The sequence below is a fragment of the Gluconacetobacter liquefaciens genome (assembly GCF_003350405.1).
GTDB lineage: Bacteria > Pseudomonadota > Alphaproteobacteria > Acetobacterales > Acetobacteraceae > Gluconacetobacter > Gluconacetobacter liquefaciens.
The window spans coordinates 1-103,408 of the sequence record NZ_QQAW01000011.1 but is presented as its reverse complement, the minus strand read 5'-3'; the positions used below and the strand labels follow the sequence as shown (position 1 = coordinate 103,408).

The window sequence follows — 103,408 nt, the reverse complement described above, 5'->3', positions numbered from 1 at the left end:
CGCGTCCAGGGGGCAATCATATACGTGTCCCACAGGGTCACCCCCAGAACGATCGCCAGCACAACGACGCTCAGGGTCAGAACCACGCGGATCAGTGTGCGGAAAAGAGGCATCGGACTCTCGGATCTTTCATGGCCGGCCCATCAGAACGACCGGATCGACAGGCGCGGACCGCAGAGCGCGGCCGGCGCGAACACCGAAAAACATGGCGACGCCGGGCCATCGCACTTCACCCCACATGGCGTCGCACCCGCCCCAGCAAGGGCGTATAGACCGGCACCGGCCTATCGAGCGGGCGATGCGCGTCCGGCATCTCCGGCGACAGTTGCAGCGGGCCATGCCGATGGAAAAAGCCGGGCACAGCCCGCAGGATATAGGCCGCCTGTTGCAGGCACGCGGCCCCCCGCCGCGCCTCCAGCCCCGCCGCGCCCTCACCGGCGCGCGCCAGGATCGCCTGCGCCGCGTCCACCAGTCCCCGCGCCGTCGCCTCCGGGTCGCGCAGCAGACCATCGAAGCCGCGCACGGCCGCACGCATCGCCTCAGCATCCACCACGTTCAGCGCAGGCAACTCCGCGATCCGCCGCGCCCGCACTACCAGCCGCCCCAGGGACACAGCCCCCAGCGCGGCATCGGTATAGGCCTGCCGCTCGTCCGGCCCCACACCGACCGAAAGCCGCATCGCCAGCCGCCAGATCTTCTGGATCTGCAAACCTTCCCACACCACCCAGTTCTCGGGCGCGACCGGCAGCACCAGCGCCAGCCGCCGCAACGCCCGCGACAGCGACCCCACCAGCCGCCCCGCATCCAGCCGGTCGTCCGGCGGCAGGATCACACGAAAGCCCAGCACCAGCAGCGCGGCGGCCGCCACAAAGGCCATCCATGTATTGGTCAGCGCGATGTCGTCGTAATGGATGGGATTGGACACATCGAGCATCGCGGCAAAGAACACGCCATAGCCGAACGCCCCGATCCCGTAGCGCGGGCTGAACTGCAACCAGATCCCCGGCGCGAGAAACATACACAGCGAAAACCACAGCAGCGGAAACCCGTCGATGCGCGGCAGCGCCAGCATGTGGCAGGCAATTCCCGCCGGCACCGACAGCGTGGTACCCGCCGCCATCATCACGCTGGAGCGCGAGGCCGAAGGCGTGGTCGCCACCAGGCTGGATGCGGCGACGACATACAGCATCAGCATCGGCCCGGCGCTCCAATGCAGCACATACCACAGCAGCCCGGCCAGCAGCGCGATCAGCCCGCCGCGCGCGCCGTTGCGCAGGGCGGTCGGCCAGTCCAGAAACCAGCGCAGCCGCACCCGGCGCGGCATGGAAGGCGCCATCACCATCCGGATCACGGCATCGAGCTGCACCAGCACGTCCCGCATATTGTCGATCGCCGACAGCAGTGCGACGTCCTGCACGGCCCGCTCGGCCACCGCCAGATCCTCCAGTGCCGTGGCAAGCGCGGCCAACACCGGCTCCGGCGTCTCGATCCAGTCCGCCCCGTCCGTTAGGTCCAGGATCTCGGCCATCAGCGACGCGACCCGTTCATGCAGGCGCCGCATCGGAGCCGCGTCGTTTTCCAGGTCGTGCCACAGCGGATGATAGGTGGCGACCACCCCCGCCAGCCCGCTCAACCCCACGCGCAAGGCATTCACCCGGCGCGAAATTTCGTATGTGTCGGCCGCCGCATATTCCACCGACGACATCAGGCCGCTGATCCGCGCCAGCAGAGTGCCCCGCCTGTCGTTCAGCGGCAGCGGCAGGGTGCGGAACCCGCCCAGCACCACCGGCTCGGCCGTCACCGCATCCGGCGACCGGCCGCCCGCGAACTGAAAGCGATGGAAATCCATGGCATACGCGATCACATCGCGCACCATTTGCCCCACCTGCGCCATCACCCGGTCGGGCCGACGCACCGACGTGACCATGAACACCACCGCCGTCGCGACGATCCCGACCGTCACCGCCGACAGCCGCGCCATGGCGCTGAGAAAGATACCGTCAGGGTCGGCATAAGACGGCCCGGCCACGATCACGATCGTATAGCCCGTCAGCACGGCGGCATAGGCGCGGAACAGCCGCAGGAAGGTCGCGACCAGACAGGCGAAGGCCACCACCACCGCCAGCATCATCGTATAGAGCACCGGCGACTGCGCCACGACCGCCATCAGCGCGACGGCGATGGTCGCCCCCAGCAGCGTGCCGATCACACGCCACATGCTCTTGGCCATCAGCGCCCCGACCGTGGGATTGGCCACGATCATCACCGTCGTCACCGAAGACATCGGGGATTCGAGCTGACAGAAGAACGAGCAGGACAGGGCCAGCCCAATCGCGGCAAAGGCCCGCAGGCAGAAGGCCGCCCGCCCCCGCACCTCGTGCCATTGCGCATCATTCGTCAGAAAGGCCGGCAGAATGCCCGCAGGGATAAGCATCGTCACGTCGTCTCGCCGCCGTCAGGGGCACCGACCGACGGCGACTGCCTGGCATTGCGCAGAATCTGCTCCAACCACGCGACCAGATCCGCGCTGTTCTCACCCGGCACGCCCGCCATCATCTCGACTTCCAGCCGGGCCGCGATCTCATGGAACTGGCGGCATTTGCGCCGCCCCTCCTCGGTAATGAACAGATTATTGGCCCGCCGGTCATCCGCATCGGGCCGGCGCTCCACCAGACCCGCCTCCTCCAGCAGGTCCAGCACCCGTACCAGAGCCGAGGTATCGGTATCCAGCGCCGCCGCCAGATCCCGCTGTGACGTGCCATCGGGCATCATCATCAGATAAACCATCGGCCGAAAGCCGGCGACGGTCATTCCGACCGGCTTCAGGTCGCGCTCAAGCCTCGTCCGCCACACCGCCCCCAGCCGCATGATACGAAAGGTGACGGACATGCCCGCAAAAGGGGATTCGTCGATTGCCAGCAGCGCGCGCGGGTCCGGCGCCTGCGGCCTGGTCCGTTCGCTCATGCAAGGTCCTACGTCTTCATAGCAATAATGGCCATGTCAACTAATTATATGAAAACGTTCTGTCTACCCCCTCCTTCGCCTCACGAACCCGTTATTTTCGGCGCAACGAGATCGTGCGGCCCGAAATCCTGACCAGTCTCTACAAAAGCTCCGGGATCAGACTAACGACCTGGCTGTGTTAGCAAGCGTCTCGGGTTCAGAGTCAGAATGCGATCAATGTCAGCATCCGCGATCTCGCGACGTTGCATCAGAGGGACGATATTCGCGAACATATGCTGATAGCCATGCCCACCGTACCGCAACAGGCGAGACTTGACACAGATATCATGGCTCAACAGGATCTGGTCGCCATAGCCACGTTCGAGCAATGCTTTTACTAGGCGAAGGCGATCCGCGTCATTGGGCAGATCGATATCCAGATTGGGCCAGTAGCAGGCATTTTCCCACCCAAACAAGTCAAACTCGAGAATACAGCCCGTATCGGCCAGGCGCAGTAAAGTCTCGATGTCGAAAATAGTCCGGTCCAGATGGCAAATAATACTTCTGGATATATCGGCACCATGCTCCCTCAGAAAGCCGACGATTTCCATCGGCTGATTTTCATGGCGTCCCGGATGGATCGTCAATGCCGCACCAGTTTCGTTCTGCGCGAGAATCGCCCCGAGAAGAACCCGCCGTTCGACATCCTTCCAAGGATATTCGCATCCTATTTCTCCGATGATACCGGCCTTGATATCCGTCCCCCAAGCGCCCGTCGCGACTTGCCCGACGATTTCCCGCGCAAAGGATTCCACCGGGCGCGATGCATTGTCCGGATCCTGATAGGCATCGACGTAGTGCCCACATCCCATCACGACATGGACACCCGATGCTTCGGCGATCCTCTTCAGCGCCAGAGGGTCGGGCCCCAGTCCCCCAACCGTCAGTTCAACAAGAGCCATGCCGCCGGCAGCACGCATTTCCCGCAATTCATCAATGGCAACCCCTTCGTCACAGAGACGGAAATTCGCGATATCCCGCTTCTGGCCCCAATTGAGCTTGAAATTGTCCTTGGGATCGATGTCCTTCCTCGAAAGAGCACCGTAATTCTCCACCTTCGCACGCTGCGCCGGCGAATTCAGATCGATGATCAAATGCTCATGCATCAGGGTCGGCCCAAGACATTCAGGCGCGATGCTCCCCAGAACGGTCTGGATGAACCCTCTCGACATTGCCACCTCGTCAGAATGCGGAAGAAAGAGAAACAAGCGCGGCAAACCCGCTTCCCACGGTATAGGTCGGACTGCCGGCCGCGATCGTCGTCCCATGGATACCCTGACGGGCCTTGGCCGTAGTCGCATATCCGTTGATTCCGGAACGATAGGCGCTATCTCCGATATTGAGGAGATTCAACTGCACCTGAGGATAGCGGAACCTTGAAAAGGAATGAAAGCGATATCCCAATGTCAGGTTTGATGTCGTATAGGCCGGCAGTTTCTGATCATCCATAAATGTCGAATATTGCGAGCTGACATAATTGAACGTGAAGTTCCCGAACATCGACCCGTCATCATATTGAATGCCAACCGCACCAGTGAATTTCGGACTGGCCACAAGGATCTTTCCCGCCGTCGGAAGCGCGTCGTTTCCCACCTTGTAGTTATTGTCCATCGTCGCGTGCAGATACTGCGCCGAAATATAGGGGCTCAGATGATGCCACTGCCGGAGTCCGATTTCGGCCTGCGCACCACGGGAGGTCACCCCCCCCCCGATATCAATGACGGACGAGACAAGATATGTTGAATTCGGAGCGTAACGGCTCGAAACGACCTGATAATTCGTCATGTTGTTGTTGAACAGCGCCATGGAAAAATTGACGAATCCCGTATGCCGATAGCCTATCTCCTCACTGATGGCATATTCCGGCGGAACCATGTTCGGAACCTGCGTCGGCGTCGGCGAAGACGGGCTGTAGAGATTAAGATATGCGAAATTTCCCGCGGCCGGCTTGAAGGCCGTCGAACCATTCACATAGATCTGGTTATGCGGGTCGATATCGAAGGACCCCCATACCTGCGGCAAGGGCTCGAAGAAACTCGGTGTCACCCGCGGTACCGACGCGCCCGGCACCTTGTTGAGAGCATCGAAGTGAACCATCGACGCACGCAGTCCGGCCCCCACTTTCAGGCGGTTACCCAGCAACGAGAGGCTTTCCATGAGATAGAAAGTATTGATCTGCTGAGTGATAAAGGAATCGGCCGTCACCAGCTTACGCCCATCGACGACAATGGGCTGGGTGCCGGTGCTGTTGGGCGCCTCCCCCGTCGCGCTCACGGCCGAATAATTGTAGATCGAACTGCGGGTCGTATAGGAGTACCAATATCCAAACGTCAGATGGCTGATACCATGATCCCAATTCAGGGCAATGTTCTGGGCCGCCGTTCGGTCTTCGTACGGATTGCCGAGCTGCGCCGTCACCTTGCCATTCTGCGCCGTATTCACCGGCAGCACATCGTAGCGCTGGTTCCCGATATATCCGTTCTCGTACGGAATGCTCGAGCCGGCCGACGCATAACCCCAGTTCCGCACAAGATAGGGTGTGAATTTCAGTCGCAACTCCCGAGCAATATGGAAGTTCATCGGTGCCACGAGGTATTCATAGTTCACGGCACGCGCATTCAATTTATAATACGCTGTATCGCCCGGATAGTATTGCCCATTGTAGGTCGCACTTCTTCCGTATTTTTCCCATACGGCCTGGGTCGGCATATAATTGTAGGTCGCGTCCTGCTGGGAAAATCCGAAAATGGCATTGATGCTGTTACCATCGCCCCATTCCTTGACGAACTTGGCATTGACGAGATACCGGCGGGTCCTTCCGGGTCCCATCCACATATTGCTTGAGGTATGAGAGAAGGATACAAACCCACGCACCCCGCTGTTACCAATCTGTCCCGTCTCCAGGCGAAGAAATTCCTTATTCAGAGCGCGCGTTCCACCGGTTACCGACAGATATGCACCTGCACGCGCCGATGGATTGATCAACGTGGAAGACACTTCACCACCGACAGCATTGAAGACCGGGCTTTCCATATCCGGCGATCCCTGCGTTACAGTGACGCTTCCCAGATTTTCCGGATCCACCATGGCGGCCGAATAACTATAATAGCTGATCGGATCGGCCAGCGGAATGCCTTCCAGCAGGAAGCCGATGCGTGTCGCGTCGAAGCCACGGATGTGAATATTGTCCTGGTTCATGTTGGTCGGCCCCTGGCTAGCAACATTCACACCAGGAAGCTGGGAAATTAACGACGTCACACTCGCTGTTGCACTCTGCTTGGCAATAAAGTCGCGCGTCACGCCGCCTTTGGACTTCGCTGCGGTCTGATGAGGCATCATCCCACCACCCGGCGTGGTATTGGTCACGCCGTTTGCCGATCGGATACCGGCTGAAACGGAAACCACCTCCGGCACCTTCTCAGTGCTGTCGCCTTTGGATGCGCCTGCCCCACCGTGCTGACCAGCGCCCCCATGACCCTTTATCGAGGACGAGGCACCAGGCACCGTAGCGGCATCGGCTGCCCGACTGACGCCCAGCGCGAGCGTGCAGGCAGAAAGCAGGTAGGCCTTCAAGAGAGACGACCGACGCTTGTTATACATTCCTACCTCGTTACGATTTTCCAACAGCAACGACATCGCGGGATTCTGCCCGCCTTCATCGGCTGCGTTTCAGGAAACTCTTTCGTTCCGGTAACGGGATGCCCTGTCTCCGGCACCCAGCCACCGAAATCCGTGCGATGATCTGGCGTGTCATGACAGCGAAAGCGTGGCACTTTCCCGCCGAACACATTCCATGACCCTATCGAAACGAGATTTAATTGTCTACCGGATAATTATTGATTCCGACAAAAAACATCCCCAAGGCGGGATCATGATATTTTATCGTTTTAAATTAATGTATTAATGAATTTTCTCGTTCAAATTACCCTGAACGAATCCGGCGCATCCGCCTTGACATATCATTATCCATCGGACAATAACGTGAGGCACAAACGTGCAGGCCCCTCATTGGGCCTGCAACAGGTGCTCCAGACCCTGGATAACAACGAACACATAACGGTTGAAGCTCGTATCAAGGGGCACGGTAATGCCATTCTCCCACCGGAGAATGAAATGGCGATTCGCCAGGCTCTCCCGATACCGTGCAAGGTGGGGATATGACGTTTCATCAATATCTGCGACCGTCTCACGCATGCTTTCCGCCCAGTCCGCATAATCATCTTCCGGAAGGGCCGCATGTTCCATCGTGACAAAGCCGAGCTGTGCCGCAATGACCACATCGAATGCGGACAGCAGTTTCTCCCCGATAAAACCGGCCCCTTCCAGAACCCCGAGCAACCGGTCGGCAAGCATCAGGTCGGCGCCCCGGTTCGACAGAAGCTGGGATGCGATCAACGGAGCGATGCGCGGATGGCGGCGAACGACCGAGCGATAGCTGTGCAGCAACTCCGCGATCCACCCCTTCCAGTCGGAAGGCGGCGTGCGGGGGTCGACCCCTTGCGTGCAATGATTGACGACAGCGGACAACAGGGCGTTCTTGTTCGACAAATGCCAGTATATGGCACGAGGAAAGACGCCCAGTCGTTTGGCGAGCGTCCGGACGCTGAACTGCTCGAGCCCGATCTCGTCGATCAGCGCCACCGCCTCCTGCAGGATATTCTCCTTGGTCAGGGAATTCTCCTGCTTGGGCCTGCCCCTTCGGGCTTTTGCTTCCAACGCTTCCATACGCTTCCCTCTGGCAGTCCCATCGCGGCGGCTACAGGCATTTCGATCATCACGCGCCCGATGTGATGATCCTTACCGATCACGACCCAGGAAGACAATCTATGTCCCCACACCCGTCACCTGTTCCGGTCGATCCGGCACGTATACGGCACAGGCTGCAACAGGCGGAAAAACGATATGTCGAGCGGCATGAAGCCAGCCGCGCATCGTGGAAGCTGGCCGAACTGGCCATGCCCGGCGGAAATACGCGCACATCCCTCTGGTATGATCCGTTCCCGCTGTGCTTCGTTCATGGCCATGAATGCTACGTCAATGACGCCGACGGCCATGATTACATTGATTTCCTCGGGGAATATACGGCCGGAATCTATGGGCACTCCCCCCGCATCATCCAGGACGCGATCAACGAAGCCGTTTCAAACGGGATCAACCTGTCCTCGCACAATGCTCTCGAAGGCGCATTCGCCAACCTGCTGACCCAACGGTTCAGGAGCATGGACCTTCTCCGTTTCACCAACTCGGGAACGGAAGCCAACCTGATGGCAATGACGGCAGCCCGCGCCGTGACGGGGCGCGAGAAGATCCTGGTCTTCCGCAATGGCTACCATGGCGGCGTGCTGTCCTTTACAGGCGCGACCTCCCCTTTCAACGCACCCTATGACTTCCTCATGGGAACCTATAACGCGATCGAGGAAACGGCGGATCTGATCACCACGTTCGGCAGCCAACTGGCGGCTGTCCTGGTCGAACCGATGCAGGGCGCGGGCGGATGCATACCCGGCACGACCGAATTCCTCGCCATGCTCCGCCAGATGACCGAGCACTACGGCATTGCCCTGATTTTCGACGAAATCCAGACCGCACGCCTCGCCTTCGGCGGCCGGCAGGCCCAAATCGGAATCTATCCCGACCTGACAACCATCGGCAAGTTCTTCGGCGGCGGCATGGCATTCGGCTGCTTCGGCGGTTCCGAGCGCTTCATGTCCATTTTCGATCCCCGCCGGCCCGATGCGGTCCCCCATGCCGGTACGTTCAACAACAATACAATCACCATGAGCGCCGGATATACCGCGACACGCCATCTTCTGGGCACCGCCGCGCTGGAAGAATTGAACCGCCGGGGAGACGCGCTGCGCGAAGCCATCCGCCAGATTTTCAAAGAGGAAGACATGCCCTTCTCTGTCACGGGCCTGGGTTCGCTGATGACGATTCATCCCGAGGTCTCGAGAGAACATCAGGCGATCCTCCGCAAGTTCCTGTTCTTTTCGATGGTCGAACAGGGCATATATTTCGCGCCACGCGGCCTGATCGCCCTGTCATTTCCCATCAGTGCAATCGACATCAAAAAATTCCTCGACGCACTGCGCAGATTTTGCACTGAATATCATTCAGCCTGACAGCATCCGGCCGCACGATGATCCACCGCCCGGGAGGCAAGGAATCCCCATGACGAAGCGTATCGACAGCGATCGGTTCACGTCTCTCCAGACCGGGCTCGTTACATTCTTTCTGACATTATGCTACATTTTTTCCATCCTTGATCGTCACATCATCTCTTTTCTGTCGTCGAGCATCCGGCGGGATCTCCATATCGACGACTTTCATTTCGGGTTGCTGCAAGGTTTTGCCTTTTCCATCTTCTACGCAGTAGCCGGCATTCCAATCGGCTGGGCCGTGGACCGGACTCGGCGCTTTCGCATGATTGCAGTCGCTCTTCTTGTCTGGAGCCTTCTCACCGTTGCGTCTGCCTACGCACAGAATTTTTCGCAGTTCGCGGCATTGCGGGCCGGGGTCAGCATCGGTGAGGCCGTTCTTACACCAGCCGCATTCTCGATCCTGACGCAAAATGCTCCCCCCCCGGCTGTTTCCCCTCTGCACGATGTTCTATGGTCTGGCAGTACCCGTGGCCTCTGCCCTGGCCGCATCAACGGCCGCTTTCTTTCTTCATGACAGACAGGGGCACCCGTGGCATCTCCCTCTCTTCGGCGCGATGCCAGACTGGGGTGCCGTCCTGATCTGCGTCGGCCTGCCGGGAATCCTTCTCGCGATCCTCTCATTGCGCATCCGCGAACCTAAGAGGCCAACGTCGCAAAAGTCGGTGACGACACAGGGAAGCGGCGCGGAATTCCTGCTTTTTCTGAGGACTCGCGCCCGGCTGAATGGCGTTTATACGCTTGCCATGGCGCTCGCCGTATCCGTCAATTACAGCCTTACCGCCTGGAATGCCGTCATTCTCAGCCGCGTCTTCGGCTGGTCGCCCGCCATGATCGGAAAGATCTTTTCTTCGATGGGCTTGGCCTGCGGAGTTTTCGGCTGCCTGCTCGCTGGCCTGGTGTCGCATATGCTGGTCAAGCGAAACATGATTCCATCCATGCTGCATCTCGCTCAGATTTCTTCGGGGATCATGTGCCTGTGCGGCCTAGCCATGCCCTTCGTCGCCAACGGTTGGCAATATTTTGCAATTGCATTGACCGGGGCCATCATCGCGCCGCTCCTATTCACCCTCGGTCCGACACTGCTCCAATTCATGACGCCTCCCGCCTTGAGCGGCCGCATGACCTCCTTTTTCATGCTGGTGGTTATCGGGCTGGGCGCCGGCGGAGGCCCCTCCCTCGTCGGTTTCCTGAGTTCGTCGGTCTTCACGAGTGCGCGGCTAAACACGGCACTGGGCAGCGTCGTTGCGGGCGCCAGCCTCCTGGCCGTCGTCGGCTTCACGATATCCTACCGGTCGTTCACCACGCATCTCGCCGGCACCAATGCCGTCCCCTCCCGCACATCCCCAGTCAGGAGCTGAGCCATGGCAATCCTTTCGGAAAGCACACTTTGCGACCTCCCCGCCACGACACTGCAAGCCCTCATCTGTTCGGGCAGCATCTCGCCAACTGATCTGGTACGCGCCTGCCTCAATCGCGTTGCATCCATCAATCCCGCGGTCAACGCCGTGGTCGTGCTCGACACGGACGGGGCTCTCGACGCAGCCCATCACGCCGAACAGGCACTGCGCGACGGCCGACCGGTGGGCGCGCTACATGGCATCCCGGTTCTCGTCAAGGACACCGACGATGTCGCCGGCATGAGAACGACCTATGGCAGCCGGTTGTTCGCGCATCATATTCCCCTGCAAGATCTCGGCGCCGTTAACCGCCTGCGTAAAGCCGGTGCGATCATATTGGGGAAAACGAACACCCCCGAATGGGCCGCCGGTGGAAACACGCGCAATCCCGTCTATGGGGCGACAGGCAATCCTTTCAATCCGCTCTATTCCGCCGCGGGCTCGTCCGGTGGCTCGGCGGTGGCGCTTGCATGCGGAATGGCCCCACTAGCGACAGGGTCCGATACAGGCGGCTCGCTCCGCAACCCCGCCGCCTTCAATGGCATCGTCGGTTTCCGTCCATCTTCTGGCCTGGTCGCCAACGAACGGCGCGTGCATGGATGGTCGAATTTCTCGACGAACGGCCCGATGGCCCGCACCGTTGCCGATACCGCGCTGATGCTCTCGGTCATGGCAAGCGACGATCCCTGCGACCCGCTTGCCTACAGCATCCCCGATGAGCCGATCCGTGCCGTTCCCGGGCGCTACATTCCGCTCCCTACGGTGGATACCGGCCGCCTGCGCATGGCCTATACGGAAGATTTCGGATTCGCCCCGACCGAGCGCCATGTACGGCGCGTTTTCACCACCCGGGTCGACGCCCTGGCCTCCCTGTTCGCAAGCGCCGAGCAGGCTCACCCCGACTGCACAGGCGCGGATTTCGCCTTCGCGGTCATCCGGTCTTCCCTGTTTCTCGCCACGCATGGCGCGCGCTACAGGAACAATCCGGAAAGCCTGGGCACAAATATCCGCGAAAACATCCAGGAAGGCCACGCCTACACTCTCGAGGACTACGCGAATGCCGCAACCATACAGACGCGGATCAGTCGTTCCTTCGTCGCGTTCTTCAAGACGCGCGACCTGCTGATTTCCCCCGCCGTAACGATCAGCCCGCACCCATGGCGTGAAGCATATCCCGCGCAGATCGACGGTACTCCCACCCGCTCATATTATCATTGGCTCGCCATGGCCTACGCGGCAACTCTGGCCGGATGCCCCGCGATCTCAATTCCCATGGGTGTTGACGAGGCCGGCTTTCCCTTCGGCCTGCAGATCGTCGGGCCGCGCGGCGGAGACGCGCGCCTGCTCGCTATTGCGGCGGCCATCGAAACCACTTTCGCCGGCACCCCAGCCCTCTGCCGGCCCATCCCCGATCTCGACGCGCTGAGCACAATGCCCGCCCTGTCGGATTCCCCCGGCTTCCGGGACGACGTCTAAAGCAAATCCTTTTTTGAACACGCGCGTTCGAACAGGTACAGATGCTCGTAACAGCAAATAAAGACGCTATGCCGCGAATGCATGCAGCAAACGGTCGGAGGGTGCGCTCTGGGGCAGCGCCCCGTCCCCACTAAGCGGCCTTGAACCCTCCAGATCCTGCGGTCAATATATCCTCCCTGCGATGTCGCGGGGCGTCTCACCGTCTTCCCAGGCGCCGAATCCCGAGGTCCCTTCCGTGCTCACACGCCGAAATATCTTCCCCCTAACGGCAGCCACCGCGATCCTGGCCGCCGCGCCACGCGTCCGGGCGGCATCATCGCTGGCGCCCCAGCCGCTGGTCTTCGCCCATCGCGGCGCCTCCGCCCTGCGACCGGAACACACGCTGGCGTCCTACGCCAAGGCCATCGCCGACGGCGCGGACTATATCGAGCCCGACCTGGTACCCACCCGCGACGGCGTGCTGGTCGCCCGGCACGAGAGCAACATCGCCGGCACCACCGACGTCGCCACGCGCCCCGAATTCGCCGCCCGCCGCCGCACGATGATGATCGACGGTACGAACGAAACCGGCTGGTTCACCACCGATTTCACCCTGGCGGAACTCAAGACCCTGCGCGCCCGCGAGCGCCTGCCCGGCACCCGTCCGCAAAACACCCGCTACGACGGCCATTTCGACATCCCGACCTTCGAGGAAGTGATCGACTTCGTCGCCGCCGAATCCGCCGCACGCGGCCGGGTCATCGGCCTGATCCCCGAGATCAAGAACTCGACCCATTTCCACGCGCTCAACCACACGCCGGAGGAAACCTTCCTGCGCGTGATCGCGGCGCACGACTACACAAGCTACGCCCCGCTCGAAGTACAGTCGTTCGAAACCGCCAACCTGAAGATGCTGCGCGGGCGCGTACAGGCCATCAACCCGCAGGCCCGCCTGATGTTCCTGATGGGCAACCGGAGCGAGCGCGTGCCCGACATCGCGGCCACCGGCGGCCACACCACTTTCGGCGACCTCATGACACCGGAAGGCCTTCGCCAGATCCGCACCTACGCCGACGCCATCGGCCCGTCGAACGTCGACCTGATCCCGCGCGACGCCTCAGGCGCCTGGCAGGCCCCGACCACCCTGGTCGACGACGCCCATAGCGCCGGCCTGCTGGTCCATTCCTATACCTGTCGCCCGGAAAACCGCTTCCTGCCCCGCCAGCTCCGCAACGGTGCCGGAGACGACGCCCGCAATCCCGAAGGCTCGATCGCCGAAATCCGGCGCTATCTCGATATGGGGCTGGACGGCTTCTTCACCGACGACCCCGCGCTGGGCCGCCGCGCACTGGATGGCTGAGAGCCTGACCGCAAATGCGCGCTGGCGGCGTGTCCTCCGCGCGTTTCCTGCGCTTCGGTGCTCATGGCCATCAAGGCCACTCCGCTCCGATGCGCAGACATCACGGCGGACATGTGGCTCGCGCCACGCGTCCGCCCCCTATCGGTGCTTCTGAAAGAAGCCCCCGATCCATTCTCACGTCCGGCCCGACATCTTCCTGCCGGACTTGTCCGGCGAAGGCGCCCCCGGCCGCGCCATGGCATCCGGCTCATCTACCCGGCCCGCCCGGCTGCGCAGGCGCCCACCCGCCTGGCGCATCGCCCTGCGATGGGCCGCATGAATCTGTGCCGGTGTCAGTTCGACCCCATCGGACCATTTGGCCGAAGCGGACACTGCCTTTTCCTCGACGGATGAAACCGACATCACGATCCTCCTGCTCAAGGTGCCCCGCCGAAAGGCCGGAGCGGCTTGGCTTTCAATTATAGGAAGAGAGGTGCGGCATTTTAAGGGCGCGTTCCCACGAAAGACCGTATGGCTGCCCTGCACGGCAGATCATTTTCATACCGAAAACGAATCATTTATCATACCACCCTGATAATGCCATCGTCACAGACGTGGCGACCCGTGAACAGGGCAATGGCGCAAGCCCGACCATCGCCGCGCAACGCAGCCCGCCCAACCCCGTTATCACTGTCCACGCCACATGCCCCCCAAACCATAGACCCAGAGCCCGCATGCCCCTATCCCCGCCGTCATTCGTCCCGCCCGCCACGCCGCTCCCCGCCCCCACACTCCCCACCCAGCCGCGCACGCGGCTGCAAAGCCTGGCCCAGGGCGTGCTCGCGCTGGTGGTCGTCGCATTGGCTCTGTTCGTCCTCGGACGTTTCCGCTCCGCGCTGTTCTGGGGCGGCGTGCTCGCGATCGTCTGCTGGCCGCTGCTGACAGGATTGCGACGGAAATGGTCCTCCCCTCATGCCGCCACGCTGGCACCGGCCGCCATCGTCCTCGGCATCGCGCTGGTCTTCATCATCCCGACCGCCGTGCTGATCTCCGCCGCCGCCGGCGAGGCCCGGGAAGGCGCCCAATGGGTCAAACAGGCCACCGAACAGGGTATCCCCGCCCCCGCATGGCTCGACCGCCTGCCGTGGGGCCGGGCGCAGGCCCAGCACTGGTGGCAGGCCAATCTGGCCACGCCAGACAGCGTGCATGACCTGATGGACCGCCTCAGGCCCGAACACGCCCTCGGCACGGTGGAGCATCTGGGCCATGGCGTCGCCAACGGGCTGGTCATCATGGGCTTCGCCCTGCTCATTCTCTTCTTCTTCCTGCGGGCCGGCACGCCGCTGGTCGCCCGCATCGACCTGCTGATCTGGCGCCTGCTGGGCGCACGGGGCGGCATGGCCCAACGCCAGGTCGTGGGCGCCGTGCGCGGCGCGCTCGCGGGCCTGGTACTGGTCGGGCTCGGCGAAGGCCTGCTGATCGGCCTCTCCTATGTGCTCGTGGGCGCGCCCCAGCCCCTGCTGCTGGGCATCTTCACGGCACTGGCGTGCATGATCCCTATGGTCGGCGGCTTCGCGCTCGCCCTGTGCGTCCTGGCCATCCTGATCAAGGGCAGCAGCCTGGCGGCCGCCATCGGCGTCGGCGTGTTCGGCGCGGTGGTACTGTTCCTGGCCGACCATTTCATCCGCCCCGTCCTGATCGGCGGCTCCATCAGACTGCCCTTCATGTGGGTGCTGCTCGGCATTCTGGGCGGACTGGAAAGCTGCGGCCTCTCCGGCCTGTTCATCGGCCCGGCGGTGATGGCACTCGCCCACCAGCTCTGGCGCCTCGGCTCCAGCCGCGGCGCACGCCCAGCCCCACAAGGGGTCGTGACCACCCGCATGGTGAATATTCGCGAAGAGTAAGCCGGCGTCTCTATTCTTCCGAAAAAAGAAGATTCAAGCCCCTACACCCGATGCGGAGAAAACAGGATCACCCCAGCCCCACACAGACACAACGCCGCCCCGATCAGATCCCACCGATCCGGCCTTACCCCTTCGGCCAACCACAGCCACAACAGCGCCGAGAGAATGTAAATCCCGCCATAAGCCGCATAAGCCCGTCCGGCTTCCGAACTCTCAACCCGGGTCAGCAGCCATGCGAACAGCACCAATGAGACACAGCCAGGCAGAAGCCAGACCGGCGATTTGCCCATCCGGAGCCACGCCCAGAACGCGAAGCACCCGGCAATTTCCGCCATGGCCGCGCCGACATAGATGATAATCGATTGCATCCGGCGACCCTAACAGCCAAAGCCGCCGCATGGTAGGGATCACCCGGCGCACACCGCCGGGCCCCCACTGCTATTCCTCCAGCGTGATCGGCTGACGCATCTCCCGCACCTGCTCCGGCGTCACCGCGTCCGTCCAGTGGTTGCCGAGATGACTACGGATATAGGTCACCACATCCGCGATCTGCCTGTCGGTCAGAATGCCCGCGAACCATGGCATGCCGCCATGGCCATTCAGAACCATCATGGTCGGATAGGCAGCAATCGCCAGCTTCTGGTCTCCGGCCAGCGCCGGATATTTCGCCCCGGCACCACGCGCCCCCTTGCCGTCGGCCATATGACAGGCAGCACAGATGTGATGGTAAACCAGATCGCCATTATCCAGCCGGGTCATGGTGCTCGGCACCCCGCCCGCCGTATCGGCCCGGGCCGACGCACCGGCCAGCATCATCCCCGCCACAAGCAGGAAAGAAAAAGAGACGCCCCGCATCAGCCCACTCCCTGCGCCCGCTTGTGTATCTGCTCGACCGCCGCGAGAGACGACAGGATCGCCCCCTCCTGCCAGCAACCGACATAGGATGCGTGCTCCCCGGCCAACACCAGCCGGTTCTCCATCCCCACCAGCGTCTTGTAATGCATCTTGCGCGCCTGCTCCGACCACATGGAACAGCAGCCCAGGGTCCAGGGCATGCGGCTCCACGCCACGGCCACACCATTGCGGAATTCGCTGCGATAATTAGGGTGAAGGGCCAGCCCCTGCCGCAGCCCTTCCTCGATCCGCTGCGCGGGCGTCATGGTCGTGAAATCCATCGCCGCCGGCCCGAACATATAACCGCCCAGCAGAACCGCCGGCCCCTGCGAGAAAATACCATGGCTGGGATAGGCGATCTGCCCGATCGGCTGGTCGGTGAAGCTGATCCCGCCATAGATCTGGTCGTTATCCTCCCAGAAACGCCGCTTGAATTCCATGCCCAGCTTCACCGACGACGCATAAGGCACGGCCGCGATCGCTGCCTTCATCCGGTCGCTGACCTGCACATCGAGCTGCGAAAGAACCGGCAACGGAATCGTGCAGACGCAATAATCGGCCTCTTCCACCCGCGATGCTCCGCCATGGGCCACATCGTCATACAGGATCTTGACCCCATGCTCGTCCTGATGGATGGCAGTGACCATGCAGCCCAGCGTGATCAGATCCTGGACCTGGCGCGCAAACCCCTTGCCGATATTGTCCATTCCACCAACCGGCTGGAACATCGTCGTCTGCATGTCGAGCTGTTCGGGAAAGGCCAGCCACTGCGCCAGACCAGAGCCCATCACTTCCGAACGCGGCGCCGGGGTCGAGAAGGTCGGCGCCCCATCCACACCAGCCCCACGAGCCTTGTCATATCCCCGGTGCTGCGACGACCGCGCTCCCGCGCGCCACACGCCATCATCATCCAGATTGGCCCAGGTCCCGATGGACGAAAGCACATGCGCCCGTTCCTCGGGCGTCACGATATCATCCAGCCGATGCTGGTTGATCGCCTTGGCCAGCAACTCGGCGGTGTAACCCGAGAAATCCGCCGCAAACTCCCGATAACGCAAACGCTTGCCGCCATAAGCCTGCGAGGAATGCAGCCACGCATTGTGGTTGAGCTGAATGAACGGCTCCAGCGCCACACCGAACTTCCGGCAATAATACAACAGTCCCTGATGATGATACGGAATCCGCCACGGTCCCGGATTGATATAATTGCCGGGTGCGAAAGCGACCTTCTGCGTCGCGCCTCCCAGTTCCGTCACGCTGTCGCCACCGCGCAGCGAGATATTGCGTCCCCCCGCCCGGTTCTGGAATTCAAGCAGTCGAACCTTGTAGCCGGCCTGCCGCAATTCATACGCCGCCAGCAACCCCGCCAGCCCGGCCCCCAGCACCACGACCCGGGTACCCGGCTTCGCGCCGGACAATTTCGGCGGCCCTTTGAAGTCGGTACCCATCGCATGACCCATGCTGGTCATCGCCTGATAAAGCCCGGCACTTCCGGCCAGAACCCCGATTTTCGTCAGAAGCTGACGGCGCGTCTGCGCCTGAAAGCCGGACTGTCCGGTCATCAATCACCCTGTCTCTATGCAAAAAGCGCCTTCCTGGGCGCAAAAACAAAAAATGCCGCATTCGCGGCACAATTTCCAAAACAAGAATGGATACCGGGATCGCTCCCGGTATCCATGTCGCCTGCGTCAGAACGTGGCGTTCAGACGGCCATAGTAGTAGGCACCGGTGATCGGCACCTGTAGCGAGAACTGGTCATAGATCTGGGCGCCGTAGGAATTGACATCCTGCGAGACCTTGCGCGGACGCACGTTGAAGACGTTGTTGGCACCAACGGCGAAGTGCAGGTGGTCGGTGAACTGATAGCCGATTTCGATATCCGTCAGCCAACGCGGCGTATTGTTGAACTGCTTGAAGCAGGAGTTCGAATACTGGATCGACTGACCATCCAGCGGGCAGATCGTGTTGGAGTTCGACCAATCCTGATACTGCATCATGTCGGTGGTCTGGCCATAGCGGGTCTGGCGCACGTTCACGTCCAGCCTGCCCACCTTGTAGTAGGCATTCAGGATGATCTTGCTGCGCGGATACGCCGTGGTGATGTAACCGATATTCTGCGCATTCAGGATCGGCTTCCCCTGAGAATCCAGGGCATTATGATGCAGGCGCGTCCGGTTCAGGTCCAGCGCCATGCTCAGGTCCAGGTTGCCATACTGATGCAGATGGAACCGGTAGTCCGCCTTGATGTCCAGGCCCTGCGTGCGGGTGCTGGCACCGTTGGTCAGGTAATAGGCACTGTCCTGCGACGTATCGTCCAGCGCCGGCCCGGCCAGCGTATAGCCCATCGCCTGGATAGCCTGAACAGCCAGGTCACCCGTGACGGTACCACCACCGACGATCCGGTTGCGCAGGTTGATCTGATAGACGTCGGCCTCGATATGGAACCCGTCGACCGGCTCCAGCACGATACCGCCCGACGCACTGACCGACTGCTCAGGCTTCAGCGGCTGGGCACCCAGCGCACGAGCCGCCGCCGAATCCACCGCCAGCATGCCCGAGGCGCTGGAAGGGCCGACATTCATCGCGCTGTAATGCTGCTCGGCCAGCGTCGGCGCACGGAAGCCGGTGCTGATCGTGCCGCGGATCGCAACCCGACGCGAGAAATCGTAGCGGGTCGAAATCTTGCCGTTCTGGGTGTTACCCACGTCGGTGTAGTGTTCGAACCGGCCGGCGAAATCCAGATCCCAGTGCTTGGTCAGATGGAAATCGCCGTCGATATAGGCGGCGAAGATGTTACGGTTCCAGTTACCAGCACTCTGCGGGCCAAGGCCGGCATAGCCCTGCGTACCGCCCAGTTCATAGGAGTTCGGGTTACCCGCCTGGATCTGGTAGGTCTCCATCCGATGCTCGCCACCGAACGCCAGCGTCATGGGAACGACATTGCCGATATTGAAATGGTGACGGAAATCCAAGTTGTTCGTCCACTGCGCCATGCGGTACGTTTCCGCCAGCGTCGAGGTCGGCGACCAGCCGCACCCGTCGGTCGAATAATAGTCGCTACCCGGCGTGGTCGAGCAGGTCGAGGCCAGCATGCCGGTATTCGCGGTGTTCTTGTTGCCGATCTTCGTGCCGTCAGCACCGTAGGTCGAACTCGCGTCCCAGTCCCAGTCACCGAACAGATGGCTACCCTTCAGGCCCATCGTAACGGCGTAGTCGTTTTCCTCGTTCGTCTCGCGAGGAGAGAAACCCGACGGATACATCGAGGGCGCACGGGTCGGAATACGATAATTCTCGTACGCCTCGCCATGGCGATGCGCGTAGGTCAGGTTGCCATAAAACTGCAACCGGTCGCCGATGATGTCCTTGCCCCAATCCATCCCGAAATTCTCACGGGTTTCCTCGGGGCGACCCAGGATATGGTTGGAGTTGGTCGGCACGTTCAGCGGGCCGGTGTAATTCGCACCCGTATAGGCGCCTTCCGGCGCGGCGCTCAGCGGCAGCAGACGATGGTCGGTCGACGGCGCGACGAAGAAGTCGGTGTGATAGACCTGACCGCTGATGTGCAGGAAGCCGTTGTCACCCCACTTGAAGCCGGCGTCGCCATTCACCTGATACTGCCAAGCCTGGCCGCTATAGGCGTTGGCACCAGTCGTGGCGCTCAGATTATAACCGTGATCCTGCTTTTTCGTGATGATATTGACGACGCCGGCAATCGCGTCCGATCCATACTGGGCCGCCGCGCCGTCTTCCAGCACTTCGATGTGGTCGATCATGTTCGAAGGCAGCGTATTCAAGTCCGCGCCGGTCGAACCGAACTGCGGGCCGGAATCTGCAACGATATTCGCGGTCGAATGGCGGCGCTTGCCGTCGACCAGCACCAGCACTTCGTTCGGGCCCAGACCACGCATCTGGATCGACTGCGTCAGCGCCGCGGAGTCCGCGGCCATGGCGACGACGTTGATCGAGGCATAGGTCTTGGTCAGCGCGTCCGAGAGGTTCATCTGGCCCGAACGGGTCAGGGTCGCCGCGGTCACGACCGATACCGGCGCGGTGCTCTGGCGCGCATGGCGGTTCGAATCACGGGTGCCGGTCACGATCACGGCTTCACCCGGATCGGACGGCGGCGCGTGATAGACGGGCTCAACGGCCGGCAGAACCCGCGCAGCCGGAACCGCTACCGCCGGAGCCACCGCCGCTTTCGGCGTGGAGCGGGCAGAAGCATTCACGCCCTTCTTGGCCTTCGCCGCATGGCGAGGGCTGGTCGTCGACGTACCAGACGTCGGGGCAGTTTGCGCCACCGCAGCGGCGACGTCGAACTGAATGGCTAAAATCGTGGCCGCGATAAGGCTTCGCCTCAGGGTCATAGACTTAACGTGCTCCCGCGAACGTCGTTACTTTACCAGCACATCAAGCGACAGAAACCGACCTCAGTTCAATACCGAATCATAACCTTCCATAACGAATTCGGAATATATGACATTTTTATCACAACCCAGACACCTGGCCGTCCGAACCTGGGGCACACAATTGAAATTTAACGGTTAATTTATGATGTTTCGAACACACCTCCAGGAAACACCCTCGTAAATCCGGCCAGAACCTGTTCCGCATCCGGTCCAGCCCCACCCGATCGGCAGCCCTTTCCGACGCGCCGTCTCCTTCCCATTCCGAATCGTTCCATTCAAAAAATAGATAAGACCGTTTCTCTTCACACATTAAATTCCCATGGCGTGGCAGGCCACGCCACGGTGCCGGATTGCTGCCCTCCCGTCGCTCCGCTTTACTGACCGCAAACCGGAGCCCCCTCATGACCACCACCCCCACCACGCCCGTCCCTCCCCATCGCCGGGCACGCCTGGTCCTGCGGATCGCGGTGGCCGTGGTCGGCCTGGGCGCCGTGACGGCGGGCGCGATCTCGGGCTACGGCGTATGGGTGCTGCACGCCAGCCGGCCGATGCTGGACGGCACGCTCGCCCTGCCCGGCCTCGAAGCCCCCGTCACGATCACCCGCGACGGCGAAGGCGTCCCCACGCTGACGGCCCGCACCCGCCCCGACCTGGCCCGCGCCATGGGGTTCCTCCATGGCCAGGAACGATTTTTCCAGATGGACCTGCTGCGCCGCCTGGGCGCCGGCGAACTGGCGGAACTGGTCGGCCCCGCCGCGCTGGATCTGGACCGCACGCACCGCCTGCACCGTTTCCGCGCCCTGGCCCAGGCACTGCTGGCCAGGCAGGACCCGGCCGACCGCGCCCTGCTCGCGGCCTACACGGCAGGCGTCAACGCCGGCCGTGCCGCACAGGGCCACGCATCGTTCGAATACACCCTCCTGCGCGTCGCCCCCACCCCATGGCGCGACGAGGATTCGCTGCTGGTCGTCTATGCGATGTATTTCGACCTTCAGGAGTCCGACGGTGCCGGTCAACGCCTGCGCGCCGCCTTGCGCAACAGGTGGGGGGCCGACATGACGGCCTTCCTCGATCCCGAACTGACACCGCTGGACGCGCCGATCGACGGCTCCACAGCGCCCCCACCGGCCATGCCCGCCACCCTGCCCGCCCGTCCGCCCGCCGGCATCGCCCCCACCCCTCCGGCCACGCTCCCGGCACCGGAACGCGGATCGAACAATTTCGCGGTCGCCGGCCGCCTGACGGCCACCGGCAGCGCCATGGTGGCCAACGACATGCATCTGGGCCTGATGGTGCCGAACATCTGGTACCGCGCCCGCCAGATCCTGCGCCCCGACGACACCCAGCCCCCGACGCTGGACCTGACCGGCATCACCCTGCCGGGCGAGCCCTACCAGATCGTCGGCACCAACACCCACGTCGCCTGGGCCTTTACCGACGGCTATATCGAAGCCGGCGACCTGATCGCGCTGGACATCCCACCCGGCGATCCCACCCACTACCGCACGCCCGACGGACTGAAACCGTTCGGCACCGCGCGGGAAACCCTCTGCGCGGCGCACGAAACCTGCCATCCGATGGCAATCCGCACCACGATCTGGGGCCCGGTCAACGGGCAGGATGCCGAAGGCCGTCCATTTGTATGGCACTGGAGCGCCGAAGACACCGGCGCCGTCGATTATCGCGGCATCCGCGCGCTGGAATCCGCGGGCAGCGTGCGCGCGGCGCTGGATGCCGCCCACCGCACCGGCCTGCCGCAGGAAAACATGCTGGCCGGCGACCGCGACGGCCATATCGGCTGGACCATCATCGGCCAGGTCCCGCGCCGCATCGGGCTGGACGACCGGCTGCCCCATTCCTGGGCCGACGGCAGCCATCGCTGGGACGGCATGCTGCCCCCGTCCGAGATCCCCGAAATCCTGGACCCGCCCGACGGCCGTCTCTGGAGCGCCAACGGCCGCGTCGTCGGCGGCGCGACACTGGCCGTCCTGGGCGACGGCGGCTACGCCGACGGCCTGCGCGCCGGCCGCATCCGCGACGACCTGCACGCGCGCGACCATTTCGCCGAATCCGACCTGCTGGCCATCCAGACCGACGACCACGCCACCGTCCTGCGCCCCTGGCAGGCGCTCCTCACCGCCGCCATCGCCGCCCGTCCCGGCCGGGCCGACCTGGCCGCGATGGCCCCCTACGTCGCCTCATGGGGCGAACATGCCCGGCCGGATTCGATCGGCTACCGGCTGGTGCGGCAATATCGCGCCCACGCGCTGTCGCTCGTCTTCGGCGCCTACGCCCACGCCCTGCCCGGCCTGCCCGAAGCCACCCCCCGCATGCCGCCCCGCGCCGCCTGGGCGGTCCAACGCCTGCTCACCGACCGCCCCGCCGCCCTCCTCCCGCCGGGCCAGCCCAGCTGGACCGCAATGGACGACACCATCCTCAACGCGTTGGCAGCCGAGGTCCGCGCCGCCGGCGGCGTATCGTCGTTCCGCTGGGGCACGGCCAACCATGTCGGCATCCACCACCCGCTGGCCCGCGCAGTCCCGCTACTGGGTCATATGACCGACCCGCCCGACCTCCCCGAAGCCGGCGACACCCTCGTCCCGCGCGTCGCGGTACCGGGCTTCGGCGCCTCGGAACGGCTGGTGGTCAGCCCAGGGCATGAAGACACGGCCCTGTTCGAAATGCCGATGGGCCAGGCCGCCAACCCCCAGACCCCCTATTACGGCGCGGGCCAGCATGCCTGGGTCACCGGCGCGGCGCGCCCGCTGCTGCCCGGCACCACCCAATGGACCCTCACGCTCACACCATAAAAACCTGGCCGCAGACCCGGCCTGGCACCGATCCCACACGCCTTTCCTGCCCGTCGGTGCTCAAACCCGCAGGACGGGCACGGTCCCTGCCTGCCGGCCCCGTTCTCCAACCCGCCTTTTCGGTCAGACTCCAGAACATGGCTCGCGCACCCGTGCCCGGATGTCAGGTCCGCCCTCCCGGCATTGGCCCTGCTCCCAGTTGCTGCCAAGGTAACGGCCGGACATGAAGGGGGCACATCGCGATGAATTTCAAAGCACTCTTCTCCGGCATGGCCCTGGCCTTCAGCGCCTATGCCCTATTCTCGATCAGCGATGCGTTTTCCAAATTGCTGGCCGGCTCGCTCAACCCGTTCGAGGTCGCGTTCTCCAGCGGCGTCTTCGGCCTGCTGCTGCTGCCCTTCGTCCGCAAGCCGCATGAATCCTACCTGGATGTCTTCCGGCCCCGGCTGCGCGGCACATGGGTGCTGCGGGCGGTGTGCGTCTTCGTGGCCACCGCCGCCAGCGTCAAGGCGTTCATGCTGCTGTCGATGCCCGAAGCCCTTGCGCTGATGTTCCTCATGCCGCTCTTCGTCACCATCCTGTCGGTGACGCTGCTGAAGGAAAAAGTGACCGCCTGGGCCTGGCTGGCCGTCATCCTCGGCTTCATCGGCGTACTGATCGTGCTGCGCCCCGGCGTGCGCCCCCTCAATCTGGGGCATCTCTGCGCATTGCTTGCCGCCTTCGCCAATGCCGGCAGCGTCATCGCCTATCGCCTGTCCAGCGCCGAGACGGTCCGCCTGTCGCTCCTGGGCTCCAGCCTCGTCGGCCCGCTGGTCGGCGACGGCCTGCTGATGGGGCTGAACGCCACATGGCCCGCCACGGCCGAGGCCTGGATCTACCTGTTCGGTTACGGCTTCCTGGCCGCGCTCGGCCAGCTCCTGATGATGCTGGCCACCGCCCGCGCCCCGGCCAACCGCGTGGCCCTGCCGCAATACAGCCAGATGGTCTGGGCGGTGGCATTCAGCTACCTGCTCTTCCACCAGTCGCTGGATGGCTGGACCTTCGTGGGCATCATCGTCCTGACCGCCTCCGGCCTGCTGAACTGGATACGCCAGCGCATCCGCTACGAAAGCCTGGTCATCGAGCAGCATCTGGCACGCTGGGAACACCGCAGGCCCGCAGGCAACCAGCCGCAAACGCCCCGATAGCCCCGACGCAGGTCAAAGACAGATCAGCCGGAACCGATTATCCAGAAAGCCCCTCTGTCCCGCATCGCGCGACACGTGCCACCCTGGAGAGCCCAGACCATGAAGATCGTCCTGTTTTCGGCCAACGAGGCCGAGACCGCCCAAGCCATCACGGCGCTCGATCCCGCCTTCACGGTCACAAGCGTGGCAGGGCCCATCACGGCGGAAATCGTGGACAGCTACACCGACGCCGACGTCATCAGCGGCTTCGCCGGCTGCGATTTCAGCGCCGCCATCCTCTCCCGCCTGCCGAAACTGCGCTTCATCGCCATCCGCGCGACCGGCTTCGATTCCGTCGATCTCGACTATTGCCGCGCTCACGGCATCCAGGTCTCCAACGTGCCCGTCTATGGCGACAGCACGGTGGCGGAACACGCCTTCGGCCTGCTGCTCGCCCTGTCGCGCTCAACGGTCCCCTGCGCCGAAGCCACCCGGCGCGGCGATTTCGCCTATACCCCGGCCCGGGGCTTCGAACTGCGCGGCAAGATCTTCGGCGCCATCGGCACCGGCCATATCGGCCGCCGGGCGATCGAAATGGCCCACGGCTTCGGCATGTCCGTCATCGCCTATGACGAATATCCCTCGCCCCTGCTGCGCGACGCCCCGAACGTCCGCTACGCCCCCCTCGATGAGTTACTGGCCCAGGCCGACATCATCAGCCTGCACGTCCCTGCCACCCCCGAAACCGACGGCATGATCGGCGAAAGCCAGTTCGCCCGCATGAAGCGCGGCGCGGTGCTGATCAACACGGCCCGCGGCCAGGTCGTGGACAACGCCGCCCTCCTCCGCGCGCTGGAAAGCGGCTATCTGGCGGCAGCGGGCCTCGACGTGCTGCCCGATGAATCCCTGCTCCGCCACCCCGCCGCGCTATTCGCGCCGGACACACCCGCCGCTCCGGCCACGATGCGCGACGTGCTGGCCGCCCGCGTGCTGGCCAGCCTGCCGAACGTGATCGTCACCCCCCACAACGCCTACAACACCGCCGAAGCCTTCCGCCGGATCACCGAGACCACAGCCGCCAACATCAAGGCGTTCGCACAAGGCAACCCCATCAATCTCGTAACCTGACCACGCGTCCCCCTGTTCCGCATTCGCGGCGAAGCGAACGGCCGGCACGCCCGCTCCGCCTCTTGCACTCGATGCGGAATCATCATGAAATACCAACGGCCCGCTTTCACCCCGCACGCTTCCAGAGCGCAGAAACCGTTTCAAAGCGCCGGTCATGCGCGGGAGCACAGCCGGAAGGATATCTCATGAACCTCGCACAGGATATTTCCGTCATCGGCGCCATCGCCGCCTTCTGGCTGGTCGCCATGATCGTCCCCGGCCTCGACTTCCTGCTGGTCACCCGCCTGGCCATGATGAAGGGCCGCATGGCCGCACTCCGCGCCACCCTGGGCATCGCGACCGGCATCGCCGCATGGGGTCTTGCGGGCTTTTTCGGCATCCGCACCCTCTTCATCGCCTCGCCCTGGCTCTACACCCTGCTGAAAGTCGGCGGCGGCCTCTATCTGTTCATCCAGGGAGCCCGCCTGTTCGCCGGAAGCTGGAAGAAAGCCCCCGCCGACGATCAGCCCGCCAATCCCGCCCTGGCGACGACCCGTGCCTTCCGCATGGGGCTACTGACCAACCTGGCCAACCCCAAGGCCCCCATCTTCGTGTCCAGCCTCTTCGCCGCCGTCCTGCCGCAACATGCGTCCATCGGGCTCGGCCTTGCCTGCGTCGGCACGATGTTCCTCATCGCCGTGGCCTGGTTCGCGCTGGTCGCCACGGTGCTGAGCCTGCGCCACGTCTCCCGCGCCTTCCTGCGCCTGCGCCACTGGATCGACCGCGCGTCGGGCCTTGCCTTCATGGCGCTGGGCATCCGCTTCGCGACAGAAAAGACAGTATAAAGGTCTCGTTTTTCGTCAGGAAAAGAAGAAAAAAACTCCCGAACGAATCAGGTTTTCCCAAACATTCATGCCCGGAAACATGGGCTGGCGAGCAGGAGAGCCACGCAGCGGTGCGTCCGTCATGCGTTTCCGGGCACCGAAGCCGAAGGGCCACACAGGCCGCGAGCATCGAAGCACAGGAAACGCGCGCCGGATCGCCTCCAGCGTGCGTTTCCGGGCAGGAATCAGATGAACATGCCACCTGAAATCTCGATCCTCTGCGCATTGATCCAGCGATTATCCTCCATCAGCAACGACGCCACCGCCGGGCCGATATCCTCCGGCAGACCGGGACGACCGAGCGCCGTCACGCTGGAGACGAGCGCATTGAGCTGCTGGTTGTCGCGCACCGCACCACCGCCGAAATCGGTCTCGATCGCGCCGGGCGCCACGGTATTGACCGCGATACCACGCGGCCCGAGTTCCTTGGCCAGATAGCGCGTCAGCACCTCCACCCCACCCTTCATCGCGGCATAGGCCGCATAACCCGGCAGGCTGAACCGGGCGAGGCCGCTGGAAAGATTCACGATCCGCCCGCCATCGGCGATCAGCGGCAGCATCTTCTGGGTCAGGAAGAACACGCCCTTGAGATGAATGTTCATCAACCGGTCGAAATCGGCTTCGGTCGTCTCGGCAAAGGGCGCATGGATGCCGATGCCCGCATTATTGACCAGAAAATCGAACTGTCCGCGCCCCCATGTGCCCTCCAGCACCTGCGTCACTTCCCCCGCGAACGCGGCAAAACCGCCGACATCCGCCGTGTCGAGGCGGAACATCGCCACCTTCCGCCCCAGTGCCGCGATGGACGCCGCCGTGGCATCGGCCTCCTCCCGGTTGCTGTGATAGGTGCCGATCACATCCACGCCCTTGCGGGCGAGCGCGATCGCCATGCTGCGCCCCAACCCGCGGCTGGCGCCGGTAACCAGGGCGATTTTCGTGCCATGCGATGTCATGTGCCGATCCTTTCCAGAACACACCCCCTGAATGGCACTTTCTCCCCCACAAATAATCGGCCAGAATTCGCGTTCACTATCCGGAATAAGCGAATAATGGATCGCATCGACACCATGCGGGTCTTCACAAGGGTGGTGGAGCGCAGCAGCTTCATCCGCGCGGCGGAAGATCTCGGCCTTCCCCCGTCGACCGTCACCGATGCGATCAAGGCGCTGGAGGCGCGGCTGAAGGTCCGGCTGCTGCACCGCACGACCCGCCAAGTCCGCGCCACGCTGGATGGCGAGGCTTATTACCGCCGCTGCCTGGCCATCCTCGACGATATCGAAGACGCCGAAAGCGCCTTCAGCGCCCCCCACCCGCGCGGCAGTCTGCGCGTCGATGTCCTGGGCGCGCAGGCCCGCCGCATCATCGTGCCCGGCCTCCCGCACTTCTTCGCCGACTATCCCGATATCACGCTCCATCTCAGCGAGACCGACCGTTTCATCGACCTGATCAGCGAGGGCGTCGATTGCGCATTGCGCGTCGGCGCACCGAAGGACAGCACCCTGATCGCCCGCCGCATCGCCCTGCTGCCCGAAGTGACGGTCGCCTCCCCCACCTACCTGCACCGGTTCGGCACACCTCAACGCTGGGACCGGCTGGACGGCCACCGCATGGTCGGCTTCCATTCCTCCGCCACCGGCGGCGTGCTGCCGCTGGAATTCATGGTGGCGGGCACGCTGCGAACGGTGATGCTGCCCTCGACCCTGACGGTCAACGGCGCCGATACATACAAGGAGGCCGCATCGCAGGGCCTCGGCCTGATTCAGGTGCCGCGCTACGCCGTGCAACAGGAGCTTGCCGCGGGCACCCTGGTCGACTGCCTGCCGGACACCCCGCCCTCCGCGTCACCCGTCCATGTGCTCTATCCCCGCAACCGCCAGCTCACCCTGCGGGTCCGCGTCTTCATCGACTGGGTGGCCCGCCAGTACGCCAGACATGTCTGAACGACCGGCAAAGAGCATCACACCCCTTCCAGAAAAGCCGCATTCGCCGCGATCAGCGCATCCCAATCCGCTCCAGCAGGCATCAATTGCCGCCAGGCCAGGCCATGGCATTCCATGATCCGCGACCGCACCCAGCGCCATGTCGCGCGCTGAATGCCGCCCCAGGTCAGCAGCGACACCACGGACTCCTCTTCCACGCCGTCATAGGCCCACGCCAGCAGGCAATGTCCGCCCCACGATCCCGGCATCTGGTCGCCGGGCGTCGTCGTGTCCCACACCCCGCCTTCCGCCTGGTCGGCCAGCGCCAGCCGCACGCCCAGATAGGCCGCCCCCATGCCGGCCATGACCAGCCGCAGCGCGTTCAGATCATCCGGCGCCACCGAGCCCCAGACCGGATAGAAGGTCTGGTCCGCCAGCGCATACCCACCGCGCGCGGCACAGGCCAGCACATCCACCTCCACCCCGCCCCGATCGGTCGCCGCGTCGCCCGGCCGGTAACCGGTCGAGCGTTCGTAAAACAGGATGGCATCGGCCTCGCGTACCGCCACCTGAAACCCGGCCAGCGCCGCCGTGGCGCGGATATGATTGCCCAGCCCGGCCGCGGTGCAATCCCCCAGCCGGTCGTTGCCCAGCATCAGCGGCGCCGGGTCGATCCCGACGCGCACCAGCCGCTCCGGCGCCCGCCGCGCCATCATCCGCAATCCGGCCAGCGATGGCTGGCCGGCGCGCGTTTCAGCCGGCAGACAGCCCAGCCGCCGGCCGAAGGCGCGCGGCATCGTCATACACCCCGATACAGCGCCGCACGCACCGCCGGCGCATCGCCCGTCGCCGCGACCGATACCGTCGCCGGCGTCAGCCCCACCGCCGCCTCGATCAGCGGAACGATCTGCTCGGCAGTGCTGATATACCCCGCCACCGCCGGGTCCAGCGCCGACGCCACGGTGCCGGCAATGGTCAGAATGGTCTGGAATTCCCCAGCAAGAGACGTGGCCCACCCTTTGCCGGTCTCGACAGCGATCACCCCACCCGAGGCCGCGTCGATCTGCGCGGTAACGGCCTTGATCCCGCCCAGCGCCTCATTGATCAGCGCCACCTGATCAGCGGAAAGATGCGCCGACAGGCCAGGAATCGCCTCGATCGCCTGCGCCGCGAAATCGATCGCCCCGGCATCCGCCGCCAGTTCGGCGGTATTGATGCCGGCGGTGCCCCCGCTCACGGTGCAGGCCCCCAGCACCGTCGCCGCCCCCAGTCCCAGCAGCAGCACGATCGCAGGCCCACTCCCGCCATCCTTCCCCGGCGCGGAGCCCGGTTTCGTGCGGTTCGCGACATTGCGAAAATTCTGCGCCAGCAGATTCAACGCCAGATAAACCCGCCCATAGACCGACGCCGCACCGGCCGGCACCGGCAACCACGGCATCAGCGCCGCGCACACCCCGCACAGCGCGGCCACATAAACCACATCCTGAACCGGCACGACCGAAATCAGGGTCTGAAAGATCGCCATCGAATCCATGGACCGCTCCACTCCACATTACGAAAAATCAAAATTTCTTCAAAAAAGAGACGAAAACCCGCTCCGGCGCGCGAGAGCGGTCCGCCAGGGCCGCGCCCGTCGTGTGTTCCCGAGCACCGAAGCGGAGCGGCCTTGTCGGCAGTGAGCATCGGAGCACAGGGAACGCGCGTCGGATCGCCGCCAGCGCGCCTGTCCGGTCACGCTCCGATTGCGGTGGCGAAGGCGGCAATGTGCACACTATCCACCCTGCCGGCCCCAAGCGCGCTGTTATAAATCCGCTTCCAATAGGCACAGAGCGCACCGGCATCTTTCGCATCCGGCACTGGCGCCGGATCGAAAAAATACTTCACCCGCGCCATCGCGCAGCCATACCGCAGATTCCCGATCAATTGCGCCACACGCGGAATATCCGCGCAACTCATGCCCTCCACACGAGTGCGCAGATCGGCATGCCCAGCCCCCGCCAGCATCTCCCACAACGCATCATGGGTCGCCGGCTCCATCTGCCACAGCCCCAGCGCCGGGCCGCCCCTGCCCTGCACCAGCCGCGCGGCACGCGATTCAACCAGCGCCGTGCCCGTCAGCAACGTCACCGCCGCCGCGCCGCCCAACCCCAGCCGATCGAGTACCGGCGCCACCACCCGCCATTTCAGGTCCGAGGGATCGAGGCCGCCCATCATCCCCCCTCCCCCCGCGCCACACGGCCCAGCCAGTCGACGAAGGGCTGATACCCCATCAACGCCGACACCACGCCCCCCAGCGCAAAGCCCGCATTGCGAATCAACCTGACACCACCGGCAATCTGCGCATTCATCGTAATCAGCGTCCGCTGCGATTCCGCCAGCGGCGCCGTGGTGTCGGCAATCACCGCCCGCATCTCCCGTCGCAGATCGACGATCGCCCGCCGCATCTCGTCTCCATCGCGATCCGCCCGCTGGTCCTGATGCGCCCCCCCGCGCCCGCCCCTCGGCCGAAATCTCGACCAGTTTCATCATCATGTCCCGCTGTCCGGCCTCCAGCCGCCCGATCCGCGCATCATGCTGGCGCAGCGTATCGGACAAGGCCGCCGGATCAGGAACCCCATGCCCGTCATTCATGCCCCGATCCCGTCTTTTCCCAAACCCGGACTCCAGACCACCCTCAGAGCCCGGCATAGATAATCCTATTCAGCATGATGGCAGGCGGCATGTTCTGACTGTCGCCGCTCCCCGCAGAGACGATCGTCAACCCCGTGGTCGCGCTCGCCGCCACCAGCCCCGTCGCCGCAACAGCCGTCTGCGCCGTCGCCTTTTCCTCGACATCCCCGCCGCCGGCGAACACCGCATCCATCTCGCCGCCCGATCCCTGCGGCACCACGAAACCGCTGCCATGGTTCGACCCATGGGCATGCCCCGGATCGGTCAGCGCGTGCGTATGGCCCGGATCGGTGACATCATGCGCATGCGCCGCCGCCAACTGGCTGCCCCCAACGGCCCCCAGCACCACGCCATTGACACTGGACCCCGCCATCGTCACCAGATTGGCGGCCACCCCACCCATATTATCGAGGCCGAACGTCGTCCGTCCGCGCAGATCCGGCAGCCCGAAACTCGTGGCCCCGTCTCCCGCGCCATACAGCGTGCCCAGCACCCCAAACAGCGCGGCATAAACCGTCCGGCTCACACTCTGCCCGCAGCACAGCAGCCACCCGGCCGGCGCCGCCGCACCGGCATAATCGACGATCGCCCCCACCGGCACCGCCCCACCACCCGCGCCCCCGGCCACGCCGACCGGGTCCATGGTCCAGATCTGCTCGCCGGTCCCATCGCACAGCACGACGGCATAAGCCGCCCCGCCACTCAGGAAGATATTGCCGAACTGCCCGCACGCATCCGCAACCACCGGATTGGCATTCGCCACCGTCAACCCCGCGTCGGCATAGGTCGCCTGCGCCGTGGTCGTGCCGCTCTGATAGAAGAACAGTTGCGCCCCGGCCCGCGGCACGCCCGTCGCATCCACGCTGAAACTGTTGGGCCAGACAAATCGGGCACCAGAATACGCCATGCACCACTCCCACGCCCGCTCCGGGCGCGTCTCGTTGGGGCGGTGCCTTTGCCCTGATGGGGGAAGTCTAGCCGGCGCATCGGGGGCCAGCAATTCCGTATTTCCAAAAAATATCGGCATGATCAGTGACGATGCAGGGCGCTGCCCTGCACCCGCAAGGGGATAGTCATCCCCTTGACCCCTAGACGTTGTAGCTGCCGCCGTTGGTTGCGCCGTAGATGTTGCCCAGTACGCCGGGGGAGGTGTTCGTGCCTGCCAGCAGCGACAGCGCGTTGCCGATGCCCGACATCAGGGCCGAACTCGATGCCGTGGTGCCGCGCGCCAGCGCATTGCCCTGCCCGCTCAGCGCACTCAGCAACGTGCTGGCCGAAGCATTGCCCTGGCTGCCCAGCGCGGAGGCCGCCGAACTGCCCATGCCTGCCAGCCCCGACAGCGCATTCATGTAATCGCCGAACTGCTGCCCGGCATAATTCTGCGCATAATTCTGCAACGCATTCATCTGCCCGCCCGAAAGCGTCAGCCCCCGCGCCGCCGCCGACTGGTCGAGCGACTGCTCCCCCTGCTGCAAGGGAAACTGATAATACGGCGTGTCGGTAAACGCCTGATAGGCCGCCGCCGCCCCCGATCCCTGCCCCGAAGACCCACCCGGCAAGCCCAGCAGACTTGCCAGACTATACAGCGCATTGGTCCCCGTCCCCACATAGGGCGACAGGTTCTGGTCCGTCTGGTCATAGACATTCTGCTGAAACTGCTGCGCCTGACTGTAAGCCTGCGCCTGCTGCCGCGCCGCCTTCGATGCCGCGTCCGCCCCCGCGATCCCACCCGCCAGAGACCCCAGCGCCGACAGCCCGCCCCCAATCGCCGTTACCATGCCCCGATCCACTTCCCATACTGGCGTTCCATTTCCACCCAACCGAGCCGGCGAAAGATCGGCCCCACATCCAGCGGCCGTCCATTGGGTGCACGATGCAGCTTGGTGCCGGTCATCATCCGTCGCACCCCGCGCGCCGCCAGCGTCCGCTCGGCCTCGCGAAACAGCCGGATACCCGCCGTCCAGCGCCGATGCGCCGGCCGCACGTAATAAAGGTCGAAAAACGCATGGCTGACACTGCGATGATGCAGATGCGGCCAGACCAATGCCACCAGATACCCAGCCAGAACCCGGCCCTCGCGCATCGTCAGCACATGCAGCGCCCCGGCCGCCTCCAGCCGCGCATAAGCCTCCAGATCCGGATCGAGCGGCGCACGCTCGCGGTCACTGGCCACTTCATGGAAATGCGCCTGCCACAGCCCACGCATCTCCTCGACCACGTCACTCCACGGCTCGACGGCATACACTGTCACGACACGGTCACCAGCAGCCCGCCCGCCGAAATCGTCAGCGCCCCGCTCGCCGAAGCCTGCGCCACGATCGCATCGCCAGGTTGCAGAACCCGCCCGATTTCATTGGGACTGTTCCAGGTCTGCCCCGGCAGGACGGTCTGGCCGAAAGTCGTCGCCGTCGCCGGCCCTGCCACAGACCCGGACGGCACCAGATAAAGCGTCACCGAAGCCGGCACGGCGCCCACATTGCACACGCCCAGACTATCAATCCGCGCGATCACCCCCGCCGGCGCGGTATAAAGCGCGGCAGTCGCCCCAGGCACAGCCTGGGCTGGAATCAGGGCAACGGGCTGAACGGACATATGGCATCGACCTTCGCGCAACGCCCCCGCAAAGGGGGCCGGATGGTGAGCGATGCCTGCGCCCGATACCCGCTTCTACCGCACGAACAGTTTTCCATACAAGACGAAGAAACCGACGAGGATAAGAAATCACTCCCTACCCGGCCACGATCTCCACCGCCACCGCCCGTGCGCCCAACTGGCCAAACCGCCACGCCACATGCGCAGCCCCCCACGCCGGCACGAAAGCCAGCGCATAAGGCGAAATGCTGCTCACCAGATCGCACCCGCCCGCCCGGCCCGACACCCAGTCCACCGTGCCCGCGCCATAGCAGCACAACGCCCGCAACCGTCCCGGCGGCAAAGGACCAGCCTCCGCCCACGCCGCCGGATCGCCCAGCACGACCGTCAGCGTCGCACACACCGCCAGCGCCGCCACCAGCGCCGCCGTCTGCTCCACATCCTCGATCAGGAACGTCGGATAGCGCCGCCGCATGTCAGGCCGCCGCAACGCCAGCGTCACCTCGTCCAGCGTCCCGCACAGCACGACACGCCCCGCCGGCAGCGCGCACGCCTCCAGCGTCTCATGCCACGCCGGCGGCACGACACGCGCCCATACCACCATATCCACCCCCGGCCCCGCGAGGTCCGCCAGCGCGCCGGGCAGCACCGAAGCCCGCACATAGGGGGCCGTCCCCCGCTCCGGACCGGACCAGCTTTCCATCAGAAACATCGTTCAGGCCGCGATCATCACAGGTGCATCATCCGCCGCCCCGCACGCATCGGCGGCATCGACCGTCAGCAGCAGCCGCACCCGCTCGGCCTCGGGCAACCCCGAAACCGACGGCGAACGGTGCAGCACATGCCCCTCCTCCGTCCAGTTGGCGAACCGCTGTCCCTTCAGCAGCACCACCGCACCGGTCTGCGCCTGCCCGATATGCGCCCCGCCATCCGCCGTCCACTGCACGCCCGGCCCCACATAAGCGCACAACAGCCGCAACCCGACCTGATCGACATGGAACCTGCGGCAACTGTCGGTCACGATCCGCTCCAGACGCAGCCGCACCGCCTGCTGCCCGGCCACCGCGCCATAAAGCCGCGCCAGATCCAGCACATCGTCCAGCAGCGCCACGGTCCGTCCGGTAAAAGCGCCCGCAATCCCGGCCCGGATCTCCGGCACCCTCCCCCGCGCCTGAATCAGCCGTGCCCCCTCGGCCAGATACGCATCAGCCGCCTCCCGCACCCGCGCAACCGGCACCCGAGGACGTTCCACAATAAAGCGTCCCTCCTCCCGGATCGCGGCACAACCCGCCAGATCACTCAGTCGATCGCGCGTGGGACAGCAGGACATCGAACAAACACCACTCTACGGCATGAATTGATATATTATAACATACGGTGTAGAGGCCACAAACACAACCTTCCTCCTCGGAGCATCGCGATCATGGACACCCGGCTTCCCGTCACCGTGCTGTCCGGCTTTCTCGGCGCCGGCAAGACCACGCTGCTCAACCACATCCTGAACAACCGCGAAGGCCGCAAGGTCGCGGTCATCGTCAACGACATGAGCGAGGTGAATATCGACGCCGACCTCGTGCGCAACGGCGGCGGCGACCTGTCACGCACCGACGAAAAGCTGGTGGAGATGAGCAATGGCTGCATCTGCTGCACCCTGCGCGACGACCTGCTGCACGAAGTCGGCCGCCTGGCCCGCGAGGGCCGTTTCGATTACCTGCTGATCGAATCAACCGGCATCGCCGAACCCCTGCCCGTCGCCGCCACCTTCGAATTCCGCGACGAAGAGGGCACCAGCCTCAGCGACCTCGCGCGGCTGGATACGATGGTCACGGTGGTCGATGCCGCCAATCTGCTCAACGACTACGCATCGACCGATTTCCTGCGTGACCGGGGCGAAGTCGCGGGCGACGGCGACGACCGCGCGCTGGTCGACCTGCTGGTGGAGCAGATCGAATTCGCCGACGTCATCATCCTGAACAAGACCGACAGCGCCACCCCCGCCCAGCACGACGCCGCCCGCCAGATCGTCCGCGCCCTGAACCCCGACGCAGACCTGATCGAGACCAACCACAGCCGGGTCGATCTCGCCCGCGTGCTCGATACCGGCCGCTTCGACTACGACCGCGCCCACACCCACCCCCTCTGGTTCAAGGAACTGCACGGCCACGCCGAACATGTCCCCGAAACCGAGGAATACGGCATCGGCAGCTTCGTCTACCGCGCCCGCCGCCCCTTCATCCCGGCCGCCTTCGCCCGCTTCATCGAACAGAGCTGGCCCGGCCTGGTCCGCGCCAAGGGCTATTTCTGGCTGGCCACCCGCCCCGACTGGGTCGGCGAACTCAGCATCGCCGGCGCCCTGGCCCGCCACCAGGCCGCCGGCCACTGGTGGGCCGCCATCCCGCACCAGCACTGGCCGCAGGACGAAGACTGGCGCCGCACCCTCACCGCGAACTGGGACGACATTTACGGCGACCGCCGGCAGGAACTGGTCTTCATCGGCACAACGATGGACGAACCCGCCCTCCGCGCCGCCCTCGATGCCTGCCTCGTCCCCGAAGAAGGTCTCCACCCCCACCGCCACGCCGCCCTGCCCGACCCTTTCCCCCGCTGGGCCACACAGGCTGCGGAACCCGCCTGAACCAGAGGGGCAACCGCTCCGCGCCGGAGGTCGACACAGCTGCGCGACCTCCGCCCTGCCGGCCTGAAGATGATTGGAGTACACCCTACACGCACAGTATGCTCGGCCCGATCCAGTGCTCAGATCCAGCTCGGGAAACGATCATGCAGACAGGCCATCCGCCGGACGCTTCACGATCCCTCGCTGACGAGCCGGAGGACGAGCCCCCATACGGCGACCTGCACGCCTTCTCCGATCCCGACCTGGACGACATCGCCGTCGCAGCCGCCGCACTCTGCCGCGCCCCGATCGCCCTGATCAGCCTTCTCGACCAGAACCTGTTATGGTTCTCGGCCAGGGTCGGCCTCGACCTGCCCTTCGGGCCGCTGGCCCATTCCGGCTGCGCCAAGATTGTCGCCCTCAAGGCCCCCGTCGTCATCCCGGACATGCAGGCCGATCCGCAGACGCGGGAGAACGCGCTCGTCTGTGACAGCCCCGGCCTGCGGTTCTACGCCGGCTTTCCCCTGTTCAACCAGCACGGAACGATCATCGGCAGCCTGTGCGTCGTCGATCTGGCGATCCGCGACGCAGGCCTGTCCGCGCTGGAGCACAAAGGGCTCGCCGCACTTGCACGGCAATCCATGCGCCTGATGGAGGTGCGGCGCGAGGCCATCGCACAGGACCGTCGTCTCGCGGCCCAGCACCTTAGCAACCAGCAGACTGCCGAGCCGGCTCGCGACGCGGACCTGGACCGTCGGCGCGTGCTGGAAAAACACGCCCTGCACCAGGCAACCGGCGCGACCAGCGGGATCGGGATTTACGAATTGGACTTCGCCACCGGCAGGATCACTGTGTCGCCCGAAGTCTGCCGCATCGCGGGCCTCCCTCCCTCCCCCACGATCTCGGCAGAACAGTGGGTCTCCCTGATGCATCCGGACGACAGGGAGAGGGCGCCGAGCCTGGCGGGGCTGATCGATGGCTCCGCCCCATTGCGGCTGCAATATCGCATCCTGCGCACGAATGACGGAAAGGAATGCTGGGTGCTGCGACAGGGGATCCTGGATCGCGACGACAGCGGCCACCCGGTCCGCCTGGTCGGCACCATCCAGGATATCTCGCCCGAGCGGAATACCACCGCCCGCCTGACGACCCTCCTGGCGATCGGCGATGCCCTACGCACGGCCGAGAGCCGGCAACAGGCGCTGGAAGATAGCTGCATGCTCATGGGCAACCGGCTCGGCATCGAGCGGGTCGGCTTTGCCAGGATCACGACGCGCGAGGAACTGTTCATCGTCGAACAGAGCTGGTGCGCACCCGATATCCCGCCATTTTCCGGATCGTTTCCCTTCCAGGACTTCCAGCATACGTCGGATTTTCTCCGGGGCGGCTCGGTCTTCGTCCTTGACGACATCACCCGTACCTCCTGGATGCGCGCCGAGCAGGCCGGCTACGGCTCCGTGCAGGTCGTCGGCCAGGTCGTCGTCCCCAAGATGACAGGAGAGGATCTGACGGGCTGCCTCTTCGTCCATAGTGCCCGCCCACGGGAATGGACGCTGGACGAGACATCCTTCATTCGCGCCGCCGCCGACCGAATTTTCGCGGCCCTGGATGAATGGGACGCCACGGCCCGTCAGGAGATCATCAACCATGAAATCCTGCATCGCCTGAAAAATACCCTCGGCATCGTCCAGAGCCTCGCCCATCAGAGCTTTCGCCGGGATACGGACCAGGCCGCCCTTGCGACCTTCAGCGCCCGCCTGGTCGCCCTCAGCGCCGCCCATGATCTCCTGATGAAGAAGAACTGGCGCTTCACGGACCTGGCCAGCCTGGTCACCGGCGTCCTGACGCCGCTGGGGCTGGAAACGAGGGTGGCCCCGAACGGCCCATTCGTCAGTCTCGGCCCGAATGCCGCCACCTCGTTCTCCATGCTGCTGCATGAACTGGCAACCAACGCCCTCAAGCACGGGGCGCTCAGCGTCCCCGAGGGCAGCGTCTCCCTGCAATGGCACCTCCAGAGCCAAGGCAGCGACACCGTCATATCACTGGTCTGGCAGGAAGCAGGCGGCCCCCCCGTCACGACACCAACACGAACCGGCTTCGGGGTCCGCCTGCTCAAGGCGGGCCTCGGATATCATGGCGGGACGAAACTCCAATACGACCCAGCGGGTTTACGTGCTGAACTGACGATACCAGCCCAGGCCATGGCCACCGACTGACGCTGACTGGAGAGCCGCATTCCCATGTCGAAGGTCCCCGAAACACGGCCAACGATCCTGATCGTCGAAGATACGGTGCTGATCCGCATGATGGCCGAGGATTATTTCGAGGATGCCGGTTTCCGGACATTGAGCACGCACTCCGCCGCCGAAGCCATCACGTTTCTCGAAAACGATCCCACGATCCGGTATCTGTTCGTCGATATTCAGCTTCCCACCGGCTGGGACGGGCAGAGACTGGCCGCCGTCGCCCGCAAGAGATGGCCGCCCGTCAAGATCATCCTCACCTCGGGCGACCTGCTGGCCGATCAGGTCAGGCTGCCCATCCGGGGCCTGTTCATCCCCAAACCGTATAATCTCGATCAGGTCAGGCAGACATTCGAAACAATGCCCTGACCCGCCGTCATACGGACACTGACGCCTCGCGAACCGGCCTTCTGACCAGTTCCCCGCCACAATTCGGGCATCGCTGATCCAGCACCTCCGCCGCGCAGGCAACGCAAAAGATGCATTCGAACGAACAGATCACCGCCTCACGTGACGAAGGCGGCAATCTCCTGCCACAACAGCCGCAGTCCAAACGCATCTCAAGCATGGGGCACGTCCTGAAGGGTAAAGCCTTCATCCACCCACCCCGCTACGCCGCCAATCATGATCTTCACCGGCCGTCCCAGCCGGGCCAGACGCAACGCGCCACGCGCAGCGCCATTACAGTGCGGCCCGGCGCAATAGGTCACGAAGACCGTCTCCCCGGACCACACTGCCATACGCGCGGCAGTGATCTTTCCATGCGGTATATTGAGCGCCCCGGCGATATGCCCCCGCGCGAAGAGATCGGGCCCACGCACATCGAGCAACACAAAATCGGCTTGCCCGGCCATCGCCGCGTGCACATCCCAACAATCGGTTTCAAACCCGAACAACGCGGAGAAATACGCCACGGCCTCGGCGGACGGCGCGGGCGGAATGGTGGTGACGGATGACGCCATCGAACGACTCCCAGCTTCTTCTCCCGCCAGTGTCCGTCCCGCGCCCCGCGCTTGCAATTGGCATAAACGTCAATCATCATGCAGATCATGCCAAACACAACCGGCCCGCTGGTCGCCGCCCTGCTCTATGACGGCCTGTGTACGTTCGAATTCGGCATCGTCTCCGAAATTTTCGGCCTGCCTCGTCCCGAAATGGGGCCGGGCTGGTACCGTTTCGCCAGTTGCGCCATCGAATCCGGCCCCCTCCGCGCCCATGGCGGCTTCACCATCCTCCCCGATCACGGCCCGGACCTTCTGGATCAGGCGGACCTGATCGTCATCCCCGGCTGGAAAGACACCGAAGCCCCGGTTCCGCCCGCTCTGGTCGACCAATTGCGCCGCACCCACGCACGCGGCGCCCGACTGGCCTCCATCTGTTCCGGTGCCTTCGTGCTGGCCGCCACCGGCCTGCTCGACGGCGCCCCGGTCACGACCCACTGGCGCCATGCGGCGGCCCTGCAACGCCGCTTCCCCGCCATCCACGTCGACAGCGCATCCCTGTATCGCGAGACCGGCCGCCTTTTCACCTCCGCCGGCAGCGCCGCCGGCATCGACCTGCTGATCGCGATCGTCCGTCAGGATTTCGGCCCGGCGGCCGCCAATTCGGTGGCCCGCCGCATCGTCATGCCCGCCCATCGTGCCGGCGGTCAGGCGCAGTTTCTCGAACGTCCTGTCAGCCCGCGCCCCGACACCGACATCGCCCCCCTGATCGACCGGGTGCGACAGACGCTCCACCAACCCTGGCCCATCGCCCGCCTGGCCGAGGAAGCCGGCATGAGCCGCCGCAGCTTCGAACGCCGCATCGTAGCCGCCACCGGCATGCCGGCCGGAGAATGGCTGGCCGCCGAACGCATCGCGGCCGCCCAGACCATCCTGCGTGAAACGACCTGCCCGATGGAAGACGTCGCGGAAGCCGTCGGTTTTGGCAGCGTCTTCGCGCTGCGCCACCATTTTCGCAACCGCGTCAAACTCAGCCCCAGAGAATACCGCCGCAACTTCGCAGGCCAGGACACATCCCCCGGAACGCCACGGGGGGCGGCACCGCCGCCTAATCAGCCTCCCCGATAAAGCCCGTCGCTTCCAGCTTCCTGTTATCGATCCGAAAGAACCCCATCGGATACCGCCGGGAGAAGGTCTTCCCCATCTTGATTCCCTTCAGGACATCGAACAACAGCGGCACGTTGAACCCCACCCTCAACCCCGCCGCCTTATGCACCTCGGCAAAAGTGGGCGAGTCCGGGTCGGCGATATTATAGACCTCGATCCCCTTCTCCCCGGCCTTCAGCCCGCGCTCCATCAGATGCACCATCGCCCTGGCCGCATAGGTCGACGAGATGAAGTGCGAGTTCCGATAAAGAGAAAATATCTTCCGCACCCGGCTCCAGTTCAGGGATTCGACGAGGAAGGCATGGCTCCGGGCCACGGCGATGCGGTACAGGTCGATATGCATGTCCTTCTGGTAGGAGGCCAGGATATCCTCCCCCAGAATCTTGCTCCGCGCATATTCCTGCATGAAATATTCAAAGAAATACTGCTTGCCGATCGGCTTGCCCAGATCGATGCGCGGCGTCTCCTCCGTCACCAGCCGCGTGGTCGGCGACCCGTAGACAACCATGGAACTGGCCTGCCCGAAATAAGACACCCCCTGCCGCACACAGGCTTTCGCCAGCCGGTCGAGATTCGTGACATTGACGACCTCCATTGTCGCCACATCCGACAGGCTCGCCGCCAGATGGATCACCGCACGGGCCCCGCGTACCAGATCGTCGAACGCCTCGTCGGGCAGGTCCGGCCGGGCAAAATCGCACTGCACCCACTCCACGCGCACATCATCGGGAATCGTGCTGCGGAACTGCCCCCGGATGCGGTATCCGCGCCGGGCAAGCTGGCCGATCACGGCATGCCCCAGATTACCGGTCGCCCCCGTCACCACCACCAGCGGGCGCGTCTCGTCGTCCATATGCAGGGCAGAGAGCGTCCCCAGCCTGGTTTTCATGACCTCCTCCCGCACCCTGTCGGCCAGCCGGATCGCCAGCGCCATAATCATCAGGGTCGGGTTGGCATGGCCGCTGGTCGGAAACACCGATGCCCCCACCACATGCAACCCTTTCACCCCATGCACCTGCAACGCGGGATCGACCACGCTGGTCGCCGGATCGGTGCCCATGCGGGTGGTGCCGGCCGTATGCGCCATGTCATAGACGACAAGCGACGAGAGATCCTCCGTGTCGAACCCGGGCGCGAAGCGCAGGCCCCCGATCCCACTCCGTTCGAAATCCTCCCGAAGAAGACGCGCGAAACCCAACATGCTCCGGCGAAGATCGTCCGATATCTCCCAACTGACCGCCGGCAGTCTCAGGCCCAGCCGATCGGTCTTTTCCGCCAGCGTCACCCGGTTGCCTTCCTCCGGTGGCTGTTCGGAAATGATGTTCAGCGTCACCCCGTCCAGCCGTCGTCCCCTGCCCCCTCCCGCATAATCCCGCGCCACCATGTTCGCATTCAGGAATACGGCGGCATCGGCCACCGCGCGGCGGATTTTCTCGGGTATCCTGCGGTAGTTCAATAATTTCCGCCCAACCGACGACACGACGAGCCCGCTGTTGCGCAGCACCGTCAGGCCATCCCTCAACGGCGCACGGCTTTCCCGCTTCGCCAGGCGCCCCAATGCCATCAGCGGATCGTCGCTGGCGATGCTCACCCCGGCAAAGGCGGCCATATTCGGCATCCGAAAGTCCGACTGGGCCTCCGGCGACAGCGCCACCCCGCAGGAATACATATAGACCCGGTAATCCTTCTGGAGCGGATAGAACCCCAGAAGCGCCGCGGCTTTCTCCCGATAATCCGGCGAAAAATCCCCCAGCCTGACACTGGGATGATCCGTCAGATAGCGCCCCACCGGCCCATGCTCCGCCCCCGGCGACAGCAGCAGAAGCCGCGCATTCTCAATCGTTCCGGCAGCAAGTATCACCTGATTGCACCAGATCGTGCCCCGATTGCCGCCCGTCAGCGACGAAAGGACATCAACCCCGGTCACACTCCCCCCATCCACCCGGACCCGCGCAGCCGTCGCCTTCAGAAAAACCGTCACGTCCCGATGATCTTCCGCCAGAAAATCGGGGCCGAAACGCATGACATCGGTCAGGGCATGGCGCGAACGGGCGAACTGCCAGAAGAACGCCCTGAAACGGCCAAGCGTCGCCAGTTCGGGCGGCTCGCGGCGCCCCATGGCCTTCCACAGCGCCGATCCCTGCAGCAGTGGCCCGAGGTCCAGATAACGCGCGGCCCGCTCTAGAAAAGGCCGCAGGTCGGCATCTCCGACCGGCCAGCCGGAATTGGCGATCCACCCCCGTTTCGCGTAGTCGACCGGGTCGAACGCCGCCACTTTTCCGGCCCACGCGGCCGTCGATCCCCCGAGAACCCGGCAGCGGATACCGAATCTCTGCCGATCGGCGCTCCAGACTTTCATCTGGACATCGTTCTGCTTCCGTCTGGCCTCCTGAACCGCGTCATTCAGGAGCGATCCATTGACCTCGACCTCGTTGAGCGCCTCGATCTCCGGCGTTTCCTCCCGATCCCCGCTTTCCAGTACGGCAATCTTCAGATTATGCCCGGCCAGTTCGCGCACCAGCGTCAGACCGGCCGCACCACCACCGATAATGACAACGTCGAAAGGCTTGGAAAGGGCGCCAGAATCCGTCGCAGCTTCAAAATCCACATAGACCGTCATACGAACGCACTCCGGATTATTCTTGTTTTTTAACTGTTCCCATTACAAAAATCGTACGCGGCTCCGATCAAAGAGATCAAAATCAGGACCAGCGGATTTCCAGAAATAGCCAGGAACCATTCCTGCCCGATCTCAAGGAAGATCGTCAAACAACAGTAAAATCGAACACTATCATGAAGCACGATGCGCAGAATCTGCCATACAGGCAGGCATGGCAGCCGCCGGCCACTGCAAGGCAAGCCGACATGGCAACATTCTGTCTCAATACGCCACGCAATGGCCCGGGTTTCAAGCCGCCGCCATTTTTGACGTCACTCTTTCCGACGTCATCACAATTATTTCAAAACCGCCGGGAGCGCCCGATCGGGCTCTGCTTCACACGGCGGCCGCAGCAACACCCGGTTCAGGCTCTCCAGCACGGTAAAGCCCTCACGCCACACCTTGAGGAAGCGGTTTCGTTCCATGCCCCCATCGGCCATCAGCCCGGCCAGAGCGCCCACGCTGCGCGTACCGTCCACCAGCGGCAGAATGGTCCGTATCTGCGGCGGCACCGGTACCGGCACGGTCAGCGTACCGAAGGCGAAGGGCAACATACCATCCGGCCGGATCTGCCGCGCCAGCTCGGCACCGGGCATTTCCCGCATCACCGGCACCGCGTCGGCATCGCAGCAATCGGGCGCCGCCACCCGCGCCCCCTTGCGCACCACATAGGCGACATGGGTCGCCATGTTCCCCGTCAGCGCCTCGGCCACACTGGCCCGCTCCCGCCAGCCCAGTTCCGCCACCCGCGCGCGCAGGCGCGGATTGGGCAGGAACAGCGCGGCGTCATAGCGCGCCGGCTCCATCAGGCACGAAGGCTCCAGCCCCGCCCCGTCAAGCAGGTCCAGAAAGCCCCCGATCGTATAGGCCCGGTCACGCGGATTCAGCAGCAGGTCATACAGCCCCGCGTCCCCGCCGGTCAGATGATCGCCAAAATTACCGTTCTGGCGCAGCCAGGCCGTCGCCGGCAGGGCCGCCATCACCCGCTTGGCGGTCCCCAGCCGCTCCGCCGGCTTCTGGCCGTGCGGCGCCAGAATCTCGAGCGCCTCCTGCACCATATAGACACCGGTCCGCCCATAGGGGGCATAGACCATCAGCCCCATCCCCCCACCGGGCGCCAGCAGGCCCTCCAGCTCGCCCAGCACGGCCGCCGGGTCGGGCAGATGATGCAGCACCCCACAGCAATCGATATAGTCGAACAGCCCCAGATCCAGCCCGTCCAGCGCATTCAACGACCCCTGGATGAAGCGGATATTCCCCAACCCCCGCGCCTCGGCCCGCGCCCGGGCAATCCCCAGCGCATGGGTGGAGCGATCGACGCACACCACCTCGCCCGCCCGGCTCGCGCGCGCCAGATGCGTAGCGAGCATGATCGCGCCATCCCCGGTGCCGCACCCGGCCACCAGCGCCCGCAACGGCACCGCCTGCGGCCGCCGGGCACCGAACACCCAGTAATCGATCTCCCGCAGATGGCTGGGGCTGCCGATCAGCAGCCGCTTCGCCTCGTCACGCGGATCGCGCTGGGGATAGGGATAAGCCTCGTACTGGGCCGCCAGATCGGCATCGCGCGCATCGGCGCCGGAGAGGGTGGTCATAACGCTTCCCGCAATCAGATCGTAAGGGCAGTACCGACCCGCGCAGCCATCAGGCGCGCGAGAACAGCACGTCGTCCGTCAATCGCGATTTCGGCAGTTTCGCGTTGAAATCGGTCTCGGCATGATAGCCCAGCGACACGATCACCGCCGGCGCCAGCCCCTTCTCCGTCAGGCCGAAGGCCACATCCAGCGCCTCGGCATCGAACCCCTCCATCGGCGTCGCATCCACGCCCAGCGTGCCGGCGGCCAACAGCAGGAAGCCCAGCGCAATATAGGCCTGCTTCTGCGTCCAGACCGGCAGATCGCCCGCCTCTTCATGCAGCGTCACATAGCCGCCGCGCGTCTTGCGCTGGCCCTCACGCGCCTCCTCGCCGGCAAAGCGGCCATCCGCCTGCTCCTGGTCCAGCACCGCCTGTAAATAGTCAGCTGGCAGGCTCGTGCGCGCACACAGCACCACCACATGCGAGGCATTGAGGATCTTCGGTGCGTTATAAGCAAACGCCCCCGCCGCCCCTTTGGCCACGCGCGCCTTGCCCGCCTCGTCGTCAGCCAGGATGAAATGCCAGGGCTGCGCATTGACCGAAGACGGGCTGAAGCGCAACGCCGCCTTCAGTTGCGCCACGATGTCGTCAGGCAGACGGCGGCCCGTATCGTAAGCCTTGGCCGTGTACCGGTGCTGGAGACTCTCGCTCAGATCCATGATGTCGCCCTCCCGCGCGCGCTCTTCGAGCGGGGAAGGTGGGCCGGCACGGGCAACGGGGTCAAGACCCGGCCACGCGGCCCGGCCCAGCGCATCAGGCCGGCCCGGTCGCCTCCGGCACGATCTGGAACAGCTCTTCCACCGTCGCCTCCAGGCAATCCGCCAGCAGCAGGGCCAGCGCCACCGAGGGCGTAAAAATACCATTTTCGACGGTATTGATGGTCTTGCGCGACACCCCCACCCGCTCGGCAAGCTCCGCCTGCGTCAACCCGCGCGCCGTCCGGTATGCTTTCAGTTCCGTCCGCACCTTCATTGCAGTGCGGCGGCCCGGCGATCCATTACCTGATACGCACAGGCCGGCACCGCCAGTGCCATCGCCAGCCCGACCGGACACGCCACCAGTGCCAGAGAAGGCACATACAGCAGGATGCCGCCCAGCGCGCACAGCACGAAAATGGCGGTGCCATACCCGATACGCAGCGTCCGCGCCCGCAGGAACACCACCCATTCGTCGTCGGGGTTAAACACCATGCTGTCCGAAGGCACCATCACGCGGCTGATCTCGACCAGCACGAACAGTCCGAAAAACAGCAGCGGCACAATCAGCCCTCCAGCATGGGGCTGCGAATCATGCTGGTATTTGTAAAGCGAAACGACAAGAACGGCCAGAGACACGAGCAGAAAGACCATCCGCGCGGAAAAGGAAATCGGCTGCGCCGTCCGGTTCCGCAACTGCTCCCGCCTGTCACGCATATCCGCCCGCCACCGCCCCTTGCCGAAGGTCACGTAATACAGACCGATCCCCGTGCTCCACAGCACGAACAGAATCAGCGTTTCCACAAAATACCCGTGCGCGGCTTCAAAAGCCCGAAATCCGAACAGATACCCAAAAGGATGATACCGGGTCACCAGAAAATCCGCCGCCACGAACAGCGTCCACGTCATACGGCGCCATTTCGACAGAATACCCCCGATTCGTCCGCTCTCCATCACACCCCTCCCTTCGGCACGATGTCACCTATAGGTTACATACCCACCCGCCTGTCAAGCCCCGGAAAGACCAGGCCGCCACCGGCCGCGCTCCGGCGCCCGCCTACGGCACCGCCTCGATCTGCAACCAGGTCGTCGTATCCGCCGTCAGCGTAAAAGCCGCCACCGAGGCATAGGCAATACTGATCGCATCGCCCGGCGACACGGGAATGACACCCGAGACCCCGTTCGCCCCGTCATCACTGTAACCGGCCGGAACCGAGATCCGGAACGACCCCACCACCCCGGCGCCGTTCCGATGTACCAGAAACTGGTTGGCCCCAATGCCCGACTGCGAGATCGACAGAGAAACCCGCACCCTGCTCACCCCGGCCGGAATCGTAAACTGCCCCGGCGCCGCCGCCGACCAGAAAGACGATGTATCGAAAACCTTGCTGTTCCAGACATTCATCTGCACCAGATTGCCACCGGTCGCCGCCATCGCCGCATCCGCCGAAAGGGTCACCATCGCCCCCACCCAGGGCGCACCCGTCGTCCCGCAGGCAAAGCGTCCGCTCGCGGGCACATAATTCAGATGATTGCCGCCAGCATCAGGACAGGCCGGGATTTCCCCATGTCCCACCGGCCCCACCACCTGCGCCCGCGCCGGGCCAGCACCATACGCAGCCAGCGCCAGCGCACCGGCGAGGCCAAGCAGAATCGTCTTCATTCCGAATACCATTGCATTGCACTGCTCTGCCAGAACGTGGCGCCCCCACCGGGCACGATCGCAACCGCCTCCCCCGCCGCCAGCGCGTCGATCGCGCTCCCCACTGGCGGATAGACCAGCAATACGGCACCTCCCCGGTTCAGCACCTTGCGCCAGGTGCCCACCAGCCCCGCCACCAGCACCGCCCCGGTGCCCGACGTCACGCTGGTAAACAGATTGACGTCCGACGACACGGCCGTCGCCGTCCCCTGCCCGCTCCCCGCCGCCACCAGGCCGCCGGAGAACGAAACCGCCGACGGCGCCCACTCCCGCCACGCCCCATCCCACACCTGGATCTGCCCGGTATCGGTCGCGTAATAGACCCCAAGACACCCCGCCGGCAGGCTCGGCGCCACCGGCCGCGCGGCAACGGTGCCATAGCCCAGATAATCCGTAATCAGCGTGCTGTTACCCATCAGACCGGCACCCCGATTGTCTGCCCCGCCGGATCGGACAGCATGCCCACCGGCGCGATATCCCCATTCACCAGCGGCAGCACGGCGCCTGCCGCACCGCCTGCCTGCCCCAGCGCCCCCCAGCCCGCCACCGTCCCGGCACCGGACTGCTTGGCCCATACGGCCCCAGCCGGCCCGCCATCCCGTTGCAGGAACAGGTCGCCCACCCACCCCGCAACCCGGCCCTCCGGCCCGCCGAACCCGTCCAGCACCCGCGCGCCAGAATGCAGCACCACCACATCCCCGGGCCGCACAGGGCTGGCCGGCAACACCCGCAAACCGGGCACAACGGGGCGCGGCACCGCCGCCAGCATCGCCAGCAGCCGCGCGCCCTGCCCCGCCGGCAGCGGTGCCGGCGGCGGAAACGACGCCGGCAGAACGATCCCGGCCGCCCCGCTGGCGGCAATCTCCGCCACCGGCGTCCCCAGCGCATCGGCAATCACCGACAGATTGCGGATCGACCCGCTGGCTCCCGCCTGGAGGCGTGCGAGAAACTGATAGGCCGAGAGCGTCAACCGCCCGGTCGCCATATCCACGAACGGCCAGTCGCCCACCGGCAGGGTCTGGCGCGGTGCCGCCGGCATCACCCCATCCCCGTTTCGGTATCCAGATAAAACCCGATCAGATTGCGCCGCACCGGGTCCGTCACCTGAAGCCGCAGCACCCGCTGCCGCGCCTGCCCCAGCTTCAGCCAGCGCAACCGCGTGCGATACGTGCCCTGCTGCCCCATCGACCGCCACAGCCGCAACGTGCTCCAGGTCCGCGCCCCATCGTCGGACCAGTCGAGCATGATCCGTGGCTCCACCCCCACCGAAGCGTCGGCAGCCGGAACGCCCTGCGCATACACGCTCCCCGGCGGGTCCGACCCGGCCGGCACAATCCGCCCCGTCACCGCAAAGCCGCCGCCCGACCCGCCATTATCGGCAAACGCCGCCACCGGCGCCCCCGCCTGCACGGTCAGGAAGACCGGCGGCGCCACCCCCAGCACCTCCGACCCGTCAGACGACAGATACCGCGCCCCACCCGCCGCATCCAGGAACAGCCCCCGGTTCGCCGCCACCGACAGATCCACGAACGCCTCCGGTGCCGCCACGAACAGATCCGCAACCCGCGCCGTCGCAAAATCCAGCCGGCCGAAGCGCGTCTGATACTGCGTGCCCGCCGGCACGGGATAAGACCCCACGGCCGTCTGCCGCATATTGCCGCAGATCGTCACCTCGCCCCCGCTCACATAGGCCACGGCATTGCCATCGCTCCACGGCCCGATCGTGTACCCCGCCCAGTCGGTGGCCGCATAGGCTTCCCCCGAAACCGGCGCCCCGATCTGCACCGCCCGCCCGGCAGAATAGCGAAAGACCCTGACCGTATCCCACATGCTCGCATTGCCCCGGTTGACGGCACTGTCCGACAGCCCCACCAGCAGGAAAGACACCAGCCAGTCGCCAGTCTCCCCGATCGGCGTCAACCCCGGCTGGCCGCCATACACATCCGTCCCCCCGGCCTGCCCGTCGGCAATGAAGGCATATTCATCGGCAAACGGAATCTGCACGGCCCCGTCGGCATCGATCCAGTTTGCATTGTCGATGCTGTACATCGGCAGCGTACCCGTCAACGCCACGAGCCCATTCCCGGCGAACTGCGCCGCCAGCGCATCGTAATTCACCACGCCCATCGCAATCCGCACCATCGCCCCATGCGGACAGGCCGGCCCGATCACCCCCTGCACTTCCGGGTTGGCATTGCCGCCCGCCACCGCGTTGGCCGCCATATCTCCCCGGCTGAAATACAGATAATGATTGGTCCCCCCCTGCCCGTCCGGCAGAAAGAACCCGACATTGCCGTTATAGCCGGACTGGATCAGCAGATGCGTTCCCAGTTGTGCCGGATAGGCATATTTGATCACCGGCACCCGGCACGCCGCCCACGCCACCGTACTGCCCAGCCTGGGATAAAGCCCGTTGAGCCCCCCCCACCCGCGCCGCACCCCCGATGATCTGCGCGATACTGGGAAACACCAGCACCACCCGCGGTACCGCCGGATAATCGATCTGGTACGACAGGATCGGATCATTGATCGTCTGCGATCCCGCCAGGAAACATTGATTGGCGCCATAGATCGGCCCCGGCCCGCCGATGGCATTATAGACGAAGCCCAGAAAACCCGGCGCCGCCTCCCCGTTGGCCTGATACAGCGCAATCCCTTCCCACACTGCGCCGTCATCCACCCCCACCACCAGATACTGCCCCAGCAGCAGCACCGAGACCGCATTCAGCCGGAAGTTCAGCATGTCCAGCCCCGGCGCCATGGTCAGAATGTCGGCCTGTACGGCAGATTTCGCCAGCACCCACACCACCGAACCCGAAGGCGACACCGCATTGACGGCCCCGCTCCCCAGCGAAATCATGTTGCCCGACCGATCCGGCATGCAGGACGTATTCGACCACCCGTTATAAACGGCGGTCGACCCGGCCGTATGCCCGCCAAACTGCGGCGCCGCCAGCAGCCCCGCCCCCTCGCCGCCATTCCACGGCGCGACCCGCCACCCCTGCCCGGCCGGATTGCCGATCGGCGCCGCCGAAGACCACGCGACCGAGACCGGCACCAGCGCCACCCCATCGGCATAAAGCTGCACCTGCCGCTCCCCCGGCGACAGCGACAGGATCAGGTTCACCCACCCCGCCCCCCAGCCGGCAAAAGCGTAGGTGGCCGTCACGATCGCCTGCCCCTGCCCGTCGGTCGCCCGCACCACGATCTGCGCACCGGCCAACGTCCCGTCATTGGCCACGCCGATGAAAAAACCCGGCTGTCCTCCCGATGCATCGCCATTGCCCAGCACCAACCCGCGCGGCGCGCCATCCTCCGGCAGATCCACCCACAGGCTCACCAGCAGACTGGCCAGGCCCGGCGCCATCCCCTCCGGCGCGCCCGCGCGCACCAGCGCCGCAGGCGTCGTCATCTCCACCCCACGCGGCTGATAGGCCACGCTCCGCACGGCAGGCGTCCCCGGCAGGCCCACCCCCGTCTCCACATCCAGTTCGAACCGCCGCATGAACACGCGCTCGCGCAGCCCCTGCACCGGCGGCGCCGCCAGCAACCCGCGCATGGTCGCCCCCAGTTCGGTATAGACCAGCGGATTCAACACCCCGACCACACCGCTCAGGCAATCGCCGACCAGCACCCGGCCACGGACCATCAACGCGCAATTGGCCCGCCACCGGCCGATCGAACTGTCGGCGCCATCGCCGGTCCAGGATTCCCGCTCATGCCACAGCCCGGTCGCCACATCATACACCCAGGTCGCGGCCGCCGAGGGAAACAGCAGGGTGACGAATTTATGTCCTTCCAGCGTATAGCTGAAACACCGCGCATCCGCCCGCGTCGGATAAGCCTGCCATGCCCCCTCGACCGCATGGGTCGAAATCCGCTGCGGCTGATATCCCGCCAGCCGATAGAACATCCCGTCATCGCCGAGGAAAAAGACGGTATTATCCTCCAGGCAATGCGCATGCGGCCCCGCGATCCCCCGCTGGATAAACGCCCCGTCGAACCGCTGGAACGGAAAGGACGGCGCCGCATTCCCCGCGTCGTACCACACCTCGGTCCGCGCCGCGCCGAACAGATAAAGCTGTTCGTGCGAATTCACGATCGCCAGCAACGGGTCGGCCGTCGCCTCTTTCGAGGCGAACATCGTGCCATCGAACGGCGTCACACCTTCCTGCGGCGACAGAAAGAATTGCTGCGTCCCGGCCCGGTTGAAGACGAAATAGGTATCGAAATAAACGACCGAATCCGCCGGATAGAAATTCTCGTCCGCAATCCGCTGCACGCCACCGGCCACGGAGTACGACCAGCCCGTTTCCCCATCCACCCATACCAGGTCGGTGCCGTTGGTATCCATCGACACCGGCCCCGTCACCCAGGTCGCGCCCAGTTCCACGGCCGCCCCGTCCGCCTCCACCCGATACAGCGCCTGGCCCGAGACCACATACAGCGCCCCGCCCATCACGCACATGCCCCACACCGGCCCGTCCCCGCACTGCGCAAACGCGACCATGCCGGGGCACCCCCACACCGGCACCGGCGTCTTGGCATCCTTCGGCGCATATTCGGCATAGAAATTGACGCAGCGCTGCGCATCCAGCGCCACCGAGTGCGCCTGGTACGATTGCGCGGCAAACGCCACCTGCTGAACCGCCATCGCCTTACCCCGCCCGCCCGGCCGGGCCGCAACCGGCGCCGAACAGCACCGATTGCGGCTCCCGGTCCCACGCCTGCGCCATCATCAGCTTGCCGGCCGCTTCCTGCTTCAGCAGCACATACTGCGCCGGATTCCCCGCCGCCGCGCCCGACCCGTTATATTCAGGCCAGAGTTCGGCCGCGAGATTCCACCGCATCGCCGCCAGCCACTCATCGGGAAAATCCGGCACCGCCCCCAGGTCGGCAAACGCCAGCAGCGGCCGCTGCGCGGTAAAGGCCACCGCACTCCCACTCTCCGCGGGCGCGGGCCACACATGCAGCACCCCAGCCCCCAATTGCGGATCGTAGAAGAACTGCGTCACCACCCCCGGCACCGTCTTGTTCGGAACATTCGCGTAATCCAGACGCGACATCGGCACGAGCGGCGTTTCGATCGCCTGCCCGCCACTGCCCGCGAACTGAAGCCGCCGCGCCGCCGGCACCCGCAACGGCCGCACCATCGGCGCAGGATAGGCCACAACCCGCGCCCCCTCCGACGCCGCCGACGGCAACGCCGAGGCCAGCGTCAGCCCCACCCCGGCAACCGCCGCCACGCCGGTCCAGAACACACCCCCGCCATCCAGCCAGATCCCCACCCGCCAGCCGGCGGCAATCCCCGCCTCGGTCGCAACCGTCACCTGCGCCGCAACGCCCGCCGCCGCCAGCACCGTCCCGACACACTGGCTGCTCACCGCCACCGCATCCGCCGACCCGGCCCCGATCAGGTAGCGCACCTGTCCCGGTTGCAGGAACAGGGTGCAATCCTCCTCGGCCCATACATGAATGCCCGAAGCCTGCCACGCCCGCACCATCGCATTGAGCGACGCGAATGCGTTCTCCACCAGCCCCAGACGCGGCACCTCCTGCGGCCCCACCGCCCCGCACAGCCGCAGCGCCCCCGCGATCATCTGATAGACCGGCTGGCTGAACGGGCAGGTGGTCGTCCCCTCCGGTTCCCGATCCCACTGCGCCACCACAGCGAATTTCTCCGCCGCCATCGCCCGCAGCATCTCGAAACGCTGGGCCGGGCAGTCATATTCCGGCGCCAGTTCCACGGCGAGCGCAAAGCGCAGCGCGGAAATCCATTCCTGCGGCACATCGGCACGGTCGGCCGCGCCGCCGATATCCTGCAACGGAAGCTGGCAGGTAAACGTCACCGCCACCCGCGCGGTCAGCGGCGCGGGATAAACGCTGAAAACCCCAGACTCCAATTGCGGATCATAAAAATACTGCACCGGCGCTCCACCGGGCGCGCCCTTGCCCGACAGGTTCGCATAATCCAGCCGCGACATCGGAATCAGCGGCGTCTCCACCCCCGTCACCAGATCGACGGCCCGCGCCCCGACAATCTTCAGCGGCCGCCCGACCGGCACGCCATACCCGATCACCACCGCCCCCGCCGAAGCCGGGCCGGGCAATCCGCCCGCCAGATAGACCGTCTCCCCCACGACAGACAGCACGGAACTCCAGAACATCACCCCCGCATCGAGCACAATCCCGATCCGGCTCCCCACGCCGATGCCCGCCGCCGCCACCACCGTCACCTGCGCCGCGCCCGCCACCACCGGCGCGCCTGCCATCGTGGCAACATAACCCTGCGCCACCTGATCCGCGCTGCCGCCGCCGATCCCGTACCGCCCCTGACCGGGCTGGAGAAACACCGTCCCCTCGGCCATGGCCCAGACATGCACGCCCGACGCCTGCCACGCCTTGACCAGCCCGTTCAGCGCCGCCAGCGCGTCCTGATACTCGTTCGCCGGCGGCACCTCCCCACTGGCAATCGCCCCGATCAGCCGCAGCGCGCCGCTGATGATATCGGACGCACCGGGGTTCCAGCCCACACTGCCGCTCATGCCGGCACCGGATAAAGACTGCCGGCCCGATCCACCCCCGGCCGCACGGCCACCAGGACAGCACGGCCAAACACCTGCAATACGGCATTCCGCATCACGTCCCCCCTTCCCGCACCAGCAACCGTCCAGCCCCAGCCCCAGCCCCAGCCCCAGCCCCAGCCCCAGCCCCAGCCCCAGGCGGCACACCACTCTCGACCACCAGCAAAGACGACGACGACGAAGACGAATCCTGCGCCATCTTCAGCACCATGTTCTCCATCCCGCCGCCCAGGCATCCCGCCGCTCCCGGCAGAGCCGGCGCGACCGTCAGCATCCCGCCCCCGATCTCCACGATCACGACCGCAACATTCTCGCCCCGGTCGAGCATGATCTGAATCCGGTCGCCAACCGCAAACCCGACCGTGGACGCCACCGCCACCACGCCGCTCCCGGCGGCGCAGGGCGCCACCACGCAGGTTCCCACCACGGTAAAGCGGTTCTCCTGGCGCGGCCGGGCCACATCCACGCTCTGGTCGTCCGCCACCCCGCGCACGAAATCCTGCGGCTGCTGCGCCTCCCACCGCCTTCCATCGACCAGCGCCTGTCCGGTCTGCCCGCCAGGAATGGTGCGCGCCCGCGACCGCCGGACCTTGAAGCCCGACAGATCGTCCAGCACATAATGGTCGCCGGGCCTGTAGCACCACGGTTCGCTCACACCGCCCCTCCCGTCACGCCCGCGGCACACCCTTGATCATCTCAAGAACGATCGTGACGGCGCTCCCAGCACCAGCCCCCATCGTCGTCAGCAGGATCGACCCCGTCGCCCCCGCCGCCCCCGGTCCCGGAATCCCCTGAAACCGCCGAAAATCCAGATGCCCGAAGCCCGACAGCGTCGCCAGGTCCACCGGTTCCGTCGCCTCCCATTGCAGCCGCGCCACCATCCCATGCACGTCATAGGTCATGCGACGCACCTTCAGATGCACCCCCGGCACCTGCCCGCCGACCGCAAAAGCCACGGACTGCGCATCCACGATCTTCATCGCCGCCAGCCCGGTCCCGTCGCTCACATCCGTCACCCGCACGACCAGGTTGCGCGGACCATTCGCAATCACCTGAACAGTCGTCACATCCGCCATGCCGTCCCTCCCCGCATCAGGGCGCAGCCGGCCCCACCGGCTGCGCCCCCTTCCTCAGCCCCGGCGCGTCGGCACCGGCTTGCTGCGCACAGGCGCCTTCTTTTCCCCGGCCGGCATCGGCGCGGTGCCGTGATAATGATGGTGCACTTCCACCACGGTCCCGCGACGGGGTGCCGGAGGAGTCGGTTTGCGTTTGGTCATCAGGATTGCTCCATTGTCAGCGTTCTGTTCTTTTTTGAAAAAAAAGAACCAAAAAACTTTTGATATTTTAAGGAAAAAACTCTCACTGGCACGCACAATACAAAACGAATAAAAGTCTTTTTTTTTCTTTTTCTTCAGAAAAAGAAGAACCCCCTCAAACCCCCGGCGTCCCATACAACCCGCGCCAATCCGCCCAGTAGCCGGAATAGCGTTCGTAACAGGCCGCCTTGGCATTGCGCGTGTCGAAATCGTTGTCCTGATCGAACGAGATCGGATCGCGCTCATAGTAGGTCAGCGAATTGGGCACATTGGTCCGGATGAACCACGCCGTCTGGCTGGTGAAGTAATGGTTCAGCTTGATGCCTTCGGGGAAGGCATTGGTGGCGCGCAGCACGTTGATGGCATTGTTCGCCGTATCGTTCTGCAATACCGAGTTGCACACCCGGTTCGCCTCGAACCACAGCGCAGACGGCACATTGAGCGTGCGCGGCAGCGCCGAAATCCGCATCCCCCGGTTGTTCTGGCACTGCATGATCTGCACCGTCAGATCCTCGATCGCCGCTTCCGACAGATCCGCCGCCGTCCCCAGCAGGTTGGACTGATTGCCCGCCAGCGTCGGATGACTGCCCGAAATCAGCGGCGCCCCGTCGCCCCCCAACGCACTGGCCGAAAACGCCATGTTATAGATGCCGGCCAGCACGTTTTCCTTGGTCTGGCGCATCGAAAACGCCAGTTGCGCGGCCCGGCGCTTCGACACCGCCTCATACAGGTTGTCGCGCAGTTCCTCGTAGGTCACGATATAGCCCAGCGCATAGGCCACATGGGTAAAGCGGCTGACCGCCCCCTGCGCTTCCGTGTCGTAATAGATCTGCTGCCCCTGCGGCTTCACCGGCGCCAGGCCGAAGCCGGTAATCTCGACCTCCTCCTCATACGCCTTGTCCGACGTCTGCTTGTCGAACAGATCCATATATTCGACGCGGTGCTCGTCATAGCTGCGCCCCCACCACGCCTTGATACCGGGCCAGAGAGCCTTGGGGTGCGCGCCCGTCGTAATTACGGCCATAGAACAGACTCCTCAGACGCCAAGGGCGCTGGTGATGGAATGAAGATTGATGCGGCACAGCCATTTCGCATTGGCGCCGACTGCATTATCGATCGCCTGATACGCGCGCAGAATGCGCATCTGCCCGGTCGCCAGCGTCCCCGCACTGCTCGACTGGATCTGCCACCCCGACTGCGCCGAAACGGTCGATCCCGCCCCCGCCACCAGGTTGACATTGCCCGACACCGCAGCCGCCGCCAGCGCACCGCCCACTGAATCCTCCTGCACGGCAAAGACCAGATTCGGATCATCGGCCACATACACATACGCCGCCTGCCCCGCCGGCAGATACGGCGCCTGGTTCTGCAACAGCGGCAGCACCAGCTCGCCGGCATTGCTGGCAATGCCCTGCATCGCCCCGGTCACCAGGCCGGACGCCCCGGCGGTCGCAATCCCCACCGCCGGCACACCATTGGCATCCGCCCCCGGCAACACCACCAACGGATCACCCAGAAACAACGGCGTGGGATTGCTCGCCGGCACATAATAAACCTGCACGCCGCCGGCATACGGCGCACCGGACGCATAAGCCATCGGCCGCAGGCCGAATGGAGTATTGGAATTCATCGGCAGACCTCTGCACGGGTGAAAAGACGGCAGGCACCCAACGCGCCCACCGATCGTCCTTGCCTGTTTGTGCTGCCTGAACCCTTCTTTTTCTGAAGAAAAAGAAGCAAAAAGACTTTTTCGACGTTTCTCGATAGCATCCGGATGGAGAGGGAGTATTCCTAAAAATCCATAGTCTTATAAATTAAACTACAAGACCCTCTCAAATCCCAAGCAGACATGTGGACTGGTGAACGAGAACAGCCCGAAAGGGTCACGCCCGTCGTGCAATTCCGAACACCGAAGCGAAGCCACCTCAATGGCCGTGAGCACCGGAGCACAGGAAACGTGCGTCGGATCACCACCAGTGCGCACAGACAACCACACTCTCAAATCCTGACCGGAAATGCGGACTGGTGAGCGAGAGCGGCCCCGAAGGGCCGCGCCCGTCGTGTGTTTCCGAGCACCGGAGCGGAGCGGCCTCAATGGCCGTGAACACCGGAGCACAGGAAACGCGCGTCGGATCACCACCAGTGCGCACAGACAACCACACTCTCAAATCCTGACCGGAAATGCGGACTGGTGAGCGAGAGCGGCCCCGAAGGGCCGCGCCCGTCGTGTGTTTCCGAGCACCGGAGCGGAGCGGCCTCAATGGCCGTGAGCACCGGAGCACAGGAAACGCGCGTCGGATCGCCACCAGTGCGCATTTACGGTCAGGATTTTACCGGCGTTCTTCGTGGATCGATATCCCAACCCCCTGCGGCACATACTGCGCCTGCCGATCCGCCCCGGTCGGCCCACCCGGCACGCGCCCTTCCCTGATCTGCGCCATCAGTTCCCGATGGCCCGATTCCTGCGCCGCCATATCCTCGCGGTACCACTCGGCCGGGATCTCCATCAGATAAGCAACCTGCGCTCCGCCACCCCGCGCCACACCCACCGTCATGCTCACGGGTTTTCCGGCATCATCCAGAACCTGACTATACCCCGCATCCCCGGCCCGCGCGATCCGCCCCGGTTCGTCATTGAACCAGTGCCGGTGGTACCCCTCCCGGTCAGGATAAGCCAGCTTCTGCTCCCGCAACCCGAACGGCCGCCGCGACACCCCCCGCTGCCGCCCGGCAACAGCCCCCGGCACCGCACCGGCCGCAGCACCGGCCGCCGCGCCCTGGGCGCCACCCTGCGCCACCCGGCTCCGCGCCGCCTCGTTCAACGGCACCCGCCCGCGTGTATCCTCGCTCATGCGTCGTTCTCCCAGTAATAGCCGGCCCATTCATCCTTCGTCAGCGGCTTGCCCTTGCCCGCCAGCGCGCGGGCATAGCGGTCATATTCCCGCCGCGCCTCCACCGGCAGCGCATCGAACCCGCGCGGATTCCCCCCGCGCCCGCCCTCGCCGCGCGAGGGGCTGACCGGCGGCGGCGCCTCCCGGCGCCTGTTCTCGAACAGCGCCGGATGCAACTGCCGCACCTTGCGCCGCGTAATCTCCAGCCGCTCCGCCAGGCTCAACCCCGGATGCTGCCGATCCACCGCCGACTGGATCGCAATCGCATCCTGCCGCGCCTCCGCATTGCGCGAAAACCACGGATTCGCCTGCACGAAATCCATAATCTCCACCGGCATACTCTCCACCCGCTCCACCGGAGCAGGCACAGGGGCCGGCGCGGCCTCCTCCGCCCGTGCCGCCGGCAACGGCGCCGTATCGCGCAGATCCTGCAAATCCCGCTCGGCCACGGCAAACGCGGTCGTATCGCCACTGGCCACCGCCGCCTGTCGCCGCCCCTCGATATCCCGCACGGCGCGCTGATACGCCCGCTCGTCGGCCCGCCGCGTGCGCTCCGTCAGGTCCGCCAGCGCCTTCTGGCTGTCGCGCAACTGCGCCTGCATGCTGGCATAGCGCCCATCCAGCGCCCGATATTGCTGCTGCAATACCGGCAACAGCGTCATCCCCCGGTCGAGAAAATCCCGCGCCGGCCGCCATTTCTCCGCATCGCCCCGAAAATCGTCGCGCGGCACCCAGCCCATCCGCCGCGCCTGCGCCTCAACCTCCGGGTCCGCATCGGCCTCAACAGCCGCCACTACACCCTCCAGCCCCCCGACCCCGTGCTCCCCGGCCCCATGCTCCCGCCCGGCGGCCTCAGCCTCGGCGTGCAGGTCCACAGCCTCGTCCCGTTCGTCCGTCATGCCCGTTCTCCCTCCGCCATCACACCCGCCGCCGCCACCGCAATCGCGGCAATGCAGCGCTGCGACATCAGCCGGTACAGCCGCCCATCCTCGCCCTTCAGCAACTGCCCAGCATACCGCTCGAAATAAACCCTGTCCCCGGCCGCCGGAATCGTCCCCACCCACTGCCGCGTGCCATCATCGTTCCAGCGAAACGCCGCCGGCCCCACCGCAATTACCGTCCCATGTTCGGCCGCCAGCGTCTGGCGCTCCACATATTCCGCCGGCAACTGCACCGCCCCGCTGGTCATCTCGGCATGCACATCCGCCAACACCAGAATCTTGTCATCCAGCGGCACATATCCCGCCCGATTCACGCCATCCCATGTGGAAACAACAAATTCCTGCTGGTCGAATTTCAGAATGCGTCCCTCACGCATCGCCACCCTCCTTCTCTCCCGGCCCCTGGCCGTAAAACGCCCGCATCGCCGCCCATTGCAGTTCCGCCACCTCGGCCACCAGCGCCACCCGGCCCCGCGCCTCATGCTCCTGCGCCAGCGTAATCGTCCCCGCCCGCCACTGGCCCAGCATCCGCTGCTCGATGCTCTCGCCATAATCCGTCAGAAACAGACGCACCGCCCGCGTCACCGGATGATGCCGCCAGGCCCGAAACGCCTCCTCCGACAGATCCTCCAACATCGCCTGACGCTGCTCCATCGAGGGATTTCCTTTTTTCCGATTCTCTTCTTTTTCTGAAGAAAAAGAAGCAAAAAGACTTTTCGACGTTTCTCGATAGCATCTGGATGGCAAGGGAGTATTCCTAAAAATCCATAACCTTATATTTTTATATCATAAGAACAGAACACAGCTTTACACCCAACCCACCAATCCAACCGAACCCAAACAGATCAAAAGTTTTTTGGTTCTTTTTTTCAAAAAAGAACGCCCTTCTCACCCCCGATCCACTTTCCGGGCCTGAGCCAACCGCAAAGCCGCCTCCGCGAGTGTCGAGACCTGTTCCGCCGCCTCGCTCCCGGCGCGCATCTCCATCTCCTGCGCTTCCCGCCGTGCCCGCAGATCCAGTTCCGCTGCCCGCGCCATGGCGGCCGGATCTGGCGCGGGACTGGGCCGCAGCACCTTGTCCACCAACCCGATCGCGGCGGCCTCGAAAGCACGACGACGGATTTCATGCCCGTCGCACCAGGGATCATCCTTGAACGCGAGCAGAAAATTCGCCCGCGCCAACTGCTGCATGTCGGTAACGATCTCGGGGTCCGACACCGGCTCCACCCCGCCCGCCTGCTCGTAATCCGCACGGGTCACACGAAAGAACGCGCTGCCATCCCGAAAGCCGGATTCATCGGGCAGATACAGCCGGTTCAGTCGATAGAGCTTACGAAACTCCGCCCCCAGACTGCGATGAATCCGCTTGAAGATGGCACTGAACACTTTCAGCCCCTGCTGGATCACCGCCAGCCCCAGCATGCCCGACACGTTCCCCCCCGGCATGGCACCGGAGAGGATATCCTTCACGGACGCAATCTCCCGCCCGGCATCGACCAGAAACCCCAGAAGCTGGAACAGCACCGGATTTGGCCCCGGAAACTGCATGGGCACCAGGTTCTCGCGCAACGTGGCACCCGGCGTATTCACCACCTTGTACTCGCCCACCTGAAACCGCACCGATCCGGTATTCAGCGACATGCCGGAACCCACGAACCCACCCCCGGCATTGGCCAGATGCGCGGCATCGAACATCTGGTTCAGGCTGGTATTCACCGCAGCATTCAGCGGATGCAGCAGCGTGCCGAACCCGATATCGTAGATTGCGGAATCTGGCGACGGGATAAAGGAGAATTTTGTATAATACGAAATCGCCTCGATCCGCCGGATACGATGATCCTGCGCATCGAACATCACCCCATCCATGTCGAACCCGGCGGCAATCCGCGCCAGTTTTCCGGAATCACGGGCAATGGTCACGATATAGGGCTCGGCATACCCGTCCCCATCCAGGTCCAGCCGCCGATGCTGTTCCAGAAACGTCACCGGCGCGTCGCTATCCTCGCCGGCATCATGGTTGCCACCGTAATCATGGTCGAGAAACAGCCCGGCCCGGATACGTTCCTCGATCTCCCAGGGGTATAGGTCGATCTCCTCGGTAATCCGCGGCGCGGTCGCAAAGGATTTGGCGTGGTAGTCGATGCACAGCATCAACGGGTCGACCGTCTCGCTGACATTGCGCTGCAACGCCGGGTCGAAATAGGTCTTGCGGAACATGGTGCCGACAATGGCCAGCTTCAGCAGCAGCTTGTCGGTCTGTTCCTCCCACTCCGCCATTTCGTCCAGCAACTGCCAGCTCATATGCCGGCCGATCGCCGTCGCCCGCGCCCGCTTCGCCCCCGGCGGCACCAGCCACAGCGGGGCGCCGTCTGGCCCCGCCAGCACCTGCCCCGGCCGCAGAGGGTCAGGCATCGGCACGCCGGAATCATCGCCCAGCACGGTACCGCGCACCACGTCCCGATCACGCACGATGCCCGGATAGGCCCGCGCGGCAAACTGCACCGCCGCCACGGTCAGCAGCGGATAGATCACGTTGGACGCCCCCGGCCAGGGATAGGTCTTGGGCTCGGCCACCTGCTGCGCCAGATCCAGCCAGCGGCGGCAATTCTCCTTCCACTCGGCGCGCGTGACCTCGTCGGCGCGCCAGTCCCGCGCCACCCGGTCGGCCACCTGCCCGTGCCGCGCATCGTCCAGTTCCACGGCGATGTTCGGCATCTCGATCCAGCGCCGCAGCCGCTCGGCCAGATCCATATCCGGCCCATCCAGCCCCACGCCGTCCATATCCGGCCCGTCCAGGTCCTGCCCATCCATGCTCAGCGCCCCTCCCCACCGGGCGCGAACTCGCCGCACACATGCTCGGGCACCACCGGCGGAAAGGTGGCGAAGGGCTGCGGCGCCAGTTGCCCCACGCGCGGCGCCCCCTGCGGCACCAGCACCACCGTCACCTGCGGCGGATAGCGCCGGCACACCACATCGCCCCCCTCCACGCCATGATGGCGGCACTGGCGGCAGGTACGCCGCCCCAGCCCCCCAGGCGCGTCCAGATGCGCGCCCATATGCGCGGGCAACAACAGTCCAGCCATCTCAGTACCCCGTAATGCTCGATCGCGTCCGCCCGTCATCGGGCAACTCCCGCCACATCCCGTCCGCTTCCGCCCCACCGGCCCCGCGCAGTTCGCTGCCGAACAGCCGCGTCGCCACGTATTGCAGCGCGTCCATCACATGCGACCACCGGTTCTTCTCCGGCCGGTCGGTATAGCGTTCGCCACTCACCTGCATGCGCCGATACTGGTATCCGCCCATCAGCGCCCGCCGTACGGTCGTGCAGCGCGGATGCAGCACAAAACCCGGCGCCGCCCCGTCCAGCAGGGTGCGCAACGGCCGCCGCACGCTCTCCAGGCGGATCGCCAGCGTCTGCATCCCCGGCTCGATCGCAATCCCCCGCGCATGCAGAATTTCAAAACAGGTCCGCTCGTCGGTCTGCGCCTTCTGCATCCCCGCCGGATCGCCGATATCCACAAAAGACGTCTCGGGAAAATGCTGCGCCGAATGCCGCGCCACGATCTCGGCAAACCGCTCGATCCCCATGGCGTCCGACACCAGCTCGTCCACCACGATCCACTGGCCGGAGGGCAGCATCTGCGTAAACACGCAGGCCGGCGTCAGCCCGAAATCCCACCCCCGATAAACCGGCAGCGCCGGCACCGTCCGGCAGTCCCGGCAATGGAACCCATCGTTATACTCGCCAAAGACCGGCCGCCCTTCCATGACGAACCCGTAATCTCCGTCGATATAAACCTTGTTCCACTCGTCGCTTTTCCCGACCGCCAGCCGCTGGTAATAACCGGGCGGTAGATTGTCCAGATTCTCCGCCGCAGCCCCCCGCCCACCGGGCTGGCGAAAGATCCGCGCAAAGCGCTCCACATTCATCCCCGGGATCACCTGCGCCAGCGCCGCCACCGCCTCCCCATGGTCCTTTTCCTCGAAAAACCGATACCAGTCCGATTCCGCATCCGGCGGATTGGTATCCATGATCACGCCAGACCACGTCGCCCCGCCATCCCGCCGCGCCGGGTACCGCCCCACCCGTCCCTGCACCGCCTCGATGATCGCCCACGGCACTTCCCGCGCCTCGTTCACCCACGCCCCGGTCAGTTCCAGCGACAGCAGGTTCCCCACCTGGTCCGGCCGATCCAGCGCCCGGAACAGCAATTCGATCTCGGCAGGCTTCTCGTCCCCTTCCGCCACCATGCGGTTGATCACATAGGAATGCTCGGTCGGCTTCCAGCGCCCGAAGCGCATCGGCGGAAACCACTGATGCACGGTGCGGATCGTGGTATCCTCAAGCTGCCGGTAGGAATTGCGGATCACCGCCCACCGCGACCGCCGCACCCCATCCGCCCCCGGCGCCTGCCGCAACCCCCGCAGCACGATTTCCCACACGCAGCCCGAGCTTTTCCCGGACCCGAACGGCCCCATCAATCCCCTGATGAAGGCATCCGATTCCATAAAGCGCCGGATCGTCGGCACCGACTCCCGATTATACCCCAGCACCAAACCCCGGCGCCCTCAGCGCCCCTTGCCCACGCGATGCGGCCCGTGGTCGGGCAACGGGGCCACCCCCATCCGCCCGCCACGCGGACGCGGCGCGGGCGCGGCCGCGCGCTCATGGTCCTTCAGGATACCGCCATCCGCCTTCCCGCATGCCCCGCGCCTCGGCACGCCGGTCAGCTTTCCGACACCGAAATCCTGCGCCTCGCCGGGAATCATCTCGCCCTCGGCCAGTTCTTTGTGCTGTCGCATGAATAGTCTCTCCCGATCTGTTCGCAGGGCTCCGCCCTGCACCCGGAAGGGGGCAGTCGCCCCCTTCACCCCCATTCAGCGGACGATGACCGTGTACAGGCCCGGCGGGTCGGCGGGCTTGCCGTCGCGGCCCAGATGCTGCTTCACATCCTTCAGCAGGCCGAAATGCCTTGCCAGCAGGTCCAGGCTGGGCGTGCGCGCCGCAAGCCGCACCGTGAAATTGCCCGCCTTGTCCCACGACCAACCCGTCACCGCCGCCCGCACCTCCACCGGCAACGTCGCGATATCCTCCGGCCCCTTCAGCGGATGCGCGGCAATCGTGCCCACATCGTAGAATGCCAGCCGCGTCAGTTCCGCAATCACCCGGTCCTGGCTGAACTTCGTCCGATCCTGCAACGCCAGTTCCGCCTGCCCGATCGCCTCGCGCACCCGCGCCGACCGCAGCAGCTTCCACGCATGCCGGCGCGCATACCCCGCCCCATACCCGGCCCGCATCGCCGCCTGCGTCGTATTCAGGTCGACGAGATACTCCGCGACGAACCGCGCCTGCCGCACGGTCAACCCCCGCGCCAGCTTCTCCTCCGCGTCCGCCGCCATCACCCCCTCCACGTCCCACGGCGCCGACCATATCGCCCGATCCGGGGGCCCGGATATCCTTATTGTCGCCTCCAGCCGAAGCGGATGGTTTGGTTCGTTTTTTACGCCATAAGCCAAAAATCCCGCCACGCCTCCAGGGCACCACCCCCTCCCCCGCCTTCGTTCTCTCCCGAGAACATTATCCGCCCGAATCAGTTTGACATCGCGATAAGTAGGTGCCATCTAATTTCATATCGAAATCAATCAACGCTGGATCGGGCGCCCCGAGGTGCCCGTCCCGCGCTCCTCCCGCCGCGCCACGGCGCCTGGAAACGGGCCGCTTCGCGATGCCCAACATGATACGAAACAGGAACGAAAAAACGGATGAAGCCGATTTCCTTCAGAGTTTCTCTGCTTCTATGCGCAGTCTCGATCGTCCCGTTTTCCGCCACAGCCGCAACCCGGCCGAAGACGCATCCAGCCCCCCACCCGGCCGCCACCCGTTCCGACCCCGAATCCATATCGGTCGTCCGCACCCTGCGCCAGGCATCCGGGTCGGGCCAGATGGTGCGCACCCGTGCCGAAGCCTCGGTCAGCACGGTCGACCGCGCATACATCACCAAGCAGGTCGCCAGCGCCGGCGCCCTGAACCTGGTGCAGAACATGCCCGGCGCCAACGTCGCGACCTCCGACGCCTTCGGCATGAGCAACCAGGTCACCATGACCCTGCGCGGCCTCAACCAGCAGGAAATCGGCTTCATGGTCGATGGCACGCCGCAGAACGACCCCAATAACGGCACCATCTACCCCTCGCAGCTCATCGATTCCGAAAACCTGCAAAGCGCGTCGATCACCCAGGGCTCATCGCCCATCGACACCCCCAGCTATGTCGATCTCGGCGGCCAGGTCAGCTTCAGGACCATCGACCCGTCCCACACATTCGGCGGCTACGCATCGGCCATGTTCGGCACGTGGGATTCCAAGAAGCAGTTCATCCGCATCAATACCGGCGATATCGGCCATACCGGCATCCGCGGCTGGGTGTCCTTCTCCAATTTCTACGACCAGCACTTCACCGGCCCCGGTACCGACCGCCGCCTGCATATCGACGCGAAATTCCTCAAGGAATGGGGCCAGGGCAACCGCGTGGCGGCCGTCTTCACCTGGGCCCACCAGACGATTTCCAACTACTACGAGCCCACGCTCGCGCAGTGGAACGCCAACGGCCGCTCCAACTATTACAGCCCCACCTACATCCAGGGCGGCTCCCCCGCCGCCAATGCGGCCTACTGGCGCATGTACCAGAATCCGTGGGAAGATTTCAATATCGGCCTCCCCTCCACCTTCCGCCTGACCAAACACATCACGGCCGATGTCGAGCCCTATTTCTTCCACGGCTCCGGCGGCGGCCTCAGCGGCACCACCCTGCCCACGGGCGGCTATTACTGGGGCAACCAGTTCGAGGCCCCCGGCTCCGCCCTCCCCGGCGCCAGCGGCGGCCAGGCCCCCGCCGTCCAGCGTTACCTCAATTCCCCCTATCGCACCGGCTTCGTCGACAAGCTCAACTGGACGCAGGGCAAGAACACCCTCACGCTCGGAAGCTGGTACGAATACGACGATTTCTCCAACTGGATCGACTATACCCCCGTCACCGCCAGCGGCGCACCGCAGGGCCCCCGCGGCACCGACCCCACGGTCATGATGGCCAACGGCCGCCCGCTGCGCTCGGGCGACTACAACCTCATGACGCAGGTCAACGGCATCTTCCTCAACGACCGCCTCAGCCTGCTGCATGACCGTCTGCAGATCACCGGCGGCATCAAGACCGTCATGGTCAACCGCGTCGGCACCAACCACATCCCCGGCACCGATTACCGCATCCACGACAACAGCTTCCAGCCGCTGCCGCGCCTGATGGTCCGCTACGACATCAATCACGAACACCAGGTGTTTTTCAACGTCACCACCGGCTTCCGCGCCCCGCTGGGCACCAGCTTCTTCGGCAGCACCAGCCCCGCCACCGGGCAGGTCACCTCCCTGGGCGCCGGCCAGCAGAAAGACGAATATTCCATCGCCGAGGAAGTCGGCTACCGCTATCAGGGCCGCCAGATCCTCGGCAGCGTCACTTTCTTCAACTACAATTTCACCAACCGCCAGATCGCCACCCAGACCTATATCGGCAACCTGCCCGTCTCCACCACGATCAACGAGGGCGGCCAGACCTCACGCGGCGTCGATATCGAACTGGGCACCGTGCCCTTCATGCATTTCAGCCCGTACGCCTCGTTCGAATATCTGCACACCTCGATCGACAACGATTTCAGGGTCGGCAACGACTACCTGCCCACCAGGGGCAAGACGGCGGTGCAGAGCCCCCGCTTCCAGGCATCCTTCGGCCTGTCCTATGACGACTCGCTGTTCTTCGGCAATTTCGGCTTCAAATATCTCTCGTCGCAATATTCAACCTTCATGAACGACGAGAAGATGCCCGCCCAGACCCACGGCGACATGACGATCGGCGTCTACCTCCCGTCCTACCGCTACATCAAGCACCCGAAATTCCAGCTCAACTTCGTCAATCTGTGGGATACCCACTACCTGGCCGGCCTCGGCTCGGTGCTGCCCAACGCCCAGGCCACACGCGGCGTCAACGGCACCATCATCAGCGCCGCCGGTTCGCCGACCTACATCATCGGCGCGGGCTTCACCGTCGCCGCCCAGCTTTCCACCGAATTCTGACCCCGATCGGTCCGGTCGCAACAAGAAACATAAAAACCAGACAGGCTCTCACACCCTATGGACCTCATTATCCGGAACGTCCGCCTCGCCTCCCGCCCGGCACTGCTCGATATCGGCGTCTCCGCCGGGCGGATCGCCGCGCTTCACCCTCACATCCCATCCACCGCCCCCGTCGAATTCGACGGAGGCGGCAGCCTGGCGTTCCCCGGTTTCGTGGAAAGCCACATCCATCTCGACAAGGCCGCCACCCTGCATCGCTGCGGCACCGACGGCGCCACGCTCGCCACCGCCATCCGCAAAATCACCGAGCTCAAGGCCGCTTTCACGGTGCAGGACGTGCATGACCGCGCCGCCCTCGTCCTGCGCGACGCCGTCACCCACGGCACCACGGTCATGCAGAGCTTCGTCGAGGTCGATCACGCCGCCGGCCTGCGCAGCCTGGAAGCCCTGCTGGCCCTGGCGGCGGAAGCCCGCCACGCCATCGACCTGCGCCTGTGCGCCTTCGCGCAGGACGGGCTGACCCAGCATCCGGGCGGCGAGACCCTGCTGGACGAAGCCCTGCACCTCGGCGCCAACAGCGTCGGCGGCTGCCCCTACACCGACCCGGACCCGGAAGAACAGATCCGCCGCATCCTCGCCCTCGCGGCAAGGCACGACTGCAACGCCGATTTCCACATCGATTTCGACCTCGACCCCACAGCCAGCGCCCTGCCCTTCCTCATCCGCCACGTCATCGAGACCGGCTATCAGGGCCGGGTGGCCATCGGCCACGCCACCAAACTCTCCGTCCTGCCCGAAGACGAGCAGACGGCGATCCTGGAAGGATTGCTGGCCGCCGACATCGTGCTGACGGCCCTGCCGGCCACCGACCTGTTCCTCATGCGCGGCAGCATGGCCCCGCTGATGCGCTACGCCCGCATGGGCGGCCGCTGCGCGCTGGCCACCAACAACATCGTCAACCCCTTCACCCCCTTCGGCGACGCCAACCTCCTGCGCATGGGCAATCTCTTCGCCAACATCACCGGCGCGTCGTCCGATACCGATCTGTCCCTGATCTGGGACATGCTCACCACCTCCCCCGCATCCTCGCTGGGCGTGCCGGCCACGATCGCCGAGGGCGCCCCCGCCGACATCGTGCTGATCGACGCCCCCGACACGGCCACGGCGGTACGCGAACTGCGCCCCGTCCTCGGCGGCTGGAAGGCCGGGGTCTGGACCTTCGTCCGTCATCGTCCTGAAATGAAGGCTCCGTTCTGAAACAGGAATCCATCATGGACGACGCCCGAGACCTCGACCCCCAGCAGCTCCGCTCCTTCCTGGCGGTGGCGGAGACCCTGCATTTCACCTCCGCCGCCCGCCGTCTCGGCATCGTCCAGTCCACCGTCAGCCAGCATGTCAGCCGCCTGGAACAGGCCATCAACCGCACGCTCCTGGTCCGCAGCACCAAGCAGGTCACGCTGACGCAGGACGGCCATATGATGATCGCCCTCGCGCGCGACATCCTCTCGGCGCAGGACCGCGCGCTCACCTGGTTCGACCGCTCGGTGATCCGCGGCTATATCCGCCTCGGCATCTCCGAAGACCTGACGATGACCCGCCTGCCGGAAATCCTGGGCATCTTCCGCGAGAAATACCCCAAGGTCGACGTCCATCTCCGCGTCGGCCTCAGCGGCTCGCTCCAGAACGATCTCGACACCGGCTCGGTCGACCTGCTCTGCACCAAGCGCCGCATCGGCGACGCACGCGGCACGACCATCTGGCGCGAGCCCCTCACCTGGTTCGGCAACTGGGAGCCCGGCACCCCGCTGCCGCTGGTCGTCTTCCCCGAGCCCGCCATCACCCGCCTGATCGCGCTCGAATGCCTCAACGCGGCGGAAATCCCCTGGTACGTCGCCTTCACGTCCGAAAACCTCACCGCCCTGCTCGCCGCCGTCCGCGCCGGCTACGGCGTCACCGCGCAATCTTCCTTCCTCAGCCAGTACGACCGCTCGCTCCCCGTGGCCGAGGGGCTGCCCGAAACGCCCGAGGTCGATTTCATCGTCATCGGCAAGACCGAAACGCTCGAAGGCCCCGTCAAGGCCCTCGCCGACACCATCGCCGCCCATTCCCGGCAGATCACCCCCCGCATCCCCCGACGCAGGGCCTAGCGCCCCGGCGCCGGGCCAAAACCGGAAAGACCCCATGCTGGACACCACCCAGACCGTCCGAGACCCCCTGCTGTGGAATCCCGACATCGCGCCCCTGCCCCCGCAGAAACGCGACTGGACCTGGGTCACCCTCGCCGCGGTCTGGATGGGCATGGTCCATAACGTGGTGGCCTACGAGGCCGCCGCCGGGCTGATGGCCGTCGGCTTCTCCGCCCTCCAGTGCCTGCTGATCGTCTGGACGGCCTATTGCTCGCTGTTCGCCGCCATGTGGTTCAATGCCCGTGCCGGCACCGAATGGGGCATCCCCTTCTGTGTCCTGATCCGCAGCGCCTTCGGCCCGCGCGGGGCCGTCATCCCCGTCGCCATCCGCGCCGTGGTCGCCATCTTCTGGTTCGCCGTCCAGTCCTACGCGGCGTCCGAGGCGCTCGACGCCATCCTCGCCAGCCTCTGGCCGGCATGGGACAGCCTGCACCTTCCCGGCAGCGGCACATCGCTCGGCCTGTGGCTATCCATGGCGCTGGTCTGGGGCCTGCACGCCCTCGTCGCCGCCCACGGCATGCACCGCATCCGCAATTTCGAACTGGTCGCCGGTCCGCTGGTCCTCGTCGTCGCCGGCGCCGCTTCCCTCTGGGCCATCAGGATCTGCCACGGCACCGGCCCGCTCTTCGCCATTCCGTCCACGCTTCACGGGTCGGCGCTGTTCCTCAAGGGCGGGGCGGCCGTCACCAGCATCATCGGCATCTGGGCCTCGTTCGCGGTCAATATCCCCGACCTCAGCCGCTTCGTCCGCTCACAGCGCGACCAGGCCATCGGCCAGCTCATCGGCCTGCCCGTCACGGCCGTCATCTTCACGCCGATGAGCATCCTCATCACCTCGGCCACCATCGTCACCTTCGGAAAGCCGATGTGGAATCCGGTCGAAATCCTAACGCAGATCCACAGCACGCCCCTCACGCTCATCGGCGGCACCACGATCATCGTCGCCGCCCTGTCGGTCAACGTCGCCGGCAACATCGTGCCCGCCGCCTACGACCTGCTCAGCCTGTTCCCCCGCCGCCTCGATTTCGACCGCGCGGGCATCGCGGTCATCCTGCTCGGCCTGCTCGCCGCCCCCTGGATGTGGTTCGACCACCCGCAGGCCGTCTTCGCCCTGCTCGGCATCCTGTCCGCGATCCTGGCCCCCATTACCGGCATCATGCTGGCCGACTACTACCTCGTCCGCCGCCAGACGCTGGACCTCCCGCAACTCTACAGCTTCACCGGCCTCTATGCGGGCCGGCATGGCTGGCGCCCCTCCGCCCTGGCTGCCACCGCCCTGACCCTGCTGCTCATCCTGCCCCCGACCCTCTTCCCGGCGGGCACCTTCCCCGGCCAGGACGCCATCAACGCCGTCTCCTGGTTCCTCGGCATCCTCGCCGGCGGCGGCCTCTACCGCGCCTTCAACCGCACCACCCCGTCCCGCTGACGCAGCAAGACCATCCGGCCTCACAGCCATGCCCGATTGACAGCACAAACGCCCGATCCGCATCCTGTCCCCTACAGGGCGCGGGGACGGACGACATGCACAACTGGCACCTCCACTGGCTGCGCGCCACCGGCAACCTCGACGCGCAACAGGCCGGCATCCAGGCCGCCATCGCACGGGCCCACACCCTGCTCTCGGTGCAACACCCACTGCCGCCGCTCGATATCCTGATCCAGGCCGCCCGCCCTGGCACCATCCCCGAAATCGGCATCGGCGGCCGCGCCTGGCACGCCCGGCTGGTATCGCTCACGATCAACCCCGCCAACCCCAACACGGCGGCCACCATCGCCAACGGCACCCTGACGCGCGAAATGCTGCACGAGGCCCACCACACCCTGCGCATGGCCGGCCCCGGCTACGGCCGCACCTTCGGCGAGGCCCTGGTCAGCGAGGGCCTCGCCTGCCACTTCGCCCACACTCTCAGCCAGATGCCACCCGCCCCCCTGGGAGGGCGCCATCGACCGCCCCGCGATCCTGCAACAGCACGACCGCCTGCCGCCCATGGCCACCACCGGCTACGATCACGCACGCTGGTTCTTCGGCGCCGCCGACATCCCCCGCTGGTTCGGCTACACGCTGGGCTGCGCGATGGTGCAGACATGGCGCGACACCGCCGGCCCCCTGTCCGCCGAACGCTGGATCACCGTCCCGGCCACGGAAATCATCGCCACCGCCCGCGCCACCGGCCTGCTGCCGCCCGACGGGGCCGACATCGCGCCGGCATAGGCCATCCCCCCGACATCACCGGTGGCAAAGGTGGGAAAGGCGGGCTCCTCCCCCGCCGGTCTTCCCGGATTGCCAAAGCCAGTTTCCCTGCCTCAAGGACCCCGACCTCACCATTCCCCCCTCTCCCACCACCTCCGGCGAGAGAATGTCCATTACGAAGACTGGTCATTTTCTGCTGTTTTTCGGCATAAGGCCGCATATAATCAACGATATAGGAAATATTCCCAATGTAATGGATCATGAAGGAGGCAAGAATTTTTTGCTTGCTTCCAGAATTTATTCATGTGTAGATGGCAACGGTGGATGCTTTTATGAGGATCTCTGGCGCGCGTTGCGTCGGGTCTGTCCCGTGACAAGTTACGATTGCGTACACGTTTTGTATGTACCACCGCACTACAGTAAAGGAGCCTCGTTATGACAACAGGCACCGTAAAATGGTTCAACGGCACCAAGGGCTACGGCTTCATCCAGCCGGAAGACGGCACTGCCGACGTGTTCGTGCACATCACCGCTCTTGAGCGCGCTGGCATGGCCACCCTCAACGAAGGCCAGAAGATTTCGTATGAAATCGAGGCCGGCCGTAATGGCAAGAAGTCCGCGGTCAATCTCAAGGCTGCGTGAAGGTTCCGCCAGCGGCACCCTCGGAAAACCGCCCTTCGGGGCGGTTTTTTTATGCGCGGAACACTCCCCGGCACAAGCCGGCCCCAGCACCGCAGCACCAGGGCCGGCCCTGTCTCAGCGCAGACCGCCGGACGCGATCAGCGTTTCCCCGGTCACCCAGCCGGCATCGTCCGAAGCCAGGAAGACCGCGATCGACCCGATATCGCCCACCCGGCCTACGCGGCCCAGCGGCGTCTGGGCAATGATCGCCTGCTCCATTTCCGACCCCACGACATTGGCACTCCGCGTCCCCTCGGTCTCGACCAGACCCGGATTGATGGCATTGACGCGGATCTGCCTCGGCCCGAGTTCCCGCGCGAGCGTCCCGGTCACGGCATCGACCGCCCCCTTCGTCCCGTTATAGACGACCGAATTGGGCGGCGTGATCCGCGAGACGACCGAGCCGATATTGATGATGCTGCCCCCCGCGCCGATATGGCCGACCGCGGCCTGCGTCACCAGCAAGGTGCCCAGCACGTTGACGTTGAACTGCCGGTGGAAATGCTCCTCGGTCACCTCCTCGATCGGCGCGAATTCATAAACGCCCGAATTGTTGACCAGGATATCCAGCCGCCCGAACGCGCTCACCGCCGCATCGACCAGCCCCCGCGCCTCGTCGCCGCGCGAGACATCGCCCCGCACCGCAACCGCGTTGCCCCCCGCCCCGACGATCGCCGAGACCACAGCATCCGCCCCCGCCTGGCTGGAGGCATAATTGACGACGACGGCCGCACCCTCGGCGGCCAGCGCCCTGGCGATCCCGGCGCCGATCCCCTTGGAGGCGCCGGTCACGATCGCGACTTTTCCCGAAAGCTTGCTCATTGGTGTCATGCCTCTTCTGGGCCGGGAGGCGCCTCACCCCCTCATGCCCGGTTTGCGAAAATCACGCGTTAAAATGTGGAGCGACCGCTCCAACATGAGGCATATTGAGAGACGCATCCCCGCGTTCAAGGATTTATGGAGCGATGACACCAAAAATAATCGCCACCAGCGGAACGACGCCCCCACGGCGCGGCCGGGGCCGCCCGCAGGCTTTCGACCGCGCACAGGCCCTGTGCGCGGCCATGCGCCTGTTCTGGGATCGCGGCTATGACGGCACCAGCTTCGACGACCTGATCGCCGCCATGGGCATCAGCGCATCGAGCTTCTACAACGCATTCGGCAGCAAGGAGGCCCTGTATCACGAGGCGATCGACGCCTACCTCCAACTCGCCGGCGCCTGGTTCTTCGCCATCCTGAACGACGAGACCGATACCCGCACCGCCTTCCAGCACCTGCTGACGACGGCCGCGTCCCAGTTCACCCGCGACGACCAGCCGGCCGGCTGCATGATCGCCGCCGCCGCCACCCAGTGCGCCCCGACCCAGGCCCGCCTGCGCGATCTCCTGGCCACCCAGCGCACCCAGGCCGAAGCCGCCCTGGCCACCCGACTGCGCGCCGGCATCGCGTCAGGCGACCTCCCGGCCGAAACGGATATCGAAGCCATGGCCGCCTTCTACAGCGCGCTCCTGCGCGGCATGGCCCTGCTGGCGCGCGACGGCGCGCCGAGGGAAAGGCTGCTCGAAATCGCCGGCATCGGCATGCACGCCTGGCCCGCGCCCCCACAGTCCGGAAGCCTCTCTTAAAAGGCCGTTCGGGCCTGCCCCTGCCGCCTCTTCAGCGCCCGGCAGGCCGAAGTCAGCCTCACTCCTCGCCGGCCTTCAGCACGCAGCACTGTGCCCGCAACGGCGGCGCGATGCCGAGAAATTTGAACGGCGTCGCCTGCCTGAACTGCCCGTTCGCCACGCCGGAATAGATATGGGTCTGGTTCGGCCCAAGCTCCAGCTTCATCACCTTTCCGGTCTTCTCCGAAAGATCGAGCGTTTTCAGATCTACCCAGAAGATATTCGGCGTCAGGACCGATTCGAAGAAATACAGCCTGCGCTTCTGGTCGGCGACCGTCCGCCACCGCGTCGAGGAAATATTGGGCTGGTCCGGCGTCGTAATCCCGAAAGGCACCGACACGTTGCGGATCACGCTGAACACGCTGGCAATCGCCTCGTCCGGGCTCTCGCTTTTCGGAATCGCGTTGACATAGAAGGCGGCACGCGCAAACCGGTCGGCGGCGCGGTTGGTGCCGGGCAGCATCACCGTGCCGCCGATATCCTTCCAGTATTCGTTCAGGGCAAGCTGCTTTTCGAAACTCGGCGAATTGGTCATCACCTGATAGTCGCGGCTATGGTGAATGACCTGCTTCCCGTCGATATATTCGATGATCGCACTGTCGCCCGAAGCATCGGAGAGCGACAGATGCAACGTGGCCAGCCGCGTCTCGCCGGGCACGTTCGCCGTGACGATCGTAAAGGGCTCCTTCGCCAGCGTCTCCACCGCTTCCTGCACGGTGGCGAAATTGTCCAGCACATACTGCGCCCACGCCGCGATCGACAGTCCCTTTTTCCTGCCGTCATATTTCGGATATTCGGACTCGACCAGCCAGAGCACGTTGGCGACCAGCCCGGCCTCGTTCATGCCATCCGTGGTGGCGATATCGTAGCCGGAGGCAATGACGCTGCCATATTTCGATGTCCAGACCAGCGATTGCGCCCCGGCTTCCCCCGAGCGCCGCATCCCGCGCGGAAAGGCCCAGAGATTGGTGGCGACATCGGTCTTCCAGTCCATCGACCGGGCCGTGATCACCTCATTATCCGCGCCATGATAAACAAAGCGCGTGCAGGCTTCGACCATCGGCGCGGCCAGCAGACCGGCCGAGAGAACGGCGGCAGCACAGCTTGCCGCAAACAGGCGCATTCTGGACATTTCAGTATCTGTTCCGCTCGTTTCTATCGTTCAGGCAAAGGGATATCATCGGCCCCTCCTTGTCAAAGGAAACAGGCCGCCCGTCGCGCCGCCCCCCGCGCGGGTTTCCAGGCCGGCCCTCACCCCAGCGATCCCGTGCTGAAGCCCAGGCCCGCCGCGGCGATCAACGCGGCGTAATAGGCATCCGAACGGCTGATATCGGCATCCAGCAGCCCGTTCCGTGCCAGTTCCGCCTGCGTGACCGACCCGGTGCCATTGCGATAGGCCGCAAAGGACGCATCGAAACTGGTCTGCGACGCCACCCGCAGCTTCGATGCCGCGTCATAGGCGCTCAGGCTGGTATGCAGGGCATTCTCGGCCGCCACGATCTGCTGGACCGAATCATTGACCGTCTGCCGCAGCGTCGCCTCCGCGCTGTCTTCCTGGTCCTGCGCACGCTTCACCATGGCGGCCCGCAACCCGCCATCGAAGATCGGCACACTGATCCCGCCCAGAATGAGGGTGCTGAAGCGATTGCCCGACAGGTTCAGCGTCGGCGCGGAATCCGCCCCGGCACCGGGGATGGAGGTCAGGTTCGTGCGCCCGGTCGCGTACGCCACATTGCCCGTCATGAAAATGCTGGGCAGAAACGCCGCCCGCGCCGCCGTCACCCGATGATGCGCCGATCGCGCCGCCGCATAGGCCGCCAGCACGTCCGGCCGGCGCGCCACCGCGCGCCGGACCATCTCGCCGCTCAGGCGCGCATCCTCCATCGTCAGGGCACGCCCCGATACGTCCTCCAGCCCCACGCGGGCATCGGCCGAAACCCCCGCCGCCGTCAGTAGGGTCAGGTACGTGTTCTCGTCCTCGCCCTGGGCCTGCACCAGGCGCAGCGTCACCTGCGCCGTCGCCTGCCGCGCCTGGGTCACGTCCACGATGGTCCCCTGCCCCTGCCTCAGCCGCATCTCCGCCGCCGCCTGCACGCGCTGCGCATTGTCCAGCGCGCCACGCAGCAGCCGTGCGCGGGTGGCGGCCGCCGCATGGGCGTAAAAGGCCGTCGTCACGCTGTAGATCACCTTCTGGTGCGCCGCCGTGAACAGCACGTTGGTCGCAAGCTGCGCCTCGCGCGCCGTCCGCACCAGCGCCTCCCGCCGCCCGAAATCGAACAGCAGCCAGCGCAGGCCGATGGTCTGGACTTCGGCCGAGCCGTCATTATGGCGCTGCGGCGTGCCGTCGATGTCCAGCGCCCCATAGCTGCCGGCATCGAGCGACGCATTGGTGGTCCGGCTCTGGCTGTGCGACCAGCCACCGACCACCGTCGCCGTCAGGTACGGCAGATAGGTGCTCTTGACGATGCCGACAGCCAGCGCCGCATCGCGCGCCGTATTCCACGCCCGCCGCGTCTGCGGGTTCGCCGACTGCGCCACGTCGATCAGTTCGGCCAGCGTATAGACCTGCCCCGGATGCGCTTCCAGCGTGCGCGAAGTGCCATGCGTCACCACCGACGGGTCGGATGGCAGCGTATAGCCAGGGGGCAACGACAGGCCCGGCCGCCTGCCGGGCCGCCCCGGCAGCAGCGCGCCGCCGGCCGACACATTGGGTTGCCAGGGCTGCCCAGGGCTGGCCGGCGCGGTCGCCAGTTCCGCCGTCGCACAGCCCGCCAGCATCAGGACCGCCCCGGTCAGAACCGCCGCGATCAGAACAGGCACGGTCAGAACAGGCACGGCCAGAACAGGCAGAAAACGCGGCAAACGCGGCAATGTCATGATATCAGCCCCTCCAGGGCCGCAATGCGCCGGGCAGGGTCCACCACCTCGCCGTCGATCATCCCGATGCCCAGCCGCGCCGCCTCGGCCAACGCCTCCTGCAAGGCCCCCAGATGCGCCATCTCCCGGCGCATGTGCGGCGGCTCCGCCAGCGCGTATTCCACCTGCCGCTCCCCGTCCGAAACGGCCGATTGCAGGGCCGCCATGCCGTCCGCCCGCGCCTGCGGGGTGGCGGCCCCGCCCAGTTGCCGCAACCGCGCGATCACCCGGTCCAGGCACCCGCCGATGCCCGCATAGGCGCTCGACGGCCAGAAGCTGGTAAACATCGCATAGGTGATGAAATTGCCGATCAGCACACCGACGACGCGATCGCGGGCCGTCTCCATGTCCGTCGTCGGGCCGAAACTGCTCAGGTCGCTCAGATAGAACGCCAGACCGATCTGAAACCCGGCATAGGCAATCCGCTCGTCACCGATCCTGATCCACGCCGCCAGCAGAGAGACGACGAAGATCAGCACGAGAAAACCCGTGATCCCCTGAAGATGCGGCATCATGAAGACGATCGACAGAATGCCGATCGCCCCGCCCACCGACGCCCCGATAATCCGCAGGGTCAGTTTCGAGATCATTTCCCCCATCGTCGGCAGCGCGACGATAAAGCAGGTGATGATGCAGGTATGGATGCCCGGCCAGTCGAGCGAGCGGAACAGCACATAACTGCACATGACGCCCGCCGTCCCCTTGACGGCAAACCGTACATGGTCCGGATTGGTAAAGGCATCGGCCAGGAAAAATCCCCCGCCCTTCTTCTTCTCCTCCCGGCGCGCCCCCGCCGCCTCCGGCGTCGTAAACACCGGCATCAACCCCGCGATCGCCTGCAAGGCAGGCCGACCGGACGGAACGGCCGGCACCCCGATCCCGACCGGATACGCCCCGGCCGCGAAAACATCCGCCATCCGCTCCAGCAGCGCGATCAGTTCCTCCGGCGCCTCCCCGCCATCCGCACCACCACCACCACCGGCATCCGCCTCGGCCAGCGCCAGCACCGCCACCGCGCAACTGGCCGCCTGCCCCAGGCACGCCAGGTCCTCCGGCCGCCACAGGCGCTCCAGCCCCGCCATCCGCAGCGCCTTGCTCATGCCGGCCGCGCCCTCGCGCAACAGCCCGACGGCATGCGCCTGCTCCCGCGCGCCTGCCCCACGCAGCAGCCCGGCACTCACCCGCAGCCGCGCCGCGATCCCGTCGGTCAGCACACGGCGGGGCGAAGGACAGATCAGCAGGCCCAGCACCACCATCACCGTGCCGGGCACCAGCGTGAACAGGTCGGTATAGAGCAGGGCGCGGGTCACAAGCTCCCCGATCGGCACCTCCTCCAGCGCCACCAACCCGTACACCACGATCAGCCCGAGCATATAGGCCACCGGCTTCAGCTTGCTGGCCGATCCCAGAAAGAAGAAACAGAACGACAGGACCGCGATCGACAGGACGAAGGCCAGCGGCCGGTCGAGCGTGAAACGCACCAGCCCGTAGATCACGGCCAGCAGGACGACGACCAGCAGATTGACCGCGACGCCGGCGATCACGTTGGTCACACGGTCCTTCTGCCACAACGCCATGGTAACCAGTGCCGGCACCCCCAGATCCGGCACCTGCCAGATCTCCCCGACAAGAACCGTCACCGTGCAGGCCCCGGCCATGCGCAGCGCCTGCCCCAGCCGCCCCGGTGCCGGATCGCGGACCAGCGCCCAGATGCGCCCGGCGCTCAAAGGCGCGCTCAGGGGCGCACCCATGGGCAAGGTCGGGGCCGCGCTCGGGGACGAGGCCGGGGACGAGCCCGGACTATCAGCGACAGGCCGCGCCATGCCGGATCTCGACCGTCGCCGTCGCGCCCATGCGCATCAGCAGGGGGGCGGGAGACGCGATATGGACGCGCACGGGAAAGCGCTGCGCGACATGCACCCAGTCCATCTGGCGCGGCACGAACGGCAGCCCACGCCCGATCCCGGCCGAATCCCCCGACAGCACGCCCCACCCGATACTGCTGACCTTCCCTTCCAGCGGCACCGAGCGGTCGATCATGGAATACACCGTCGCACAATCGCCCGGCCGCACGGCCCCGAGGTTGATCTCCCGCAGGTTGGCGATGGCATACCAGGCATCATCGACGATCAGCGTAAACAGCACCTGCGACGGTGCCAGCACTTCGCCGGAGCGCACGCGCAGGCTGGTCACATATCCATCCGCCGGCGCCGTGACGGTCGTCTGGCGCGCCTCGTAGCGCGCCCGCGCCAGCGCGGCCTGGCTGGCGGCCAGGGTGGCCTCCGCGCTGGCCAGGTCGCCCACGGCCACGTCGGCCGCCTCCGCCTGCTGCCGCGCCTGCGCGACCGAGACGGTGGCATCGCTCTGCGCCACGCGCGCCTGGTCATATTGCTGCCAGGGGATGTAGGCACGCCCCGCCAGCGGGGCCAGCCGCGCCGCCGTGCGGTCGGCCAGGTCGCGGTTCGTGGTCGCCCTGGTCAACTGGTCGCGCGCCGTGGCGGCCTGCGCGACGCGCACGGCCAGCAGCCGCTTCTGGTTGGCCAGTTCGGCGGTCGTCAGCGCCACGTTCGCCTCGGCCTGCCTCACCGTCAGGTCATAGGGCTCGGGGTCGATCCTGTATAACACTTCCCCCTTGCGGACATGCTGGTTCTCGCGCACGCGCAGATCGACCAGCCGCCCGCCGACCACGGCCGCGACATGCACCATTTCGGCATCGAGCGACGCACTGTCGCTGGTCGGATAGGCATCGTCGCGATGCGCGACGAAAACGCCCGCCACGGTCGCCGCTCCCACGCACACCAGCGCAATCACGATACCGACCCGCCTGCTGCCCCCCATCTTCACCCGTTCCATGCTCATGGGCCGAAGACCGCAAGCCAGACCGCCAGCGCCGCCAGCACGCCCAGCGACACATAGGTAAACAGGCGAAAACTCAGAAAATCGTCGATCCCCACGGCAAGGCACAGCACGCGCGCCCCGATCGCCACCGCAATCCCGACCAGCGCACAGAACATCCAGGCCGGAAAATACGCACCCACGACCGGAAAGGACGGCGCCACGTCAAGCGAACATCCATCCAGCAGCCCCAAAGCGGGCACCAGGCAAGCGGGCATCAGGCGAACAGAGCGACACCCCGCGAGAGACACCGCCCGCCGGGCCGTCCATCTCCACGCAGGCAAGGGAATGAGCACCAGACGCATGGGCTTGCAGGCCCCTTTCCAGACTGCCGACACGGGAACGGACAATCCTGTTTCTTCCCTATTTCTTCGTCGCCGCGCCCGACTTCGCGGGCGTCTCGAACATCGCGCGGCATCGGGGCGACAGTCTGTCGATCTTCTTCTTCATGCACGCGGTGATCCTGGCTTCGTTGGGGATCGCGAAGGCGCACAGCTTCAGCGCATCCCCCTTGCAGGCGGCGGTCTGTTCGTTGCGCGTGGCGGCCGACGCCCCGCCCCACGCCGCGCTCACCGCCAGCCCGGCGGCCAGCAGCACCACCCCCCATCCCGTCGTCCCGTTCCTGTTCATATCCATCCCTTTCCGCCTCACCGCACTTCGTCGACAATCAACCGCAGACCCGCCCCCGTTCAGGACAGCAGCAGCACGATCACCAGCCCCCACATCGTCAGCAGCGTATTGCTGACGGCATAGGGCACGGTATATCCCAGCATCGGAACATTGCTTTTCGCGACATCGGCAATCATGGCGACGGAGGCGGTGCTGGTACGCGCCCCGCCACAGCACCCCAGATTGATCGCCGGATCGAAGCGGAAGATATATTTCCCGATAAAGGGCGCCAGGATCATCGGCACAGCGCTGGCGAACACCCCCCAGAAAAAGATGCTCACCCCGGCCTCCCGCAATCCGGTAATGAAGGTCGGCCCTGCGGAAATCCCGACAACCGCGATAAAGATATTCAGCCCGACGGTATTCATGAACCAGATCGAAGCCGCCGGTACGCTGCCCAGGCGCGGCGTCACCCCGCGCAGCCACCCAAGCACCAGCCCCGCGATCAGCGCCCCGCCCGACGCCGACAGCGTGATGGGAATGCCGCCGACGGGCAGGACGAGCGAACCCAGCAGCCCGCCGACGAAAATCCCCGCTCCCACCAGCACCATGCTGGTCGCGTTGGTCGGGCGGTCTGCATAGCCGACCTCACCGACCAGCCGCTCCACATTCCGCCGGCTGCCGGTAATGCTGATGATATCGCCACGGTTGATCGCCGTTTCCGACAGAACGGGAATGTCCACATTCATCGCACCACGGCGGATGCTGTTGATATAGATCCCCTGCGCATAGGGGGCCGTCGCCAGTTCGCCCAGCCTGCGCCCGTCCAGGGCCTTGCTGGTCATGATGACGTCGATGGTCTCGATCGGGATATCGATCAGTTCCCGGTCGGATATCTCCTCGGCATGGTTGGACCAGTAGACCAGCGCATCATGCGGCCCCGAGACCGCCACGATGTCCCCTTCCCGCAGCAGCGTCGCACCGTCGAACGGGATGATGGCCCCGTCCCGCCGCAGCTTTTCCAGGAAGATGCGCGATCGCGTCGCCCGCTCGGCATCCGCCACGCTCTTCCCCGCGATCAGCCCGGCGGTCCTCAGCCTGTAGGCCCGCACGATATATTCGTGCCACGCCGTCTCGGCATTCTCGTTGACCGGCGTGATATTCATGTCCCGTTCGTAGCGCCGGCATTCCGCTTCCAGGTCGATGCCCAGCAGCTTCGGGCCGAGAAACGCCAGGATCCAGCCCGTCCCGACGGTCCCGAACAGATAGGTCACCGCATAGGCCACCGGTATCGCATTCAGTTCCGCCTGCACCCGCGCCGGCGCCAGCCCGCTGCGATTGATCGCATCGGTTGCCAGGCCGATGGAGGCCGAAATCGTCTGCGAGCCGGCAAGCAGCCCCTCGGTCATGCCCGGCCCGTAGCCCGAGACGCGCGCGGCCGTATAGACCCCCCCCAGGCACAGCAGCGAGATCACGACCGCAAACAGCGCCTGCGGCAATCCGTCATTGGCCACCCCCCGCACGAATTGCGGCCCGACGCCGAAACCGACGGCGAACAGGAACATGATGAAGAAGACCGATTTCACCTGGGGCGAAATCACAATCCCCATCTGCCCGACCAGCACTCCGACCAGCAGCGTCCCGGTCACCGCCCCCAGGCTGAAACTACCGAACCTGAGCGACCCGATCCAGAACCCGACCGCCAGCGTCAGAAAGATCGCCAGTTCCGGCGAGGCACGCAGCGTATCCGCAACCCAGTGTAGACTCATCTGTAAGATCCCTCACGCACCAAGCGGACCGATGCCACCGCCAAAGATCACGCGCTTTACGCGCCGGCTCCGTCACCGGCGGTCCGCTTCAGCAGCTTCAGGCCAAGCGACCGGTTGAAACCGTGGATCTCCTTCACATCGAGCTTGCGCATGAACGCGACGATCCCCGGCGTAATGACCTGCCCAGGCACCATGATCGGAAAGCCCGGCGGATACGGAATCACGAAATTGGCCGACACCAGTTCCGGCCCCGACTGCAGGCGCCTGTCCACCTCCTCGCTGTCCAGCAGCAGATATTCGCACTCCGCCTCGTTATACGCATCGTAGAAGGCCCGGCGGATATCGCCATGCAGCGTGTCGCCCGTCGCATCCTCGCGATACCGGTCGTCGAAACGGCTGAAATTCGGCAGCGTCGGCAGGTCCTCGACCAGTTCGCGCACCTGGTTCTGGAACGCTCTGCGCGAAGCCTCGCCATTCTCCGCGATCTTCTGCTCGATCTGCATCGCGATATCGATCAGGACCCGGATCAGCAGCGCGATGTCGCTCCGGGTATTATTGATGTTGGATTGCAGGAGAATGCTGTTGCGGGACGTCTTGTTGAGCTGGATATTGAATTTCTCGGCCAGGATGTTCTTGAAGGTCGTGCCGTCGAATCCCGCATGCCCGCACGACAGCGTCATCCGGGTCGGATCGAGCAGAAACTCGTCATCCTTTATCGCGCGGATCGCCTTCGCCCAGCTCATCTCCGGGTCGTTGTAATCCTTCAGGTCGGACGCACGGAACGCATCGGGGATCATCTCCGCGCTGCCCAGAACCCGGAAATATTTCGAGATCACCGGATGGCTGTTGACCTGCCTGCGGATTTCAAGCGCCACCTGCAACGCATTGGCAACCAGCCCATACCCCTCAAGCTGCATCTGCCGCCGCGCAACATCGAGCGAGGCGATGATCTGCAGGTTCGGGCTGGTGGAGGCATGGGTAAAGACGGCCTCATGGAACTGCGATTCGACATGCTCGAAATCCACGTCGCGAACCAGCACGATCGACCCCTGCCGTAGCGCCGACATCGATTTATGGACCGAATTGGTCTGGTAGATGCGCAGGCGCACCGCACGCGGGTCGGGCACGAGGCGCGTATCGAGCAGCACCTGGTCCGAGGGCGCGTCGCCCAGCGCCTTCCGCTGCGCTTCCCAAGCCGCCAGGGCTTCCGGCCAAGCCAGTTCTTCCGTCAGCGCGGCGGCGGCCCCCATGGCGGTGCGCTGGCGCAGCAGGGGCGACCAGTGCGCAAAGCCGAACCACGCCTCGTCCCACAGAAAGATCAGGTCGGGCTTGATGGCCAGACATTCTTCCATGACCCTGCGCGTATCGTACACATGGCCGTCGAACGTGCAGTTGGTCAGGTCCACCATCTTCACGCGGTGCAGTTCGCCCTGCGCCTTCAGCGCCAGCAGCGCCTGCTTGATCGTACGCAGCGGCACCGCGCCGTACATCGAATATTCGACCAGCGGAAACGCCTCGACGTAATAAGGCTGGGCCCCCGCCAGCACGCACCCGTAATGGTGCGATTTATGGCAGTTCCGGTCCAGGATCACGATATCGCCGGGGGCCAGCAGCGCCTGAAGCACCATCTTGTTGCTCGTCGAGGTGCCGTTGGTCACGAAAAACGCATGGTCCGCGCCGAAGGCCCGGGCCGCCATCTCCTGCGCGTCCTTGATATTCCCCGTCGGCTCCAGCAGGCTGTCCAGCCCGCCGGTCGTCGCCGAACTCTCGGCCAGGAACAGGTTCGGCCCATAGAACTCGCCCATGTCGCTGATCCAGTTGGACATGAACACAGACTTGCCGCGCGCGATCGGCAACGCATGAAACGTCGCGATCGGGCGCTGGGCATAGCGTTTCAGATTGTCGAAAAACGGCGTCCTGTAGCGCCTGCGTATCCCTTCCAGAATGGACAGATGCAGCTCCAGCGGCTCCTCCATCTGGTAGAAGATGCGATTGATGATACGGCTCTCCGGCCGCCCGGACAGGGATTCGATATTCCTGTCGCTCAGAAGATAGAGATCCAGTTCCGGGCGAATCTTCCTGATCGCCTGCGCCAGCCGGATCACATGGATCTCATCGTCACCGGCCGGCGAAATGTCGATGACGCTGCGGAATACGTCGAGCAGCGGATTGTCCCCGCTCCCGTCCGGCGAAAACCCCTCATACAGCACGACGGCACCGATATCCGGGTTCAGCAGGATCGCCGTCAGGGCATCGGGCGCATTGCCGACGATGACGGCCTGATAGACGAAATCATCTTCCGGCCTGCGCACCCCGGCAACTTCCTCGTGGATCAGCTTCCAGCGGCTGGGCGCGTGCGGCACGACACTCAGCACCTCGAAATACGGCGTATTCTTCTGGTGCGTGATCGCCTGCGGCAGACGGTTCAGGGGGTCGTCCTCCTGCTCGTCGGTGCTCCAGGCATTCACATCCCGATGGTATTTCTTCGAGACGATGGTGGTCGAGATACGCTGGGCCAGGCGCAGGAACGCCTTCGCGTCGTCATCGTCCAGCCAGCCATTCAGCCGATCGAGCAGCGCCGCCCCCGGATAGGCGAAAAATCGTTCGAATTCCTTGAGGTCGGCCAGGGCCCGCGTCAGGGCGCCCCTGCTCTCCGCAGCGCCCGACTCCGCCCATCTGCGGGCAACGGACAGAACCGAGAGCCAGCGGTCCGCGCGCAGCGCCGGCGTCGCCAGCGCAGCGCCGATCAGGGAATGCGGGGCCTGTTCCGTCGATACAGGATACGTCATGACATGGTTCCTTTTTCACGGCCACGCCAGGCCCAGCCGGCCGGCATGCGTGCAGTCTTCGTGAAAGGCGCGGGCGCTGCGGACCGGCCTATTTGCTGACGGGAATCGTCACGAGGGCACCGGGGGTCTGCGACGTCTTCGAAAGCTCGAAAAGCATCTGCGTGATGGTAAAGGCCACCTTGCTCTCGAAGTCGCCCTTGTCGACCCAGTAATAATAATTGTCGTAAAAGACGGACACGAATGCCCTTTTCGGGGCCTCGTGGCCGGAATGAACGGCGATCAGCGATTTCTCTTCGTTCCGCAACGACATATCCACATGCCGGGTGGTGCTGCCCGACGTCACTTCGTCGTCGGGAACCTGGATCTGATACGCAACCTGCCCAAGAACACTCAGCATGCTCCGGCTCAGCACCCGTATCTCGCCCGGCCGGGGCTCTCCCACGCCATACACCACTTCCATGCGGGTATCGTGCGGCGAGAAGTTCAAAAGCTCCCGCGTCCTGGCAACGACATTCAAAAGCGCCGGATCACGGGTCGAGGCAATGCCCAGATAGACATGGCTCGCCTCCGCCGATTTCCCCGGCACTTCCGCAACCTGCTGCAACTGGATACTCAGCAGGCCCGATGCCTGGAGCAGCCGCAGGTCATGAATCAGTTCGAAGAAATCGCCGATATTCGGGTTGATATGGTCGTCGATATCGCCATTGTTTCTCGAAAACGGCCGGTTGTTGCTCATCATGTTGATCGACTGCACCGAAAGCCGCATCAGGACGTCGATCGGCAGCCCGCCCATCGCCAGCGGCAGCAGGGTCGCGGGCGGCAACGGGCGCAGAAAGCTGTGGGCATAGGCATCGCCGGTCACAGGCTGAAAGGTAAAGGTCGGGCTCTCCTGCAACTGGGCCGCCAGGCCACCATTGGGCCGGATCGGAAATGTATCCGAAGCCACGCCGACAAAGGCGCTGCGCTGCAACTGGTAGCCCGATATCAACTGCGTCGTATCGAGCAGGCCGGGCGTATCCGCATAGCGAAGGCGGACAAGATTCATCAATGTCTGTTTTTTATTGGATTCTATGATGGATACCGAATACTGGTCCTGGTCTTTCCCCAGCCTGTAATTGCCTATGCTGTAACATCCGTTCAAAAAAGGGAAAAATGAAAGACATAATAACTTAATGGCAAAACGCCTCATCTTTCACTTTCCCGCCTTCAGCCACCCTCAAGTGACGGGACTGTCAGCCAAAATACTTAATTTTTCTTCAATGAATCCGAATAATCGGCATGTTTCCCGTTATATGCGGGCCGCACGCCGCCCCCTCCCCCGTCCCGATATCCGGCATCGGCCGGGGCCGAAAGCGCCCTTCATGCCCCCACACGCCGTCACGCAATCCGCCACCGGTCCACGGATAAATCGCCGCCGTCCGGCCCTTCATCCCACCCCGGCATCGCTCCGCTGGCGACAGGGTACAATCCATTGGGCATTCCCCGTTCCGCCCGGCATAATAGGGCCCTGTCCGCCCAGCCCCCACGACACCGACCGCCCGCACCTGCCGCCCGTCAGAACGAAAAAAGAAATCACCATGACCATAGACCGATAAAACCGCCCCAAATCCGCGCCATATCCGAATTTATGCCATCAACGGATCTTCCGAAGTGCCATCGTCATCCATATCGTTCGTAAAACGCATTCTGAATGCCATAAATGACCTGCCGGACGCCGAGCGACGACTGGCCGAATTCATTCTCGACTTCCCCGGCGACCTCGCCAGCTACGAAGCCAGGGAACTGGCAGGATATGCCGGCGTCTCCAACGCAACCGTTTCACGGCTCGTCCGGCGGCTGGGATATTCCGATTTCAGCGCCGCCCGCCACAGCGTCCGCTCCGAGAAGACGCTCGGCTCCCCCCTCATGCTCGATGCGAAGCAGCGCGACCAGCCGGATACGATCGCCGCCGGCCTGGCCTACAGCCACGCCAGTCTCGATGCCACCTTCGCCGCCCTGTCCGACCAGGCCCTGAACGATGTCGTGCAGTGGATATCGCGCGCGCGCATGGTCTGGATTGCCGGCTATCGCAGCAACCAGGCCTTCGCCGCCTATTTCCGGTGGCAGATCTACCAGTTCCTCCCCCTCTGCCAGCTCATTCCCGGCCCGGGCGAGACCATCGCCGAGCATATGGCCCATTTCGAAAAGGACGATTGCCTGGTCGTCTTCGGCGTCAGGCGGCGGGTGCGCCAGGTCGACCTGCTGCTCGAACACGCCCGCCAGACCGGCATGAAGACGGTCCTGATCACGGATCACCTCTATGGTGAAACGAAGACGGTCAATCGCGTCCTGCGCTGCGATACCAAAGGCCCCGGCGCGCTGGACAGCCATGTCGCCGTCGCCGCCGTCTGCAGCCTGCTGATCACGCGCCTGTTCCATGCCTCGGGCGCGCATGGCCGGCGGCGGCTCGTGGCGATGGAAGCCGCCCACGAACAGGCAGACGAACTGGCCCAGAACTGACATCCCCCCCGCCGCCGGCTCCGGCCATGGCGGGCCGTCCGGCAGGCAACCGAATTTCTTTTCGGCAATACATTTTCACCATGACACAAACATGAAAACGTGTTTTCATGCCGACCATGGAACGAACACTGCACCCGGATGCTCTGGACGACAGACAGGATGCCGCGGCCGGGGCCTCTCCCGCCCGCTCGGCATCCCCCCTGTCCGCCATGCAGCAGATGGAGGCGGCCCTTGTACAGATCGGCGTCACGAAGGCCCATAAACAGGTCATCGCGCTGATCCTGTCGGGCTGCCTGTTCGACAGCCTGGAGCAGAACACGGTCGGCATCGTCGGCCCGCTGCTGCGTCGTCAGTGGGGCCTGACGATGGCCGATATCGGCTTTCTCAATACCCTCACCTTCGCCAGCGCCGCCGCCGGGCGCCTCCTGTCCGGCCTGATCGGCGACCGCCATGGCCGGCGTGTCATGCTCGGCACCAATCTGCTGCTCTTTACCGCCGGTTCGCTGGGCTGCGCCCTGGCTCCCGACTTCACGGCCCTCTGCGTCTTTCGGGTCATCGTCGGCTTCGGCATCGGCGGCGAGGTCTCCACGGCGGTCACCATGCTGTCCGAGTTCTGTTCGCCCGCCTTTCGCGGCACGGCCGCCGGCCTGGTGAATGTCGGCGCGGGCGGCATCGGCAATTTCCTGGCCCCCATGTTCGGGTTGCTGGTTTTCACCCTGTTCCCCGGGCCGAATGGCTGGCGCTTTCTCTTTGCGTCCCTGGCCATCCCGTGCCTTCTGGTCGTGTTCTACCGCCGCTTCATGCCGGAGACACCGCGCTTCCTCGTGTCCGCCGGCAGGATCGCGGAAGCCAATACCGTCCTGTCGCAGTTCGCATCGGGCTCCCTGCGCACGCTGCGGGGCGCCAGCACGCCCTATGTCACGGCAGAGCCACCGGGGCACGGAGCCGGGCGGCCGGCCGCATGGCACAGCATCTTCGCGCCGCCCTATCTCAGCCGGACGCTCTTCGTCTCGTGCGCCATCCTGATGTGCTATGGCGCGCAGCTTTCCGTCCTGACCCTACTTCCCACCATCTTCATGAGCCTGGGCCACAGCTACACCAACAGTCTGGTCGATACGTCGATCACCCAGGCCGGAAGCGTCGTCGGCACGCTCCTCGCTTCGTTCCTGGCGCGTTCCGTCCCCCGCAGAAAGGTCCTCACGGCCGGCGCGCTCTGCGCCGTCCTGTCCGTCGCCGGCATTCTCTCCGCCGCGCACAATGCCGATGCCGTCATGACATGCGCCGTCATTTTCCAGGTCTTCGCGCTTCTGCTCAATACATCCATCTGGGTGTACGTGCCGGAACTCTATCCGACACGCAGCAGGGCGTTCGGCGTCGCCGTCGTTCTGGCCGCCGGCTCGGCCGCCGGCGCCATCATGCCAACCGTCACCGGCTCTCTTTTCGATCATCACGGCCTGGGGGCGGTCCTCACCCTCGTCGCAATCATGTATGGCGCCTGTCTGGTCTGTATCCAGTTCAGCCCGGAAACCTTCGATCGATCCATGGAATATGCCTCCCTCCCCGCGCAGGACCGGCCCTGATGCCGTCCCATCCCTTTCAACGCATCCTCCTCATCAATCCCAATAGTTCCGCCGCAACCACGCGGATGATGCTGCAGATCGCCCGCGCCGAACTGGACGAGACGGCAGAACTGCTCGGCGCCACCGCAACCCGCGCCCCACCCATGATCCTCACGCCATCTCAACTCGCCGCGGCAGCCGAGGAAGTCGTGGAAATTGCCGAGGTCGGCGCCGCATATTGCACCGGCTTCATCGTCAGCGCCTTCGGTGACCCAGGTCTCGACGTCATCAGAAAGCGCAGCCTGCTGCCTGCGACCGGCCTGTGCGAGGCATCCATGCTGGAGGCCGCGGCGGGCGGTCGCCGGTTCGGCGTCGCCACCGTCACCCCGGAGCTGATCCCGGTCATCGACCAGCGCGCCACAATGCTCGGCCTCGGCGCGCTCTATACAGGGGTCCAGTGCACCCCCGACGATCCCACCGCCCTGACAGCCGACAGCGACCGGCTGAACGGAAAGCTGGCCGAAGCCGTCGACGCCTGCATTCGTAAAGATGGTGCCCAGGCCGTCATCATTGGCGGCGGCCCCCTGGGCCAGGCCGCCATCTGCCTGGAAAAGACATTCGACATGCCGATCATCGCCCCCATCCCGGCGGCCATCCGCCAGGTCATGGCGCAGATGGAATCGGCACGATCGATGACGCTCTAGCCCGACCTCACATCCCTCCCGGCACAAGACAGTGAACATCGGCAGGAAAGGACATAAAATGTTTCGATATCAATATAATATACTTTTCTCCAGGCACCGGATCGGCATGGTGGGCACATTGGCGACGATCCTGTTGCCCATGTCGGCCATGGCCCAGACCGTTCAGCCCTCGCACAGCCCGGCAGTCAACGCGGCACCGGCCCATCCCGGTCCCGCACGCCATGCCGGCAAGGCCCGTCCGACGGCGGCACAGGCACAGGCGGGCGAAAACCTCGTCGTCTCGGTTCGGCGTGGCGTCAGCGGCGCGGGCCAGCACGAAGCCCATTCCGAAACCATCCTGTCCCGGCAGGACCTGCTCAACCGCAATATCCGGACGCTCACCGACATCGTGCGCGTCGCGCCGAACCTGATCATCCAGCCCTCGTTCGGCAGCGCGGCGCTGAATTTCGCCATTCGCGGCGTCGGCCTGATGGATTTCACGCAGAACAACACACCGTCGGTCATGCCCTATGTCGATGGCGTCGCCTATCCCATCAGCATCATGACGTCCGGGTTGCTGTTCGATATGGAGGATGTCTCCATCGCGCCGGGGCCGTCAGGCTTCACCCACGGGCAGGCCACGACGGGTGGCGAAATCGACTTCCATACCGGCGACCCGACACCCCAGTTCCACGCCGGACTGACCGAAGACATTTCCAGCTACGGGCGCAACCGCGTCGAAGGCTTCATCTCCGGCCCCCTGTCCCGATCGGTCTTCGTCCGCATCGCCGGACAATCCATGACAGGCGGCGGTTTCCAGCATAATGCGCAGGGTGAGGGATACGGCAATGCCAATCTGGGCGCGCTGCGCGGAAAGCTGAAATGGCAGATCGACGATACATCCCGCCTCGAAGTCGGCGGTCACTGGACGACGGACCAGTCGGAATCCTCATCCGGCCATAATCTGTATAACGGGTATCATATCCCGGTCACGTCGGACATCATGGAAACGGAGTGGGGGCTCGACCCACGATTCGCAAAAATAATCGGCATCAACCCGAACAACAGCAAGCCGCGCGAAGACAACATCTTCTGGGGTGCAAACGTCCGGTACACCAAGGATTTTTCATGGGCGCGTCTCTCGACGATCAGCGCATACGAATCGGTCGACGAACATGAGCTGACCAACCAGACGAACTCGATCCTGGCCTACGGCAACATGTTCCGCAACAACCAGTCGAATGTGTTCTCCCAGGAAATCAAGCTGGAATCCAACCAGCCTTCCGCCCGCTTCCATTGGGAAGCAGGCCTGTATTACAGCCGCTCGCGCATGGCGCAGAGCTTCTGGTACGATTCCTCGGACCGGCCGAGCAGCACGCCGCTGAACCAGACGCGCTATTCGGAAAATCAGCAGAACTTCAACCAGTACGTCCAGCTTTCCTACGCGATTCTCCCGAAGCTGCGCCTGATCGGCGCCATCAATCATGAATCCGACGATCGCCAGATGCTCAACGCGACGAATGCAATCTACAATCTCGATACCGGGGCGGTCGTCGGCACCCCGACCAATTTCGGCAGCAGCGGAGCATTGACCAACCAGTTTGCCGGGCGGCTTGGCGCGCAATATCAGGCCACCCGCAACATCATGGGCTATTTCATGATCAGCCGCGGCTTCAAGCCCGGCGGGTTCAGCGCCAACATCATGCAGATCGCCTCACAGATAAAGCCCTTCAAGCCGGAGCAGGTCCTGTCCTACGAAGGCGGCTTCAAGGCCATGCTCTTCGATCGCCGCCTGCGCTTCAACGCTGCCGGATTCTACTACGATTATCGCGATCAGCAGCAGTGGAACACGGTTCTCGTGCCCCCGCCTTTCGGCGTCCTGGGCGGCTATGTCAACGCCCCGCGCTCCTACATCTACGGTGCGGAGTTCGACATGGAGGCCCACCCCTTCCCCGGCATGGTCCTGACACAGAATTTCGGCTACGAATACGGCGCCTACACGCAGTTCCAGAGCTATAACCGCGCGGCCATGACCGCGCAGTTCGCGGCAACGGGCGTATGGACGCCGATCACCACGAACTATGCCGGCTATTCCATGGGCCTTCCGGACCTGACGCTCAGCGGCGCCGCCGCCTACACCTGGAACGTCATGAAAGACTACCAGATGACGTTCGACGCCGATTACAGTTATCGCGGCGCCCAGACCCAGCCCCAATATATCGGGCAGACCGGCATGTATCGTGCCCCGGCCTATTTCCTGGTGAACAGTTTCCTGACCTTCGCGGCCCCGAGGCAACATTGGTCCGTCACGGTCTATGGCCAGAATCTCGCCGACCGCCGCTACTGGATCTCTAGCAGCACACAGGCCACCTTCTACGGCGTCACACCCGGCCTGCCACGCTTCGTCGGCGCACGCATCAACGTCACGTACTAGGGCCTGTCTGCGGCGTACGATAGCAGCGTTTTTTTCGCGCCATGAGAATGGTGCGAAATGGCGGAACATCCCCGCTGAACTTGGGTCCTTGGTGGCGGGCGGCGCAGCTTTTCATCCGCAGGACGAAACTCGGCGTATGGGAACGCCTGCTCGAACGGGTTCAGGAACAACAAGGAGTGGCGTTCGGAATGACTTTTCTGGATGGCACGAACATCAGGGCTCACCACAAAGCGGCGAGAGCCCCAAAAAAGGGACCTCTTTCGAAGAGCGAGACCATCGTGAAGCACTTGGCCGCTCTCGCGGCGGCCATGGCACGAAAGTCTGCGTGATCGCTGATGGGCATGGAAAAGCCTTCTGTGGAGTGACGCGCTGTCGCAACCAGATACGAAAAAGCAACAACGTCGTTCCTCGCGGTGATCCACATCGCTGCCGCTGCAAACTGGATCAAGCCCTAACAGGCCCTAGACCTATCTGGACATACATGATCGCTTTTATCGCTTTGTTTTCTGCGGCAAGCCCTGGAGTGAAACGCCCCTGATGAACACCCATCAAACAGAATAGGAGACACCGAAAAACTTCAAACCGTCTTTGTTCCTCTTCACTCTGGTAAAATCCGAATTCAGATGAACGAGACTGAAAATGCTTCAAAAACGGAACAAGTCTATTAATTTCCTTTTTTCACCGCCGATGCGTTTCCTACTTTTCGGCCTCGGCTGACTGGCTTCTGAGGTACGGTCTTACCATGTTCCAACCACCATGCGGTCAGTGCTTCCATGGTCGGCCCGAGGCCGCGTGCCTTGGCGGTCATCTCATATTCCACACGCGGTGGAACTTCCGCATAAACCGTACGGGAAATCAGACCATCTGCCTCCAGTTCGCGGAGTTGGGCGGTCAGCATGTGCTGGGTAATGCCGGGTATAGCCTTGCGCAATTCGCCAAATCGATGAACGCGCTGGTTGAGCAACCACATGATTTCAAGCTTCCACTTGCCTGAAAGCATCGAGAAGGCGCGCCGCATCTCATCCTGCATGGTGAAATCATCGTCAGCCATTAGTCATATTTTCCATACATACTGTCATTAATTCATCCTACTTGCGCCAATTCATACAGAAGATCAAATCTTATACACGCTCGTGGTGTCAGCCCCAATGAGCGTATGAATACAGCGTGACATCGGGCCGATGACCTCATCGAAGCACGGTGCGATCGGGAACAGTTATGACCGCAACCATTCTTTACTGGATCAGTACACTCCTTCTGTCTCTGCTCTATTTCGGCTCCGCGACCTTGTACCTGACGAAAACTGAGTGGGTTCGACAGACACTGGCGGACTTGAACTATCCAGCACCATACCTCGTGCCGCTCATGATCGCGGTCAAGATTCTGGGACCGTTGGCAATCCTCTCACGGATCAGCGTTCCCCTGAGCGATCTGGCCTATGCGGGCATCTTCTTTCACTTGCTCCTGTCCGGATCGGCACATCTCGGGGTTCGAAAACCTCAGGGTGCCTCGCCCGCTTTGATCGGTCTGGTGCTGCTGGCAGCTTCGTTCACTACCCAGAACACTGCACGTGCCGTGCCGTCCCGTCTCCATATGCAATGGCCCGCACGCGCTGACACAGAAAAAAACCTTAAACACCCAAAGGAAATGACCATGGGACGACTTGAAGGAAAAATCGCACTCGTCACAGGCGCCAGCCGTGGCATCGGTCGCGCCACCGCCAAACTGTTTGCAGCCGAAGGCGCCAAGGTTGGCGTGCTGTCACGCACACCGGCTGGCGTCGATGCGGTTGTGGCCGATATTCAAGCCGCTGGCGGTACCGCTCTGGCTATCCCCGCCGATGCGGGAAATGCGGACCAGATCAAGGCAGCCGTGGACCAGGTAGTTTCTGCTTATGGCGGTCTCGACATCCTTGTGAACAATGCCTTCGATGCAACCGTCGCTTATTCGTCGATCCTCGATCTGTCGACAGAGCAGCTTCAGCGCAATTTCGACATGGGACCAACCGCCTACCTGCACTTCATGCAGGCAGCCTATCCTCATCTCAAGGCCAGCGGCACAGGGCGCGTCATCAATTTCGGCTCGATGGCCGGGATCATCGGCCTTGCAGGTATGGGGCCTTACAATATGGCCAAGGAAGCCGTGCGTGCGCTGACCAGAACGGCTGCGCGTGAATGGGCCGGTGACAAGATCACCGTCAACAATGTTCTCCCCGTCGCAGAAACCTGGGGGCCGGAGGCAAACGTGCCGCCAGCGACCAATCCACTCGGTCGCTATGGTTCCCCGGAAGAAGACATCGCCCCTGTGGTTCTCTTCCTGGTCAGCAAGGATGCCCAGTTCATGACGGGTTATTCTCTGACGCCCGATGGCGGATCCATCATCGACGGCGCACGCTGAACCGGTAAGGCGACGGGCACTGGTCGGGGCAATTGTGAGGATCACCATTGCTGCCTCTCCCTCGCAGTTCATTTCCGCTCGGGCCACTCCTGTAACAAGGGAACAGATTATGAAAATTCACGCTGTTACTATCGACACCGCAAATCCGCAGAAACTCGCCGCATGGTGGTCGCAGGCTTCAGGGCTTGCGATTGGCAATGATTATGGCCAGATCGTCCAACTGACTCCATCGCCCGACCTTCCTCTCATCCAGTTTCAGAAGATCGAAGACGTTCCCACACAACGCAACCGCGTTCATCTCGATCTCAGAATACCTGATCTCGACCATCGGATTCAGTACCTGCTAAGCATCGGCTCAACGCTCGTCAAACAATATGAGCTGCCACAGATCCGTTACGCAACATTACTCGATCCCGATGGCAACACATTCGACCTCGTTGCGGAATAATCGAATCAGAGACTTCGCCTAAACCAGTGAACTGGAATTTTTCTGACGAATACCGCCTGACACAGATCATCCGACGGCATTCAAAAGCAGATCAAAATTTACATAGCCTGACTCATTACCGAGATTACGTTGAGGGCAGGGTCATGATAGCAATACAAAAACCAACCATAGGAAAATATCGCTGCTATCGTACGCCGCAGACCATGGGGCGACATCCTGCCCCTTGGGCGCACCGCCTCAATCAGAGGTTCCCGGATCGCCCATGTCTCGTCCGTAAAAGTGCCTGTTCTGTCTCCTTCTTCCATTCCTACAACATGGGAAGAAATTCAAGATCCAACCGGCCCCAGAAACCCCCGCGGCTCCAACCCTCCGACGAGGGTTGGAAGCACGCGCTCACCACATGTCCCTCACCTGAAGCGACAGGGCTGGTCCACCGTCGGCGCCTCGTCCACCTGCACCACCATCAGTTCCACCGGATCGTCCCCCACATTCCCCGCATCATGTCCCACATGCCCCTGCGGGTCCCTCCGGCTCAACTGATCTTCCCCCAGCGACACCTCTCCCGGCCCCATCACCACCTTGTGCCCATCCATGGCGGTCACATACCATGCGCCCTTCAGCGGAATGATCCATTGCACCTTGGGGTCGGGATGCCAGGCGCCATTCCAGTGCGCCGGCTGCACGGTAAAGATCACCTGCTCCGGGCCGCTCTTCAGCCGGTCCTGCCATTGCGGCCCGGCCGGCGCCGACATCGTCTTCAGGTCGAAATCCCGCACCGGACATTTCGTCATGTGGCTGATGCCGTCATGATCGGTCCAGTTATGCCAGTACCACATCGTCGGGCGCGGCGGCGCCGTCTCCGCATCGGCCGCCCCAACCGGGCACACGGCAAAAACCATCCCGGCCAGCAGGGCCAGCACCCCAGCCCGGCCGCACGGACGCTGATCGTTCCCCATGGGCACCACTCCCATTTCCATCAGGGGTCAACGACACGCCACCCGCCAGGGTTGCAGGCCCGCATCACACCCGCTCGACCGCCCAACGCTTCACGCCGCCATGCGCCATCCCGCATTCCACGACCCGCAGCCCGTCGATCACCCGCCCCCGCCGCGCCAGAAACCACCGCCCCAACCGGCGGGAATTCAGCCGCCCGGCCGGCGTGCCGGCAATGCGCAGCAGCGCATCCCGCAACTCCGCGTGCCGCAATCCGTCGCGATACCCGGCGGAATCCTGCCGCTCCAGCGCCGAAAGATCGTCGATCTCCCGCACCGTCCGCCCGCAATGCCGTCCCACCCCGGCCGCCTCGGCCAGCAGGCCCAGCATCTCGCGCAACTCGCCGCGCTCCGGGTCATCCTCGCGCGCCGCCTGCATGCTCAGGCACGGATCGGCCCGCCCCAGCCACACCAGCGCCGCCCGCACGGTCCGGCTCCAGCCCTCGAACGAGGCCAGCGGCGGCAGGTCCACCACCGCCCCGCTCCCCATCCATGCGCGCAGAATCGTCAGGCAGGCGGCAACATACGCCCCGCGATCGGCCATGATGTCCGCCACCGGATCACGGGCAAACCGGCGCAGTTCCGGCTGTTCGACCCCGGCATCCAGCGTCGCCAGCAACGCCCGCCGCGTCATGTCGCCGCGCACCCGCAGCGCATTGCCGGTGGCGAAGATCACCGCCCGGTTCTCGATCTCGACGCTGGACGATGCCCCCAGTTCGCGCAGCCGCAGGATCGGCCGCTCCGTCGCCTGACACAGCAGGTCCCCGCCCAGTTCCTCATTCACATTGTCCAGCGACATGATCGGATAGCCCGCCAGCAGCAGCCCGGTCAGGCGCTTTTCCATCTCCGCCACATCCTCGCCCGCGCTGGTCACCGGGCACACCCGCCCGGTCGCGATCACGCTCGCCAGATCCACCAGAAAACTCTTCCCCGACCCCGGCGCGTTGGCCCGAAAGGCAAAAAGCGGGCTCACCGGCATCATCCCGCGCGCCACGGTGGTCAGAATCGCCGCCAGCGCCACCGACCGGTCGGCCTCGGCGGCAAAGGGAAACTCCACCAGCAGCCCCTCCAGCAGCGCCAGCGCCGCCTCGGCCGCCACCCGCGTCGGTTCCGGCAGGCTCAGCTCCAGCGTCGGATCGTCCACATGATAAAGCCGCGTCGCCAGATCATAACCCGGCGCCATCAGCACCGATCCGTCCGGCCGCAGCGTCGGCGTGGTGATCACCCCGGCCAGCACAGGAAACGGCCACGTCCCCGCCCGGCTCAAAATCACCTGCGCCACCGCCGTCGGCGGGTCGATCGCCTTCCACCCCTGGCTGCGCCGGTCGAACCGCCGCCATTCCACCACCTGACACAACAGGTCGGTCAGTGCCGGCACGCCGACATCCATCAGGCACGCCGCCTGCGTCAGCCGCCCGTCCGCAGCCGCCACCTCGCGCCGCCCCGGCCGCGCCAGGCGGGTACCGCGCTGATAAACCGGCGCATTCGCCGCCACCAGCGCCCGCTCCCCGGCACTGGCCACCAGGTCGATCTCCCCGCCGCGCACCGCAATCGGCTCCAGCCCGGCCACCCGCCGCGCCACCACAGGCCCGCCTTGCGCCCCGGCGCGCTTCACACTGGTGCCGCACAGCACCGGCCCCACCCGCTCGCACAGCCACGCCCGCGCATCGGGCACGCGCAGATCCGCCGCATCGTCTCCCGGCTCCAGGTCGCCGACATCCACCAGCCGCACCGTCGCGGCAATCCCGCCCAGAATGGCGGCAATCTCCGCCGCCGCCTTCGCCCCCGGCGGGTCATGATCGGGCCACAGAATCACATGCCGCCCCGCCAGCACGCTCCAGTCCGCCCGGCCCACATGCCCGCTGCCCGCCGTCCACGTCACGCACGCCATGCGCGGAAACAGGCACTGCGCCGCGTCGGCCGCCTTCTCGCCCTCGCACACCAGCACGGTGCGTGCCCGCATCACCCGCTCCAGCCCGTACAGCGAGCGCGGCAAGGCGGCATGGCGCGGATGCCAGCCGGTCCGCTCGCCGCCCTCGCCCCGCAACGTGCCCCAGGTCAGCGGCATGATCCGCTTGCGCGCATGCGCCGTCGCATCACGCCGCACGACATAGCGCATCACCCGCCCGGCCGCGTCGCGATAGGCATAGACATGGTCCCACCCCGCCAGGTCCGGCATCGGCGCCCCCGGCGGCGGCACGCCGGGCCGCCAATCCTCATCCTCGTCCGCCGCCGCACGCCGCACCGGCCCGCCCGCCTCCACCCCCAATAGCGCCCCCAGTTCGCGTGCCGCCCGCACCCGGTCGTCACGCGCATACAGCGCCGCATAGAGGCTGATCGGGTCCCCCCCACGTGGCCCGCCGGCAAAATCAGCCCAGAGCCCGGTGCGCAGATTGATCGAGAGCGACCGCCCCGGCGCATTGTCCAGTCCGCCCACCACCCATTCATCGCCCCGCCGCCGGCCCGCCGGCAGCCAGCCCGCCACCAGCGCCGGCCAGTTCGCCAGCGCCGCCGCGTTGATCGCATCGAACGGAATGCCTGCCGTTCCCGTCATGATCTTTCCTTGTCGTTTCAGCAGAGGTCAGCATTCGGCCCGGCAGGTCGGGCACAGCCGCAGGAACGGCGAGACCACCTGGAACGCGGCCCGGCAATTCAGGCACGTCCGGTCGATCAGCTTCGGCGCCACCCGCTTCATCCCGGCCCTCGGCGCCCGGCGGCGATAACTCAGCCGGTCGCGGATCGTCTGCACCCGCATCTCCAGCGCCTGCGCCACCTGCGTCACCCGCAGCCCTTTCGCCAGCATGGCATCCACCTGCGGGTCCAGCCGCGCCCAATCATATTTCGATGGCCTCATCACGCCCCCCGTGCTCCGTCGGGCAGACCGGCCGTGTTCCCCCATCCCGTGTCCGGGCATCGCGCATGCACGCCACGACGCGCAGCCGTGTCGCCCGCCGCACTTCCCGCCCCGCCCGCATCTCATGGACGAAGCGCGGGTCCTTCATCGCCAGCACGCCGAAAGCCGTCGCCGACAGGCCGCTCTCGGTCAGGAAGCGCTCGATCATCCCCAGCAGGGGATCTTGCCGATAGGAAAGAAAAACAGGATCAGTCCGCATGGATAGGCACAATAATAGGCATAATCCTGCCGTCAAGAGGATATATCCTATTGGGAATTCCCTATTCCGCTCGGCATAATAGGGTCATGTCGGTCCTGACCCCCTCCCGCTACGCGCTGCTCAGGCTGATTGCCGAGGCCGGCAGCAACCTGAAGGCGGAATCCCTCGCGCTGGGGCGCAACCACGCCTATCTCCAGCAATATATCCACAAGGGCACGCCCCAGCGCCTGCCCGAGGACGTGCGCGAGTCCCTCGCCCGCCGCTTCGCCGTCAGCGCCAACGTGTTCCGCGACGACGCGGACCCGAATTGGGAGCCCCTGGCCCCCGGCACCCTGCATGACGCCAGCGAGGCCTCACCGCGCCGCCCGCATTTCGCCACGCCCCGCGCCCCGTTCGGCGCGGCCCCCGTCGAGCGCGACCCGCCGCCGACCGAGGGCCAGTTCCGCATTCCCGAATATAACGTGGCCCCGCAGGCCGGCCCCGGCGCCCTGCCCAGCCACATGGCGGTCGAGGACGGCCCCCAGCCGGTCGATCACTGGTTCCTGCCCCGCCGCTTCCTCAGCGCCTTCACCGACAGTCCGGAGGCCCTGGTGGTCCTGCGCGTCGCGGGCGACAGCATGGAGCCCGACTACCAGGCCGGCGAACGGGTGCTGGTCGATACCGCGCACCGCACGCCCTCACCGCCGGGCGTCTATGTGCTGTGGGACGGCTTCGGCCTGGTGCTGAAACGGCTGGAGATCGTCTACGGCACCACCGACCCGGTCATGGTCCAGATCATGAGCATCAATCCCGGCTACCCCACCTACACCCGGGCGCTGGACGAGGTGCACATCAACGGCCGCGTCGTCGGAAAGTGGGTCTGGAAATGATCTCGACGCCCGATCGGGCGTTTCCGTCCCGAAGCCGCCACGATTTCCCGTCAGCCTGACCCGACGCGCCGCCCCGGCGACGGATGGGACCAGTTGAAGGAGACCCCAGCATGACCAGACTGCTCCGCTCCACCTGCGCGCTGCTCGCGATACTCACGCTGGCGGCCTGCACCTACGAACGCGCCCCCTATCGCGGCTGGCACCGCGGCCATCACAACGGCCGTTACGGCTGGTACGACGATCACGGCGGCTGGCGCGGCGACTACTACCACCACCGTTTCTAACGAACGCCGGGCGGCTGCGGGCCGCCCGGACATCCCGCGCCTCACCCCAGGCGCGCCACCCAGTCCGCAACGGCATCCCCGCTGCCGATCGCCGGATCGACCAGCCCGTCGATCATGAAGGTCGGCGAGACATGGATGCCGTTCTGCCGCGCATAGCGGCAATGGCGCTTGATCTCGCGGTCCAGGTCCGCAATCGCGAACGCCTCCGCCAGCGCCAAGCCGCTATACGCCTCCAGCCGGGCAATGATCTGCCTCGGCGTGGCATCCATGTTCGGGCCGCCGCAATGGTGCGCGAACTCGAACTCCTCGCGATGCGCCCCCACGGCCGCCAGCACCGCCCGCGCGCTCTCCCTGCCCCCCGGCAACGTCGAAGCCGCGATGACACAGCGCGTCACCACACCGGAATACATGTGCCAGGGCTGCGACTGCATCGTCAGCCGCACGGTCACCCGCTCCTCCCCCGCCGCCGCCAGAAACGCATCCATCTTGCCGAAAGCACGGACGGAGAACGGACAGGTCGGCTCAAGAAACATCTCGAACAGCCGGGGCCCATGCCCCCACACCAGCGGATCGGCCCGCCAGCCCGTCACCTGCGCCATCGCATCATCCTCCCTCTTCCGGCCAACCCGACACGGCGGCCGCTCACGCCGCAACCCTATGGCACGGAAGCAAAATCAGCCAAGGCGGGATACAACGCCCGATAACGCGGCAGCACCGTGCCATAGGCCGCCTGCAACGCGTCATCCGGCGCAATCGTCTCCACCCGCTCGGGCGGCAGGCACACGGCCGCCACATCCTCTCCCGTCACGGCCAGCCGCGCCAGCCGCGCGGCACCGAACGCGCCCCCCTGCTCGCCATGCGCCAGACGATGCAGCCGGATCCCCATCACCGAGGCCAGAATCCCCAGCCACGTCGCACTGCGCGACCCGCCCCCGATCACATCGGCCTGCTCCAGCACCGACCCGGCTCCGGCCAGCCCGTCCAGCGCATCACGCAGCGAAAACGCAACGCCTTCCAGCACCGCCTGCGTCATCTGCGCCCGGCTCGTGCTCCGCTCCAGCCCGATAAACGCCCCCCGGATGCCGGCATCGTTGTGCGGCGTGCGCTCCCCCGACAGATAAGGCAGAAACAGCAGCCCCGAAGGCCGCGCGATCACTTCCGGCAGTTCCGCCAGCAATTCCGCCTCGCTCCGCCCCACGACCGAAGCCCACCAGGCCAGCGAGGATGCCGCCGAGAGCGTCACCCCCATCTGGTGCCACATCCCCGGCACGGCATGGCAGAAAGCATGGATCGCCGCGCGCGGCCCCGGCCGAAACCGGTCGGTCGTCGCCCACACCACTCCCGACGTCCCCAGCGAGACAAAGGCGTCGCCCGGCCGCACCGCCCCAAGCCCCACGGCCCCGGCGGCATTGTCGCCCGCCCCGCCGGCCAGCACCGGCGGCGCATCCATCCCCCATCGCTCCACCAGTTCGCGGCGCAACACCCCCGCCCGGTCCGTCCCCTCGCAAAGCGCCGGCATCGCCGCCAGCGGCAGACCGGTCGCCGCCAGCGCCGCCTCCGACCATTGCCGCCGCCCCACATCCAGCCACAACGTGCCGGACGCGTCAGACATCTCCTCGATCATCTCGCCGGTCAGCCGATAGCGCAGCCACGCCTTGGGCAGCAGCACATGCCGCGTGGCGCGAAAGATCTCCGGCTCATGCCGCGCCACCCACAGCAGCTTCGGCGCGGTGAAGCCAGGCATGGCGATATTCCCGGTCACCGTCCGACTGTCGGGAAAACGCTGTTCGAACACCGCGCATTCCGCACTGGCCCGCACATCGTTCCACAGGATGCAGGGCCGCAGCACCCGTCCGCCGCCATCCAGCAGCACCGCCCCATGCTGCTGCCCCGACAGGCCGATCCCCCGTACCGCCGCAACCGCACGCGGATGGCTGTCGCGCAGGGCGTCGATCGCGGCCAGCAGGGCACACCACCAGGCTTCCGGGTCCTGCTCGCTCCAGCCCGCATGCGGCGACTGGCTGGTCAGCGCCTCGGTTCGGGTGGCCAGCACGGTCTGGTCCTCATCGACCAGCACCGCCTTGATCCCGGACGTTCCCGCATCAATGCCGATATACATCGCCCTGCTCCCTGTCGGTGCGCACGGCCCGACGATAGCGCAAGCGCCCCTCTCGGCACAAAATCCGGAAACACCCTTTCAAATCAGAGAGATCAGCAAACCAACCCGCGTCGCCTCACATCCGCGTCACGACGCGCCATACCCGGCCCCGCCATCCAGATAAGGCCCGGAGGCACGATGGCCATGCCCCCTGCCGTCCCGCACCCCGCACGCCGCCAACACCAGCAGCAGGGCCAGCGCCATCATCCGCGCTCCCGTCCGCATCAAGCCCTGCCCCACATCCGGCGCAGCACGCCATCACGCAGCACCCGTGCATGATACAGCACCGCCGCCACATGCAAGGCCGCCAGACTCATGATCGCCCAGGCCAGCCAGCCATGCGCGCCGCCGAACAGATGATGCGTCGCCTGCGACATCGGCCCGAAAGGCGACCGGATCACGGCCCCGAACGCCGTCACCGGCCGACCGCCCGACCACCGGGCTAGATAACCCAGCGCGATCACCATCCCCAGCAAGAGATACAGCACACCATGCATCGCCCCCGCCGCGCGGCCGCCCAGCCCGTCGCCGGCAGGAAAGCGGATCGCCCGCCCTCCGGTCACCCGCCAGACAATACGCGTCACAAACAGCGCGGCCAGCAACACCCCCAGCGACAGATGCGCCGACACGACCGGCCCCCGCATCCCCTGCGGCACCCGGTGCATCACTTCCCCCAGCCCGAACTGCGCCACGACCAGCCACGCGCACGACCAGTGCAGCCACCGTGTCTCGACACTGTAGCGCACCGGCGCGGCCATCTCTCCAACCGCACCCGGCATCCCCATCCCGTCCATGGCACCACGCTCCCTGTCCCACCGACAGAAGCATGAACCCTCCGATCGCGTCCATCATGACGAAACCGTCAGACCATGCACCTCCCAGCCGTGATCAGAAACGGCGGCAGCCCTGCCCAAACAATCGCGAAAGGGCAGCCCCGTCAGTATCCGACGGTCAGGGACAGGTTGCCGAAAGCGCCCTTGTTGCCGAACCCGTTCTGGTCGAGGTCGGCGGGCAGGCCGCGCAGGCGCCAGCCGACATTGAAGGTCAGGCTGGCATAG

Annotated in this window: 97 protein-coding genes and 3 pseudogenes; 32 read left to right on the top strand and 68 right to left on the bottom strand. The window is 64.9% G+C overall.

Annotation, left to right across the window (positions count from 1 at the left end; genetic code table 11):
- The 6 genes and pseudogenes from C7453_RS15995 to C7453_RS15970 form a co-directional block, all read right to left on the bottom strand.
- Nucleotides 1-113: pseudogene (locus C7453_RS15995) on the bottom strand (efflux transporter periplasmic adaptor subunit); the annotation flags it as partial.
- Nucleotides 114-229: 116 nt separating this feature from the next.
- Nucleotides 230-2,434, bottom strand: a complete 2,205-nt coding sequence (locus C7453_RS15990) for an FUSC family protein (RefSeq protein ID WP_114728773.1) — start codon at nucleotides 2,432-2,434, stop codon at nucleotides 230-232.
- 2 nt (nucleotides 2,435-2,436) lie between these two features.
- Nucleotides 2,437-2,964 carry a MarR family winged helix-turn-helix transcriptional regulator gene (locus tag C7453_RS15985; RefSeq protein ID WP_174788012.1) on the bottom strand — a complete coding sequence of 176 codons (528 nt, stop codon included), beginning with the start codon at nucleotides 2,962-2,964 and terminating at the stop codon, nucleotides 2,437-2,439.
- 161 nt (nucleotides 2,965-3,125) lie between these two features.
- The gene (locus C7453_RS15980; RefSeq protein ID WP_211311087.1) at nucleotides 3,126-4,220 is read right to left on the bottom strand and encodes a phosphotriesterase family protein; all 1,095 of its coding nucleotides are present in this window, start codon (nucleotides 4,218-4,220) and stop codon (nucleotides 3,126-3,128) included.
- Entirely contained in the window at nucleotides 4,186-6,639 is a 2,454-nt protein-coding gene (locus C7453_RS15975; protein WP_114728769.1) for a TonB-dependent receptor, read from the bottom strand. The genes C7453_RS15980 and C7453_RS15975 overlap by 35 nt, the downstream gene beginning before the upstream one ends.
- A 369-nt stretch (nucleotides 6,640-7,008) precedes the next feature.
- On the bottom strand, nucleotides 7,009-7,728 hold the full coding sequence (locus tag C7453_RS15970) for a TetR/AcrR family transcriptional regulator (protein WP_114728767.1): 720 nt from the start codon (nucleotides 7,726-7,728) through the stop codon (nucleotides 7,009-7,011).
- 101 nt (nucleotides 7,729-7,829) lie between these two features.
- Here C7453_RS15970 and C7453_RS15965 point away from each other — a divergent pair, with 101 nt between their 5' ends.
- The 5 genes from C7453_RS15965 (at nucleotide 7,830) to C7453_RS15945 (ending at nucleotide 13,376) form a co-directional block, all read left to right on the top strand.
- Nucleotides 7,830-9,125 carry an aspartate aminotransferase family protein gene (locus tag C7453_RS15965; protein WP_170143255.1) on the top strand — a complete coding sequence of 432 codons (1,296 nt, stop codon included), beginning with the start codon at nucleotides 7,830-7,832 and terminating at the stop codon, nucleotides 9,123-9,125.
- A 49-nt stretch (nucleotides 9,126-9,174) separates the two neighbouring features.
- Nucleotides 9,175-9,678 (top strand): MFS transporter, encoded by a 504-nt coding sequence (locus tag C7453_RS19720; RefSeq protein WP_114728763.1) that lies wholly within the window; start codon nucleotides 9,175-9,177, stop codon nucleotides 9,676-9,678.
- A complete protein-coding gene (locus C7453_RS15955; protein WP_170143254.1) occupies nucleotides 9,632-10,522 on the top strand; it encodes an MFS transporter in 891 nt (296 codons plus the stop codon). Before C7453_RS19720 ends, C7453_RS15955 begins: the two co-directional genes overlap by 47 nt.
- A 3-nt stretch (nucleotides 10,523-10,525) precedes the next feature.
- The gene (locus C7453_RS15950) at nucleotides 10,526-12,037 is read left to right on the top strand and encodes an amidase (protein ID WP_114728759.1); all 1,512 of its coding nucleotides are present in this window, start codon (nucleotides 10,526-10,528) and stop codon (nucleotides 12,035-12,037) included.
- A gap of 235 nt (nucleotides 12,038-12,272) precedes the next feature.
- Nucleotides 12,273-13,376 carry a glycerophosphodiester phosphodiesterase gene (locus tag C7453_RS15945; protein ID WP_371858513.1) on the top strand — a complete coding sequence of 368 codons (1,104 nt, stop codon included), beginning with the start codon at nucleotides 12,273-12,275 and terminating at the stop codon, nucleotides 13,374-13,376.
- Nucleotides 13,377-13,550: 174 nt separating this feature from the next.
- On the opposite strand, the gene C7453_RS15940 is transcribed toward C7453_RS15945, so the two are convergent.
- The gene (locus C7453_RS15940) at nucleotides 13,551-13,778 is read right to left on the bottom strand and encodes a hypothetical protein (protein WP_114728756.1); all 228 of its coding nucleotides are present in this window, start codon (nucleotides 13,776-13,778) and stop codon (nucleotides 13,551-13,553) included.
- A 311-nt stretch (nucleotides 13,779-14,089) separates the two neighbouring features.
- On the opposite strand from C7453_RS15940, the gene C7453_RS15935 reads away from it, so the two are divergent.
- Entirely contained in the window at nucleotides 14,090-15,259 is a 1,170-nt protein-coding gene (locus tag C7453_RS15935) for an AI-2E family transporter (protein WP_114728755.1), read from the top strand.
- A gap of 41 nt (nucleotides 15,260-15,300) precedes the next feature.
- Here C7453_RS15935 and C7453_RS15930 read toward each other — a convergent pair whose 3' ends face one another.
- The 4 genes from C7453_RS15930 to C7453_RS15915 form a co-directional block, all read right to left on the bottom strand.
- Nucleotides 15,301-15,627 (bottom strand): YnfA family protein, encoded by a 327-nt coding sequence (locus tag C7453_RS15930; RefSeq protein ID WP_114728754.1) that lies wholly within the window; start codon nucleotides 15,625-15,627, stop codon nucleotides 15,301-15,303.
- 70 nt (nucleotides 15,628-15,697) lie between these two features.
- Complete coding sequence (locus tag C7453_RS15925; RefSeq protein WP_114728753.1) at nucleotides 15,698-16,114, bottom strand: c-type cytochrome; 417 nt, start codon at nucleotides 16,112-16,114, stop codon at nucleotides 15,698-15,700.
- A complete protein-coding gene (locus C7453_RS15920; RefSeq protein ID WP_245949096.1) occupies nucleotides 16,114-17,715 on the bottom strand; it encodes a flavin monoamine oxidase family protein in 1,602 nt (533 codons plus the stop codon). The genes C7453_RS15925 and C7453_RS15920 overlap by 1 nt, the downstream gene beginning before the upstream one ends.
- 126 nt (nucleotides 17,716-17,841) lie before the next feature.
- The gene (locus tag C7453_RS15915) at nucleotides 17,842-20,517 is read right to left on the bottom strand and encodes a TonB-dependent receptor plug domain-containing protein (protein WP_114728752.1); all 2,676 of its coding nucleotides are present in this window, start codon (nucleotides 20,515-20,517) and stop codon (nucleotides 17,842-17,844) included.
- A gap of 443 nt (nucleotides 20,518-20,960) precedes the next feature.
- On the opposite strand from C7453_RS15915, the gene C7453_RS15910 reads away from it, so the two are divergent.
- The 4 genes from C7453_RS15910 to C7453_RS15895 all read left to right on the top strand — a co-directional run bounded on the left by C7453_RS15910 (nucleotide 20,961) and on the right by C7453_RS15895 (nucleotide 26,487).
- Nucleotides 20,961-23,369: a penicillin acylase family protein gene (locus C7453_RS15910; protein WP_114728751.1), complete on the top strand. Its 2,409-nt coding sequence runs from the start codon at nucleotides 20,961-20,963 to the stop codon at nucleotides 23,367-23,369.
- A gap of 242 nt (nucleotides 23,370-23,611) precedes the next feature.
- Nucleotides 23,612-24,556: a DMT family transporter gene (locus C7453_RS15905; RefSeq protein WP_245949095.1), complete on the top strand. Its 945-nt coding sequence runs from the start codon at nucleotides 23,612-23,614 to the stop codon at nucleotides 24,554-24,556.
- A 99-nt stretch (nucleotides 24,557-24,655) separates the two neighbouring features.
- Complete coding sequence (locus tag C7453_RS15900) at nucleotides 24,656-25,663, top strand: NAD(P)-dependent oxidoreductase (protein ID WP_114728750.1); 1,008 nt, start codon at nucleotides 24,656-24,658, stop codon at nucleotides 25,661-25,663.
- Between the two features lie 185 nt (nucleotides 25,664-25,848).
- Nucleotides 25,849-26,487 carry a LysE family transporter gene (locus tag C7453_RS15895; protein WP_176587476.1) on the top strand — a complete coding sequence of 213 codons (639 nt, stop codon included), beginning with the start codon at nucleotides 25,849-25,851 and terminating at the stop codon, nucleotides 26,485-26,487.
- A 224-nt stretch (nucleotides 26,488-26,711) separates the two neighbouring features.
- Here C7453_RS15895 and C7453_RS15890 read toward each other — a convergent pair whose 3' ends face one another.
- Entirely contained in the window at nucleotides 26,712-27,479 is a 768-nt protein-coding gene (locus tag C7453_RS15890) for an SDR family NAD(P)-dependent oxidoreductase (protein ID WP_114728749.1), read from the bottom strand.
- 96 nt (nucleotides 27,480-27,575) lie between these two features.
- Between C7453_RS15890 and C7453_RS15885 the strand changes: the two genes are divergently transcribed.
- Nucleotides 27,576-28,466, top strand: coding sequence for a LysR family transcriptional regulator (locus C7453_RS15885; RefSeq protein ID WP_114728748.1), 891 nt, complete (start codon nucleotides 27,576-27,578; stop codon nucleotides 28,464-28,466).
- 17 nt (nucleotides 28,467-28,483) lie between these two features.
- Here the strand turns inward: C7453_RS15885 and C7453_RS15880 are convergent, their stop codons facing one another.
- From C7453_RS15880 to C7453_RS15835, 10 genes are all read right to left on the bottom strand, one after another.
- Entirely contained in the window at nucleotides 28,484-29,248 is a 765-nt protein-coding gene (locus C7453_RS15880) for a hypothetical protein (RefSeq protein WP_114728747.1), read from the bottom strand.
- Nucleotides 29,245-29,979, bottom strand: a complete 735-nt coding sequence (locus C7453_RS15875) for a hypothetical protein (protein ID WP_114728746.1) — start codon at nucleotides 29,977-29,979, stop codon at nucleotides 29,245-29,247. The genes C7453_RS15880 and C7453_RS15875 overlap by 4 nt, the downstream gene beginning before the upstream one ends.
- A 197-nt stretch (nucleotides 29,980-30,176) precedes the next feature.
- Nucleotides 30,177-30,659: a hypothetical protein gene (locus C7453_RS15870; protein ID WP_307723119.1), complete on the bottom strand. Its 483-nt coding sequence runs from the start codon at nucleotides 30,657-30,659 to the stop codon at nucleotides 30,177-30,179.
- On the bottom strand, nucleotides 30,656-30,889 hold the full coding sequence (locus C7453_RS19530) for a hypothetical protein (protein WP_245949094.1): 234 nt from the start codon (nucleotides 30,887-30,889) through the stop codon (nucleotides 30,656-30,658). The genes C7453_RS15870 and C7453_RS19530 overlap by 4 nt, the downstream gene beginning before the upstream one ends.
- A 230-nt stretch (nucleotides 30,890-31,119) precedes the next feature.
- Nucleotides 31,120-32,022: a phage tail protein gene (locus C7453_RS15860; protein WP_114728744.1), complete on the bottom strand. Its 903-nt coding sequence runs from the start codon at nucleotides 32,020-32,022 to the stop codon at nucleotides 31,120-31,122.
- A 181-nt stretch (nucleotides 32,023-32,203) separates the two neighbouring features.
- A complete protein-coding gene (locus C7453_RS15855; RefSeq protein ID WP_114728743.1) occupies nucleotides 32,204-32,893 on the bottom strand; it encodes a hypothetical protein in 690 nt (229 codons plus the stop codon).
- Nucleotides 32,887-33,366 carry a GNAT family N-acetyltransferase gene (locus tag C7453_RS15850; protein WP_114728742.1) on the bottom strand — a complete coding sequence of 160 codons (480 nt, stop codon included), beginning with the start codon at nucleotides 33,364-33,366 and terminating at the stop codon, nucleotides 32,887-32,889. Before C7453_RS15850 ends, C7453_RS15855 begins: the two co-directional genes overlap by 7 nt.
- Entirely contained in the window at nucleotides 33,363-33,707 is a 345-nt protein-coding gene (locus C7453_RS15845; protein ID WP_114728741.1) for a hypothetical protein, read from the bottom strand. Before C7453_RS15845 ends, C7453_RS15850 begins: the two co-directional genes overlap by 4 nt.
- A 136-nt stretch (nucleotides 33,708-33,843) precedes the next feature.
- A complete protein-coding gene (locus tag C7453_RS15840; RefSeq protein ID WP_141289172.1) occupies nucleotides 33,844-34,410 on the bottom strand; it encodes a hypothetical protein in 567 nt (188 codons plus the stop codon).
- 12 nt (nucleotides 34,411-34,422) lie between these two features.
- Nucleotides 34,423-34,959 carry a DUF1826 domain-containing protein gene (locus C7453_RS15835; protein WP_170143253.1) on the bottom strand — a complete coding sequence of 179 codons (537 nt, stop codon included), beginning with the start codon at nucleotides 34,957-34,959 and terminating at the stop codon, nucleotides 34,423-34,425.
- Nucleotides 34,960-35,130: 171 nt separating this feature from the next.
- Between C7453_RS15835 and zigA the strand changes: the two genes are divergently transcribed.
- The 3 genes from zigA (at nucleotide 35,131) to C7453_RS15820 (ending at nucleotide 38,933) form a co-directional block, all read left to right on the top strand.
- Nucleotides 35,131-36,342, top strand: coding sequence for a zinc metallochaperone GTPase ZigA (zigA, locus tag C7453_RS15830; protein WP_114728738.1), 1,212 nt, complete (start codon nucleotides 35,131-35,133; stop codon nucleotides 36,340-36,342).
- 143 nt (nucleotides 36,343-36,485) lie between these two features.
- Complete coding sequence (locus tag C7453_RS15825) at nucleotides 36,486-38,537, top strand: HWE histidine kinase domain-containing protein (RefSeq protein ID WP_170143252.1); 2,052 nt, start codon at nucleotides 36,486-36,488, stop codon at nucleotides 38,535-38,537.
- Nucleotides 38,538-38,561: 24 nt separating this feature from the next.
- On the top strand, nucleotides 38,562-38,933 hold the full coding sequence (locus C7453_RS15820; protein ID WP_114728736.1) for a response regulator: 372 nt from the start codon (nucleotides 38,562-38,564) through the stop codon (nucleotides 38,931-38,933).
- A 7-nt stretch (nucleotides 38,934-38,940) separates the two neighbouring features.
- On the opposite strand, the gene C7453_RS15815 is transcribed toward C7453_RS15820, so the two are convergent.
- Both C7453_RS15815 and C7453_RS15810 read right to left on the bottom strand, forming a co-directional pair.
- Complete coding sequence (locus C7453_RS15815; protein ID WP_245949098.1) at nucleotides 38,941-39,123, bottom strand: DUF1272 domain-containing protein; 183 nt, start codon at nucleotides 39,121-39,123, stop codon at nucleotides 38,941-38,943.
- Between the two features lies 1 nt (nucleotide 39,124).
- Nucleotides 39,125-39,526: a rhodanese-like domain-containing protein gene (locus C7453_RS15810; protein WP_114728734.1), complete on the bottom strand. Its 402-nt coding sequence runs from the start codon at nucleotides 39,524-39,526 to the stop codon at nucleotides 39,125-39,127.
- Between the two features lie 87 nt (nucleotides 39,527-39,613).
- Here C7453_RS15810 and ftrA point away from each other — a divergent pair, with 87 nt between their 5' ends.
- On the top strand, nucleotides 39,614-40,633 hold the full coding sequence (gene ftrA / locus C7453_RS15805; protein WP_114728793.1) for a transcriptional regulator FtrA: 1,020 nt from the start codon (nucleotides 39,614-39,616) through the stop codon (nucleotides 40,631-40,633).
- Here the strand turns inward: ftrA and C7453_RS15800 are convergent.
- From C7453_RS15800 to C7453_RS15690, 25 genes are all read right to left on the bottom strand, one after another.
- On the bottom strand, nucleotides 40,614-43,292 hold the full coding sequence (locus tag C7453_RS15800; RefSeq protein ID WP_114728733.1) for a GMC oxidoreductase: 2,679 nt from the start codon (nucleotides 43,290-43,292) through the stop codon (nucleotides 40,614-40,616). The genes ftrA and C7453_RS15800 overlap by 20 nt on opposite strands.
- A gap of 335 nt (nucleotides 43,293-43,627) precedes the next feature.
- Nucleotides 43,628-44,926: a class I SAM-dependent methyltransferase gene (locus C7453_RS15795; RefSeq protein WP_114728732.1), complete on the bottom strand. Its 1,299-nt coding sequence runs from the start codon at nucleotides 44,924-44,926 to the stop codon at nucleotides 43,628-43,630.
- Nucleotides 44,927-44,975: 49 nt separating this feature from the next.
- Nucleotides 44,976-45,626 (bottom strand): oxygen-insensitive NAD(P)H nitroreductase, encoded by a 651-nt coding sequence (gene nfsB, locus C7453_RS15790; protein WP_114728731.1) that lies wholly within the window; start codon nucleotides 45,624-45,626, stop codon nucleotides 44,976-44,978.
- 94 nt (nucleotides 45,627-45,720) lie between these two features.
- On the bottom strand, nucleotides 45,721-45,939 hold the full coding sequence (locus C7453_RS15785; RefSeq protein ID WP_114728730.1) for a helix-turn-helix transcriptional regulator: 219 nt from the start codon (nucleotides 45,937-45,939) through the stop codon (nucleotides 45,721-45,723).
- On the bottom strand, nucleotides 45,936-46,616 hold the full coding sequence (locus C7453_RS15780) for a hypothetical protein (RefSeq protein WP_114728729.1): 681 nt from the start codon (nucleotides 46,614-46,616) through the stop codon (nucleotides 45,936-45,938). The genes C7453_RS15785 and C7453_RS15780 overlap by 4 nt, the downstream gene beginning before the upstream one ends.
- Before the next feature lie 103 nt (nucleotides 46,617-46,719).
- Nucleotides 46,720-47,325, bottom strand: a complete 606-nt coding sequence (locus C7453_RS19525) for a hypothetical protein (protein ID WP_245949093.1) — start codon at nucleotides 47,323-47,325, stop codon at nucleotides 46,720-46,722.
- Complete coding sequence (locus tag C7453_RS15770; RefSeq protein ID WP_114728728.1) at nucleotides 47,322-47,780, bottom strand: hypothetical protein; 459 nt, start codon at nucleotides 47,778-47,780, stop codon at nucleotides 47,322-47,324. The genes C7453_RS19525 and C7453_RS15770 overlap by 4 nt, the downstream gene beginning before the upstream one ends.
- Nucleotides 47,780-48,403, bottom strand: coding sequence for a hypothetical protein (locus C7453_RS15765; protein WP_114728727.1), 624 nt, complete (start codon nucleotides 48,401-48,403; stop codon nucleotides 47,780-47,782). The genes C7453_RS15770 and C7453_RS15765 overlap by 1 nt, the downstream gene beginning before the upstream one ends.
- Nucleotides 48,403-49,728 (bottom strand): hypothetical protein, encoded by a 1,326-nt coding sequence (locus tag C7453_RS19520; protein WP_245949092.1) that lies wholly within the window; start codon nucleotides 49,726-49,728, stop codon nucleotides 48,403-48,405. The genes C7453_RS15765 and C7453_RS19520 overlap by 1 nt, the downstream gene beginning before the upstream one ends.
- Nucleotides 49,661-52,018, bottom strand: coding sequence for a hypothetical protein (locus tag C7453_RS19715; protein ID WP_281271511.1), 2,358 nt, complete (start codon nucleotides 52,016-52,018; stop codon nucleotides 49,661-49,663). The genes C7453_RS19520 and C7453_RS19715 overlap by 68 nt, the downstream gene beginning before the upstream one ends.
- Nucleotides 52,019-52,022: 4 nt before the next feature.
- Entirely contained in the window at nucleotides 52,023-54,098 is a 2,076-nt protein-coding gene (locus C7453_RS19710) for a phage adaptor protein (protein ID WP_281271510.1), read from the bottom strand.
- Nucleotides 54,004-54,603, bottom strand: coding sequence for a hypothetical protein (locus tag C7453_RS15750; protein ID WP_182977162.1), 600 nt, complete (start codon nucleotides 54,601-54,603; stop codon nucleotides 54,004-54,006). Before C7453_RS15750 ends, C7453_RS19710 begins: the two co-directional genes overlap by 95 nt.
- A 13-nt stretch (nucleotides 54,604-54,616) precedes the next feature.
- Nucleotides 54,617-55,024, bottom strand: a complete 408-nt coding sequence (locus C7453_RS15745; RefSeq protein WP_114728725.1) for a hypothetical protein — start codon at nucleotides 55,022-55,024, stop codon at nucleotides 54,617-54,619.
- A 54-nt stretch (nucleotides 55,025-55,078) separates the two neighbouring features.
- The gene (locus tag C7453_RS18740) at nucleotides 55,079-55,399 is read right to left on the bottom strand and encodes a hypothetical protein (RefSeq protein WP_141289230.1); all 321 of its coding nucleotides are present in this window, start codon (nucleotides 55,397-55,399) and stop codon (nucleotides 55,079-55,081) included.
- Nucleotides 55,380-56,288 carry a phage major capsid protein gene (locus tag C7453_RS15740; protein ID WP_114728724.1) on the bottom strand — a complete coding sequence of 303 codons (909 nt, stop codon included), beginning with the start codon at nucleotides 56,286-56,288 and terminating at the stop codon, nucleotides 55,380-55,382. The genes C7453_RS18740 and C7453_RS15740 overlap by 20 nt, the downstream gene beginning before the upstream one ends.
- A 12-nt stretch (nucleotides 56,289-56,300) precedes the next feature.
- On the bottom strand, nucleotides 56,301-56,894 hold the full coding sequence (locus tag C7453_RS15735) for a hypothetical protein (protein WP_114728723.1): 594 nt from the start codon (nucleotides 56,892-56,894) through the stop codon (nucleotides 56,301-56,303).
- 700 nt (nucleotides 56,895-57,594) lie between these two features.
- A complete protein-coding gene (locus C7453_RS15730) occupies nucleotides 57,595-58,116 on the bottom strand; it encodes a hypothetical protein (RefSeq protein WP_245949091.1) in 522 nt (173 codons plus the stop codon).
- On the bottom strand, nucleotides 58,113-59,054 hold the full coding sequence (locus tag C7453_RS15725; RefSeq protein WP_245949090.1) for a hypothetical protein: 942 nt from the start codon (nucleotides 59,052-59,054) through the stop codon (nucleotides 58,113-58,115). The genes C7453_RS15730 and C7453_RS15725 overlap by 4 nt, the downstream gene beginning before the upstream one ends.
- The gene (locus tag C7453_RS15720) at nucleotides 59,051-59,473 is read right to left on the bottom strand and encodes a co-chaperone GroES (RefSeq protein WP_114728722.1); all 423 of its coding nucleotides are present in this window, start codon (nucleotides 59,471-59,473) and stop codon (nucleotides 59,051-59,053) included. The genes C7453_RS15725 and C7453_RS15720 overlap by 4 nt, the downstream gene beginning before the upstream one ends.
- Nucleotides 59,466-59,750: a hypothetical protein gene (locus C7453_RS15715; protein ID WP_114728721.1), complete on the bottom strand. Its 285-nt coding sequence runs from the start codon at nucleotides 59,748-59,750 to the stop codon at nucleotides 59,466-59,468. The genes C7453_RS15720 and C7453_RS15715 overlap by 8 nt, the downstream gene beginning before the upstream one ends.
- 234 nt (nucleotides 59,751-59,984) lie before the next feature.
- On the bottom strand, nucleotides 59,985-61,907 hold the full coding sequence (locus tag C7453_RS15710) for a co-chaperone GroES (RefSeq protein ID WP_245949089.1): 1,923 nt from the start codon (nucleotides 61,905-61,907) through the stop codon (nucleotides 59,985-59,987).
- 2 nt (nucleotides 61,908-61,909) lie between these two features.
- Nucleotides 61,910-62,179, bottom strand: coding sequence for a hypothetical protein (locus C7453_RS15705; protein WP_114728720.1), 270 nt, complete (start codon nucleotides 62,177-62,179; stop codon nucleotides 61,910-61,912).
- 1 nt (nucleotide 62,180) lies between these two features.
- The gene (locus tag C7453_RS15700) at nucleotides 62,181-63,626 is read right to left on the bottom strand and encodes a hypothetical protein (protein ID WP_245949088.1); all 1,446 of its coding nucleotides are present in this window, start codon (nucleotides 63,624-63,626) and stop codon (nucleotides 62,181-62,183) included.
- 39 nt (nucleotides 63,627-63,665) lie between these two features.
- On the bottom strand, nucleotides 63,666-63,899 hold the full coding sequence (locus C7453_RS15695; RefSeq protein ID WP_114728719.1) for a hypothetical protein: 234 nt from the start codon (nucleotides 63,897-63,899) through the stop codon (nucleotides 63,666-63,668).
- A 75-nt stretch (nucleotides 63,900-63,974) separates the two neighbouring features.
- Nucleotides 63,975-64,496: a terminase small subunit gene (locus tag C7453_RS15690; protein ID WP_114728787.1), complete on the bottom strand. Its 522-nt coding sequence runs from the start codon at nucleotides 64,494-64,496 to the stop codon at nucleotides 63,975-63,977.
- Between the two features lie 363 nt (nucleotides 64,497-64,859).
- Between C7453_RS15690 and C7453_RS15685 the strand changes: the two genes are divergently transcribed.
- From C7453_RS15685 to C7453_RS15655, 7 genes and pseudogenes are all read left to right on the top strand, one after another.
- Entirely contained in the window at nucleotides 64,860-67,214 is a 2,355-nt protein-coding gene (locus C7453_RS15685) for a TonB-dependent receptor (protein WP_114728718.1), read from the top strand.
- Nucleotides 67,215-67,271: 57 nt separating this feature from the next.
- Entirely contained in the window at nucleotides 67,272-68,471 is a 1,200-nt protein-coding gene (locus tag C7453_RS15680; RefSeq protein ID WP_114728717.1) for an amidohydrolase family protein, read from the top strand.
- A gap of 14 nt (nucleotides 68,472-68,485) precedes the next feature.
- On the top strand, nucleotides 68,486-69,361 hold the full coding sequence (locus C7453_RS15675) for a LysR family transcriptional regulator (protein ID WP_114728716.1): 876 nt from the start codon (nucleotides 68,486-68,488) through the stop codon (nucleotides 69,359-69,361).
- A gap of 34 nt (nucleotides 69,362-69,395) precedes the next feature.
- Nucleotides 69,396-70,826 (top strand): NCS1 family nucleobase:cation symporter-1, encoded by a 1,431-nt coding sequence (locus C7453_RS15670; RefSeq protein ID WP_114728714.1) that lies wholly within the window; start codon nucleotides 69,396-69,398, stop codon nucleotides 70,824-70,826.
- A 95-nt stretch (nucleotides 70,827-70,921) separates the two neighbouring features.
- Nucleotides 70,922-71,245 (top strand): annotated as a pseudogene (locus tag C7453_RS19830) (hypothetical protein); the annotation flags it as partial.
- 142 nt (nucleotides 71,246-71,387) lie between these two features.
- Nucleotides 71,388-71,612 carry a DUF2268 domain-containing putative Zn-dependent protease gene (locus C7453_RS19700; protein WP_114728712.1) on the top strand — a complete coding sequence of 75 codons (225 nt, stop codon included), beginning with the start codon at nucleotides 71,388-71,390 and terminating at the stop codon, nucleotides 71,610-71,612.
- Between the two features lie 414 nt (nucleotides 71,613-72,026).
- On the top strand, nucleotides 72,027-72,233 hold the full coding sequence (locus C7453_RS15655; RefSeq protein WP_114728710.1) for a cold-shock protein: 207 nt from the start codon (nucleotides 72,027-72,029) through the stop codon (nucleotides 72,231-72,233).
- A 114-nt stretch (nucleotides 72,234-72,347) separates the two neighbouring features.
- On the opposite strand, the gene C7453_RS15650 is transcribed toward C7453_RS15655, so the two are convergent.
- Nucleotides 72,348-73,094, bottom strand: coding sequence for a glucose 1-dehydrogenase (locus C7453_RS15650; protein WP_114728708.1), 747 nt, complete (start codon nucleotides 73,092-73,094; stop codon nucleotides 72,348-72,350).
- Nucleotides 73,095-73,237: 143 nt separating this feature from the next.
- Here C7453_RS15650 and C7453_RS15645 point away from each other — a divergent pair, with 143 nt between their 5' ends.
- The gene (locus C7453_RS15645) at nucleotides 73,238-73,897 is read left to right on the top strand and encodes a TetR/AcrR family transcriptional regulator (protein ID WP_245949087.1); all 660 of its coding nucleotides are present in this window, start codon (nucleotides 73,238-73,240) and stop codon (nucleotides 73,895-73,897) included.
- 58 nt (nucleotides 73,898-73,955) lie between these two features.
- On the opposite strand, the gene C7453_RS15640 is transcribed toward C7453_RS15645, so the two are convergent.
- From C7453_RS15640 to C7453_RS15600, 9 genes are all read right to left on the bottom strand, one after another.
- Nucleotides 73,956-75,068: a linear amide C-N hydrolase gene (locus C7453_RS15640; protein ID WP_114728706.1), complete on the bottom strand. Its 1,113-nt coding sequence runs from the start codon at nucleotides 75,066-75,068 to the stop codon at nucleotides 73,956-73,958.
- Between the two features lie 119 nt (nucleotides 75,069-75,187).
- Nucleotides 75,188-76,714, bottom strand: a complete 1,527-nt coding sequence (locus C7453_RS15635; protein ID WP_245949097.1) for a TolC family protein — start codon at nucleotides 76,712-76,714, stop codon at nucleotides 75,188-75,190.
- Nucleotides 76,715-76,809: 95 nt separating this feature from the next.
- Entirely contained in the window at nucleotides 76,810-78,603 is a 1,794-nt protein-coding gene (locus C7453_RS15630; RefSeq protein WP_245949086.1) for an FUSC family protein, read from the bottom strand.
- 52 nt (nucleotides 78,604-78,655) lie between these two features.
- On the bottom strand, nucleotides 78,656-79,705 hold the full coding sequence (mdtN, locus tag C7453_RS15625; RefSeq protein WP_114728700.1) for a multidrug transporter subunit MdtN: 1,050 nt from the start codon (nucleotides 79,703-79,705) through the stop codon (nucleotides 78,656-78,658).
- A 2-nt stretch (nucleotides 79,706-79,707) separates the two neighbouring features.
- Complete coding sequence (locus tag C7453_RS15620) at nucleotides 79,708-79,965, bottom strand: YtcA family lipoprotein (protein WP_174788002.1); 258 nt, start codon at nucleotides 79,963-79,965, stop codon at nucleotides 79,708-79,710.
- A gap of 145 nt (nucleotides 79,966-80,110) precedes the next feature.
- Nucleotides 80,111-80,377: a hypothetical protein gene (locus tag C7453_RS15615; protein ID WP_245949085.1), complete on the bottom strand. Its 267-nt coding sequence runs from the start codon at nucleotides 80,375-80,377 to the stop codon at nucleotides 80,111-80,113.
- Between the two features lie 59 nt (nucleotides 80,378-80,436).
- Nucleotides 80,437-82,125 carry an aspartate-alanine antiporter gene (gene aspT, locus C7453_RS15610; RefSeq protein ID WP_114728696.1) on the bottom strand — a complete coding sequence of 563 codons (1,689 nt, stop codon included), beginning with the start codon at nucleotides 82,123-82,125 and terminating at the stop codon, nucleotides 80,437-80,439.
- A gap of 56 nt (nucleotides 82,126-82,181) precedes the next feature.
- Nucleotides 82,182-84,914, bottom strand: coding sequence for an aminotransferase class I/II-fold pyridoxal phosphate-dependent enzyme (locus tag C7453_RS15605; protein WP_114728694.1), 2,733 nt, complete (start codon nucleotides 84,912-84,914; stop codon nucleotides 82,182-82,184).
- An 88-nt stretch (nucleotides 84,915-85,002) separates the two neighbouring features.
- Entirely contained in the window at nucleotides 85,003-85,959 is a 957-nt protein-coding gene (locus tag C7453_RS15600; RefSeq protein WP_245949084.1) for a hypothetical protein, read from the bottom strand.
- A gap of 605 nt (nucleotides 85,960-86,564) precedes the next feature.
- On the opposite strand from C7453_RS15600, the gene C7453_RS15595 reads away from it, so the two are divergent.
- From C7453_RS15595 to C7453_RS15575, 5 genes and pseudogenes are all read left to right on the top strand, one after another.
- Complete coding sequence (locus C7453_RS15595; protein ID WP_114728690.1) at nucleotides 86,565-87,413, top strand: MurR/RpiR family transcriptional regulator; 849 nt, start codon at nucleotides 86,565-86,567, stop codon at nucleotides 87,411-87,413.
- Between the two features lie 107 nt (nucleotides 87,414-87,520).
- Nucleotides 87,521-88,993: an MFS transporter gene (locus tag C7453_RS15590; RefSeq protein ID WP_211311085.1), complete on the top strand. Its 1,473-nt coding sequence runs from the start codon at nucleotides 87,521-87,523 to the stop codon at nucleotides 88,991-88,993.
- The gene (locus tag C7453_RS15585) at nucleotides 88,993-89,676 is read left to right on the top strand and encodes an aspartate/glutamate racemase family protein (RefSeq protein ID WP_114728688.1); all 684 of its coding nucleotides are present in this window, start codon (nucleotides 88,993-88,995) and stop codon (nucleotides 89,674-89,676) included. Before C7453_RS15590 ends, C7453_RS15585 begins: the two co-directional genes overlap by 1 nt.
- 106 nt (nucleotides 89,677-89,782) lie before the next feature.
- A complete protein-coding gene (locus C7453_RS15580; RefSeq protein WP_114728779.1) occupies nucleotides 89,783-92,089 on the top strand; it encodes a TonB-dependent receptor in 2,307 nt (768 codons plus the stop codon).
- Between the two features lie 7 nt (nucleotides 92,090-92,096).
- Nucleotides 92,097-92,441 (top strand): annotated as a pseudogene (locus C7453_RS15575) (IS5-like element ISMex42 family transposase); the annotation flags it as partial.
- 312 nt (nucleotides 92,442-92,753) lie between these two features.
- Here C7453_RS15575 and C7453_RS19695 read toward each other — a convergent pair.
- Nucleotides 92,754-93,140, bottom strand: coding sequence for a winged helix-turn-helix transcriptional regulator (locus C7453_RS19695; protein WP_114728686.1), 387 nt, complete (start codon nucleotides 93,138-93,140; stop codon nucleotides 92,754-92,756).
- 167 nt (nucleotides 93,141-93,307) lie between these two features.
- Here C7453_RS19695 and C7453_RS19195 point away from each other — a divergent pair, with 167 nt between their 5' ends.
- Nucleotides 93,308-94,486: an SDR family NAD(P)-dependent oxidoreductase gene (locus C7453_RS19195; protein WP_211311083.1), complete on the top strand. Its 1,179-nt coding sequence runs from the start codon at nucleotides 93,308-93,310 to the stop codon at nucleotides 94,484-94,486.
- A 109-nt stretch (nucleotides 94,487-94,595) separates the two neighbouring features.
- Nucleotides 94,596-94,934, top strand: a complete 339-nt coding sequence (locus C7453_RS15555; protein ID WP_114728684.1) for a VOC family protein — start codon at nucleotides 94,596-94,598, stop codon at nucleotides 94,932-94,934.
- Nucleotides 94,935-95,341: 407 nt separating this feature from the next.
- On the opposite strand, the gene C7453_RS15550 is transcribed toward C7453_RS15555, so the two are convergent.
- The 4 genes from C7453_RS15550 to C7453_RS15535 form a co-directional block, all read right to left on the bottom strand.
- Entirely contained in the window at nucleotides 95,342-95,833 is a 492-nt protein-coding gene (locus tag C7453_RS15550; RefSeq protein ID WP_114728775.1) for a cupin domain-containing protein, read from the bottom strand.
- Between the two features lie 121 nt (nucleotides 95,834-95,954).
- The gene (locus C7453_RS19010) at nucleotides 95,955-98,480 is read right to left on the bottom strand and encodes a topoisomerase (RefSeq protein ID WP_170143251.1); all 2,526 of its coding nucleotides are present in this window, start codon (nucleotides 98,478-98,480) and stop codon (nucleotides 95,955-95,957) included.
- Nucleotides 98,481-98,507: 27 nt separating this feature from the next.
- Nucleotides 98,508-98,780 carry a hypothetical protein gene (locus tag C7453_RS15540; protein ID WP_114728682.1) on the bottom strand — a complete coding sequence of 91 codons (273 nt, stop codon included), beginning with the start codon at nucleotides 98,778-98,780 and terminating at the stop codon, nucleotides 98,508-98,510.
- Nucleotides 98,761-99,039, bottom strand: coding sequence for a hypothetical protein (locus C7453_RS15535; protein ID WP_114728680.1), 279 nt, complete (start codon nucleotides 99,037-99,039; stop codon nucleotides 98,761-98,763). The genes C7453_RS15540 and C7453_RS15535 overlap by 20 nt, the downstream gene beginning before the upstream one ends.
- Nucleotides 99,040-99,125: 86 nt before the next feature.
- On the opposite strand from C7453_RS15535, the gene C7453_RS15530 reads away from it, so the two are divergent.
- On the top strand, nucleotides 99,126-99,908 hold the full coding sequence (locus C7453_RS15530) for a S24 family peptidase (RefSeq protein WP_245949083.1): 783 nt from the start codon (nucleotides 99,126-99,128) through the stop codon (nucleotides 99,906-99,908).
- A gap of 110 nt (nucleotides 99,909-100,018) precedes the next feature.
- Nucleotides 100,019-100,192, top strand: a complete 174-nt coding sequence (locus C7453_RS19005) for a hypothetical protein (RefSeq protein WP_170143250.1) — start codon at nucleotides 100,019-100,021, stop codon at nucleotides 100,190-100,192.
- A gap of 41 nt (nucleotides 100,193-100,233) precedes the next feature.
- Here C7453_RS19005 and C7453_RS15525 read toward each other — a convergent pair whose 3' ends face one another.
- The 4 genes from C7453_RS15525 to C7453_RS15515 all read right to left on the bottom strand — a co-directional run bounded on the left by C7453_RS15525 (nucleotide 100,234) and on the right by C7453_RS15515 (nucleotide 103,144).
- Nucleotides 100,234-100,791 (bottom strand): DsbA family protein, encoded by a 558-nt coding sequence (locus tag C7453_RS15525; RefSeq protein ID WP_114728676.1) that lies wholly within the window; start codon nucleotides 100,789-100,791, stop codon nucleotides 100,234-100,236.
- Nucleotides 100,792-100,847: 56 nt separating this feature from the next.
- The gene (gene xylB, locus C7453_RS15520) at nucleotides 100,848-102,311 is read right to left on the bottom strand and encodes a xylulokinase (protein ID WP_114728674.1); all 1,464 of its coding nucleotides are present in this window, start codon (nucleotides 102,309-102,311) and stop codon (nucleotides 100,848-100,850) included.
- Nucleotides 102,312-102,437: 126 nt separating this feature from the next.
- Nucleotides 102,438-102,578 carry a hypothetical protein gene (locus C7453_RS19000; protein ID WP_170143249.1) on the bottom strand — a complete coding sequence of 47 codons (141 nt, stop codon included), beginning with the start codon at nucleotides 102,576-102,578 and terminating at the stop codon, nucleotides 102,438-102,440.
- Entirely contained in the window at nucleotides 102,575-103,144 is a 570-nt protein-coding gene (locus C7453_RS15515; RefSeq protein ID WP_114728672.1) for a cytochrome b, read from the bottom strand. Before C7453_RS15515 ends, C7453_RS19000 begins: the two co-directional genes overlap by 4 nt.
- Nucleotides 103,145-103,408 lie beyond the last annotated feature (264 nt).

Coding starts and splice junctions, on each gene's coding strand:
- C7453_RS15990 (WP_114728773.1), bottom strand. CDS start 2,434: ATGCTTATCCCTGCGGGCATTCTGCCGGCCTTTCTGACGAATGATGCG.
- C7453_RS15985 (WP_174788012.1), bottom strand. CDS start 2,964: ATGAGCGAACGGACCAGGCCGCAGGCGCCGGACCCGCGCGCGCTGCTG.
- C7453_RS15975 (WP_114728769.1), bottom strand. CDS start 6,639: ATGTCGTTGCTGTTGGAAAATCGTAACGAGGTAGGAATGTATAACAAG.
- C7453_RS15970 (WP_114728767.1), bottom strand. CDS start 7,728: ATGGAAGCGTTGGAAGCAAAAGCCCGAAGGGGCAGGCCCAAGCAGGAG.
- C7453_RS15965 (WP_170143255.1), top strand. CDS start 7,830: ATGTCCCCACACCCGTCACCTGTTCCGGTCGATCCGGCACGTATACGG.
- C7453_RS19720 (WP_114728763.1), top strand. CDS start 9,175: ATGACGAAGCGTATCGACAGCGATCGGTTCACGTCTCTCCAGACCGGG.
- C7453_RS15950 (WP_114728759.1), top strand. CDS start 10,526: ATGGCAATCCTTTCGGAAAGCACACTTTGCGACCTCCCCGCCACGACA.
- C7453_RS15940 (WP_114728756.1), bottom strand. CDS start 13,778: ATGTCGGTTTCATCCGTCGAGGAAAAGGCAGTGTCCGCTTCGGCCAAA.
- C7453_RS15935 (WP_114728755.1), top strand. CDS start 14,090: ATGCCCCTATCCCCGCCGTCATTCGTCCCGCCCGCCACGCCGCTCCCC.
- C7453_RS15930 (WP_114728754.1), bottom strand. CDS start 15,627: ATGCAATCGATTATCATCTATGTCGGCGCGGCCATGGCGGAAATTGCC.
- C7453_RS15925 (WP_114728753.1), bottom strand. CDS start 16,114: ATGCGGGGCGTCTCTTTTTCTTTCCTGCTTGTGGCGGGGATGATGCTG.
- C7453_RS15920 (WP_245949096.1), bottom strand. CDS start 17,715: ATGACCGGACAGTCCGGCTTTCAGGCGCAGACGCGCCGTCAGCTTCTG.
- C7453_RS15915 (WP_114728752.1), bottom strand. CDS start 20,517: ATGACCCTGAGGCGAAGCCTTATCGCGGCCACGATTTTAGCCATTCAG.
- C7453_RS15910 (WP_114728751.1), top strand. CDS start 20,961: ATGACCACCACCCCCACCACGCCCGTCCCTCCCCATCGCCGGGCACGC.
- C7453_RS15905 (WP_245949095.1), top strand. CDS start 23,612: ATGAATTTCAAAGCACTCTTCTCCGGCATGGCCCTGGCCTTCAGCGCC.
- C7453_RS15900 (WP_114728750.1), top strand. CDS start 24,656: ATGAAGATCGTCCTGTTTTCGGCCAACGAGGCCGAGACCGCCCAAGCC.
- C7453_RS15895 (WP_176587476.1), top strand. CDS start 25,849: ATGAACCTCGCACAGGATATTTCCGTCATCGGCGCCATCGCCGCCTTC.
- C7453_RS15890 (WP_114728749.1), bottom strand. CDS start 27,479: ATGACATCGCATGGCACGAAAATCGCCCTGGTTACCGGCGCCAGCCGC.
- C7453_RS15885 (WP_114728748.1), top strand. CDS start 27,576: ATGGATCGCATCGACACCATGCGGGTCTTCACAAGGGTGGTGGAGCGC.
- C7453_RS15880 (WP_114728747.1), bottom strand. CDS start 29,248: ATGACGATGCCGCGCGCCTTCGGCCGGCGGCTGGGCTGTCTGCCGGCT.
- C7453_RS15875 (WP_114728746.1), bottom strand. CDS start 29,979: ATGGATTCGATGGCGATCTTTCAGACCCTGATTTCGGTCGTGCCGGTT.
- C7453_RS15870 (WP_307723119.1), bottom strand. CDS start 30,659: ATGATGGGCGGCCTCGATCCCTCGGACCTGAAATGGCGGGTGGTGGCG.
- C7453_RS19530 (WP_245949094.1), bottom strand. CDS start 30,889: ATGCGGCGGGCGATCGTCGATCTGCGACGGGAGATGCGGGCGGTGATT.
- C7453_RS15860 (WP_114728744.1), bottom strand. CDS start 32,022: ATGGCGTATTCTGGTGCCCGATTTGTCTGGCCCAACAGTTTCAGCGTG.
- C7453_RS15855 (WP_114728743.1), bottom strand. CDS start 32,893: ATGGTAACGGCGATTGGGGGCGGGCTGTCGGCGCTGGGGTCTCTGGCG.
- C7453_RS15845 (WP_114728741.1), bottom strand. CDS start 33,707: ATGTCCGTTCAGCCCGTTGCCCTGATTCCAGCCCAGGCTGTGCCTGGG.
- C7453_RS15840 (WP_141289172.1), bottom strand. CDS start 34,410: ATGGAAAGCTGGTCCGGTCCGGAGCGGGGGACGGCCCCCTATGTGCGG.
- zigA (WP_114728738.1), top strand. CDS start 35,131: ATGGACACCCGGCTTCCCGTCACCGTGCTGTCCGGCTTTCTCGGCGCC.
- C7453_RS15825 (WP_170143252.1), top strand. CDS start 36,486: ATGCAGACAGGCCATCCGCCGGACGCTTCACGATCCCTCGCTGACGAG.
- C7453_RS15820 (WP_114728736.1), top strand. CDS start 38,562: ATGTCGAAGGTCCCCGAAACACGGCCAACGATCCTGATCGTCGAAGAT.
- C7453_RS15815 (WP_245949098.1), bottom strand. CDS start 39,123: ATGCGTTTGGACTGCGGCTGTTGTGGCAGGAGATTGCCGCCTTCGTCA.
- C7453_RS15810 (WP_114728734.1), bottom strand. CDS start 39,526: ATGGCGTCATCCGTCACCACCATTCCGCCCGCGCCGTCCGCCGAGGCC.
- ftrA (WP_114728793.1), top strand. CDS start 39,614: ATGCCAAACACAACCGGCCCGCTGGTCGCCGCCCTGCTCTATGACGGC.
- C7453_RS15800 (WP_114728733.1), bottom strand. CDS start 43,292: ATGACGGTCTATGTGGATTTTGAAGCTGCGACGGATTCTGGCGCCCTT.
- C7453_RS15795 (WP_114728732.1), bottom strand. CDS start 44,926: ATGACCACCCTCTCCGGCGCCGATGCGCGCGATGCCGATCTGGCGGCC.
- nfsB (WP_114728731.1), bottom strand. CDS start 45,626: ATGGATCTGAGCGAGAGTCTCCAGCACCGGTACACGGCCAAGGCTTAC.
- C7453_RS15785 (WP_114728730.1), bottom strand. CDS start 45,939: ATGAAGGTGCGGACGGAACTGAAAGCATACCGGACGGCGCGCGGGTTG.
- C7453_RS15780 (WP_114728729.1), bottom strand. CDS start 46,616: ATGGAGAGCGGACGAATCGGGGGTATTCTGTCGAAATGGCGCCGTATG.
- C7453_RS19525 (WP_245949093.1), bottom strand. CDS start 47,325: ATGAAGACGATTCTGCTTGGCCTCGCCGGTGCGCTGGCGCTGGCTGCG.
- C7453_RS15770 (WP_114728728.1), bottom strand. CDS start 47,780: ATGGGTAACAGCACGCTGATTACGGATTATCTGGGCTATGGCACCGTT.
- C7453_RS15765 (WP_114728727.1), bottom strand. CDS start 48,403: ATGCCGGCGGCACCGCGCCAGACCCTGCCGGTGGGCGACTGGCCGTTC.
- C7453_RS19715 (WP_281271511.1), bottom strand. CDS start 52,018: ATGGCGGTTCAGCAGGTGGCGTTTGCCGCGCAATCGTACCAGGCGCAC.
- C7453_RS15745 (WP_114728725.1), bottom strand. CDS start 55,024: ATGGCGGATGTGACGACTGTTCAGGTGATTGCGAATGGTCCGCGCAAC.
- C7453_RS18740 (WP_141289230.1), bottom strand. CDS start 55,399: ATGGGACGCCGGGGGTTTGAGGGGGTTCTTCTTTTTCTGAAGAAAAAG.
- C7453_RS15740 (WP_114728724.1), bottom strand. CDS start 56,288: ATGGCCGTAATTACGACGGGCGCGCACCCCAAGGCTCTCTGGCCCGGT.
- C7453_RS15735 (WP_114728723.1), bottom strand. CDS start 56,894: ATGAATTCCAATACTCCATTCGGCCTGCGGCCGATGGCTTATGCGTCC.
- C7453_RS15730 (WP_245949091.1), bottom strand. CDS start 58,116: ATGAGCGAGGATACACGCGGGCGGGTGCCGTTGAACGAGGCGGCGCGG.
- C7453_RS15725 (WP_245949090.1), bottom strand. CDS start 59,054: ATGACGGACGAACGGGACGAGGCTGTGGACCTGCACGCCGAGGCTGAG.
- C7453_RS15720 (WP_114728722.1), bottom strand. CDS start 59,473: ATGCGTGAGGGACGCATTCTGAAATTCGACCAGCAGGAATTTGTTGTT.
- C7453_RS15715 (WP_114728721.1), bottom strand. CDS start 59,750: ATGGAGCAGCGTCAGGCGATGTTGGAGGATCTGTCGGAGGAGGCGTTT.
- C7453_RS15710 (WP_245949089.1), bottom strand. CDS start 61,907: ATGGATGGGCAGGACCTGGACGGGCCGGATATGGACGGCGTGGGGCTG.
- C7453_RS15705 (WP_114728720.1), bottom strand. CDS start 62,179: ATGGCTGGACTGTTGTTGCCCGCGCATATGGGCGCGCATCTGGACGCG.
- C7453_RS15695 (WP_114728719.1), bottom strand. CDS start 63,899: ATGCGACAGCACAAAGAACTGGCCGAGGGCGAGATGATTCCCGGCGAG.
- C7453_RS15690 (WP_114728787.1), bottom strand. CDS start 64,496: ATGGCGGCGGACGCGGAGGAGAAGCTGGCGCGGGGGTTGACCGTGCGG.
- C7453_RS15685 (WP_114728718.1), top strand. CDS start 64,860: ATGAAGCCGATTTCCTTCAGAGTTTCTCTGCTTCTATGCGCAGTCTCG.
- C7453_RS15680 (WP_114728717.1), top strand. CDS start 67,272: ATGGACCTCATTATCCGGAACGTCCGCCTCGCCTCCCGCCCGGCACTG.
- C7453_RS15675 (WP_114728716.1), top strand. CDS start 68,486: ATGGACGACGCCCGAGACCTCGACCCCCAGCAGCTCCGCTCCTTCCTG.
- C7453_RS15670 (WP_114728714.1), top strand. CDS start 69,396: ATGCTGGACACCACCCAGACCGTCCGAGACCCCCTGCTGTGGAATCCC.
- C7453_RS19700 (WP_114728712.1), top strand. CDS start 71,388: ATGGCCACCACCGGCTACGATCACGCACGCTGGTTCTTCGGCGCCGCC.
- C7453_RS15655 (WP_114728710.1), top strand. CDS start 72,027: ATGACAACAGGCACCGTAAAATGGTTCAACGGCACCAAGGGCTACGGC.
- C7453_RS15650 (WP_114728708.1), bottom strand. CDS start 73,094: ATGAGCAAGCTTTCGGGAAAAGTCGCGATCGTGACCGGCGCCTCCAAG.
- C7453_RS15645 (WP_245949087.1), top strand. CDS start 73,238: ATGACACCAAAAATAATCGCCACCAGCGGAACGACGCCCCCACGGCGC.
- C7453_RS15640 (WP_114728706.1), bottom strand. CDS start 75,068: ATGTCCAGAATGCGCCTGTTTGCGGCAAGCTGTGCTGCCGCCGTTCTC.
- C7453_RS15635 (WP_245949097.1), bottom strand. CDS start 76,714: ATGCTGGCGGGCTGTGCGACGGCGGAACTGGCGACCGCGCCGGCCAGC.
- C7453_RS15630 (WP_245949086.1), bottom strand. CDS start 78,603: ATGGGTGCGCCCCTGAGCGCGCCTTTGAGCGCCGGGCGCATCTGGGCG.
- mdtN (WP_114728700.1), bottom strand. CDS start 79,705: ATGGAACGGGTGAAGATGGGGGGCAGCAGGCGGGTCGGTATCGTGATT.
- C7453_RS15620 (WP_174788002.1), bottom strand. CDS start 79,965: ATGCCCGCTTGCCTGGTGCCCGCTTTGGGGCTGCTGGATGGATGTTCG.
- C7453_RS15615 (WP_245949085.1), bottom strand. CDS start 80,377: ATGAACAGGAACGGGACGACGGGATGGGGGGTGGTGCTGCTGGCCGCC.
- aspT (WP_114728696.1), bottom strand. CDS start 82,125: ATGAGTCTACACTGGGTTGCGGATACGCTGCGTGCCTCGCCGGAACTG.
- C7453_RS15605 (WP_114728694.1), bottom strand. CDS start 84,914: ATGACGTATCCTGTATCGACGGAACAGGCCCCGCATTCCCTGATCGGC.
- C7453_RS15600 (WP_245949084.1), bottom strand. CDS start 85,959: ATGAATCTTGTCCGCCTTCGCTATGCGGATACGCCCGGCCTGCTCGAT.
- C7453_RS15590 (WP_211311085.1), top strand. CDS start 87,521: ATGCCGACCATGGAACGAACACTGCACCCGGATGCTCTGGACGACAGA.
- C7453_RS15585 (WP_114728688.1), top strand. CDS start 88,993: ATGCCGTCCCATCCCTTTCAACGCATCCTCCTCATCAATCCCAATAGT.
- C7453_RS15580 (WP_114728779.1), top strand. CDS start 89,783: ATGGTGGGCACATTGGCGACGATCCTGTTGCCCATGTCGGCCATGGCC.
- C7453_RS19695 (WP_114728686.1), bottom strand. CDS start 93,140: ATGGCTGACGATGATTTCACCATGCAGGATGAGATGCGGCGCGCCTTC.
- C7453_RS19195 (WP_211311083.1), top strand. CDS start 93,308: ATGACCGCAACCATTCTTTACTGGATCAGTACACTCCTTCTGTCTCTG.
- C7453_RS15555 (WP_114728684.1), top strand. CDS start 94,596: ATGAAAATTCACGCTGTTACTATCGACACCGCAAATCCGCAGAAACTC.
- C7453_RS15550 (WP_114728775.1), bottom strand. CDS start 95,833: ATGGTTTTTGCCGTGTGCCCGGTTGGGGCGGCCGATGCGGAGACGGCG.
- C7453_RS19010 (WP_170143251.1), bottom strand. CDS start 98,480: ATGACGGGAACGGCAGGCATTCCGTTCGATGCGATCAACGCGGCGGCG.
- C7453_RS15540 (WP_114728682.1), bottom strand. CDS start 98,780: ATGAGGCCATCGAAATATGATTGGGCGCGGCTGGACCCGCAGGTGGAT.
- C7453_RS15535 (WP_114728680.1), bottom strand. CDS start 99,039: ATGCGGACTGATCCTGTTTTTCTTTCCTATCGGCAAGATCCCCTGCTG.
- C7453_RS15530 (WP_245949083.1), top strand. CDS start 99,126: ATGTCGGTCCTGACCCCCTCCCGCTACGCGCTGCTCAGGCTGATTGCC.
- C7453_RS19005 (WP_170143250.1), top strand. CDS start 100,019: ATGACCAGACTGCTCCGCTCCACCTGCGCGCTGCTCGCGATACTCACG.
- C7453_RS15525 (WP_114728676.1), bottom strand. CDS start 100,791: ATGGCGCAGGTGACGGGCTGGCGGGCCGATCCGCTGGTGTGGGGGCAT.
- xylB (WP_114728674.1), bottom strand. CDS start 102,311: ATGTATATCGGCATTGATGCGGGAACGTCCGGGATCAAGGCGGTGCTG.
- C7453_RS15515 (WP_114728672.1), bottom strand. CDS start 103,144: ATGGACGGGATGGGGATGCCGGGTGCGGTTGGAGAGATGGCCGCGCCG.